At 64.8% G+C, this 113588-nt stretch carries 105 protein-coding genes (2 of these 105 cut by a window edge); 59 read left to right on the top strand and 46 right to left on the bottom strand.

The features are described 5' to 3' along the window. Positions 1-1616: the 3' portion of a S8 family serine peptidase gene (locus I6F16_RS06390; RefSeq protein ID WP_225173503.1), read on the top strand. It extends 94 nt beyond the left edge of the window; the window shows 1616 of its 1710 coding nt (coding positions 95-1710); its start codon lies beyond the left edge, outside the window; it ends in the stop codon at positions 1614-1616. Positions 1617-2161: 545 nt separating this feature from the next. Further along, positions 2162-2923 (top strand): TIGR03809 family protein, encoded by a 762-nt coding sequence (locus I6F16_RS06385; RefSeq protein WP_050995884.1) that lies wholly within the window; start codon positions 2162-2164, stop codon positions 2921-2923. On the opposite strand, the gene I6F16_RS06380 is transcribed toward I6F16_RS06385, so the two are convergent. The 6 genes from I6F16_RS06380 to I6F16_RS06355 form a co-directional block, all read right to left on the bottom strand. Beyond that, complete coding sequence (locus I6F16_RS06380) at positions 2920-4290, bottom strand: TIGR03808 family TAT-translocated repetitive protein (RefSeq protein WP_225113494.1); 1371 nt, start codon at positions 4288-4290, stop codon at positions 2920-2922. The genes I6F16_RS06385 and I6F16_RS06380 overlap by 4 nt on opposite strands. Before the next feature lie 207 nt (positions 4291-4497). Further along, the gene (locus I6F16_RS06375) at positions 4498-5145 is read right to left on the bottom strand and encodes a pyroglutamyl-peptidase I (RefSeq protein ID WP_225113493.1); all 648 of its coding nucleotides are present in this window, start codon (positions 5143-5145) and stop codon (positions 4498-4500) included. After that, positions 5142-6128, bottom strand: a complete 987-nt coding sequence (meaB, locus tag I6F16_RS06370; RefSeq protein ID WP_225113492.1) for a methylmalonyl Co-A mutase-associated GTPase MeaB — start codon at positions 6126-6128, stop codon at positions 5142-5144. The genes I6F16_RS06375 and meaB overlap by 4 nt, the downstream gene beginning before the upstream one ends. Positions 6129-6179: 51 nt before the next feature. Continuing rightward, the gene (locus tag I6F16_RS06365) at positions 6180-7691 is read right to left on the bottom strand and encodes a tripartite tricarboxylate transporter permease (RefSeq protein ID WP_225113491.1); all 1512 of its coding nucleotides are present in this window, start codon (positions 7689-7691) and stop codon (positions 6180-6182) included. Positions 7692-7694: 3 nt separating this feature from the next. Beyond that, on the bottom strand, positions 7695-8186 hold the full coding sequence (locus I6F16_RS06360; RefSeq protein ID WP_225113490.1) for a tripartite tricarboxylate transporter TctB family protein: 492 nt from the start codon (positions 8184-8186) through the stop codon (positions 7695-7697). 140 nt (positions 8187-8326) lie between these two features. Continuing rightward, complete coding sequence (locus tag I6F16_RS06355; RefSeq protein WP_225115028.1) at positions 8327-9319, bottom strand: tripartite tricarboxylate transporter substrate binding protein; 993 nt, start codon at positions 9317-9319, stop codon at positions 8327-8329. Positions 9320-9536: 217 nt separating this feature from the next. On the opposite strand from I6F16_RS06355, the gene I6F16_RS06350 reads away from it, so the two are divergent. Continuing rightward, on the top strand, positions 9537-9911 hold the full coding sequence (locus I6F16_RS06350) for an SRPBCC family protein (RefSeq protein ID WP_225115027.1): 375 nt from the start codon (positions 9537-9539) through the stop codon (positions 9909-9911). Between the two features lie 113 nt (positions 9912-10024). On the opposite strand, the gene I6F16_RS06345 is transcribed toward I6F16_RS06350, so the two are convergent. The 10 genes from I6F16_RS06345 to I6F16_RS06300 form a co-directional block, all read right to left on the bottom strand. Further along, positions 10025-10801: an RsiV family protein gene (locus tag I6F16_RS06345; RefSeq protein ID WP_225115026.1), complete on the bottom strand. Its 777-nt coding sequence runs from the start codon at positions 10799-10801 to the stop codon at positions 10025-10027. Positions 10802-10823: 22 nt separating this feature from the next. Further along, complete coding sequence (locus tag I6F16_RS06340; protein WP_109144401.1) at positions 10824-11120, bottom strand: nucleotidyltransferase domain-containing protein; 297 nt, start codon at positions 11118-11120, stop codon at positions 10824-10826. A gap of 35 nt (positions 11121-11155) precedes the next feature. Continuing rightward, the gene (gene scpA / locus I6F16_RS06335; protein ID WP_225115025.1) at positions 11156-13312 is read right to left on the bottom strand and encodes a methylmalonyl-CoA mutase; all 2157 of its coding nucleotides are present in this window, start codon (positions 13310-13312) and stop codon (positions 11156-11158) included. A gap of 23 nt (positions 13313-13335) precedes the next feature. Continuing rightward, a complete protein-coding gene (locus tag I6F16_RS06330; RefSeq protein WP_057027174.1) occupies positions 13336-13800 on the bottom strand; it encodes a GFA family protein in 465 nt (154 codons plus the stop codon). Then, positions 13797-15668, bottom strand: coding sequence for a methylmalonyl-CoA mutase family protein (locus tag I6F16_RS06325; RefSeq protein WP_057027175.1), 1872 nt, complete (start codon positions 15666-15668; stop codon positions 13797-13799). Before I6F16_RS06325 ends, I6F16_RS06330 begins: the two co-directional genes overlap by 4 nt. 82 nt (positions 15669-15750) lie before the next feature. Next, the gene (gene folK, locus I6F16_RS06320; RefSeq protein ID WP_225115024.1) at positions 15751-16242 is read right to left on the bottom strand and encodes a 2-amino-4-hydroxy-6-hydroxymethyldihydropteridine diphosphokinase; all 492 of its coding nucleotides are present in this window, start codon (positions 16240-16242) and stop codon (positions 15751-15753) included. A gap of 1 nt (position 16243) precedes the next feature. Beyond that, a complete protein-coding gene (gene folB, locus I6F16_RS06315) occupies positions 16244-16612 on the bottom strand; it encodes a dihydroneopterin aldolase (RefSeq protein WP_036005989.1) in 369 nt (122 codons plus the stop codon). Then, positions 16609-17469 carry a dihydropteroate synthase gene (gene folP, locus I6F16_RS06310; RefSeq protein WP_225173502.1) on the bottom strand — a complete coding sequence of 287 codons (861 nt, stop codon included), beginning with the start codon at positions 17467-17469 and terminating at the stop codon, positions 16609-16611. Before folP ends, folB begins: the two co-directional genes overlap by 4 nt. Positions 17470-17707: 238 nt before the next feature. Beyond that, positions 17708-18115 (bottom strand): DUF4332 domain-containing protein, encoded by a 408-nt coding sequence (locus I6F16_RS06305; protein ID WP_036005985.1) that lies wholly within the window; start codon positions 18113-18115, stop codon positions 17708-17710. Between the two features lie 24 nt (positions 18116-18139). Further along, positions 18140-18505: a DUF2267 domain-containing protein gene (locus tag I6F16_RS06300; protein ID WP_225115022.1), complete on the bottom strand. Its 366-nt coding sequence runs from the start codon at positions 18503-18505 to the stop codon at positions 18140-18142. 339 nt (positions 18506-18844) lie between these two features. Here I6F16_RS06300 and I6F16_RS06295 point away from each other — a divergent pair, with 339 nt between their 5' ends. The 3 genes from I6F16_RS06295 (at position 18845) to I6F16_RS06285 (ending at position 23390) form a co-directional block, all read left to right on the top strand. Beyond that, a complete protein-coding gene (locus I6F16_RS06295) occupies positions 18845-20473 on the top strand; it encodes a helicase HerA-like domain-containing protein (RefSeq protein WP_225115021.1) in 1629 nt (542 codons plus the stop codon). Positions 20474-20643: 170 nt separating this feature from the next. Next, positions 20644-21978, top strand: coding sequence for a glycosyltransferase family 87 protein (locus tag I6F16_RS06290; protein ID WP_036023168.1), 1335 nt, complete (start codon positions 20644-20646; stop codon positions 21976-21978). Positions 21979-21995: 17 nt separating this feature from the next. Next, entirely contained in the window at positions 21996-23390 is a 1395-nt protein-coding gene (locus tag I6F16_RS06285) for a M20/M25/M40 family metallo-hydrolase (RefSeq protein WP_225115020.1), read from the top strand. A gap of 202 nt (positions 23391-23592) precedes the next feature. Here the strand turns inward: I6F16_RS06285 and I6F16_RS06280 are convergent, their stop codons facing one another. After that, on the bottom strand, positions 23593-24372 hold the full coding sequence (locus tag I6F16_RS06280) for a class II aldolase/adducin family protein (protein WP_036005973.1): 780 nt from the start codon (positions 24370-24372) through the stop codon (positions 23593-23595). Between the two features lie 186 nt (positions 24373-24558). After that, positions 24559-26208 carry a glycosyltransferase family 39 protein gene (locus I6F16_RS06275; protein ID WP_074447486.1) on the bottom strand — a complete coding sequence of 550 codons (1650 nt, stop codon included), beginning with the start codon at positions 26206-26208 and terminating at the stop codon, positions 24559-24561. A gap of 329 nt (positions 26209-26537) precedes the next feature. Between I6F16_RS06275 and I6F16_RS06270 the strand changes: the two genes are divergently transcribed. Both I6F16_RS06270 and I6F16_RS06265 read left to right on the top strand, forming a co-directional pair. Next, positions 26538-27404, top strand: a complete 867-nt coding sequence (locus I6F16_RS06270) for a DUF308 domain-containing protein (RefSeq protein WP_225149872.1) — start codon at positions 26538-26540, stop codon at positions 27402-27404. A 147-nt stretch (positions 27405-27551) separates the two neighbouring features. Continuing rightward, on the top strand, positions 27552-27968 hold the full coding sequence (locus I6F16_RS06265) for a MucR family transcriptional regulator (RefSeq protein ID WP_036005917.1): 417 nt from the start codon (positions 27552-27554) through the stop codon (positions 27966-27968). Between the two features lie 105 nt (positions 27969-28073). Here the strand turns inward: I6F16_RS06265 and I6F16_RS06260 are convergent, their stop codons facing one another. Next, complete coding sequence (locus I6F16_RS06260) at positions 28074-28502, bottom strand: SufE family protein (RefSeq protein ID WP_057027182.1); 429 nt, start codon at positions 28500-28502, stop codon at positions 28074-28076. Between the two features lie 70 nt (positions 28503-28572). Then, positions 28573-29031 (bottom strand): DUF5330 domain-containing protein, encoded by a 459-nt coding sequence (locus tag I6F16_RS06255; protein WP_036042942.1) that lies wholly within the window; start codon positions 29029-29031, stop codon positions 28573-28575. A 412-nt stretch (positions 29032-29443) separates the two neighbouring features. Here I6F16_RS06255 and I6F16_RS06250 point away from each other — a divergent pair, with 412 nt between their 5' ends. From I6F16_RS06250 to I6F16_RS06235, 4 genes are all read left to right on the top strand, one after another. Continuing rightward, a complete protein-coding gene (locus I6F16_RS06250) occupies positions 29444-31309 on the top strand; it encodes an ATP-binding protein (protein ID WP_057027184.1) in 1866 nt (621 codons plus the stop codon). Beyond that, positions 31302-32006 (top strand): peptidoglycan-binding domain-containing protein, encoded by a 705-nt coding sequence (locus I6F16_RS06245; protein ID WP_225111715.1) that lies wholly within the window; start codon positions 31302-31304, stop codon positions 32004-32006. The genes I6F16_RS06250 and I6F16_RS06245 overlap by 8 nt, the downstream gene beginning before the upstream one ends. A 147-nt stretch (positions 32007-32153) precedes the next feature. Next, entirely contained in the window at positions 32154-32366 is a 213-nt protein-coding gene (locus tag I6F16_RS06240) for a hypothetical protein (RefSeq protein ID WP_024339804.1), read from the top strand. Positions 32367-32412: 46 nt separating this feature from the next. Continuing rightward, the gene (locus I6F16_RS06235) at positions 32413-32757 is read left to right on the top strand and encodes a DUF1491 family protein (RefSeq protein ID WP_036005907.1); all 345 of its coding nucleotides are present in this window, start codon (positions 32413-32415) and stop codon (positions 32755-32757) included. An 84-nt stretch (positions 32758-32841) separates the two neighbouring features. Here the strand turns inward: I6F16_RS06235 and I6F16_RS06230 are convergent, their stop codons facing one another. Next, complete coding sequence (locus I6F16_RS06230; RefSeq protein ID WP_036005905.1) at positions 32842-33816, bottom strand: DUF2336 domain-containing protein; 975 nt, start codon at positions 33814-33816, stop codon at positions 32842-32844. A 255-nt stretch (positions 33817-34071) separates the two neighbouring features. Here I6F16_RS06230 and I6F16_RS06225 point away from each other — a divergent pair, with 255 nt between their 5' ends. From I6F16_RS06225 to I6F16_RS06200, 6 genes are all read left to right on the top strand, one after another. Then, a complete protein-coding gene (locus I6F16_RS06225) occupies positions 34072-34260 on the top strand; it encodes a hypothetical protein (RefSeq protein WP_036005903.1) in 189 nt (62 codons plus the stop codon). Positions 34261-34276: 16 nt separating this feature from the next. Continuing rightward, positions 34277-35038, top strand: coding sequence for a hypothetical protein (locus tag I6F16_RS06220; protein WP_057027187.1), 762 nt, complete (start codon positions 34277-34279; stop codon positions 35036-35038). 273 nt (positions 35039-35311) lie between these two features. Then, positions 35312-38668, top strand: a complete 3357-nt coding sequence (locus I6F16_RS06215) for a CHAT domain-containing protein (protein WP_225111716.1) — start codon at positions 35312-35314, stop codon at positions 38666-38668. A gap of 24 nt (positions 38669-38692) precedes the next feature. Continuing rightward, positions 38693-39136, top strand: coding sequence for a hypothetical protein (locus tag I6F16_RS06210; RefSeq protein WP_225111717.1), 444 nt, complete (start codon positions 38693-38695; stop codon positions 39134-39136). 8 nt (positions 39137-39144) lie between these two features. After that, positions 39145-39354, top strand: coding sequence for a hypothetical protein (locus I6F16_RS06205; RefSeq protein WP_036005954.1), 210 nt, complete (start codon positions 39145-39147; stop codon positions 39352-39354). Positions 39355-39356: 2 nt separating this feature from the next. Next, on the top strand, positions 39357-40121 hold the full coding sequence (locus I6F16_RS06200) for a hypothetical protein (protein ID WP_036005895.1): 765 nt from the start codon (positions 39357-39359) through the stop codon (positions 40119-40121). 35 nt (positions 40122-40156) lie between these two features. On the opposite strand, the gene arsC is transcribed toward I6F16_RS06200, so the two are convergent. The 4 genes from arsC to I6F16_RS06180 are packed head-to-tail and all read right to left on the bottom strand — an operon-like array spanning position 40157 to position 42138. Further along, complete coding sequence (gene arsC / locus I6F16_RS06195; RefSeq protein WP_036005892.1) at positions 40157-40558, bottom strand: arsenate reductase (glutaredoxin); 402 nt, start codon at positions 40556-40558, stop codon at positions 40157-40159. After that, a complete protein-coding gene (locus tag I6F16_RS06190) occupies positions 40555-41256 on the bottom strand; it encodes an MIP/aquaporin family protein (RefSeq protein ID WP_225111718.1) in 702 nt (233 codons plus the stop codon). Before I6F16_RS06190 ends, arsC begins: the two co-directional genes overlap by 4 nt. Then, the gene (locus I6F16_RS06185; protein WP_225111719.1) at positions 41256-41783 is read right to left on the bottom strand and encodes an arsenate reductase ArsC; all 528 of its coding nucleotides are present in this window, start codon (positions 41781-41783) and stop codon (positions 41256-41258) included. The genes I6F16_RS06190 and I6F16_RS06185 overlap by 1 nt, the downstream gene beginning before the upstream one ends. Beyond that, a complete protein-coding gene (locus I6F16_RS06180) occupies positions 41776-42138 on the bottom strand; it encodes a metalloregulator ArsR/SmtB family transcription factor (protein ID WP_225111720.1) in 363 nt (120 codons plus the stop codon). Before I6F16_RS06180 ends, I6F16_RS06185 begins: the two co-directional genes overlap by 8 nt. Positions 42139-42269: 131 nt before the next feature. On the opposite strand from I6F16_RS06180, the gene I6F16_RS06175 reads away from it, so the two are divergent. The 9 genes from I6F16_RS06175 (at position 42270) to I6F16_RS06135 (ending at position 52638) form a co-directional block, all read left to right on the top strand. After that, entirely contained in the window at positions 42270-42587 is a 318-nt protein-coding gene (locus I6F16_RS06175; protein ID WP_225111721.1) for a metalloregulator ArsR/SmtB family transcription factor, read from the top strand. Positions 42588-42635: 48 nt separating this feature from the next. Beyond that, positions 42636-43997: an NAD(P)-binding domain-containing protein gene (locus tag I6F16_RS06170; protein WP_225111722.1), complete on the top strand. Its 1362-nt coding sequence runs from the start codon at positions 42636-42638 to the stop codon at positions 43995-43997. Then, entirely contained in the window at positions 43982-45169 is a 1188-nt protein-coding gene (locus I6F16_RS06165) for an MFS transporter (protein WP_225111723.1), read from the top strand. Before I6F16_RS06170 ends, I6F16_RS06165 begins: the two co-directional genes overlap by 16 nt. Before the next feature lie 60 nt (positions 45170-45229). Continuing rightward, on the top strand, positions 45230-46417 hold the full coding sequence (locus tag I6F16_RS06160) for an MFS transporter (protein ID WP_036023230.1): 1188 nt from the start codon (positions 45230-45232) through the stop codon (positions 46415-46417). A 141-nt stretch (positions 46418-46558) separates the two neighbouring features. Continuing rightward, positions 46559-46921 (top strand): hypothetical protein, encoded by a 363-nt coding sequence (locus I6F16_RS06155; RefSeq protein WP_036005883.1) that lies wholly within the window; start codon positions 46559-46561, stop codon positions 46919-46921. Between the two features lie 93 nt (positions 46922-47014). Continuing rightward, positions 47015-47407, top strand: a complete 393-nt coding sequence (locus I6F16_RS06150) for a FixH family protein (protein ID WP_109144389.1) — start codon at positions 47015-47017, stop codon at positions 47405-47407. 80 nt (positions 47408-47487) lie between these two features. After that, complete coding sequence (locus tag I6F16_RS06145) at positions 47488-48909, top strand: efflux RND transporter periplasmic adaptor subunit (RefSeq protein ID WP_109144388.1); 1422 nt, start codon at positions 47488-47490, stop codon at positions 48907-48909. Further along, positions 48906-52097 (top strand): efflux RND transporter permease subunit, encoded by a 3192-nt coding sequence (locus tag I6F16_RS06140; RefSeq protein ID WP_225111724.1) that lies wholly within the window; start codon positions 48906-48908, stop codon positions 52095-52097. Before I6F16_RS06145 ends, I6F16_RS06140 begins: the two co-directional genes overlap by 4 nt. A 61-nt stretch (positions 52098-52158) precedes the next feature. Then, entirely contained in the window at positions 52159-52638 is a 480-nt protein-coding gene (locus tag I6F16_RS06135) for a DUF411 domain-containing protein (RefSeq protein ID WP_036005872.1), read from the top strand. 232 nt (positions 52639-52870) lie between these two features. On the opposite strand, the gene I6F16_RS06130 is transcribed toward I6F16_RS06135, so the two are convergent. Together I6F16_RS06130 and I6F16_RS06125 are read right to left on the bottom strand one after the other, a co-directional pair. Further along, positions 52871-53278: a GFA family protein gene (locus I6F16_RS06130; protein ID WP_036005868.1), complete on the bottom strand. Its 408-nt coding sequence runs from the start codon at positions 53276-53278 to the stop codon at positions 52871-52873. Positions 53279-53411: 133 nt separating this feature from the next. Beyond that, positions 53412-54491 (bottom strand): Cj0069 family protein, encoded by a 1080-nt coding sequence (locus I6F16_RS06125; protein WP_225111725.1) that lies wholly within the window; start codon positions 54489-54491, stop codon positions 53412-53414. 447 nt (positions 54492-54938) lie between these two features. Here I6F16_RS06125 and I6F16_RS06120 point away from each other — a divergent pair, with 447 nt between their 5' ends. After that, positions 54939-55823, top strand: a complete 885-nt coding sequence (locus tag I6F16_RS06120) for a DUF1259 domain-containing protein (RefSeq protein ID WP_225111726.1) — start codon at positions 54939-54941, stop codon at positions 55821-55823. A 164-nt stretch (positions 55824-55987) separates the two neighbouring features. Continuing rightward, positions 55988-56182 carry a hypothetical protein gene (locus tag I6F16_RS06115; protein WP_225111727.1) on the top strand — a complete coding sequence of 65 codons (195 nt, stop codon included), beginning with the start codon at positions 55988-55990 and terminating at the stop codon, positions 56180-56182. Positions 56183-56248: 66 nt separating this feature from the next. Here I6F16_RS06115 and I6F16_RS06110 read toward each other — a convergent pair whose 3' ends face one another. Next, complete coding sequence (locus I6F16_RS06110) at positions 56249-57049, bottom strand: IclR family transcriptional regulator (RefSeq protein ID WP_036005860.1); 801 nt, start codon at positions 57047-57049, stop codon at positions 56249-56251. A gap of 170 nt (positions 57050-57219) precedes the next feature. Here I6F16_RS06110 and I6F16_RS06105 point away from each other — a divergent pair, with 170 nt between their 5' ends. The 5 genes from I6F16_RS06105 to I6F16_RS06085 are packed head-to-tail and all read left to right on the top strand — an operon-like array spanning position 57220 to position 61628. Then, positions 57220-58380 (top strand): aminotransferase class V-fold PLP-dependent enzyme, encoded by a 1161-nt coding sequence (locus I6F16_RS06105; RefSeq protein WP_225111728.1) that lies wholly within the window; start codon positions 57220-57222, stop codon positions 58378-58380. A 22-nt stretch (positions 58381-58402) separates the two neighbouring features. Then, complete coding sequence (locus tag I6F16_RS06100) at positions 58403-59296, top strand: amino acid ABC transporter substrate-binding protein (RefSeq protein WP_036023221.1); 894 nt, start codon at positions 58403-58405, stop codon at positions 59294-59296. 49 nt (positions 59297-59345) lie between these two features. Then, the gene (locus tag I6F16_RS06095) at positions 59346-60140 is read left to right on the top strand and encodes an amino acid ABC transporter permease (protein WP_225173501.1); all 795 of its coding nucleotides are present in this window, start codon (positions 59346-59348) and stop codon (positions 60138-60140) included. Then, on the top strand, positions 60137-60832 hold the full coding sequence (locus I6F16_RS06090; RefSeq protein WP_225111729.1) for an amino acid ABC transporter permease: 696 nt from the start codon (positions 60137-60139) through the stop codon (positions 60830-60832). The genes I6F16_RS06095 and I6F16_RS06090 overlap by 4 nt, the downstream gene beginning before the upstream one ends. Positions 60833-60869: 37 nt before the next feature. Continuing rightward, entirely contained in the window at positions 60870-61628 is a 759-nt protein-coding gene (locus tag I6F16_RS06085) for an amino acid ABC transporter ATP-binding protein (RefSeq protein WP_249785405.1), read from the top strand. Between the two features lie 168 nt (positions 61629-61796). Here I6F16_RS06085 and I6F16_RS06080 read toward each other — a convergent pair whose 3' ends face one another. The 4 genes from I6F16_RS06080 to I6F16_RS06065 all read right to left on the bottom strand — a co-directional run bounded on the left by I6F16_RS06080 (position 61797) and on the right by I6F16_RS06065 (position 66258). Beyond that, on the bottom strand, positions 61797-62579 hold the full coding sequence (locus I6F16_RS06080; protein WP_036005848.1) for a sulfite exporter TauE/SafE family protein: 783 nt from the start codon (positions 62577-62579) through the stop codon (positions 61797-61799). A 220-nt stretch (positions 62580-62799) separates the two neighbouring features. Further along, the gene (locus I6F16_RS06075; RefSeq protein ID WP_036005846.1) at positions 62800-63384 is read right to left on the bottom strand and encodes a DUF1254 domain-containing protein; all 585 of its coding nucleotides are present in this window, start codon (positions 63382-63384) and stop codon (positions 62800-62802) included. Beyond that, the gene (locus I6F16_RS06070; RefSeq protein ID WP_036005844.1) at positions 63381-63959 is read right to left on the bottom strand and encodes a DUF1214 domain-containing protein; all 579 of its coding nucleotides are present in this window, start codon (positions 63957-63959) and stop codon (positions 63381-63383) included. Before I6F16_RS06070 ends, I6F16_RS06075 begins: the two co-directional genes overlap by 4 nt. Positions 63960-63969: 10 nt before the next feature. Further along, on the bottom strand, positions 63970-66258 hold the full coding sequence (locus I6F16_RS06065) for a PBP1A family penicillin-binding protein (protein ID WP_036005842.1): 2289 nt from the start codon (positions 66256-66258) through the stop codon (positions 63970-63972). Positions 66259-66551: 293 nt separating this feature from the next. Between I6F16_RS06065 and I6F16_RS06060 the strand changes: the two genes are divergently transcribed. The 5 genes from I6F16_RS06060 to I6F16_RS06040 all read left to right on the top strand — a co-directional run bounded on the left by I6F16_RS06060 (position 66552) and on the right by I6F16_RS06040 (position 73496). Further along, a complete protein-coding gene (locus I6F16_RS06060; RefSeq protein ID WP_036042979.1) occupies positions 66552-67061 on the top strand; it encodes a YcgN family cysteine cluster protein in 510 nt (169 codons plus the stop codon). Positions 67062-67198: 137 nt separating this feature from the next. Then, complete coding sequence (locus tag I6F16_RS06055; RefSeq protein ID WP_225111731.1) at positions 67199-68332, top strand: patatin-like phospholipase family protein; 1134 nt, start codon at positions 67199-67201, stop codon at positions 68330-68332. An 11-nt stretch (positions 68333-68343) separates the two neighbouring features. Further along, on the top strand, positions 68344-70365 hold the full coding sequence (locus I6F16_RS06050) for a S8 family peptidase (RefSeq protein ID WP_225173500.1): 2022 nt from the start codon (positions 68344-68346) through the stop codon (positions 70363-70365). An 11-nt stretch (positions 70366-70376) separates the two neighbouring features. After that, positions 70377-71714, top strand: coding sequence for a hypothetical protein (locus tag I6F16_RS06045; RefSeq protein ID WP_225111733.1), 1338 nt, complete (start codon positions 70377-70379; stop codon positions 71712-71714). Between the two features lie 198 nt (positions 71715-71912). Beyond that, the gene (locus I6F16_RS06040; RefSeq protein WP_225111734.1) at positions 71913-73496 is read left to right on the top strand and encodes an MDR family MFS transporter; all 1584 of its coding nucleotides are present in this window, start codon (positions 71913-71915) and stop codon (positions 73494-73496) included. Position 73497: 1 nt separating this feature from the next. On the opposite strand, the gene I6F16_RS06035 is transcribed toward I6F16_RS06040, so the two are convergent. From I6F16_RS06035 to I6F16_RS06000, 8 genes are all read right to left on the bottom strand, one after another. Next, the gene (locus I6F16_RS06035) at positions 73498-75147 is read right to left on the bottom strand and encodes an alpha/beta-hydrolase family protein (protein ID WP_225173515.1); all 1650 of its coding nucleotides are present in this window, start codon (positions 75145-75147) and stop codon (positions 73498-73500) included. Between the two features lie 83 nt (positions 75148-75230). Next, complete coding sequence (locus I6F16_RS06030; protein WP_225111735.1) at positions 75231-77723, bottom strand: GAF domain-containing protein; 2493 nt, start codon at positions 77721-77723, stop codon at positions 75231-75233. A gap of 104 nt (positions 77724-77827) precedes the next feature. Next, positions 77828-79516: a thiamine pyrophosphate-requiring protein gene (locus I6F16_RS06025; protein ID WP_225111881.1), complete on the bottom strand. Its 1689-nt coding sequence runs from the start codon at positions 79514-79516 to the stop codon at positions 77828-77830. Between the two features lie 52 nt (positions 79517-79568). Beyond that, the gene (locus I6F16_RS06020) at positions 79569-82397 is read right to left on the bottom strand and encodes a winged helix-turn-helix domain-containing protein (protein WP_225173499.1); all 2829 of its coding nucleotides are present in this window, start codon (positions 82395-82397) and stop codon (positions 79569-79571) included. A 222-nt stretch (positions 82398-82619) separates the two neighbouring features. After that, positions 82620-83039 (bottom strand): putative quinol monooxygenase, encoded by a 420-nt coding sequence (locus I6F16_RS06015; protein ID WP_036023255.1) that lies wholly within the window; start codon positions 83037-83039, stop codon positions 82620-82622. A 74-nt stretch (positions 83040-83113) separates the two neighbouring features. Further along, the gene (locus I6F16_RS06010) at positions 83114-83947 is read right to left on the bottom strand and encodes a VOC family protein (RefSeq protein ID WP_225173498.1); all 834 of its coding nucleotides are present in this window, start codon (positions 83945-83947) and stop codon (positions 83114-83116) included. A gap of 30 nt (positions 83948-83977) precedes the next feature. Further along, entirely contained in the window at positions 83978-84991 is a 1014-nt protein-coding gene (locus I6F16_RS06005; RefSeq protein ID WP_225173497.1) for an aldo/keto reductase, read from the bottom strand. Between the two features lie 51 nt (positions 84992-85042). Then, a complete protein-coding gene (locus I6F16_RS06000) occupies positions 85043-85798 on the bottom strand; it encodes an alpha/beta hydrolase (RefSeq protein WP_225173496.1) in 756 nt (251 codons plus the stop codon). Positions 85799-86126: 328 nt separating this feature from the next. On the opposite strand from I6F16_RS06000, the gene I6F16_RS05995 reads away from it, so the two are divergent. Genes I6F16_RS05995 through I6F16_RS05975 form a run of 5 tightly spaced genes read left to right on the top strand, consistent with a single transcriptional unit; the run spans position 86127 to position 91254 of the window. Further along, on the top strand, positions 86127-87125 hold the full coding sequence (locus tag I6F16_RS05995) for an AraC family transcriptional regulator (RefSeq protein WP_225173495.1): 999 nt from the start codon (positions 86127-86129) through the stop codon (positions 87123-87125). Between the two features lie 18 nt (positions 87126-87143). Next, complete coding sequence (locus I6F16_RS05990) at positions 87144-87608, top strand: (2Fe-2S)-binding protein (protein ID WP_036023261.1); 465 nt, start codon at positions 87144-87146, stop codon at positions 87606-87608. Between the two features lies 1 nt (position 87609). Further along, positions 87610-89865 (top strand): molybdopterin cofactor-binding domain-containing protein, encoded by a 2256-nt coding sequence (locus I6F16_RS05985; RefSeq protein WP_036005819.1) that lies wholly within the window; start codon positions 87610-87612, stop codon positions 89863-89865. Positions 89866-89873: 8 nt separating this feature from the next. After that, positions 89874-90506 (top strand): hypothetical protein, encoded by a 633-nt coding sequence (locus tag I6F16_RS05980; protein WP_036005817.1) that lies wholly within the window; start codon positions 89874-89876, stop codon positions 90504-90506. A gap of 58 nt (positions 90507-90564) precedes the next feature. Continuing rightward, entirely contained in the window at positions 90565-91254 is a 690-nt protein-coding gene (locus I6F16_RS05975) for a type 1 glutamine amidotransferase domain-containing protein (RefSeq protein ID WP_036005815.1), read from the top strand. Positions 91255-91535: 281 nt separating this feature from the next. Here the strand turns inward: I6F16_RS05975 and I6F16_RS05970 are convergent, their stop codons facing one another. The 6 genes from I6F16_RS05970 to I6F16_RS05945 all read right to left on the bottom strand — a co-directional run bounded on the left by I6F16_RS05970 (position 91536) and on the right by I6F16_RS05945 (position 97056). Continuing rightward, the gene (locus I6F16_RS05970; protein ID WP_225145989.1) at positions 91536-91940 is read right to left on the bottom strand and encodes a hypothetical protein; all 405 of its coding nucleotides are present in this window, start codon (positions 91938-91940) and stop codon (positions 91536-91538) included. 147 nt (positions 91941-92087) lie between these two features. Beyond that, a complete protein-coding gene (locus I6F16_RS05965) occupies positions 92088-93683 on the bottom strand; it encodes an MBL fold metallo-hydrolase (RefSeq protein WP_036005813.1) in 1596 nt (531 codons plus the stop codon). A gap of 3 nt (positions 93684-93686) precedes the next feature. Beyond that, positions 93687-95213, bottom strand: a complete 1527-nt coding sequence (locus tag I6F16_RS05960; RefSeq protein WP_225173494.1) for a thymidine phosphorylase family protein — start codon at positions 95211-95213, stop codon at positions 93687-93689. A gap of 121 nt (positions 95214-95334) precedes the next feature. Further along, positions 95335-95499, bottom strand: a complete 165-nt coding sequence (locus I6F16_RS05955; RefSeq protein WP_036005811.1) for a Flp family type IVb pilin — start codon at positions 95497-95499, stop codon at positions 95335-95337. A 259-nt stretch (positions 95500-95758) separates the two neighbouring features. Further along, positions 95759-95995: a hypothetical protein gene (locus tag I6F16_RS05950; protein ID WP_225155609.1), complete on the bottom strand. Its 237-nt coding sequence runs from the start codon at positions 95993-95995 to the stop codon at positions 95759-95761. A 59-nt stretch (positions 95996-96054) separates the two neighbouring features. Then, entirely contained in the window at positions 96055-97056 is a 1002-nt protein-coding gene (locus I6F16_RS05945; RefSeq protein ID WP_036005804.1) for a Ku protein, read from the bottom strand. A 217-nt stretch (positions 97057-97273) separates the two neighbouring features. Between I6F16_RS05945 and I6F16_RS05940 the strand changes: the two genes are divergently transcribed. From I6F16_RS05940 to I6F16_RS05870, 15 genes are all read left to right on the top strand, one after another. Then, a complete protein-coding gene (locus I6F16_RS05940) occupies positions 97274-97429 on the top strand; it encodes a hypothetical protein (RefSeq protein WP_167361642.1) in 156 nt (51 codons plus the stop codon). Positions 97430-97670: 241 nt separating this feature from the next. Further along, on the top strand, positions 97671-98345 hold the full coding sequence (locus tag I6F16_RS05935) for a response regulator transcription factor (RefSeq protein ID WP_036005801.1): 675 nt from the start codon (positions 97671-97673) through the stop codon (positions 98343-98345). Between the two features lie 109 nt (positions 98346-98454). Then, entirely contained in the window at positions 98455-99831 is a 1377-nt protein-coding gene (locus I6F16_RS05930; RefSeq protein ID WP_225111748.1) for a sensor histidine kinase, read from the top strand. Between the two features lie 161 nt (positions 99832-99992). Then, the gene (locus I6F16_RS05925) at positions 99993-101393 is read left to right on the top strand and encodes a hypothetical protein (protein ID WP_036023270.1); all 1401 of its coding nucleotides are present in this window, start codon (positions 99993-99995) and stop codon (positions 101391-101393) included. A gap of 99 nt (positions 101394-101492) precedes the next feature. Continuing rightward, positions 101493-101762 carry a hypothetical protein gene (locus tag I6F16_RS05920; protein WP_036005792.1) on the top strand — a complete coding sequence of 90 codons (270 nt, stop codon included), beginning with the start codon at positions 101493-101495 and terminating at the stop codon, positions 101760-101762. A 132-nt stretch (positions 101763-101894) separates the two neighbouring features. After that, positions 101895-103001 carry a c-type cytochrome biogenesis protein CcmI gene (gene ccmI / locus I6F16_RS05915; protein ID WP_225111750.1) on the top strand — a complete coding sequence of 369 codons (1107 nt, stop codon included), beginning with the start codon at positions 101895-101897 and terminating at the stop codon, positions 102999-103001. A gap of 34 nt (positions 103002-103035) precedes the next feature. Beyond that, the gene (ccmE, locus tag I6F16_RS05910) at positions 103036-103560 is read left to right on the top strand and encodes a cytochrome c maturation protein CcmE (RefSeq protein ID WP_057027208.1); all 525 of its coding nucleotides are present in this window, start codon (positions 103036-103038) and stop codon (positions 103558-103560) included. After that, positions 103557-105539 (top strand): heme lyase CcmF/NrfE family subunit, encoded by a 1983-nt coding sequence (locus I6F16_RS05905; RefSeq protein ID WP_225152792.1) that lies wholly within the window; start codon positions 103557-103559, stop codon positions 105537-105539. Before ccmE ends, I6F16_RS05905 begins: the two co-directional genes overlap by 4 nt. Before the next feature lie 4 nt (positions 105540-105543). Beyond that, positions 105544-106026: a cytochrome c-type biogenesis protein gene (locus I6F16_RS05900; protein ID WP_036005780.1), complete on the top strand. Its 483-nt coding sequence runs from the start codon at positions 105544-105546 to the stop codon at positions 106024-106026. Between the two features lie 112 nt (positions 106027-106138). Further along, positions 106139-107482 (top strand): HAMP domain-containing methyl-accepting chemotaxis protein, encoded by a 1344-nt coding sequence (locus I6F16_RS05895; RefSeq protein ID WP_036005777.1) that lies wholly within the window; start codon positions 106139-106141, stop codon positions 107480-107482. Between the two features lie 220 nt (positions 107483-107702). After that, complete coding sequence (locus tag I6F16_RS05890; RefSeq protein WP_225155614.1) at positions 107703-109283, top strand: Do family serine endopeptidase; 1581 nt, start codon at positions 107703-107705, stop codon at positions 109281-109283. 276 nt (positions 109284-109559) lie between these two features. After that, positions 109560-110240 (top strand): response regulator transcription factor, encoded by a 681-nt coding sequence (locus I6F16_RS05885; RefSeq protein ID WP_036023302.1) that lies wholly within the window; start codon positions 109560-109562, stop codon positions 110238-110240. A 181-nt stretch (positions 110241-110421) separates the two neighbouring features. Then, the gene (locus tag I6F16_RS05880; RefSeq protein WP_162131158.1) at positions 110422-111648 is read left to right on the top strand and encodes a TetR family transcriptional regulator; all 1227 of its coding nucleotides are present in this window, start codon (positions 110422-110424) and stop codon (positions 111646-111648) included. A gap of 275 nt (positions 111649-111923) precedes the next feature. Further along, a complete protein-coding gene (locus tag I6F16_RS05875) occupies positions 111924-113156 on the top strand; it encodes a branched-chain amino acid ABC transporter substrate-binding protein (protein ID WP_036005770.1) in 1233 nt (410 codons plus the stop codon). Between the two features lie 114 nt (positions 113157-113270). After that, positions 113271-113588 carry the start of a branched-chain amino acid ABC transporter permease gene (locus I6F16_RS05870; protein ID WP_036005767.1) on the top strand. Its footprint extends 630 nt past the window's final position, so 318 of the gene's 948 nt are visible here — the first part of the coding sequence; the start codon lies at positions 113271-113273; its stop codon lies off the right edge, out of view.

The raw sequence follows: 113588 nt of genomic DNA, 5'->3' as shown, positions 1-113588 counted from the left end.
TTGCGCAGGCGCAGGCGATCATGCGCACGCCGACGATCAGCGTTCCATCGCGCACGCCGACCGTCTCTCCGAACATCAACCCGCGGGTCAGCCCGAACATCGCTGCGCGCGCGGTGAGCGTTGGCCGCGGCCCGCGGACGATGGCAACCATTCCCACGACGCCGCGCATCCGGCCGACGACGCCGGTGCTGCCCCATGCGCGTTACTCGCCGAACCTCTATCCGGCCTGCACCGCGGCCCATCGCGGTGCCGACGGCGAATGTCTGGCGCAGCCGAACGCGGGCGGCGAGGGCACCGGAAAATCCGGCAAGAAGAGCGCCGGCAAAGGGCGCGGCAACAACGCGCCGGTCGCTGCGACCTCGCGCAGCTTCGCAGGCGAATTCGTCGCCGAGATCGACGGCGCGCTGTCGACGGCCGAGGCCGACGAGCTGGCGCGTCGCCACGGCCTGACCCGCCTCGCTTCCGAGAATTTCCCGCTGATCGGAGCCACGTTCGGCCTGTTCCGCATCGCCGACGGCCGGCCCTATGAGACCGTGCGGCGCGAATTCGCGGCCGACGGCAGCGTGCGCTCGCTGCAGCCGAACTTCCGCTACGTGCTCCAGGACCAGAAATCGTCGGCCGCCACCGAGGGCGATCCTGCGCAATACGCGCTGGCAAAGCTGCGCCTGCCGCAGGCGCATACGTTGGCGCACGGGGCCAACGTCACGATCGCGGTAATCGATTCCGGCATCGACGCCCGGCATCCCGAGCTCGCCAATTCCGTCGCCGACAATTTCGACGCGCTCGGCAGTGCCGAAGGGCCGCACGTCCATGGCACCGGCATCGCCGGGGCGATCGCGGCCCATGCCCGTCTGATGGGAAGCGCCCCCGAGGCCCGTATCATCGCCATCCGCGCCTTCGGCGGTGCCAATGGCGGTGCGGAGAGCTCGTCCTATATCATCCTGCGTTCCCTGAATTACGCCGCCGAGCACGGCGCGCAGATCGTCAACATGAGCTTTGCCGGTCCGAAGGACGCGGTGATCGAGCGCGCGATCGCGGCGACGGCCGCGCGTGGTCTCATTCTGATCGCCGCCGCCGGCAATGCCGGGGCGAAATCGCCGCCGCTCTATCCGGCGGCCAACCCCAACGTGATTGCGGTCAGCGCGACGGATCGGCAGGACAGGCTGTTCTCCGCCTCCAACCGCGGCAACTACATCGCCGTCGCGGCCCCCGGCGTCGACATCTTCCTGCCGGCACCGGATGGCAAATACCAGGTGACGTCGGGAACCTCGTTCTCGGCCGCCTATGTCTCAGGCGTCGCTGCGCTGCTGCTCGAGCGCAACCACGCACTCAAGCCGGAAGCGCTGCGCATGACGCTGGTGAAGACCGCACGCGACCTCGGCTCTCCCGGGCGCGACGACCTCTTCGGCGACGGCCAGGCCGACGCGTTTGCCGCCGTCATGGCTGTTCCTGCCGACAGCGCGACGCCGGTCGCTGCTGCCTCCGGTACAACAAAACGTGAAGATGCTCCGAAGCGTCGCGACGAGCCGGGCATACGCGCGATCGAGCAGCCTTCGTTGTCGAGCGCGGAGGATAAATCCGCGGTTTCTCAGGCAGATAGGCCGGCGGCGCGATAGCGGTCGCGACAAATCTGCGCGACGGGACGGCGTCAAAAAAGCGAACCCCGGATTGAACGTTCAGCCCGCTGCCCCGACCAACTGATGTGGGAGCGGTCATCCCTCCCCATCAGTCATATCAGGCGCGAGCGCCCATCCACCCCAAGCGCCCATATGGCTCGACCCGTCCGGTTGTCCCCCCGGACGGGTCTCTTCTTTTCAGAGCGTTTTCGAGCGAAGCGGGTGCCGGTTCGCGTGAAGAAAACGCGTCAAGACAAGATTCTGGCGTCCGATTTTTCGAAGCTTCGCATCCGTTCAGCTTGCAGTTGAAGGTCGCCGTGGCCTCGGTCGCCGTCGCGAGCGAGTCCCGCCGCAACTCCGTCATGCTTGTGCGAAGCTTGACTCGAAAACACGGAAAATCACCGCACGACTACGGTGTTTGACGACGAATGCCGCGTCGTTGCTGGACAAGTCAAAACTTTTCCACAAAATATTCATGTCGCGTCTAAATTGATTCGTGTGCGTTGCGTCCCCCGCGTCCGTGTTTTCTCCTGACGGGCTGGTTCATGACACATCGCCAAGAATTTGCTCGCGAAGAGTTCGTTCGCGACGCGGCCGGCAGCCGCCAAATCGCGGCACGCTGGTGCGCTCTCGCCGAGCAGCGCCTGCAACATCTCTCCGAGATGTTTGAGACCGGCCGCTGGCGCCGCTATCATTCCGAGATCGCCTTCCTCGAAAACATCCAGGAAGCCAAGCGCGCCGTCCAGACTTGGCGCGCCCTTGCGACGGGGGCGGACGTCGCCGAGGCGGCTGCGAGCGTGACGCCGGCATTCGGTTGGTCGCCGGCGACGATGCCTCGCATGGCGCCGCGCGAGCAGCAGGCGCAAACGATGCAGCCCAAGGCCGTTCACATCGCTCCCGAGACCGTCATGCCGGTGAGGCTCGATCCGAAGCCCGACGTGCTCGCGGAGATCACCGAAGCCCCGATCGCGCCGCTTGCTATGCCCGTAGCTTGGCCGTCGTTCACCGCGCCTGCCGAGATGCCGCCGCTGAGGGCACCCGCTGCGAAGGCACCGTTCACTGCGCCTGCCGAGAGATCGCCGCTCGCGGAGCCGGCCGCAACACGGCCATTCGCCGCGCCGGAAGTGAGGCCGCCGGTGCCTGCCGCGAAGCCGCCGAAGACCGCGCCTGCAGCAATGGCGGCGCTCCTGCCGCAGTTCGCCCCGCCCGCCGAGGAAATCGTCGCCGCCCCCGAGCGCGTCGTCGAATTCACTTTCAGCCTCGACGGCCTGGAAGCGAAGTACCCGCTGCTGCGGAACGCCTTCTAGCGCCGCACCGCATTGCCGCCGACCACCAGCTGCGCAAAACGTTGTGCGCCGTCGGCGGATAGATCCGACGTCACCGCGCGGGCGTGATCGAGGCCGACCACGGCGCCGCGCGGCGTCTCGGAGATCATGTTGTTGTTGACGAGCGCGGTGCCGGCGCCCGGCAGCACGGAGACGCCGACGCCGGCCAGCGCCTTGCGGATCACGTTGCCCGTGATCGCGACGTCGCGCAGATATCTGCCCCAGCCGGCGACGATGCCGTAGGACGGCGCGTTCTCGATCACGTTGCCGGTCACCGAAGAATCCGCCTCGATGTAGATGCCGACGCCGGCATCATCGTCGGGCGCGGTGCCGATCGGCCGCTTCGGGATCAGGTTGCGGATGATGTTGCCCTGGACCACCGCGATGCGGCCGCCCTCGTTGAAATTGCAGACCGAGACGCCCACGGCCGCGCCGTCCACGATGTTGTTGGCGATCACCGCGGCCTCGAATGCGAACTCGGAATAGAGCGCGACCTCGCGCACGTCGCTGACGCTGTTGCCACTGATGTGGATGTTCGAAGCCGAGTTGCCGCGCACCGCCGAATAGTCGCAATTCCTGATACGGTTGCCGCGCACGATCACGTTGCTGGCGCGAAAGGCGTTGATGGCATTGCCGAACTGGCCCGAGCCGCCGGGGCCGGCCTTGATGTTCTCGATGCGGTTGTCGGCGACCAGCGTGCCGTCATCGCCGATCGCGGTGCGCAGGATCTCGATCCCGTTGTCGTTGGTGCCGAGAATCGTGTTGCGGCAGACGCTGAGGCCCCTGGCGTCGAACGACACGACCGCTGTCACCGCGATGTCGGTGAAGATATTGCCGGAGATGTCGCCCGCGACCTGCTCGAGCCAGATGCCGCTGCCGCCCGAGCTCGTGATAGCGCATTCGCTGATGCGCACGTCGCGCCCGCCGAGGGCGTGGATCAGGCCGCGCCGTGTCGGCAGCGGGATACCGCCGCCGTCGAAGGTGATGCCGGTGAGGCCGATCGCATCGGAGCCGTCGCTCTGGATCGCCGAGGCGCCGCCGGTGAAGACGAGCTTGGTCGCGCCGCGCACGCCGATCAGCTGCGCGCCGTTCGGCAGCCGCAACAGACCGGTCCGGTACACGCCGGGTGGCAAGGCGAGCGGCAATTGCGCCCGCGCGGCCTCGTCGATTGCACGCTGCAGCGCGCGGGTCTGGTCCTCGCTGCTGCCGGGCCGCACACCATATTGCGTGACATCGCGGCCGAGCAGCGACGTCAGCGGCGCGGCGCGAGCGGCATCGGCCGGCATGGCCAGCGCACCGGCAATGCCCGCGGTCGAAGCCCCGATGAGATGACGGCGATTGAGGTTCATGACGCGTCCTCCGGCGGACGCGGGAGGTGTCCGCAGCGGTTTCGTAGCGCAGCAGGGCGAGGACCGTGAGGATTGTTCGCGGTAGGGTTAAATGTTTACGCAAAAGACGGTGCGTAGAGTGGGTTAGCCGTAGGCGCAACCCACCATGTCACCGCGAGTGTGGAACCGTTGATGGAGATGAGGTGGATTACGCTTCGCTAATCCACCCTACGAAGCGCGCGCCTTGCGCGCCAACTGCACCATCTCCATCAGCATCGCTTCCCCCGCATCCACCAGCTCCTCGAGCGTGATGCGGGCTGCGCCCTTGCGGCGCACGCCGCCGCTGCGCGCGAGCAGGGGAATGTGGATGAACGCCGCAAGCCTGGGTCCGCCCGCCTTCACGCGCTCGATCGCGCGCCAGCTTAAGTAGTTGCAGAGATAGGCGCCGGCGTCGCGCGAGGGACGCGCGTCGATGCCGGTGAGTCGCGCGGCGCGCAGCAGCCTTGCGGTGTGCGGGCCGAACATCATCGCGTCGGCATGACCGGCGATGCCGCGCTTGGCCGAGCGGGTGTTGGCCGCATCGGGCCAGAGCATGGTGACGGCGTTGCGCGCCCGCGTCTCGATGCGCAGGTAAGGCGTGCGGGCGGCGAGGCCGAACATCAGCAGCGCGTCGGGCTTTTGCGCAGCGAGCACGTCGGGCAATTGCCGGTCGACCGCGGCATAGGTGACCGGGAAGATGTGGCTCGAGAGCACGACATCGTCGAGCGCGGGCCGGCGCAATTGCGCCAGCCGCGCCACCAGCGGCTGGGTCGGATTATGGGGCGCACCGGGAAACGGACCGAAGCCGGTGAGGAGAATGCGGAGCTTGTCGCTCATTGCAGCAACTCCAGCATCTGCTCGGCGGCGAGCGCCGGCGTAAGATGGCCATCGGCGACCTCGGCCTCGATCTTTCGGACCTTGCTCCGCACCGAGGCCTCGCTGCGCAGCCGTGCCAGCATGCGCTGCTCCAGCATCGACCACATCCACTTCACCTGCTGCTCGCGCCGCCGCGCGGCGAAATCGCCGGAGGCGTTCATCGCCTTGCGGTGATCCAGGATCTTCTGCCAGATCTTTGCGATGCCGTCGCCGGTCAGCGCCGAATAGGTCTCGACCGGCGGATGCCAATGCTCGGACCGCGGCGCCAGAATATGCAGCGCGCCGCGATAATCGGCCGCGGTGATCTTGGCGCGCTTTAAATTGTCGCCATCGGCCTTGTTGATCGCGATCATGTCGGCGAGCTCGACCAGGCCCTTCTTGATGCCCTGCAGCTCGTCGCCGCCGCCCGGCAGCATCAGGGCGAGGAAGAAGTCGGTCATGTCGCACACGGCGGTCTCGGACTGGCCGATGCCGACGGTTTCCACCAGCACGACGCCGAAGCCCGCGGCCTCGCACAACAGCATCGCCTCGCGCGTCTTCGCCGCGACACCGCCAAGCGTGCCCGAGGACGGCGAGGGTCGGATGAAGGCGTCGTTCGAGGCTGACAGCCGCGCCATCCGGGTCTTGTCGCCGAGGATCGAGCCGCCGCTGCGCGCCGAGGACGGATCGACCGCGAGCACTGCGACCTTGTGGCCCTGTTCGATCAGATAGGTCCCGAGCGCATCGATCGTGGTGGATTTGCCGACGCCGGGCGATCCCGTGATGCCGACGCGATATGCCTTGCCGGTCTCGGGCAGCAGCATCTGCACCAGCTCCCGCGCCAGCGCCTGATGGTCGGCGCGCCGGCTCTCCACCAGCGTGATCGCCCGGGCGAGGGCCGCACGACTGCCGGCGCGAAGCTCCTTGGCGAGGGTCTTGTCGAGCGAGGCCTTCTTCTCAGTCATGCCCTGCTTTACAACGCCCGGGCGGGTCAGGCGAGGGCCGCCCGCCCGATATCACCGGGTCGTTGCCGCGGCGGTCTGCGGCTGTTTCACCTTGCGCCCGATCCACACCATGACCGGCCAGAGCAGCGCGCCGATCGCCATCGCGGCGAGGATGGCCGCGACCGGACGCTCGAAGAACGGCAAGATGCTGCCGTCCGACTTGATCAGCGAGGTGACGAAGGCCTGCTCCACCATGGTGCCCATGACGATGCCGAGCACCATGGCGGCGACGGGATAGCCGTTCGTCTCCATGACATAGCCGATCACGCCGAAGGCGGCGACGGTGACGACGCCGAACATGTTGTTGCCGATCGCGAACGAGCCAACCGCGCAGCACAGCATGATGATCGGCATGATCGCCGAGCGCGGTGCCAGCAGGATGTAGGTGGCGACGCGGATCATCGCGATGCCGAGCGGGATCATGAGGATATTCGCGATGATGAACATCAGGTAGATCGCGTACATGCTCGACGCCTTCTCGGTGAACAGCGTCGGGCCGGGATTGAGGCCCTTCATGTAGAGCACGCCGATCGCGATCGCGGCGATGGTGTCGCCGGGGATGCCGAACAGCAGCGAAGGCACCCAGCCGGAGGCGATGCTGGCATTGTTGCTGGCGCCGGCCTCGACCAGGCCCTCGACATGGCCGGTGCCGAACTTTTCCGGCTCCTTGGAGAAGCGCTTCGACATCGCATAGGAGACCCAGGCGGCCATGTCGGCGCCGGCGCCGGGCAGCACACCGATGATGATGCCGACGATGTTCCCGCGCGTCATCTGCCAGCGATAGAGCTTGGTCAGCTTCCATTGGCCGGCCATGATGCTTCCGAATTTGCGCCGCGGCAGCGGCGGCGGCTCGGGCGTCAGCATCGCGCGCATCACCTGCGCCACCGCGAACACGCCGACGAGGGCCGGGATCGGCTCGATGCCGCCGAACAGGTCCGTAAGCCCAAAGGTGAAGCGCGGGATGCCGCCGGGATTCTCGATGCCGATGCAGGCGACGAGCAGGCCGATGAACATGCCGGCGATCGCCTTGACGGGCGAGGAACGCGCCACCAAGGTGGCGCACATCAGGCCGAGCAGCGCCAACCAGAAATATTCGAAGGTCGAGAACGACAGCGCGATCTCGGCCAGCGGCGGCGCCAGGATCATCAGCGACAGCACGCCGGCGATGCCTCCGACCGCGGAGAACCAGACGCCGGCCCCTAGCGCGAGCTCGGCCTGGCCCTTGCGCGTCATGGCGTAGGCTTCATCCGCGTAAGCCGCGGATGCGGGCGTGCCCGGGATACGCAGCAGCGCGCCGGGAATGTCGCCGGAGAAGATCGCCATCGAGGACGCCGCCACGATGGTCGCGATCGCCGCGATCGGTGACAGATAGAAGGTGACGGGGACGAGCAGGGCGGTCGCCATCGTCGCCGACAGGCCCGGCAGCGAGCCGATCACCAGCCCGTACACGGAGGCTGCGAACATGGAGATGATGACCTCCCAGGTGGAGATCAGCGCGAACGCATCAATCAGGGTCTTCAACATCGATCACCAGGGCGTCGGCAGCAGGCCAACCGGTAGCGGCACGCGGAGCAGCTTGCCGAAGATGAGATGGATGGCGAATGGCGAGAGCATCGCGAGCGGCAGCGCCAGCTTCCACTTCGCCCCGAGCGCGGTCGAGGTCACGTAGACCATGATCGCCGCGGTGATGATGAATCCGAGCCGGTCGGCGGCAAGAACGTAGAACAGCAGCAGCGCCGGCGGCAGCAGCGCGCGCAGGCCGTAGAGCTTGCCCTGCGGTGGCGGGGCCGCCGCCTGGCCGTCCTCGAACGGGACCAGCTCTTCCTCCTCCTCGAAGGAACGGCCGATGCCGAACACGATCGCGAGCCCGCACAGTGCAAGGCCGCAGCCGATCACCAGCGGAAATACATTGGGGCCGACCGGCTGCCCCGGCACCGGCGGCAGAATGTAGCCGCCATAGGCGGCAGCCGCGCCGAGCGCGACGAGAAACGATCCCGTGACGGAGTCGGGAAGACGCATAGGAGAGTCCTACAGGAGGTGCGCTCCCTCTCCCCGCTTGCGGGGAGAGGGTTGGGGTGAGGGGGAGTCTCCGCCGGGGAGGTGAGAGATGGACTCGCGGAGAGTTCCTCGCACCCCGATCAAGACGTCGCAGGTGCGGATCACGCCTTGCTCAGGCCCGCGGCCTTCATCGCCTCGCCCATCTGGGCGTCGCCCTTGTCCATGAAGCCCGCGAAATGGGCCGCATCGCCCCACACGGTGCCGAAGCCGCGATTGCTCATGAAGTCCTTGAACTCGGCGGAGTCGTAGACTTTCTTCAGCGCGGCGGTGAGCTTGGTTGCGATCTCCGGCGGCAGATTTTTCGGCCCCGCAATGCCGCGCCAGGCGCCGGTTGCGTAGTCGATGCCCATGGCCTCCTTCAGCGTCGGCACGTCCTTGAACACCGGATTGCGCGCGGGCGCCATGATGGCAAGGCTCCTGGCCTTGCCGGCCTCGATGATGGCGCGCGCTTCCGGCACCGAACAGGTGGTGAGATCGACACCGCCGGCCGCGAGATCCTGCATTGCGGGTGCCGCGCCGTTCGACGGTACCCAGGCGACCTGGTTGGCGGGCAGGCCCATCGCCTGCATCCAGCCGACGAGCGCGAGATGCCAGATGCCGCCCTGGCCGGTGCCGGAAGCCTTGAACTTCCCCGGAGGCGCCGCCTTGATCGCGTCGGCGAGCTCCTTGACCGTCTTGTAGGGCGAGGAGGCGGAGACCTGGATGCCGGGCGGATCCTCGTTCATCAGCGCCAGCGGCGTGTAGCTCTTCGGCGTCAGGTCGGTGAGGCCCTGCCAGTGCATCATCGAGATTTCGACGGTCAGCATGCCGATGGTGTAGCCGTCGGGCTGCGCGGTCGCGATCGCGCTATGGCCGACCACGCCGGAGCCGCCGGTGCGGTTGACCACGTTGAAGGGCTGGCCGAGGTCCTTCTCCAGCAGCGCTGCGACGATGCGCGCAGTGGCATCGGTGCCGCCGCCGGCGCCCCAGGGCACGATCACGGTGACGGGCCGCGCCGGATAGGCTTGTGCGAGCGCGGGCTTGAAGCCGAAAGCGGCGGAGGCCGCGAGAGCGGCGGTGGAAGCCGCAAAGCTGCGGCGCGAAATCTTGGACATTGAATGCCTCCCAGCGGCGCCCGTGATGTCAGGCGCTCTTGTCAACTCCGGCATTCTAGTCGGCTTTACGTCGCCGCCGCAAGGTAGCGCTACCAACTGGAATCGCCATGTTGTGTGAAAGCAGACGGCCCGTCGAATGGGCGGTCGGAAATCGGGTGGGTTTTGTCCGCGCGCCTAGCCAACCTCTGCGCGCAACGAAACCAAAGGCAAGCCACCGATGACCCAAGCCTATTACAGCGCCGTGCTGGACCACCCGCTCGACGACGTCTGGTCCCTGATCCGCGATTTCAACAACTACCCCGCTTATGTCGACGGCGTGAGCGAGAGCGAGATCGAAGACAACAGGCGCGGCGATGAAGTCGGCGCCGTCAGGCGCTTCTGCTATCTCGGAAACTGGATCCGCCAGCGCCTGGTCGATCACTCGGACCTGCAGCACAGCCTGACCTATGCCGGTCTCGAAGCGATACCCTATCCGCAAGACGACGACGGCCCGAGTCCGGCGCCGGCGCGATACCAAGGCACCATGCATCTGCGTCCGATCATCGAGGGCAACCGAACGCTTCATCGAATGGTCGGTTGCGCTCGAAACTGAACCTGCGGACGCCGAGCGCTGGAAAGCGCTGTTTGCCTCCTGGATTCCCGATTGGACGGATTCCCTCGCGCGGACATTGGCCCGGACCCGTTTGCGATCCCGTTAGCCTCAGCTCACTGCTCGTCCGCGTCACCCTTGGGCCGCGCGCCGCCGAAGATGCGGGCGCCCTCCGATGTGAGGTAAGGCTTCAGCGTCTCCCACGGCACGAAAGCGACATACTCGCCCTCAGCGTAGGGGCCGACGGCATAGGGCGGATAGTGGAAGTTGAGGCCGGAACTCCTGCCGGCCTCGGTGGAGGGCGCGAGCGTCATCGCGCCGATCTTGAGGAGGCGCGGCTGCACGGACTTGAACCACTCGTCGGTCGCGGTCTCTCCGGCGCCGCGCTTCTTCTCGTCCGTCAGCGAAGCGATGATGGCCTTCACCATCGCCTTCATGGTGGGGCCGCCATCGGCGGTCTCGGTGAAGAATGGACGGATCGAGATGCGCTTGTTGGCGGCCTTGTCCCACAGGATCGTGTTCACGTCCGAATTAGGATGGGCGCCGCGTGTGTTCATGTAGTCGTTGCGCAGGACGCTGACATAGCGGTCGGCAACCACGGAGCGGATTTCATATTTGCGCTCGAACTCCCAGCCGCCCTCCTTGAAGAACTGCGCGTCCGCTTTGCGCGCGGCAGCGGCTTCCGCGGCATTCTTGTCGAGCCACTTCCTGCCCTCCGCGAGGCAGTCCGCCGCCAGCGCCGCATCCGCCTTGATCCTGTCGCCGAGGAAGACGCGCGCTTCGATGCTCTTGGTCTTGACGATCGCATCGGGTTTGGGATCGGCGGCGTGGGCGGAAAACGCACATGTTGCGCTCAGCGCCAGGGCGACGCTCAAACCGGCGATGAACTTCAAGGTTAGTGCTCCTGCGTGAGCGTCAGAATATTTCGACAATATCGTCTGCGATCCGCTCCGCAAAGCGGGGAGAGATGGAGCGGCGAACAGTTGCCTGTGCTTGCAAGCCAGTCGCATCCTCGATGATGTGCTCGACATCGATCAAGTTGAGCAGCGAAAACGAGGTGTCCGGCTCGATCTCGACGAGCACGTCGATATCGCTATCAGGCCGATAATCGTTGCCGGCTCGCGAGCCGAAGATGGCAAGCTTTGCTACGCCCTTGCCTCTGATGGCATCCGCGTTCTTGCGTATCGCAGCGACGATTTCGTCACGCGTCATGGACACACCTGGCCGTCACACGGCCAGTCTATCATCTACTCCGCCGCCTCGCTATGCCCCAGCCGGGCGTTCAGCTTGCGGATCAGCTCCTCGGCGGCATCCGCGATCACCGTGCCGGGCGGGAAGATCGCCTCGGCGCCGGCGGCATAGAGCGCATCGTAATCCTGCGGCGGCACCACGCCGCCGACGATGATCATGATGTCGTCGCGGCCCTGCTTCTTCAGTGCGGCTTTCAGCTCCGGCACAGCGGTCAGATGGGCGGCGGCCAGCGAGGAGACGCCGAGAATGTGCACGTCATTCTCGACCGCCTGCCGCGCGGCTTCGTCGGCGGTGGCAAACAGCGGCCCGATGTCGACGTCGAAGCCGATATCGGCGAACGCCGAGGCGATCACCTTCTGGCCGCGGTCATGGCCGTCCTGGCCGATCTTGGCGACCAGGATGCGCGGGCGGCGGCCCTCGGCTTCCTCGAAGGCGTCGATCAGCGCTTGAACCTTTTCGACCTGGGTGCCCATGCTGGACGCCTCCCGCTTATAGACGCCGGTGATGGATTTGATCTCGGCGCGGTGCCGGCCGAACACTTTCTCCATTGCGTCAGAGATCTCGCCAACGGTCGCCTTGGCGCGTGCCGCGTCGATCGCAAGTGCCAGCAGATTGCCGTTGCCTTCGCCGGCCGAGCGCGTCAGCGCGGCGAGGGCGGCATCGACCTCCTGCTGGTTGCGCTCGGCTTTCAGCCGCTTGAGCTTGTCGATCTGAAGCCGGCGCACATTGGTGTTGTCGACCTTCAGGATCTCGATTTTGTCCTCGTCGGTCGGCTTGTACTTGTTGACTCCGATCACCGCCTGCTTGCCGGCGTCGATCCGCGCCTGCGTTTTGGCTGAGGCCTCCTCGATGCGCAGCTTTGGCACGCCGGCCTCGATCGCCTTCGCCATGCCGCCGAGTTCCTCGACCTCCTGGATGTGGCCCCAGGCCTTGGCGGCGAGGTCGCGCGTGAGCCGCTCGACATAATACGAGCCGCCCCAGGGATCGATGATGCGGGTGGTGCCGCTCTCCTGCTGCAGGAACAGCTGAGTGTTGCGGGCGATGCGGGCCGAGAAATCGGTCGGCAGCGCCAGTGCTTCGTCGAGCGCGTTGGTGTGCAGCGATTGGGTATGGCCTTGGGTGGCCGCCATCGCTTCCACCGTCGTGCGCATCACGTTGTTGAAGACGTCCTGCGCGGTCAGCGACCATCCCGAGGTCTGGCTGTGCGTGCGCAGCGACAGTGAGCGCGGGTCTTTCGGATTGAACGGCTTGAGCAGCTTCGCCCAAAGCAGGCGCGCCGCGCGCAGCTTGGCAACCTCCATGAAGAAGTTCATCCCGATCGCCCAAAAGAACGACAGCCGCGGCGCGAAGCGGTCGACGTCGAGCCCTGCGGCAAGGCCGGCGCGCAAATATTCGACGCCGTCAGCCAGCGTATAGGCGAGCTCGAGATCCTGCGTCGCGCCGGCCTCCTGCATGTGATAGCCGGAGATCGAGATCGAATTGTACTTCGGCATCTTTTGAGAGGTGTAGGCGAAGATGTCCGAGATGATCCGCATCGAGGGCGCCGGCGGATAGATGTAGGTGTTGCGCACCATGAACTCTTTCAGAATGTCGTTCTGAATGGTGCCCGACAGCTTCTCCGGCGGCACGCCCTGTTCCTCGGCGGCGGCGACATAGAGCGCGAGGATCGGCAGCACCGCGCCGTTCATGGTCATGGACACGCTCATCTGGTCGAGCGGAATCCCTGCAAACAGCGTGCGCATGTCGTAGATGGAATCGATGGCAACGCCGGCCATGCCGACATCGCCGCCGACGCGCGGATGATCCGAGTCATAGCCGCGATGGGTGGCAAGATCGAATGCGACCGAGAGGCCCTTTTGCCCCGCCGCGAGATTGCGGCGATAGAACGCGTTGGAATCCTCCGCCGTGGAGAAGCCGGCATATTGCCTGACCGTCCAGGGCTGGTTGACGTACATGGTCGGGTAGGGGCCGCGCAGGTACGGCGCGATGCCCGGATAGGTCTCGAGAAAATCGAGCCCGGCCAGATCAGCCTCGCCGTAAGCGGGCTTCACCAGGATGCCCTCCGGTGTCAGCCACGGCTCGGCGCTGCCAGTGGGCGCGGCGGTTGCGGTCCGCTCGAAGGCGACGTCGGCGAAATTCGGAATGCGGCTCATGGCTTCAACCATTTCATAAGCGCTCAATCATGATCCGGATGCTGATGGCTGACGATGGTCGCCATCTTCTCCGGTCCGTAGTTCTGTTGCGTGGTCTGGCTCGGCAGATTGGCGATGCCGACCACCCAGCCGAGGCGGGATTCGATGCCGAACTGCCGCGTCGGCACGACCCGGTCAGGGCGATCGAAGGTACCGGTCATGATCTCGATGCGATCGCCGTCGATGCGGCCGAAGCTCAGCGGCGTGCCGCAGGCGGCGCAATAGCCGCGATCGGCGATCGAGGAGGAGCGGAAGAACGACGGCTTGCCCTTGGTCCAGGCGAAATCGGTCTTGTTGATGTCGGCCAAAGAGGCGAACGGCGCGCCGCTCGCCTTCTGGCACATCCGGCAGTGGCAGATCGAAATCCTGGTCGGCGCCGTCATGACCGCAAATCGCACGGCGCCGCATTGGCAGCCGCCGGTGAGAACGGGTTTGCTGGTGTCAGTCATCGCTGTTCCATCCGTCGGTAGGCGTCCTGCAGTGCCGCAAGCGCATCGCCTCCGGCGAAGACAAAGCCCGTGACGCCGGCGGCTCGCAGCGCCGCCTCGGCCTCGGCCGGCCGGCCCGCTAGGTAGATATGTCGCCCGCCGGCCAATTGCAGGGCCTTTGCCGCGGCTTCGGCGTGTTCCGCATAGACCTTGTCGCTGGAACACAGACAGGCCAGCTCGGCGCCCGAGGCCTTGAAGGCCGCAGCCAGCTTGGCCGGATCGGCAAAGCCCTCGCTGCCTGTGGCCTCAATGCCGCCCGCCTCGAAGAAGCTCTTCGCGAACGTCGCGCGCGCGGTGAAATCGGCGGGCGTGCCGAGATTGGCCAGGAACACCTTTGGCCGTGCGCCCCGAGCCTTCAAACTCGCGTCGGATTTGTCGCGCAGAGCCTCGAACGGTTCCGCGAGACGGATCGGAGGCAGCGCCTCGAACTTGTAGGTCTCTCCGCCGTAGGGCGGAAGCGCGATCGGCGCTGCCTTCAGGACAGTGGCTTCGCTCTCGTGCAGGTTCGGAAACTCGCTGGCGCCGGTCAGTATGTCCCGGCGCTTCGCGATATTGGCCTCGCGCGCCTTGCGCGTGGCCGCGACCTTGCTTTGGAACACACCCTGCTGAAGCGCCGCGAACGCGCCACCGGCGCTCTCGCTCTCTTGGAACAGGGCCCACGCGGCATCACACAGCTGCGCCGTCAGCGTCTCGATGCCGCCAGCCCCCGCCGCGGGATCGCTGACCTTGGCGAGGTTGCATTCTTCCAGCAGCAGAAGCTGCGTGTTGCGCGCCACGCGCCGCGCGAACGGATCGGGCAGGCCGAGCGCCAGCGTATGCGGCAGCACGTTGATGGCGTTGGCACCGGCCAGTCCCGCGGCGAACGCCGCCATCGTCGCGCGCAGCATGTTCACGTAGGGATCGCGTTGCGTCAGCATGCGCCAGGCGGTATCGGCCGCGATGAACAGCGGTTTCGGCGTCAGTCCGCAAGCGGTCTCGATGCGCGCCCATAGCAGCCGCAGGGCGCGGAACTTGGCCATGGTCAGGAATTGGTCGGCATCGGCGGCGAGCCGCGCATAGACCATGTCCTGCGCGGCTTCCAGCGGAATGCCCGCGCCTTCGATCGCGCGCAGGTAAGCGACGCCGCAGGCGAGCACGAAAGCGAGCTCCTGCACCTCCGAGCCGCCGGCATCATGGACCACGCGGCCGTCGGCGGAGGCGAACGGCCCCTTGAAGCCGAGCCCGGCGAGGCCCTTGATGGCGCCCGTAATCGCGGGAGCAATTTCGTCCCAAGTATAGGGGCTGTGGCCCCACACCGCGCCCGCCGCGAGCGGATCGAGCCCGAAGCGGATGTTGCAGGCGCCGGGATCGAGGCCGTTGCTCTTCACATATTCCGCGACATGGATCGCGGCCATCCGCGATTGCGGTCCGATCTCGAGCTCGATGCCGATGCCGGCGTCGAGGTGAATGTCTTTCAGGATCTTTGCCACCGCCTCGGCCGACGGTTCCAGGCCGAAACCGCGCGCGCCATTGGCGCCGGCGAACACCAGCGCGAGCCCGGTCGCACCGTTCTCCAGATCCTGCAGTGCCTGCGCATTCGCGAGCGCCGCATCGGGATGGTCGATCCGCTGCACGACCTGCCACGGTGCGGCCGGCGGCCGGCCCATCACCGGCGCAACGCCCTTCGCGCGCGGATAGAGCGGTTCGATCTTGATGCCGTCGTAGGTCTTGCCGACCAGTTTCTCGAACGGCGCGCCCTTCAGCACGCCGTCGACCAGCTTGCGCCAGTCCTCAGGCGTGGCCTTGGGAAAATCCGCCGCCAGCGGCAGGTCGTCAGTCACGGAGGTCATGCGGCGCGGGGCTCCCGAAACGTCTTGTTATTCGCGGGCGAAATTGCCACGGCGGACCGTTCCTGCAAACGGTTGTTTTTGGTTAACCGGTATCCGGAAGCCGCTCAATGCCTTGCGCCGAGACGCTGGCGAGCCCGTCACGCACACGAATGCCCGAGATCACGCGGTCGGGTGCGATTTCGGCCAGCGGCACCAGCACGAAGGCGCGTTCGAACAGGCGCGGATGCGGCAGCGTCAGGTCGGGCTTCCGCAAGGAGACATCGTCATAGGCGATCATGTCGAGATCGAGCGTGCGTGGACCCCAGCGCCGCGCCTTGGTTCGCATGCGGCCGAACTTCTGCTCGACTTTCTGCAGCACGAACAATAGCGCATGCGGATCGAGGCTGGTCTCGATCTCGATGCAGGCATTGATGAAGGGATCCTGGTCCTCGTCGCCCCAGGGCGGGGTCGTATAGTCGGACGAGCGCGCGATCAGCGCCGCCTGTGCCATGCCGCAGATATGAGCGATCGCCTTCTTGAACGTCGCGCGGACATCGCCGACATTGCCGCCGAGTGCGATCAGCACGCTCGCCATGCTAGGGATGCCGCGAGCGCGTCAGCACGATGCCGACATCGTCGAAGATCGCGGCGATCGGCGCGTGCGGCTTGTGCACGGTGACCTTCACGGCGCGGATGCGCGGAAAGTGCGACAGGATGGCATCGGCCACCGCGCCGGCCGCGCGCTCCAGGAGTTTGTAATTGGTGTTCTTGAACGCCGCCGTCGTCGTCGCCACGACATCGGCGTAGGACACCGTGTCCGCGAGCCGGTCGCTGCGCGCAGGCTCGGACAGGTCGGTATAGAGCTCGAGATCGATGACGAAACGCTGGCCGACCTCGGTTTCGTGATCCATCACGCCGTGGCGGGCATGGATCGACAGGCCGGTGACGAAGATCGTGTCGGTCATTGCTTGCTCTCGATGGCCTGCGCCACCCGCAGGGCCTGCAGGGTTTCGGCGACGTCGTGGGTCCGGATGATCTTGGCGCCGCGCTGCGCGGCGATCAGATGCGCGGCGATCGAGCCGGCGAGCCGCTCCGATGGTTCCGACGGCGACACCGAGGCGATGAAGCGTTTTCGCGAGGCGCCGACCAGGATCGGCAAGCCGAACATGTCGAGCTCGCGCAAGCGCGCCAGCGCGGTCATGCTCTGCTCGGCGGTCTTGCCGAAGCCGATCCCGGGATCGAGCACGATTTTTTCGCGCGCGATGCCTGCCTTCGCGGCAATATCGAGCGAGCGCAGGAAGAATGTCTTGATATCAGCGACGATGTCGATGGCGGGATCGACGCTGTCGCGGTTGTGCATGACGATGACGGGCACGCCCCTCGCGGCGATCAGCGGCGCCATGGCGGTGTCGTTTTGCAGGCCCCAGACGTCGTTGGCGATCCCCGCGCCCTGGTCGAGCGCGAAGGCCACCACCTCCGCCTTCATGCTGTCGATCGAGACGGGCACACCGAGCGCCACGACGTCCGAGAGCACCGGCTTCAGCCGCGCGAGCTCTTCCGCCGCCGTGACTGGCCGGGCGCCCTTGTAGGGCCGGGTGGATTCGGCGCCGATATCGATGATGTCGACGCCGGCGGCGACCATCGCCCGCGCCCGCTCCAGCGCGCGCGCCGGCGCGATGAACTCGCCGCCGTCGGAGAAGGAATCCGGGGTGATGTTGAGCACGCCCATCACCGCAGGAAGCCGCCGGCCCACGAGCGTCCGCAGCACGTCGATCCCGGCCGAGCCGGCCGGCGGGACGGAAGGGGAGGGCGAGGCATTCATGCGCGTGGCATTGCGCTGTCGGGCAGGGGGAGTCAAGACGGGATTGGGGCCATTCGCGGCCATTCCGATGCGTGCAGACGGCCGAGAGGATGCGATGTTCTTGCCCACCCTCCGTCATTGCGAGCGCAGCGAAGCAATCCAGACTGTCACCGCGGCAAGATTCTGAATTGCTTCGCTGCGCTCGCAATGACGATCTGGGAGCAGTGGTACCCCAACCTCTCCAGCTTGGTCCGCAGCGCTAATACGTAATCTTCGGCGGCAGCTTCTTGGCCTTGGCGATGATGTCGCCGACCGACTTCTCGGAAGGCAGGACGCGGACCAGCTTCTTCTTCTCGTTGGCCTCGCGCATGCTCTGCGCCAACCTTGCCGGATTTCGATAGGCGAGCTCCCGCACCGTCGTGACGCCAGCGGCGCGGACGAGCCCGACCTTGGCCCTGCCCATGCCGGGGATGCGCATGTAGTCGGAGACGTTGGCCCATTCCAGCAATTGCTGCTCGCTGATGCCGGTCTTGGCCGAAAGCGCCTTGCGGCCCTTCACGGTGGACGCCGCCTCGAGCAGCGCGTCGGTGGTGCGGATTCCTTGCGCCTTCAACTTGTTGGCGGCAAAGGCCGGCAGGCCCTCAATCTCGGAAATCGGATATGTCATGATGCTCGATATGAAAAGCGTCGCTCAGGCGAACTGGCTGAGGCCCGGCGTCCCCGCGATGATCTTGCCCATCTTATCCGCTCCGATTTTGTCTCGCCCGTAGCGGAAAAGTTCACGGGCGACGTTTTGAATCTCGGACATGCCGAGCCCCAGGCTCATCAGGCGGGTGCCGACGGCCATCAAGCCGCCGCCCATCAGCCGCGACAGACCGCCACCGCTCTTGGAGGCTTCGATCGCAGCTTCCGCTCCGGGGATCTGGTCGATCAGGGCCTGCACACTGTCGGAAGGGCCCTCGTTGCGAAGGAAGGCCAGGATAATGCCGACGGTCTTTTCAGCGACAGCACCATCTATGCTGGCGTTTGTCGCCAGCCGTCCGATCAGCTCGTCCATAAGACCCCGCCCCTCAGCCGGTTTGCATGCCGGAATATTGCTTTCGAAAATGATCTTGAGCCGGTGTGACGTGAAATACAAGCGATGAACGCAGGCGCCGTCGCGAACGCGCGAAAAGTGTTGCCGCCGTGCAAGAGCCTAGAACGAATCGGCAAAAAATTGCCGCTATGCGAACGCCCCATTCCGACTTTCGGCCGATGTTGTCCGTCTGTTTCCGACAATGTCGCATGCGCAGGAGCCGCTGAACCGATTTAATCGGCGCACGAGATGCGTTAAACTACGGAATTGGTGCATTCGGGTTTCGCGACGCGAAACTCGGCAGAAAGATCAGAGAGAATAATGACCGCACAGGACAGCAAGCTCGGCGATACCGACGACAAGATCTTCGTCGGCAAGGGAGACGAGCAGGCTTGGCTGACGCTTGCGTTGGCCAATCGCCACGGCCTCGTCACGGGTGCAACCGGAACCGGCAAGACCGTGTCGCTGCAAGTGATGGCGGAAGGATTTGCGCGCGCCGGTGTTCCGGTCTTCGCGGCCGACATCAAGGGCGACCTCTCCGGCATCTCGGAAGTCGGCGAGGCCAAAGACTTCATCCTCAAGCGCGCCGGCGAAATGGGTCTCAAGTTTCAGCCGGACCAGTTCTCGACCGTGTTCTGGGACGTGTTCGGCGAGCAGGGACATCCGGTCCGCGCCACCGTCACCGAAATGGGGCCGCTATTGCTGGCGCGGATGCTCGACCTGAACGAGGTGCAGGAAGGGGTTCTCAACGTCGCATTCCGCGTCGCGGACGAGAACGGCCTGCCATTGTTGGACATGAAGGATCTGCGATCGCTGTTGGATGCGATCGTGCCCGCCAGCGGCAAGAAGGGACCGGATGCTGAGGAAGATACTTTAGCCGAGATCCGGAAGGCCGCGCAGAGCTTCGGCAATGTGAGCAAGGCGACGGTTGGAACCATTCAACGCCAGCTGCTGGTGCTGGAAAACCAGGGCGGAACGAAATTCTTCGGTGAGCCTGCACTGGAGCTGAAGGATTTCATGAAGACCGATAGCGACGGTCGCGGCATCGTCAACATCCTGGTTGCCGACAAGCTGATGGAGAGCCCCAGGCTCTACGCTACCTTTCTGTTGTGGTTGCTGTCGGAGTTGTTTGAGGAGTTGCCAGAAGCCGGCGACCTGCCGAAGCCAAAACTAGTGTTCTTTTTCGACGAGGCGCATCTGCTGTTCAACGATGCGCCGAAGGCGTTGATGGACAAGATCGAGCAGGTGGTTCGTCTGATCCGTTCCAAGGGCGTCGGCGTCTATTTCGTCACCCAGAATCCGATCGACGTGCCGGACAAGGTGTTGGCCCAATTGGGCGGTCGCGTGCAGCATGCGCTGCGCGCCTTCACGCCGCGCGACCAGAAGGCGGTCGCCGCTGCGGCGCAGACCTTCCGGCCCAACCCGAAACTCGACACCGCCAAGGTGATCACGGAGCTCGGCAAGGGCGAGGCGCTGGTGTCCTTCCTCGAGGGCAACGGCACGCCTTCGATGGTGGAGCGGGTGATGATCCGGCCGCCGACGGCGCGGATCGGGCCGATCACGCCCGAGGAGCGCAAGGCGATCATGAGCAGGAGTCCGGTGAAGGGCAAATACGATACCGCGGTGGATCGTGAGTCCGCCAATGAGATGCTGCAGAAGCGCGTAGCCGGCACGGCTGCGCCTGCCGACGCACAAAATGGTGGAGCCGGCGCAGGCGGCGGAATCCTTGGCCAGATCGGCTCGATCGTGGGCACCATCTTCGGCACCAACGTCAAGCGAGGTCGTCTGTCGACCGGCCAGGTCATTGCCCGCGACGTGACGCGATCGGTCACCAACCAGGTGATCGGCGGGATGGCCGCCAATATCGGCAAGTCGCTCGGCGGCCAGCTCGGCGGCTCGATCGGCCGTACGCTGGTCCGCGGCGCGCTCGGCGGATTGCTACGGCGTTAGGCAGAGCGCCCGGTTTGAGGCAGTCGTCGTATCCGGTGAAGCTCTAGAACGTTGACCGTCGCCTGATATCTGCTCGTCCGAGCTACCACGGCGCACAAATTCAGGTGAAGGGCTCTGCAAGCCTTCGCCGGTCTGCTAGGTCCTGTGTCGTCGCCGCTCAGGACTACATCGTGACCCCGCCCGCCCCGTTGGCCAAGCCTGACGCACCCAGACGCCCGTCGCTGGGTGCGCCGCTGGATCTGCTTTTTCTGCTCTGCTGCGTCCTCCTGATCGCCGACGTGCTCGTCCCCGAGATTTTCGGCCGCGGCAAGACCAAGGACTACTCGCTCTGGTACTGGGCCGGACAGCAGGTCCTGGAGGGTGGGCCGCTGTATCCTGCCACGGCCGTCGAGCATTTCGATTTCATCTATCCACCGCTGCCGGCAATCCTGCTGGCGATCCCGAGCTGGTTCGGCAAGATCCCGCTCTATGTCGTCCTGTCGATCTTGAACGCCGTGGCGTGGTGGTACACCGCGGCGTTCTCCCAGGTCATGACCGGCTCGGACCGCGCGCCGGGTCGTTGGCTCGAGGCGCTGCCGGTCGTCGCCACCGTGACCTTCGTGTTCGACATGTTCGACCTCGGCCAGCCGAACCTCCTCCTGCTGGCGATGATGCTCTACGGCTTCTGGAGCTTGCGGCATCAGCGATCGTGGCTGGCCGGCTTCATGTTCGCGCTCGCCGCCGCCATCAAGGTGTTCCCGATCGCCGTGCTGCCCTATCTGGCCTGGCGGCGCAAATGGGCGGCCCTGGTCAGCGCGATCGTCTTCACCGGCATTCTTCTCTATGTCGTGCCGGCACCGATCCGCGGCTTCGAGCGCAACGCGGCCGAGCTGGCGACCTGGTACCAGGGCATGGTCGGGACCAGCTCGGAAAAGGGCTTTGGCCAGCGTGACGAGCAGAACTGGTCGTGGGTCAACCAGTCCCTCATTGCCGTCACGCATCGGCTGGTCCGGCCGATCAACTACAATCAGGACGATCCCAGCAAGCCGCCGCGCACCATGAATCTGATCGAGGTCGACTACAGGACGGCGAACTGGATCGTGCTCGCGCTGTCGGCGCTGCTCGGGCTCGGCTTCGTTGCGGTCATGCCGCGGCAAGCGCGGCGGACGGCGCGCTCGGATGCCGAAGAGCTCGGCATCTTGTTCTGTCTCATGACGGTCGCCTCGCCTCTGGCCCGGCAATACTATTTCATGTGGCTGTACTTCCCGGTGACGGTGTTGATACATCGGGCCGCCTTCGACGAGCGAGCGCATGTGCGCCTGGGAACCTGGCTTGCCCTCAGTGTGGCCGGCATCCTCATGCTGTTGTCGCTGCCGTGGTTTCCGCTCGCCTTCCAGGCTTGGGGCAACAACCTCGCTGCGACCGCCATCCTCGCAGGGTGTCTCGCCTGGCACATCCGGCATCCGCCGCTTGCGGCTAGCCCTAAGGCTGCACCGGCGCTAAAACCCGGACCTCTTGAGACTTAACAATCAGGATAGCAATCATGGCCAACGCGCAGCTCCAATCCGTGCTCGACCACATCGACAAGGATTTCGATAACAGCCTGCAGCGCCTGTTCTCGTTGTTGCGGATCAAGTCGATCTCGGCCGATCCCGCCTTCGCCGATGATTGCAAGGCTGCCGCCGAGCATCTCGCCAAGGACATCGCCAGCCTCGGTGTTGCCACCGAGGTGAGGCCGACCGCGGGTCATCCCGCCGTCGTCGGCAAGACCGGCGCGGGCGGCCGGCCGCACGTGCTGTTCTACGGCCATTACGATGTGCAGCCGGTCGACCCGCTCGATCTCTGGCACCGTCCGCCGTTCGAGCCCGTCGTCACCGATCATGCCGACGGCCGCAAGATCATCGTCGCGCGCGGCGCCGAGGACGACAAAGGGCAGGTGATGACGTTCGTCGAGGCCTGCCGCGCCTGGAAGAAGGTGACGGGCTCGCTGCCGGTCGACGTCACCTTCCTGATCGAGGGCGAGGAGGAGGTCGGCTCGAAGAACTTCGTGCCCTTCATCGAGGCCAACAAGGACGAGTTCAAGGCCGATTACGTGCTGGTGTGCGACACCAGCATGTGGGACCGCAACACGCCGGCGATCACGACCTCGCTGCGCGGCCTGCTCTATGAAGAGCTCAAGATCACCGCCGCCAATCGCGATCTGCATTCCGGCGTGTTCGGCGGCACCGCGATGAACCCGATCCGCCTGCTCACGAAGATCCTGGGTGGCCTGTTCGACGACGACAACCGCATCACCATCCCCGGCTTCTATGACGGCGTGAAGGACTCGCCGCCCGATATCCTGGAGCAGTGGAAGAAGCTCGATTTCACGCCCGAGACCTTTCTCAAGCCGGTCGGGCTGTCGCTCCCGGCTGGCGAGAAGGGCAGGCTGCTGGTCGAGCAGGCCTCGACGCGCCCGACCTGCGACGTCAACGGCATCTGGGGCGGCTATATCGGCGAGGGCTCAAAGACCGTGATCCCCTCGCATGCCTCGGCCAAGGTCTCGTTCCGCCTGGTTCAGGGCCAGGACCCGCAAAAGATCCGCAAGGCCTTCCGTGATTACGTGACGGCGCGCATTCCCGGCGACTGCAAGGTCGAGTTCGGCGACCATTCCTCCGCGCCCGCAGTCGCGCTCGACTGGACCATGAAGCCGCTCGCCGCCGCCAGCAAGGCGCTCGCGGAGGAATGGGGCAAGGAGACCGTGCTGATGGGCTCGGGCGCCTCGATCCCGATCGTCGCCGACTTCAAGCGCACGCTCGGCCTCGACTCGCTGCTGGTGGGGTTTGGCCTCGACGACGACAACATCCACTCGCCGAACGAGAAATACGACCTGCAGAGCTTCCAGAAGGGCATCCGCTCCTGGGCAAGGATCCTCGCCGCGCTGGCGGAGGTGAAATAGGCGCGGTGCGGTAGGGTGGATTAGCCGAAGGCGTAATCCACCAACTCTTGCGGGCTGCACCAAGAGAAGAGGTGGATTACGCTTCGCTAATCCACCCTACGAAGTTCACGAAACAAAAACGCCGCCCGGAATTGGGCGGCGTTTCATTCCAATACGTGCAGAGGTAGTTCGACGGAAACACTACCTCAATTTCGTGAATATCTCAAGACCGGTAGCCGGGATTGACGCGGTCGAGCTTGCGCAGCAAGGGCGGCCACACGAGGTTGTTTGCGCGCAGCTCGGCGCGGTCGCGGTTGGCGAGCAGCTCGGTGTTCTTCTCGATCGCGATCTCCTCGACCGGATAGACCGGCGTGCCGAGCGCGCGCGTGCGCACCTGCATCGAGCAGGCGCGCTCGAGATGGTACATGCGCTCGAACGCGGAGGCGACCGAGCGGCCGACCGTCAGCGTGCCGTGATTGCGCAGGAGCATGTGGTTGTGGTCGCCGAGATCCTTCTGCAGCCGTGGCCGCTCCTCGTGGTCGAGCGCGATGCCTTCATAGTCGTGATAGGCGAGGTCGTGGGTGACGAGCTGGGCGGTCTGGTTCAGGGGCAAGAGCCCTTCCGCGCTGCTCGACACCGCGGTTCCGTCGAGGGTGTGGAGATGCAGCACGCAGATCGCGTCCTCGCGCACCTCGTGGATCGCCGAATGGATGGTGAAGCCGGCAGGATTGATGCTGTACTCGCTCTCGGAGAGCTGATTGCCGTGCAGGTCGACCTTGACGAGGCTGGAGGCCGTGATTTCCTCGAACATCAGCCCGTAGGGATTGATCAGGAAGTGATGGTCGGGACCGGGCACGCGCGCGGAGATGTGGGTGTCGACCAGATCGTCCCAGCCGTACAGCGCGACCAGGCGATAGCATGCGGCGAGATTGACCCGTTGCTGCCACTCCGCCTCCGTCATGTTGGAGGGGACTTCCCTCAGGCGGGCTTCTGCTGGCGACATGGCTGATCTCTCCGAACCTCGTTGTTGCGGAGGAGGAGCGTAGTACCGCTCGCCGCTGGCAGCAAGGCGCGTCGGGAGCGCGGCAGTTCAGCGTAGCCCGCATGGAGCGAAGCGAATGCGGGGCCGCTCGCGCGACACGGCAGGTCCCGGATTACGCTTCGCTCCATGCGGGCTACGGGGAGATGACTACGGTGCCGGGATCGACAGCAGGCTGGAAATGCCGCGCCCCCGGATGTCGTAGACGCGGGCGAACACCACGTCGTCGCGCTTGATCTCGACCATGACCGGGGCGGTGAGGCCCTTGCAGTAGAACTCGCCGAGCGTCATGGCGAAATCGGCCGCGTTGGAATCCCAGCCGATGGTGAAGTCGGGCCCGAGCGCCACCTGGGCCGGGCGCTGCGGACCGCACACCGCCACCTTCCATTTGCGGTTGCCGGGCGGCACTTCCTGGCGCTCGACGAGCTGCTCGCGCAATCCGTCGGAGGCCTGCTTCAAGGCGAGGCCCCAATAGTCCAGCATGAAGCGGTCGTCGGCGCCGCGCACGGTGCCGGCAATGTGGTTGAAGTGCGTGTATTGATAGGGGTGCAGCCGGATCATCTCGGCGAGCGACAGCGCAAGGCCGAAGCAGAAGGTGGCGAGCACGACCGGCTGCCAGGTGCGGTGATTGGCCCGCAGGCGCTCCATGGTCCAGGCGAAGGCGACGCCGCCGAGCACCGCCATCGGCGGGATCACGAAGACGAAATGGCGGATGCCGTTGTAGAGCGCCGGGCGCTTCACCATCGCGATCGCGAGCGGCAGGGTAGCAGCCAGCGTCAGCATCAGGAGGATGGTCTTGCGGCGTGCCGGAACCTCGCGCCGCGGCAGCATGGCGAAGGTGCTGACGATCGCACCGCCCATCAGAACCAGCATCACCTCGGGCAGCTGCAGGGCGAACAGCGTCGGCAGATACGACCAGGGCATGTCGGGCACCGATACGATCGCACCGTCGAACATCTCCTTCCACGGCTTCTCGAAGAAATGCGAGAAGTAGGTCAGCGCCGCCAAGGGATTGCCTGGCTCCATGATCGACCACGGCCAGATCAGGCCCATCACGAGGTAGCCGAGCACGAGGCCTGGCAGCAACACATAGACGACATGGGCGAAGCGGCGAACGGATTCGCGCGGACCTTCGGTGCGCAATTCCTCCAGGAACAGCGGCACGAAGCCGACCACGGCGTAGACCAGCGCGAGTCCGCCGAGAACACGGCAGCCGAGCGAAAGGCCGGCCCCCAAGCCGACGATCAGGATCGTGCGCGGCGATGGCTGCGGATATTCCTCGGCGAGCCGGACGAGGCCGAGCATCAGGACGACCATGGCGACCGCGAAGGGTGCATCCTTCGGGTTCATGAACATGTGGCCGTAAAAGGTCGGGCAGAGCGCAAGCAGGAGGAGGGAAGCCAGACCGGCAAGCGGTCCGCCGATGCGGCGGCCGAGCCGCCATGTCACGGCAAGCCCGATTACGCCGACGATGGCGCCGACCAGACGGCGGGTCTCGAACAGCTCGAGCGGAATGACCTTGTGCAGCAGGGCCGCGACCATGTCGAAGCCGCCGCCATACATGTAGAGATTGGCGAAGGAGAGCGCCGCGGTGTCCTTGAAGCCGGAACCGAACATGCGCAGCAGCAGGTCGGCATATTCGGCGTGGGTGTAGTCGTCCCAGCCGAGCCCGTAGTCGCGGAAGGTCAAGCCTGCAATGACGGCGACCGCGGCCAGCACCAGCATGGCGAGATCGTCGCAAGTCCGTTCGATCGAGCGCCGCTGAGGCGTGTCGATCGCCGAAGTCGTGATGGATGTCATGGCTATCGGTGCCCCGGAATCCCCTTTTGGCCCTGCTGGCGCGCGCGGGCCTCAACCCCGGACTCCCTATAGCGCAGTTCCATTACCAAGTAATTGGGCATTATGGCTAAATTCCTGATGCGACGCAGCAATTCCGGTTGGCACCCATTCAGCTGACTTTGCGAGCAGCTTTAGCAGTAGCGAGCCCCGGCTGAAGGGAATGTGAATAAGTCCCTGATTTCCTTCCCTTTAGGAACACTGCCCAGAATTGGCCGTTGGCGTGGAACAGCGTATGACGGTATCGTGGCGTAGCGGTTCTCGCGCGTGATGCGCGGCCGGGGGTGAGTTCAATGAATTTGGCATTGCTGATCGTGGGGATTTGCGCCGTGCTGGCGGGTCTCCTCGCGGTGATTTTCGGCATGACGATCAGGGAATTCAGCCTCGGTGGGACTCTCATAGTCTCCGGCACCATTGGCGTCTGCTCCGGAATGTTACTGGTCGGCCTGCATCTGGTGCTGCTCGAGCTCAGGGGCATCGCACGCCGGCTGGCCGGTGCGGTCGCGCCATCCGAGGTTCGGGTCAGGCCCGCGCTGCCGGGCCTCGCTGTGCCTGGCGTAGTCGCGCCCGAGCCGGTGCCCGCTGCGGCGGTGAGAGCCGAGCCGGCGCCGCCGCCACCGCCCGCAAGTCCGCCGCCGTGGCAGAGCGAAGCTGCAGCGCGCGAGCGGCCGCGTGCCGAGGCACCGCAGCAGGAGCCGGAAGCCCCGACACCGCCTCCCGCTCCGGAAGCGTCGCGCCGGCGCAACCTGCTGTTCGCCTCGACCTCGCGCAAGGAGCGCGAGCGCGCGGAGGCAAAATCCACTGAAACTCCCCCGCCGCCCGCGGAGCCCAGCGAGGCCCCGAACCTTTCGCCCCCTGCGAGCTTCGACGTCGCCTGGCCGAAGCCGGACCGTGCGCGCCCGCCGGAGCCGCCGGCCGCCCAACGCCGTCCGCCGCCGCCGCGCTCGCCGTCGACCTTGGCGGAGACCGCTCCTGAGCCGGCGCCCGAGCCGCCGCCGCTCGTGGAGCCCCCGCCGGTGACGGTGCTCAAGTCCGGCGTCGTCGATGGCATGGCGTATTCGCTCTATTCCGATGGCTCCATCGAGGCGCAGATGCCGGAGGGCATGATGCGCTTTGCCTCGATCGACGAGCTCCGTGCCCATCTCGACCAGCGCGGTTGAAGCGACCGCGCGCTCAAGTAGACGGGCGCTTTTCACCAGTAATCAGTGCCTCGCCGTCAGTCATCGTGTTTCAGCCGAATGTATTCTTGACAGGGAATACTTCGGTGTCGTCAATCCTGTAAGCCACAAGCGGACAAGGGAGGGCGCATGTCGGATGCGGGGGCGAAGAATTTCATCGAGCTGACCGCGAGCATCGTGTCGGCCTATCTCAGCAACAATCCGACGCCGGCGGCCGAGATTCCGAACCTGATCAGTCAGGTGCATGGCGCCTTGGTGCGGGTTTCGTCAGGCCGCACCGAGACTGCGCCGCTGGAGCCGGCCAAGCCCGCCGTCTCGCTCAAGAAGTCGATCGCGCCCGATTATCTCGTGTGCCTCGAAGACGGCAAGCGCTTCAAGTCGCTGAAGCGCCATCTGCGCACGCAGTACAACATGACGCCGGAGCAGTACCGCGAGAAGTGGGGCTTGCCGGCCGACTATCCCATGGTCGCCCCGAACTATGCGGTGGCGCGCTCGCAACTGGCCAAGCAGATGGGCCTCGGGCAGCAGCAGCGGAAGCGGAAGTAGTCGGGGTCTTGTAGGGTGGGCAAAGGCGCAAAGCGCCGTGCCCACGAGTTTTCATTATACACGGGAGGTGGGCACGCTCCGCTTTGCCCACCCTACGAGAGCATCTTACGACGCTTCCGCGAGCGCCTCTCTCGCATCGGTCTTGATGCGCTCGACCATCGAGCGCAGGCCATTGGAGCGCTGCGGCGTCAGATGATCGCGAAAGCCGAACTCGTTGAACACGGCGATCGCGTCGGTATTGAGGATCTCCCGCGGCGTGCGGCCCGAATACAGCGCGAGCACGATCGCGACCAGCCCGCGCACGATATGGGCGTCACTGTCGCCGCGATATTTCAGGACCGGCTCGCCATTGCTGCGATCGACCGTCTTCTGCAGCCAGACCTGGCTGACGCAGCCCTGCACCTTGTTCTCGGCCGAGTGTTCCGCCTCCGGCATCGGTTCCAGAGTGCGGCCGAGCTCGATGACGTACCGGTAGCGGTCGTCCCACTCGTCCAGAAGCTCGAAATTATCCCTGATGTCGTCGATCGTCGTCATATCGGCCCGCAGTTCCCGCTTACCGCCAATATAGAGACGCGAAGCCCTGAAATCGATAGGGCCTGGACGCTTAATTCGCCGGCCCCGGTCCGCGCCATTCGAGCGCAAGGTCGTCCTGGGTCAGGGTATCGCGCGGCGCCTCGCTCGCTGCAAGATCGCCTTCGCCGGCCAGCGCGATCGAGCCGGTATGGTCGGGCGCCTTCTTGCTGTCGGTCTTGCTGCCGTCGTTCCTGCCGCCGTCGTTCTTGTCGTTGGTGATCTGCTCTTTCTTGTCGTTGATGATCTGATAGAGCTTCTTCGCGCCGTCCTGGGCGCGCTGGCCGATGATGGTCGCGGCCTGGCCGCCGACCTCGCAGGCCGCCGGCTGGCGCTTGCAGAACTGGGTCACGTCGGAAACGGCCGCGGTCGCGGCCTGCACCGCATCGGCGGCGCCGATCTGCGGCAGCTTGTCCGATTCGGGCGTCTTGTCCCGCGGCAGGAGCACCAGCACCAGCCCGAGCCAGAATGTGATGCGGAGCAGAAAGCGCATCTTATCGACCTGTCCGTTAGACTCCGCCCGCGGCGATCTCCCGCGGATGTCGGACCTAGCGATCCTCGATAAATCGCAAGTGATTGCCTTGAGCTTAATTCGCGGAAAATTGACGTCAGATTCTTCGGGAGCGACGTTCCGGTAAATTTTCGATTGACGCCCGTACCCATGGTTCTGCCGGCCGCCCGCATCCACCAATTCGAAACCATGCGGAGCAGGGTGAAACCCTGCGTTCACCATTCGCAGCGAAGACGTCGCCAAATCGTCTAAAAAGCTCCGCGATAACGCGGTGTCCGGCCACACGCTGTGCCGCCTTAGCACTCGTTTAAGGTCGCTCTGACACGGTGGCTCAACGACAAGGAGGCGTTCCGGCGCGTCTTCCAAGAGACGATTGAGCCGAAGCGCGAGACCCGTGACAGTTTTGAGTATCATCCGCGATTGTCTCGATGCACTGCTGCATCCCTCCGCGCGCTACGATGCGCTGATGCGCGCGCGCCATCGCGCCTTCATGGCACCGCGGCTGCTCGGCAGCCTCGCCGCCTTCGCTGCATTTCCGGTCTATCTCGCCATGCGCGGCGCGCCGAGCGCGATCGAGGTCGCGGCCTTTGCCTGGCTGATCGCGCCGATCATGTTGTCCTGGTTCCTGTCGCGCACCGGCCGTTACGAGGGCGCGCACGTGCTGTCGTCGCTGGCGCTCGCCGGCCTGATCATGGCTGTCGCGATCACGACGGGCGGCATCGAATCCTTCGCCGCGGTCTGGCTGATCGTGGTTCCGCTCGAAGCTGCGCTGTCGGCCTCGCGCCGCGTCGCGGCGTTTGCCTCGCTGCTTGCGCTGTCCTGCGCCGGAATGCTGATTCTGGTCAGCCAGCTCGGCTGGCTGCCGGTGGTTGAGCCGAGTGCCGCCGAGCGCGGCGTGCTGATGGCTTTCGGGGTCACGTCTGCCACTCTTTATGCCGCCGGCCTCGCCTTCGGCGCGGAATCGCTCGCGCGCACCAGCGTCGCGCTGTTGTCGCGCGAGGAGGAGCGTTACCGCCTGCTGGCGCGCAACATGAGCGATGTCATCTCGCGGCATCAGCGCAACGGTGCGGTGCAATTCATCTCGCCGGCGGTGGAGGCCATGCTCGGAGCGCAGGTGGCGCAACTGCTCGGCCACGGCCTGTTCGACCGTGTCCATGTCGCCGATCGGCCGGCCTATCTCACGGCACTGTCCGACGCGGCGCGCGGCGAGGTGCGCAGCGTCGAGTTCAGGCTGCGGCGCGAGCCCGCCGCCGAGCGCGGCCAGGTCGATTTCATCTGGGTCGAGATGCGCTGCCGTCCGCTCGATCAGGACAGCGCGCGTGACGTCACGTGCGAAGCCGAAGTCGTCGCGGTGATGCGCGACGTCACCGACCGCAAGCTTTTCGAGCAGGCGCTGGACCAGGCGCGCAGCGCCGCCGAGGCGGCCGATGCCGCCAAGACGCGCTTCCTCGCCACCATGAGCCACGAGCTGCGCACGCCGCTCAACGCCATCATCGGCTTCTCCGAGATGATCGCGCAGGAGCAGGCCTTGATGCTGGGTGCTGCGCAGCGCAAGGAATACGCCCAGCTGATCAACGATTCCGGCCAGCACCTGCTGTCGGTCGTCAACGGCATCCTGGACATGTCGAAGATGGAATCGGGCAATTTCGAGATCGCGTCCGAGCCGTTCGCGCCGCGCGCTTCGCTATTGCATTGCTGCAATCTGCTGGCGCTGAAGGCGCGGGAGAACGGCATCGACCTGATCACCGACGCGCCGCAGGACCTGCCCGTCATGACCGGCGATCCCAGGGCCTTCAAGCAGATCGTGCTCAACCTCGTCGCCAACGCCATCAAGTTCACAGAGCGCGGCGGTCAGGTCTGCGTATCGGCCGCGGTGTCCGGCTCGCAGCTGACGCTGCGCATCAGCGACACCGGCGTCGGCATCGCGCCCGACGATCTCAAGCGCATCGGCGCGCCGTTCTTCCAGGCCGGCACGACCTATCAGCGCCGTCACGAGGGCACCGGCCTTGGACTTTCGATCGTGAAGAGTCTCGTGGCGTTGCATCTCGGCGAATTGACGGTACAAAGCAGGTTGGGCGAGGGCACGGCGGTCACCGTCAAGCTGCCGCTCGTCTACACGCCGCCGCAAGCCAAGCCGGCCGAGCGCAAGATTGCGACGCTGACGCCTGTGCTGCGCCAAGAACTTCAAGGTCAGGATCTTCAAGACCAAGCTCACGACCAGTCTCAGGACCAACCCGCTCTGGTGAAGAAAAGTGCCTAAGAAGTCTGCCAAGGACGAAGCCGCTCCGCGCCGCCGTGGCGCCAAAGCTGCGGTTGTCGACGTCGAGACCGAGCGCAACCTCGTGATGCGCGTGCTGCTGCACAGCCCCAAGGACACGCTGGCCGGCCTCGTCGCCGTCGCCGCGATCGCCGCGATCGTTGCCAATGCGCTGTTCCTCCAGACCGGCCGGCATCCCGCGCCGATGTTCGGCACAGTGATCAATCTTCCCGCGCCGTCGTCCGTGCCGCTGTCGAATCCCATGCCGCGTCCGCGCCCCGTCGGCGCCGATACCTCGCCGCTCGAGCCGCGCGCGACCGAGTTCCGTGTCGAGCCTAAGCCTGCCGAGCCCAAGCCCGCCGAGCGTGCTGCCGAAAAGCCGGTCGAGGCGACCGCCTCGACGCGCTCGAATGATCCGATGACCAATCTGGTCAAGGCGACCACCTCGACGCCGCCCGCGGCCCTGCGTCCGCCGGCGCCGATCCCGGCGCAAAGCCCGGCCGCACGCCGCATTGCCGGCGTGCAGCGCGCGCTGTCCGAATACGGCTACGGCAATTTGAAGATCACGGGCAGCATGAGCGCCGAGACCCAGGGCGCGATCCAGAAGTTCGAGCGCGAGCACAAGATGCAGGTCACCGGCCAGGTCTCGGACCGGCTGCTGCGCGAGCTCGCCGCTGCGATCGGCCGCCCGGTCGAATAGCCGCACGTCGAGTGTCGTTGACGCAGGTCAATTGCCGGCGCCGGCACGATGGACCGGATCCGATACGATTGCGATTTGAGTGGGATCAATGACGGCCGGCGGCCGCAGAAACAAGATGGCTCATCTCATCAAGGAAGAGAGGTCGTCATGTTCAAGGTCTCGATTCTCGTCTGGATCATGCTCGGCACGACGCTGGCGGGCATCAGCCTCATCGTGGTGCTGATGGTCCCGAGCTTCGCCGCCGACGCCATCAGGAACATTCCCTATGCCGTGGCGGTAGGATTTGCACTCGCTATGCCGCTGTCATACTTCATCGCAACGCAGATTCGCGGTGGTCAGGACGGCACGCGCAAGGCGTGAGACGTAAAGCTGGCGTGAGGCCTCGCACTGGCCTATCGTCGAATTCATGCGTTTGAAATCCAATATTTGGGTGGCGGCTTACTTGCGCCGGTGCCAGACCGAGGGCGTGTTCGGCGCCGTGCGGCGTCGCGGTGCCGAGGAGGCGGGCGCGGTGTTCGTGAAGGTGTCGCTGCTCGACGGCCATGCCATGCTGTATGCGCCGGCGCCGCAGACCGTCTATGACGACGGCCGGCCGGTCGACCGCTTTTTCGTCCCTGTCGCGCCGCAGCCTCTGCCGGATCACACGATCGAGGAGCGGCTGACCAAGGAAATCCGCTTCGATCCGGATGCCTGGATCGTCGAGACCGAGGATCGCGCGGGCCGGCATTTTCTGGAATTGGCCAAGGCGTAGCCTCAACCGGCATTGCTCGCAATGACGGGGTTGGAGTTCGTTGCGTGCCTCGCCGCTGCCGCTCGCTGAGGCGGCGTAAGCAAATCAGCGATCCGACGGATTGGTCCCCGTCCGCACCGCCGGGCTCGAGCCGGGCTGCACGCCCGGCCGCGTCTGGCTCGCGCCGGCGCGTGCGCGCTGGCGCTCCCCGTCATGCAGCGAGGACTGATACTTCGCGCGGGTGACCGCGAGCGTCGAGCCGCGCCAGGCCGCCAGCATCACCAGCGCCGATCGCTCGGCGAGACGGTCATAGAGCCGCGACAGGCGGTACACGGCGTTCACGGACGTTCCGATCTCCGGCTTGAAGAACAAGAGAATGCGCTGGAACACCGGGCTCGGCATGTCGAGCGCGCGTGCGGCAACGGCAAGCGCCTCGCCGCCGGCATCGTCGACGATCTGGGCTGCGACGCGCGAGGGCAGGATCAGGCTGTCGCCGAGCTCGAAGGTGAAGCTTTCGATATCGCCCGCGATCGCCGCCATCTCCAAGATCTGGATCGCGCGCTTGGCGCGCACGGTCGGAATACGGGGGGCGGCTTTCAGCGGGGTCTGCGCCAGATTGTGCAGGATCAGCGCGCGCTCGGAGGCGCCGGCGCGGAAGAACATGTCGTGGATCTCGGCCGCCTCTTTCGGCTGCATCGCCAAGTTGGCGGCCATGCGTTGCTCGGCCTCGGTCGGCACGCGCGCCGGAGCAGACGCGCGCGGCGGGGCGGGGATCTCCCGGGCCAGTGGAACCCTGCGGCCTTCCTGGGTGGCGACCAGGCCGAGCTTCTGCAGGATCGGGACGGGCGTCTGCGGATAGACCGCGAGGCGGGCCTTGACGGCCGCGCGCGTCGCATCGTCGACCTGGTCGATCAGCCGCGTGGCGAGCTCGACGAATTGCCGCTGCTCGTCGTCGCTGTGGGTGCTCGTCTGGACATAGAGGTCGGTCAGCACGCGCAGCAGCGTCGGACGGACATCGACACCTTCGCGACGGGACAGGGTCATCAGCCCGTCGAATCCGGGAAACAGCGACTTGGTCATGGAGGCGTACGCAACTCGGGAAAGATACTTGGGGGCGAGCCTAGCGCAGCTTCGTTTAAAGCCTCGTTAAGGAAAACGAGGCGTGAAGCCGGCCCTGCAATTTGAGGCGTTGTCGTGCCGCAACGGGACGGCGCGGCGCGGTCCGTGCGGCTACGGTTGAAGCGGCCCGTTTACACCCCGTTAACCATGAGCTGATCTTAATGAATGCATGTTGCTGGGGCGCGTTCGGTCGCGCGGCAATTGAAGAGAGCTGACATGGGGACCATCATCGAATTTCCGGCCGGTCGCCGGGTGGGCTCGTCCGGGGATGTCGCTCCGCGCGCGGACATGGGAACGGTTCTGATCCTTCCCGTGATTCGAATCGAGCGCGAGGCGGACGAAACCAGCGGCGATCGCGGACCGGAGCAGGGCACAGCGCCGGGGCGCCGTCGTCGCCGCCGCTGACATTCGGCTTCATGCAATGCCGGACGTCATCCGCCAGATCCGGCCTGTCCTATCGGCCGTCCTGCTCACGCTGCTAGGCGCGTTGCTCGCGGCGTGTAGCGGCGGCGACTTCGGCCGCACCCGCGAGAGCATGCGCAGCGACGACATGCATCGCTGGCTCGGTGCGGAGGTCACCTCCAGCGTCGGCCTGAGACCATCGCAATTCCAGCTCACCGACGAAGAGCGCCAGCTTCGCGATCTCGCCTATCCCATGATCGAGCCGCCGCTGTCGCGCCCCGCATGGAAGAGCGTGTTCGGCGACTACAAGGCGCTGCCCTCGCCGTGGCGGCAGAAGGTCGTGTTCGACCGCACCATGTACGGGCGCACCCTGATCGACGAGCCGCACCGCTCGCATTCCTCGCGCTATGCGCAGCTGATCGAGGACGTGCGCAACGACATCACCCGCTTCGAGCCGTTCTTCGCATCCGCGATCCGCGTCATCGATCTCGACAGGAAGCGCGATGCCAGCATGGCGCGTGTCTCCGCGCTGTCGCCGAGGGAGAGGGACGACGCGGTCGCGCGCATGCAGGAGAACTCGCTGATCATCCAGTGGGTGCAGCAATGCCTGGAACAGCGCATCTCGTCCTACCGCTGGGCGCTGGAGCGCCTGGTGATCCAGGCCCCCGACGGCATGGCCGCCGATGCCGACCGCCTGATCGGCGAGCTCGCCGCCCAGACCGCCAATCCGCCGGTCCAGGGGCACCCGCCCTATGGTCGCGCGGTGGTCTCGAAGGGCTAAGCACGAGTCGTCAACCCTTTGAGCGCGGCCGCCCCGCGGCCGATCGGCCCGATTCCCCGGGCCGCCTGACCGGTTCCACGGGAGTGCGCCGCCTGTCGCCGCCCACCAGTTGAGGTCCTCCGGGAACCGCATTGATTGCCCTTGTCCTTCCGCGCAGGCCGGATAGGATCACCACGTTTCTTTCGAATTCATTTTGTCCAAAGGTCCTTCGAGATGAGCTTAGACGCCGCGCGTCTGCGCAAGTGCCGTCGGGACATTTCCTCGCGCCGCCTGTTGGCAGTTGCCATTCTGCTCGGATCGACCGGCTCCGCAGTCGCGCTGACCAAGGATGCGGCGCTCGATAATTGCCGGATGAGGGTCGGCAAGCCGATCGTGCAGGCCTGCATGCGCGCCGGCGGCGGACCTGCCGGAGGCGCAAATCTCGAAGCCTGCCGGGCAAAAGCAACGCCGCAGGTCAGGGCCTGTGTCATGGCGGCGCTCAAAGCCGCCAATGGCCGCGCCAATGTCGCCGTCGAGCTTCCCAAGGAAACGGCGCCCAAGCTCGATGCAGGCACGGCACTGCCCAAGGATTTCGTCGCCCCGCCGCGCAGCATCTCCGACATCACGGCGATCCTCGACGGCGACAAGCCCAACGAGAAGATGATCGCGGAATTGAAGTCGGAGGCCGACGCCGTGCCCACGGGCAAGGAGTCCCGCCAGGACCTCGCGCAGCTCTATTTCGATCGCGCCAATGCCCGCGCGCAGCTCGGCCGGCTCGCCGAAGCGATGGCTGACGCCGACAAGGCCGTGGAGGTCGGGCGCGGCGCCGTCGGCCCGAATTTGCTGGGGCGCATGTTGCAGCTCCAGTCCCTGCAACACTCGCTCGCGGGCGATCCGAAGCGCGCGCTCGAGATCATGCAAAGACTTTTGCGCGAATCGGCCAGCATGCCCGGCGCCAAGGGATTTCAGTTCGTGACGAACCGTGGGATCGCGGTCGTTCTCATCCAGATGGGCGACCTCGCACAGGCCGAAGCCTATCTCCGCCGCACCCAGACCGCGATCCAGGAGGCCCGCACCAGCGGCCATCCCAATTGGCGTGCGGCCTATGCGAAGTTCGGCCAGAGCTGGGAAGGCGAGCTGGAGCTCACTCGCGCCGCGATCTTCGAGGCACGCGGACAGTTCGCCGATGCCGAGGCCGCCTATCGCACCGCCGAGCTGCGCAAGCGCGCAAGCACGAAGGCCATTATGGCGTCGGACAGTGCGCCGGCCGAGACCCTTCTGCTGCAGGCGATCGATGGCACCGTGTTGAGCCAGGCGCGCATGAAGGCGAAGCAGGGCAAGCTGGCCGAGGCCGAGGTGGATGCGCGCCGCGCGCTGCTGTCGCGCCTGAAGGATACCGGCAAGTACAATCCGGTCACGCCGCGCTTCGTCATGGGGCTGGCGGGCATTTTGGTCGACCAGGGCCGCTACGAAGAGGCCGAGAAGCTCGGCCGTGTCGCCCTCGACATCAACAAGACGGTGGGTGTGCCCGAGGATTCGCAGGCGACGGTGCAGTTGCTGTCGCAGCTTGCGGGCATCCTGACGCTTCGCCGCCAGAACGCCGAAGCGGGCGAAATGTTTGCGAGGATAGAAAAGGCCGTCGCCGGCTGGGACCCGCAGCGCCGCCAGGTGTTCGAGCTCAATCCCTCTCGCATCCTGTCCCTCTATGATTCCGGACAGCTGGACGCCGGCATTGCCGCCGCGGAGCAGCTCGTGAAGAGGCAGATCGCACGGGTGGGGGAGAATCATTTCGACGCCGCCTCGGCACGCGGCACGCTGGCGGTCGGATTGATGCGCGCCCGCCGCGATGCCGATGCAATCCGCGAGTTTAGGGCCGCCATTCCGGTGATGATGGCGAGCGCCAACGATAACGCCGACGACGAGAACACGACGGTGGTGGCCGCGCGCAGCCAACGGCTGCAGACCATCGTCGAGAGCTATCTGCTGCTGCTCGGCAGGGTGGAAGGAGGCGGCACCAATGTCGGCGAAGAGACGTTCAGCCTGGCCGATGCCGTCCGCGGCCGCTCGGTGCAGCAGGCGCTGGCTGCCTCGAGTGCGCGTGCGGCGGCAAAGGATCCCGCGCTCGCCGAGCTCGTGCGGAAAGAGCAGGATCTGAGCAAGCGGGTCAACGCCCAGCTCGGTACGCTTAACAACGTGCTCGCGCTTCCCGCAGCGGAACGTGACGAGAAAGGCGTGCAGCAGATACAGGCCTCGATCGCAGCGTTGCGCGGCCAGCGCGACAAGGCGCGCCAGGAGATCAAGCAGAAATTCCCGATCTATGCCGATCTCGTCTCGCCCAGGCCGCCGAGCGTCGCCGAGATCCGCGCGACGCTGACCGACGGCGAGGCCATGCTGTCGTTCTATTTCGGCCAGAACGGCAGCTTCGTCTGGGCCGTGCCGAAGTCGGGGCCGGTGGCATTCGCCGCCGTCCAGGCCAGGATCGGCGACATCGAGAGCAAGATCCGCAAGCTGCGCGAGGCGCTCGAGCCGCAGGCGGCGATGATCTCGGACATTCCGCCCTTCGATCTCAAGCTCGGCCATGAGTTGTACGAGCTGCTGCTCAAGCCGGTCGAGAGCGGCTGGAAGCCGGCCAAGAACCTGATCGTTGTCACCAACGGTGCGCTGGGCCTGCTGCCGCTCGCCTTGTTGCCGACGGCACCGGCGGAGGTGGCCGCCGACGAAGACCCGCTCTTCGTCGGTTATCGCAACGTGCCGTGGCTGGCGCGAACCCATGCCGTGTCGACGGTGCCGTCGGCGGCGGCTCTGCGCACGCTGCGGCAGTTGCCGCCCGGCAAGCCCGGCCGCGGCGACCTCGTCGCGTTCGGCGATCCCTATTTCAACAGCGATCAGCACGCCGAGGCGGAAGGCACGGGTGAGAAGATTCAGCTGGCCGATGCCGGCGGCAACATCACGCGCGGCGGGCCGCTGAAGCGGCGCAACAGTCCCAAGCTCGACGGCGTCGATAGCGCCGAACTCGGTCTGTTGCCCCGTTTGCCCGACACCGCGGACGAGTTGAAGTCGATCGCGCTGGCCTTGCAGGCGGATCCCTCGAAGGTGCTGTTCCTCGGCAAGAGCGCGACCGAGAGCGCGGTGAAGACGATGAATCTCTCCGGCTTCAGGATCCTGGCCTTTGCGACCCACGGTCTAGTCCCGGGCGAACTCAACGGGCTGACGCAGCCGGCGCTCGCTCTGTCGTCGCCGGTGGTGACGGGCGAGGGCGGCGACGGACTGCTGACGATGGAAGAGATTCTCGGTCTCAAGCTCGATGCGGACTGGGTCGTCCTGTCGGCCTGCAATACCGGCGCCGGCGCAGGCGCAGGGGCCGAGGCGGCCTCCGGGCTGGGCCGCGCGTTCTTCTACGCCGGCACGCGCGCCCTGCTGGTGACGAACTGGTCGGTGCACTCCCAGTCGGCGCGGCAATTGGTGACGGACCTGTTCAAGCGACAGGCCGACGATCCCAAGCTGTCGCGCAGCGAAGCGCTGCGCCAGGCGACGATGGCTCTTGTCGATGGTCCCGGCTATCTCAACAGCGAGGGCAAGACCGAGTTTGCCTATGCGCATCCGCTGTTCTGGGCGCCTTACACGATCATCGGCGATGGCGGCTTGCGTTGACGAATGGGAAAGGGGGCAAGGAAAATGAAGCGGAATGCTCTACTGGCTCTGGTGGTTGCAGGTCTGTTGGCCGCGGGATCCTCGCTCGCCGCGCCATTGATCACGGAAGAGGAGGCCAAGCTGCCGCCTCCCAAAGGCGCGGTCGCCGTCGATCAGCGCGGCATCATGCGCGGCCCGAAAATCGAGTTCGTCTCGCCGGGCGCTCCCGCGAATTCTCCTCTGCGGCTGGTGTTGAAATTCCAGTCCTATGGCGGGGCCAAGATCGATCCGGAATCGGTCAAGGTGATCTTCCTCCGAACGCCGAACGTCGACCTGACGCCTCGGGTCAAGCCCTTCGTGCAGCCAGATGGCATCAACATGCAAGATGCGGAGTTGCCGCCGGGCGAGTACACGATGCGTGTCGACATCAAGGACAGCGATGGCCGGCCGGGCACGACCGTCTTCACCCTGAAGGTTGCGCCCAAGTGAGCTCGCAGGTGAACTCGCAAGTGGCGTGCCTCTACTGCCGGTCGGAAAATGCCGAGGGTGCGCTGGTCTGCGCCTCGTGCGGGCGCGACATCGCCGTTCCCGCCACGTTGCTTGCCGAGCGCGACGATCTCTTGCGCAAGCGCGAGGATCTGCGCGATGAACTGAAGCGGGCCAGAGGCGAGATCGAAGCCATTATGAGGCGAGGGAAGTCGCGCTAGCGATGGAATGTCCGTTCTGCGCCGAGACGATCAAGGACGAAGCCATCGCGTGCAAGCATTGTTCGCGCGACTTGCGCGTCGTGCGACCGACGCTCCTCGAGATCGACGAGATCGTTGCCGAGCTGGACAAGCTCAGGCGGGATCTCGATCGCGTCAACGTCCGTCTGGAGCGCTACAACAATCCGTTGCGCTATTACGGAACGCATGCGGTGCTTTATGTGGTCATTCCAGCCCTGCTGCTGGTGATCGCGCATGTGCTCGTGACCATCACCTTCAACGTGTCCCCGATCCCGCTCCGGATTGCATCGATCGCCATACCGCTGCTGTTCGGCTTCGTGGCTTATCCGTTGCACCGGGTATCCGCCCTGACGGCGTTCGTGCTGGCGTTCCTGGCAGCGGCCGTCAGCGTCCTGTCAATGCTGACGGTTACGGGGATCCATGACCATGTTCCGATCCTTCCGACGATCTGGATCGAATGGCGTGAAGTGTTCGAATATGGCGCGAGCATCCTGCTCGCCTTCGTCTCCGGCAACATTCTCAGCGTCGTGATCTTCCAGATCCTGCCGCGTGTGCTGACGCAGGGAGGCAAGCCGAACGCTTTCGCATTCAGGGTGGCGCGGCTGCTCGGGCAGCATGTCGGCGAGGAACAGCTGCGCCGTCGTGCCCGCTTGATTCAGGATCTCATGCAGACCGTCGGGCCGCTCGCGGGCGTTGCTGCCACCGGTATCGGCTCGATCTATGCGGGGTTGAAGGGCTTGCTGGGCTAGCTCGACTGCATCTGTCTCACGGCGCGCCTTCAGGCCTAGCGCGCTTCCACCACCTCGCCGTCCTCTTTCACGAACCGGCCAACCGGATTGTCCAGGAGATCGACCACGGCTTCCGACGGCCGGCACAAGCGCGTGCCCTTTGGCGTCACCACGATCGGCCGGTTGATGAGGATAGGGTGGGCGATCATGACATCGAGGAGCTGCTCATCGCTCCATTTGGGGTCGTCCAGGCCGAGCTCCTTGTAAGGCGTTCCCTTCTCGCGCAGCAGCGCGCGGACCGGAATGCCCATGCTCGCGATCAGTTCCTTGAGCTTGTCCCGCGAGGGTGGAGTCTTCAGATATTCGATGACATCAGGCTCGACGCCGCTCTGCCGGATCATCGCCAGCGTGTTGCGCGAGGTGCCACAGGCGGGATTGTGATAGATCGTGACGGTCATCGAACTGTCTCCGTGATTGCGACCGAGGCGGACGCGCGTGAGCGGCCGAGCAACCAGGTCATCAGCAGCATGCCCGCGAAGGCGCCGCAGAGTTCCGCGAGGATGAATCCGGGCAGGTCAGCGGGGCGAATGCCGGCGAACGTGTTCGTCAGCGACCTTGCGATGGCCACCGCAGGGTTGGCAAACGACGTGGAAGCCGTGAACCAATAGGCGGCCGTGATGTAAAGGCCGACCAGCCAGGGGATGGCCGTCCGCTGAAACCGGATGCCGGCCAGGATCGTCGCGACCAGCCCGAACGCAGCGACCGCTTCGGCGAACCATTGCGGCCCTCCGGTTCGGACCTTGGTCGAGAGGTCGAGCAGCGGCAGGCCGAACATTAGATGCGCCGCCAGCGTTCCCGCGATGCCGCCAGCGATCTGCGCGATCACGTAAAGCGCGGCCTCGTTGACCGGCAGCTCGCGCTTGCCGGTGAAGACGAGCGTCACTGCGGGATTGAAGTGGGCGCCGGAGATCGGACCGAGCACCGTGATCAGGACAACCAGGATGGCCCCGGTCGGCAAGGTGTTGCAGAGCAGCGCAAGGGCGACGTCCTTGGTCAGCGTTTCCGCCATGATGCCGGAGCCGACCACGGTGGCGACGAGAATACCCGTGCCGAGCGCTTCGGCCGCGAGGCGCCGCGGGAGATCGAAACTGTCCATCAGCCGGCCTTCGGCGCCAAATCGGTTGCACCTTCGGAGCGGCCGATCTCGCGCAGCTTGGTGCCGAGCGAAAGCTTGTCGATGCTCCTCAGCGGGAGGTTCACGAATGTAGCGATGCGGTTTCTGAGGTAGCGAAACGCGGTGACGAAGGCCGCCTGTTTCTCCAGTTCTGAACCCTCTGCCGCGGCAGGATCCTCGATGCCCCAATGTGCCGTCATCGGCTGGCCCGGCCAGATCGGACAGGACTCGCCCGCTGCGTTGTCGCAGACGGTGAAGACGAAATCCATCACCGGTGCATCCGGAGCGGCAAACTCCAGCCAGCTTTTCGAGCGCATTCCGTCGGCGGGATAGCCCATCTGTTCCAGCGTGCGCAACGCCAGCGGATGGACTGCGCCTTTCGGGGCGCTGCCGGCGGAGAAGGACTGAAAGCGGCCGCCGCCGTCCTTGCGCAGGATCGATTCAGCCAGGATCGATCGCGCCGAGTTGCCGGTGCATAGGAACAAGACGTTAAACCTGTGATCAGACACGGCTTCGCTCCTTTCGTTTTGGCGAGCAGCACGATTGCAAGGTCTCGACGACGGGGTCGCAAACTTCCGGCCGTCCGTCGCAGCAATCGCGCAGCAGGAAGAGTGCGACGTCGCGAAATTCGCCGAGATTGGCTCGGTAGACGATCGAGCGGCTGTGCCGCTCGGAAGACACGAGGCGGGCGCGGCTCAGAATCGACAGATGCGCCGACAGCGTGTTTTGCGGGACCTCCAAGAGGCGCGCGAGATCGCCGGCCGCAAGACCTTCAGGCTCGTGCCTGACCAGCGTCCGGAACGCCTCCAGACGGGTCGGTTGGGACAGCGCGGCGAGCGCCAGGACGGCTTGTTCAGTTTCCATATATCCAGATTTATGGAATTAAAGGGACCGAGTCAATCTCTGCCAACCTCCGGCGATGGCGCGAGCTCAAATTTCGAATATTCTAGAAATATCGTTTGACAATCGATGTGCACCGGCGCACCGTGTCGCTCATGAAGATCGACGACGCAGCAGCACGCCTGGAAGCCCTCGGAAATCGGACCCGCCTGCAGATTTACCGGGCGCTGGTCCGGGCCGGACATGCGGGCATGCCGGTCGGCCGCTTGCAGGACAAGCTGAAGATCCCGGCCTCGACGCTGTCGCACCACATCAAGACCCTGGTCTCGGTCGGACTGGTCGGTCAGAGCAGGGAATCGACCACCCTGATCTGCCGCGCCAATTTCGACGCCATGCGCGGCCTGGTCGACTTCCTGGCCGCGGAATGCTGTGCGGAAGAAACGGGATGCAAGGATGCGCAGACCGCAGCCTGATTGATTTCGACAATTATTCCATAATTCTAGAAGGATGGAGGCTTCGAAATGGACAAGACGGTAGCGATCATCGGGGCGGGGCCGGTCGGCCTTGCAGCCGCCGCTCATGTGCGCGAACGCGGCATGTCCCCTGTCGTGCTCGAAGCCGGATCCGAGGCGGGACATGCGGTGCGGCAATGGCAGCACGTCCAGCTCTTCTCGCCGTGGGAATACAATGTCGACAAGGCGGCCGCGCGCCTGCTTGCGCCGACGGGCTGGAATTCGCCGGACCCGAGCTCCTATCCGACCGGCGGCGAACTGATCGAGCGCTATCTCGCACCGCTGGCAGCGCGAACGCCGCTGCGCGAGACGATCCGGACCTCGAGCCGCGTCACGGCGATCAGCCGCGCCGGCTTCGACAAGGCGAAGACCAAGGGGCGGGACCAGGCGCCGTTCGAGATCCGCTACCGGAACGGCAAAGGCGACGAAGTGCTGCGCGCCGATGCCGTCATCGACGTCTCCGGCACGTGGTTCTCGCCCAATCCCGCCGGCAGCAACGGTCTGCCGGCGTTCGGCGAACGCGAATGCGCCGGCCGCATCGCCTATGGCATGCCGGCTGTGCGCGGCTCCGCCCGCAGCAGATACGCCGGCAAGACCGTCGCCGTGCTCGGTGCCGGCCATTCCGCGCTGGGCACGCTGATCGATCTCGCGCAACTCGCCGAGGAGGCGCCCGGCACCAGGCCCGTTTGGCTGCTGCGCGGCGACGATCCGGCAAAGGCCTTTGGCGGCGGCCGCAACGACAAGCTTGCCGCGCGCGGTGAGCTGGGCTCAGCCTTCGCCGCGCTCGTGACTGCCGGAAAGATCGCGGTCGAGACCGGCTTCGCTGTCACTCACATTTCGGAGATCGAAGGCCGCCTCAGAGTTTCGACAGGCGCCGGCGTGGCTGCGCGGAGTGTGGTTGCCGATGAGCTGGTGGTGTCGACCGGCTTCCGGCCCGATCTCTCGCTTCTGTCCGAGCTGCGGCTGCGGCTCGATCCGGCGATCGAGGCGCCCCTCGCGCTCGCGCCGCTCATCGACCCCAACGAGCATAGCTGCGGAACGGTGCGGCCTCACGGCGCGCGCGAGCTGGCGCATGATGAGCCGGGCTTTTATCTCGCCGGCATGAAATCCTACGGACGTGCGCCGACCTTCCTGATGATGACCGGATACGAGCAGGTCCGATCGATCGTCGCCGACATCGCCGGCGACAAGAAGGCCGCGGCACGGGTCGAGCTCGTGCTCCCGGAGACCGGCGTCTGCACACGCGGCAGCGTGGCGTCCGCCAGCGCGGCGGGATGCTGCGGCGGCCCGGCCAAGGCCGAACCTTCGGCCTGCTGTGCCGCCGATGAATCCGCCAGGAAGGCGGGCGGTGCGGGGTGCGGCTGCTCATGAGCCGAGGCACTGCAGGCCCGCTCACCGTCGTCATCGCCCTCGGCACCGCGCAGACCATCGCGTGGGCGTCGAGCTACTATCTTCCTGCCATCCTGGCAGCGCCGATCGCGGGCGATCTCGGTCTTGCGCCGACTTACGTGTTCGGCGCGCTATCGGGAGCGCTCGTCATCTCCGGCCTGCTTGGTCCGCGCGTTGGGCACGCCATCGATACGTTCGGTGGGCGCGGCCTGCTTGCCGTCTCGAACCTCGTTTTCGCGGCGGGCTTGCTGCTGCTGTCCGTGGCCTATGGCGTAGCGGTGCTGATCGCAGCCTGGATCCTGCTCGGCATCGGCATGGGCATGGGCCTCTATGAGGCCGCGTTCGCGACGCTTGCGCGCATTTACGGCGCCAATGCGCGACGAACGATCACCGGCATCACCCTGATCGCCGGTTTCGCCAGCACACTCGGCTGGCCTCTCACGACATGGCTCGCCACGGAGTACGGCTGGCGCGCGGCCTGCCAGCTTTGGGCGGTGATCCACATCGGCCTTGCCTTGCCGCTCAACCTTGCGCTGCCCCGTGCCGCTCCGTTGCATCAGGAGGCTGGACCGAGCACGGGCGCAAGCCAGCAATCCGGCGGACAGAGCGAAACCTTCGCAATGATATTGCTGGCGTACATGTTTGCGGCCGCAAGTTTTGTCAGCTCCGGAGTCTCGGCCATCCTGCCAACCATGCTGGTTGCGTTCGGCGCCACGCCGGCACAGGCGTTGCTGGCGGGAGCACTGGTCGGACCGGCACAGGTCGGCGCCCGCCTTCTGGAAGCAGGATGGCTTGGCCGGTTTCATCCGCTGCTGTCGGCGCGGCTCGCCATGCTCATGAATCCGATCGGGGTGCTTGCGCTGGTCGCGGGCGGCCCTTTGCTCGCACCGCTCTTCACGGTGCTGTATGGCGCGGGCAACGGCATCATCACCATTGCCCGTGGTACGCTGCCGTTGGCGCTGTTTGGGCCGGTCGGGTTCGGCAGACGGGTCGGGATGATTTCGCTGCCTTCCAGGGCAACGGGCGCCTTCGCGCCGCTTGCGCTGGGACTGATGGTGGAGCATCTCGGCAGCAGCGCGCTCTGGATCGGCGCGCTGGCCTCGGTCTCTGCATTCTTCGCGCTTCTGCTGCTCCGTGGGGATCACACGACATGAGTCGCTGTCCGATGGGAGGGGAACATTCGTAGCTTGCGCGGCTGGCCGCTGATTGCGGTGATGTGTATCGGCCAGCTCGGCAATCTGCTGCCGCACGTGACGTTGTCCGCGAATTTGGCCCAGCATCTGATGCCGGTGTGGGGATTGTCCGCCGCCGAAGGCGGGATGATGGCGAGCGGCTACGCGTTTGGCTACATGCTGGCGGTGCCCGTGCTGACGACACTGACCGATCGCATCGACGCACGGCTCGTGCTCCTCGGCGGCTCTGTCGTCAGCGGACTTGCGACCGTCGCGTTTGGCATCTTCGCGCAAGGCTTCTGGTCGGGGACCATCATCTGGTCGCTCGCCGGCCTTGGTTTTGCCGGTGCCTACATGCCGGGGCTCAAGGCACTGACGGACCGGCTGCCCGCCGGCGACACCTCGCGGGCGGTCACGCTCTACACGTCGAGCTTCTCGGTGGGCGTCGGCCTGTCGTTCCTGATCGCCCAAGTCCTCGCCGACGGCTGGGGATGGCGGACCGCGTTCTACGTGACCGGCATCGGTCCCATCGCGATGGTGGTCGCGTGTCTCTTGATCGAGAGCCGCAGTCCCGCTCCAAGATCAGGACGCCTTTTGAACTTTGCGCCCGTCTTGGCCAACCGCAAGGCGCTCGGTTACATCTTCGGCTACGGCGCGCACTGCTTCGAGCTCTACGGCATTCGCACCTGGCTGGTCGGGTTCTGGACCTACGTCGTCGCGCATCAGGGTGCGCCCTCATGGCTGAGCCCGGTCCTGATGAGCTTCTGCTTTGCAGTGATCTCCATGCCGGCCAGCATCCTCGGCAACGAGGCCGCACTGAAATTCGGGCGACATCGGGCGATCACGGTGGTGATGATCGCCTCGGCTTGCGTTGCCCTCGTCATCGGCTTGAATGCGACGGCTCCAGCATGGGTGCTGGCGCTGCTGCTGATGATCTATGGCCTGACAGTGCCAGCGGATTCCGGTGCATTGACAGCCGGGATGTCGGCCGCGGCTGTCTCGGAGCATCGCGGGGCGACTCTCGCCCTGCATTCGACCGTCGGGTTCGGCCTATCGGCGATCGGAGCCTGGGGAACCGGGGTTGCCCTCGATGCCGCTGGCGGCCCCCAGAGTGCAGAGGGCTGGTTGCTGGCCTTCATCGTGCTCGCGGCCGGGATCGCGCTCGGCCCGCTCGCCTTGCTATGGTCGCGGACGGCGCGGTCCGACGAGCTGGTATCGAAGTCGCAATAGGCGAGGCAGGATGCGGGCGATCGGCCTAACAGGCCTCGGAGCCTTGGTCACGAATGCTTGACTTTGATCAAAGAATGCTTTCGGCCGCAGACTATGCTACTGAGGCTGCGTTGCGGTTCCAAAAGGTTAAAAGCACGTTTCATGCGGATCGTTCGGACCATCCTGGCATTCGCCATCGCCATCTCCCTGGCGATGCTGCCGGCTGGCGCGTCCGCTTCCGGCGTCGCGATGTCGTCGGGTGACATGAAGGCGGCCATGCAGGTCGGCGGCGACGACGATATGTCGGTGCACGATTGTTGTCCCGACATGAAGGGAACGGGCTCCGACACCGGCTACCAATGCGGGATGGGCTTCTGCTGTGTCGGCGGCACCGTCGCACTGGCGGACATTCGTCCCCTGGCGTTCGAATTCCTTGCCGTCGCGGCAGCGGAAACCGCTATTCCTGCCGATCAGGTCGTCGACTCGCGCGGCGGCAGTCCTCCCTTCCGGCCTCCTCGAATCTGATCTCTCAAGACGCGCGCGGGCACGCCCCGCGCGGCGATGACTGATGTGCGCATTCAAGCGTCGCGGTCGAGATCAATTCATGAGGACAGGACAATGCTTTCCAAGTTCAGCACCGCGGCTGTTGCCGCCACCCTTTCGCTCGCCGCTTCAGTCGCCTTGGCGGGTGCCGGCGATTACGCTTTCGAGCCGGTCAATCCCGAGATGAAGAAGGGCGACGACGTCACGCTCGCCGTTCGCCTGACCAACAAGCAGACCGGCAAGCCGGTGCTTGATGCCGTCATCTTCAAGACGCGCGTCGACATGGCTCCGGACGGCATGGCCGAGATGGAATCGGCGGTCGCGCCACTGCCCTCCAAAGAGCCGGGCGTCTACGCCTTCAGGACGGACCTGCCGATGGCCGGCCGCTATCAGGTCACGCTCTCGGCGAAGGTGCAGGGCGAGCCTGAGACGGTCACCGGCAAGGTCATCGTCAAGGCGATCAAGTGAGCTTTCGGGCGCCGTCGGACGGTGCCCGAACTTCTCTTTCCCATTCACATGGACGCGCGCTCCGAGCGCGCGAAACAACCATGAAGACGTTGCGTCTCTTGACGACTCTCGCTCTCGGCAGTGGCCTCGCCTTTGGCGCGTACTGGTTCTCGAACGAGGGGCGCTGGTCGGTCCATGCCGAGGTGACCCCGGCTGCGGCGCCAGCGGACCGGACTCCGCTCTACTATCGCGATCCGAGCGGCGCGCCGCTTTGGTCCGCCGGGCCAAAGAAGGACGACCGCGGGCGGGACTATCTGCCGGTCTACGATGACGACAAGGCCGCCCAGGCAGAGCCGAAGCCACCGCAGGCGGCTTCATCGCGAAAAATCCTCTACTACCGCAATCCGATGGGGTTGCCCGACACCTCGCCGGTGCCGAAGAAGGACCCGATGGGGATGAACTATATCCCCGTCTACGAAGGCGACGACGCCGATGACGGCACGGTGAAACTGTCGCCCGGCAAGATCCAGCGCAGCGGCGTGAAGTCCGAGCCGGTGGCGCGGCGATCGGTCCAGGTCCTGGTCAAGGCGCCCGGTACGATCCAACTGGACGAGCGCCGCGTCTCGGTGATCGCGATGCGGGCCGAGAGCTTCGTGCAGAAGATCGCGGACGTCACCACCGGCTCCCGCGTCAAGGCGGGCCAGCCGCTGATGGAGATCTACAGCTCGGCGGTCGCCTCCGCGGCGGCCGACTATCTTGCGACCATCACCTCCAAGACCGTCGGCGGGGTCGAGATCTACGGCCGCGGCTCGCGGCAACGGCTGATCAATCTCGATGTCCCCGAGCGGGTGATCGCCGAGATGGAGAGAACGCGTGTCGCGCCCGTCACCATCCACTGGTCGGCGCCGCGCGACGGGATCGTGCTCGAGCGCAACGCGATCGAAGGCATGCGCGCCAATCCCGGCGACGTGCTGTTCCGCATCGCCGACACCTCGCTGGTCTGGGCGCTGGTCGACGTCGCCGAGCGCGATCTCGGCAACATCGCGGTCGGGCAGTCTGTCGCGGTGCGCGCGCGCAGCTTCCCCGGCCGAAGCTTCACCGGCAAGATCGCGGTGATCTATCCACAGGTGAACCGCGAAACCCGGACGGTTCGCGTCCGCATCGAGCTCGCCAATCCCGAAGCGTTGCTGCTGCCGGACATGTATGTCGATGCCGACGTCGACACGGCCGATAGCGCGCTTGTCCTGGCGATCCAGGACAGCGCGGTGCTCGACACCGGCACGCGGCAGGCCGTCCTCGTCGACAAGGGGGACGGGCGCTTCGAGCCGCGGGAGGTGAAGCTCGGCCGCCGCGGCGGCGGCTTTATCGAAGTGCGCGACGGCCTTGCCGAAGGCGAAGCGGTGGTCACATCCGCCAACTTCCTGATCGATGCGGAAAGCAATTTGAAGGCCGCGCTGAAAGGCTTTGCCGAGGCTGCGCCTCAAGCCTCCGACGCCGGCCATGCGACGGGAGAGCACAAATGATCGCCCGCATCATCGCCTGGTCGGCGCGCAACCTGCTGCTGGTGCTGTTCGGCACCGGCTTTGCGGCGGCCGCCGGCTTCTACGCGCTGCTTCATCTGCCGCTGGATGCGATCCCCGACCTCTCGGACACCCAGGTCATCGTCTACACCGAATATCCCGGCCAGGCGCCGCAGGTGATCGAGGACCAGGTCACCTATCCCTTGACGACGGCGATGCTGACCGTGCCGAAATCGAAGGTGGTGCGCGGCTTCTCCTTCTTCGGCGTGTCGTTCGTCTACGTGATCTTCGAGGACGGCACCGACATCTATTGGGCGCGCTCGCGCGTGATGGAGTTCCTGAACGGCGCCACGTCTCGGCTTCCCGTCGGCGTCACCCCGACCATCGGGCCCGATGCGACCGGCGTCGGCTGGGTCTATCAATACGCCGTGATGTCGAAAGAATTGAACCTCGCCGACACGCGCACGATCCAGGACTGGAATCTGAAATTCGCGCTCGCCAAGGCCGAAGGCGTGGCCGAGGTCGCCAGCATCGGCGGCTTCGTCAAGCAGTACAACGTGGTGCTCGACCCGCAGCGCATGCGCGACCGCGGCATCAGCATGCAGAAGATCCGGGAGGCGATCCGTGCCAGCAATGCCGACGTCGGCGGCCGCACGGTCGAGCTGTCGGAGTTCGAATACGTCATTCGCGGCAAGGGCTACATCAAGAGCATCAACGATCTCGGCAACATCGTCCTGAAGACCAGCAACGGCACGCCGGTGCTGCTGCGGGACGTCGCCAATGTCGAGCTCGGACCCGACGAGCGGCGCGGCATTGCGGAGCTGAACGGCGAGGGCGAGGTCGCAAGCGGCATCGTGCTGCAGCGCTTCGGCGTCAACGCGCTCGACGTCATCGAAAACGTCAGGAAGCGTTTCAAGGAGATTGCGAGCAGCCTGCCGAAATCGGTCGAGATCGTCCCGGTCTACGACCGCTCGGGCCTGATCTATTCGGCGATCGACACGCTCAAGCACACGCTGTTCGAGGAGAGTATCGTCGTCGCGCTCGTCTGCATCGTGTTCCTGCTCCATGTCCGCAGCGCGCTGGTCGCGATCTTGATGCTGCCGGTCGGCGTGCTGATGGCGTTCGGCGCCATGAAGCTGCTGGGCCTGGGATCCAACATCATGAGCCTCGGCGGCATCGCGATCGCGATCGGCGCCATGGTGGATGCCGCGATCGTCATGATCGAGAACGCGCACAAGCACCTCGAGCGCGCCGAGCCCGGTCAGTCGCGCGTCCAGATCCTGATCGACGCGGCATCCGAGGTCGGGCCGGCACTGTTCTTCAGCCTACTCATCATCACGGTCTCGTTCATGCCGATCTTCACGCTGGAATCGCAGGAGGGGCGGCTGTTTAGCCCGCTGGCGTTCACGAAGACCTTCGCGATGGCGGCCGCGGCCCTGTTGTCCGTCACGCTGGTGCCGGCGCTGATGGTGATCTTCGTCCGCGGCAGGATCGTGCCGGAGAGGAAAAACGTCATCAACCGCTTCCTGATCTTTATCTACCGCCCGGTCATCAAGGGCGTACTGCGCGCCAAGACGCCGGTGATCCTGGCCTCGCTGGTCGTGCTCGCCGTCACGATCTGGCCGGCGCGGCAGCTCGGCACCGAGTTCATGCCGACGCTGAACGAGGGCACGCTGCTCTACATGCCGACGACGCTGCCCGGCATCTCCGTCACCAAGGCGGCCGAGCTGATGCAGACGCAGGACCGCATCATCAAGTCTTTTCCGGAGGTCGAATCGGTCTACGGCAAGGCGGGACGGGCGGCGACCGCGACCGATCCGGCCCCGACCGAGATGTTCGAGACGGTGGTCAGCCTGAAGCCGAAGGAGCTTTGGCGGGAAGGCGTCACCATCGACGGCCTGATCGCGGAAATGGACAAGGCGCTGCAGTTTCCGGGCGTCTCCAACGCCTGGACTATGCCGATCAAGGCGCGCATCGACATGCTGTCCACCGGCATCCGCACCCCCGTTGGCGTCAAGGTGATGGGCACCGACCTCGTCGAGATCGACCGGCTGGCGAAGCAGGTCGAACGGGTGATCAAGACGGTGCCGGGCACCTCATCGGCCTATGCCGAGCGCGGCATCGGCGGCTACTATCTCGAGATCGTCCCGGATCGCGAGGCGCTCGCCCGCTATGGCATCCTGATCCAGGATGTTCAGGACACCATCGCGGCGGCGCTCGGCGGCCAGACCGTCACGACGACGGTGGAGGGGCGGCAGCGGTTCACGGTGAACATGCGCTATCCGCGCGACCTGCGCGACAATCCCAAAGCGATCGCCAGTGATATCCTGGTGCCGATGCCCGCAGGCGGCGCGGTGCCGCTCGGCGAGGTCGCGAAGGTCGAGCCGGCGCGGGGGCCGACCTCGATCCGGACCGAGAACGGCCAACTCGCGACCTACGTCTACGTCGACATCCGCGATCGCGACATCGGCAGCTACGTCGCCGATGCGCAACGCGCCGTGACTGACAGCATCCAGTTCCCATCAGGATATTACGTGGTCTGGAGCGGTCAGTACGAATATCTCCAGCGCGCCGCGGCGCGCCTGAAGATCGTGGTGCCGGTGACGCTGACGATCATTTTCCTGCTGCTGTACCTGAATTTCAGGGCCATGACCGAAACCTTGATCGTGATGCTGTCGCTGCCCTTCGCGCTGGTCGGCGGCATCTGGATGATGTGGTGGCTCGGCTTCAACATGTCGGTCGCCGTCGCCGTCGGCTTCATCGCGCTTGCCGGCGTCGCCGCCGAGACCGGCGTCGTGATGCTGATCTATCTCGAGCATGCCCTGGCCGAGATCAAGGCGACGTGCAGCGCCGAGGGCAGGGGCCTCACCCGGCAGGATCTCCACGAGGCGATCATGGTGGGCGCGGTCGAGCGCGTCCGTCCCAAGATGATGACGGTCGTCGCCATCATGGCGGGCCTGCTGCCGATCATGTGGAGCACCGGAACCGGGTCGGAGATCATGCAACGAATCGCGGTGCCGATGATTGGCGGCATGATATCGTCGACGCTGCTGACGCTGATCGTGATCCCGGCGATCTTCGGGTTGGTGAAGGGTGTCCGCCTGCCGCCCACGCGCGAGGACAGAGGACAACCGGCTGAGATGCACAAGCCGATCGGCGCCAGATTGCGCGTCGTGGAGCCGGCCGGATGAGGCGAGCCGTGACGCACGATCATATGTCAGGGCGACGGAGTGACAGAAGAGGAAGCCGAAGATGAAGCAACGCGCATACCTGATGACCCGCCGGTCCCTTGTCGGGCTGATGGCCGCGGCAGCTTTTGCAAGGCCCGCCGCGGCAGCATCCGACGCAGCCGCGCTCACGGTGCACCGGGATCCGAGCTGCGGCTGCTGCGCCGGCTGGGTGCAGCATCTGCGGGACGCAGGATTTACCGCCCAGGTGGAGGAGACTCCCGACCTCGAGCCGATCCGGGCGCGTCTCGGCGTCCCCTCGAACCTGGTCGCGTGTCACACGGCAGAGGTCGCCGGTTATGTCGTCGAGGGGCACGTGCCGGCCGCGGCCGTGCGACGCCTCCTCGCGGAGCGTCCAAACGCGAAGGGAATAGCCGTGCCGGGCATGCCGGTCGGATCGCCGGGCATGGAAGGCGGCAAGCCGCAGCGTTACGAGGTCGTGCTGTTCGGTGCCGACGGTCAGAAGCCGTTCATGCGCTTCATCGGCGCGCAGGAAATTGATTGATAAAGGAGCGGACGGTGCTGCGCGATGCCTAAAGCGGAATGGCTTTAGCTGCGGGCTCGGTGCAACCTCTCCCGCTTGCGGGAGAGGTCGCGCCGAAGGCGCGGGTGAGGGCTTTCTCCTCTTGGGGACTATCCCATTGCGGAAGCACCCTCTCCCCAGCCCTCTCCCGCAAGCGGGAGAGGGGGCGCACTTACGTTGTAGCAATCAAACTACTCATTCCGCCTAGCCACCACTACGGCTGCGGCGGATAGCGCTCGAATGCCGGCAGTTCGTGCGCATGCTCCATCCAGCGCAGGCGCTCGGCGACCTGGATCTGTATCGTGGCAGGCACGGCCTCGGGATCGTCGTAGGTCGCGCTCTGGATGTCGATGATCCCCGGCAGGATGCTGGCATTGACGTAGAACAGTCCGGTTCCGCACGCGCTGCAAAAGTGCCGCCGCCCGTGTTCCGAGGAGCGGTAAACCTTCGGCTCGCCCTTCGTCACCTTAACCGCGCCCTCCGGGTACATCGTCCAGCCGACGACAGGAGCGCCGGCGTGTAGCCGGCAATCGCGGCAGTGGCAAAGCGCGTGTACGATCGGCTCGCCTTCGACCTCGTAACGGATTGCGCCACAATGACAGCCGCCGGTGATGGTGCTCATGCGTTCCTCCGATCGAAGATGACGTTTCAGATCGATAGCCCTCGCGCCTTTTGGCTTCAACAACGCAACCAAATCGGGATTGCGTCGTACTGTCGCCTGACAGCTGCTGCCATTTCCGACGAGCGCGACCAGGCTATGTTCGGGCCTCTGTACGTTCGGTCCGCATCAGCCGTTGCTTCACCGTCCGGGCGATCGCAGCCGGCGCCTCCTCGGGGATCGCAAAGCACGAGCTCGCGTTGATCTCGCAGAGCACGTAGGTGTCTGCGCCGGCCGCATCTTTCGGCCCGTACAGGAAGTCCGCATCCCAGATCACCGGCAATGACGACTCATCGATGCCGAGCGTTGCCATCATCTGCGGCGTCCATTCGTCCTCCATCGCTCCTCGCAGCGCCTGGAATGGCGGAGCATCAGGCCCGTGCATGATCCGCGGCCCGGGCTGCGCCTCAGGCGCCTCCGGTCCCTCCGGCGGCGGCGGGATCAGCGCCTTGATCTTCTGGTGTCCGAAGCCTGCGACTTTGGCGCCGCTCATGTAGCAGCGGATCATGCCGTCGGGCAGGCGCGGTTGAAACGCCTGGTCGATGATGCAGCCGCCCCAACCGAAATAGGGCTCGCACCGTGCGAGCAGCGCATCGATCGGCATGTCCTCAGGCATGCTGCCGCGCTGCGCATGCAGCACGCGGACCATGTCTTGGCTGTCGGGCAGGGCCTCCACCTTCCAGACGCCCTGGCCGCCATTGCCGCGGTTCTGCTTCAGCACGCGCGGGCCGCCGGCACGAAGGCGCGCCGGAAACTGGCTGCGGAAGCTTGCGGCGGTGTCATAGCGGTGCGTGTCGGCGCCCCAGCCCAGATGCCGTGTCCGGTAGAGCACCTCCTTGACGCCCATCTTCAGGATGATGTCCGGATGCGCGCTCACCCATGGCCCTTGCGCCGCGACGTCACGCAGCAGGCCGTCGAGCTCGGCGCGGGTCTTGCCCTGGTGGATCGGATCGACCCAGACCAGCACGCCGTCGGCTGCAAGCAATTGGTCGCGGACCGCGCCCGCAAAGCTCTCGTCATAGATCACTGGGAAGGCGTCAATGCCCGCGGCGGCGAGCGCCTCGAAGACGCGGACGAAGCGGCTGTTCTGCGCCGTCGCCTCGCGCCGCGCGGCCGCGTCGCCGCGCGAGAGGATGGCGATGGTTCGGAGGGGAGAGGAGTGACGTTCGGTGTCCATGCGCAAGCTCCACGGAATTGCGTGCTGCGCAGAGCTTGGACCTGGGTCTCACGGGGAGTCTGCATCGTCCCCACGCGGACAATTTATGTGAAACCGCCTCGTCGTTTCAAGATGGCGGCTGGCGGGTTCCTTCAAAGGGTGAACTCTTCGTGACGTGGAGCGGCCGTGCGCCGGTTGACAGTTCTGTCCTGCGGGTTTTTAGTCAGCGCGACGGGGATGTGCGATCTCCCCGTGAGGCGACATGCCCAAGCATCGCGTCCTGATCACCAAGGGCGCAGCATGTCATCACACATCGCAACTCCATTCCACGACCCTCCCGGCATCCGAACCACCATGGCATGCGCCTCCGCGGCGAGTCCGCTGTGTGTGGCGGAACAGCCAGAGCGGCCTCACATATCCGACGTCACCTGGGGCAGGGACTCACCCAGAGCTCAAGGGAGCTGATCCATGCATAGGACTGTTTCGGCACTGATCGGCGTCGCTGCCTGCTTCATCACGAACGCTCACGCGCAGAGCATCGACTGGCAAAAGGTCGATGAGACGCTGGGCCGCAAGCCCACCGTTGCGGACGATGTCCATCGCTACGGCTTCCCGCGCACCGATCTCACCGTGACGTTGGATGGCGTCACGATCAAACCGGCGCTGGCGCTTGGCGGCTGGCTGGCGTTCAAGCCTGCGCATGGCGGAACGATGGTCATGGGTGACCTCGTGCTGCTTGAGACCGAGATCAATCCAGTGATGGCGAAGATGATTACGAGCGGTCTCGAGATTACTGCCGTGCACAACCATCTGCTGCGCGCAAGCCCGGCGACATTCTACATGCACGTCGCCGGACACGGCGACCCTATCAAGCTGGCGTCGGCAATCCGTGATGCGCTCGCCGAAAGCAAGACGCCCCTGACGGTCGCCGCAGCCGGGAATCCGCCCTCTATCGATCTCGACACCGCAAAGCTCGATCAAATCATCGGCGTCAAGGGGCAGGGCAATGGCGGCGTCTACCAGTTCAATGTGAAACGGCGCGACCCGATCACGGAGAACGGCATGCTGCTAACCCCCGTCGGTCCAATGGGCGTCGCGACCGCCATCAATTTCCAGCCGACCGGCGGCGGCAAGGCCGCCATCACCGGCGATTTCGTGCTGACCAGCCACGAGGTGAATCCAGTCATCGCGGCGCTGCGGACGCATGGCATCGAGGTGACGGCGCTGCACAGCCATATGCTGAACGAACAGCCGCGACTCTTCTTCATGCACTTCTGGGCCAATGACGACGCGATCAAGCTTGCTGAAGGCTTGCGCGCAGCGATCGACAAGACCGCCAGCACCAAGAGCTGATCCAAGGCACAGAAAATGCACCGTGAGGCGTTTCAATGATTGAATGTCTGACGTGTTGGGGCAGCCGACGATGCGCGCCGCTTTGGCCTTTGCGTCGCGGGCGTCGGCACGGGCCGGTCTCGTCCTGGCCGCCTATGCTGGCTGTGCTGATGGGAGGAAACGCCATGGCCGAGAGCCTGAATTTTGACGACGCTCCTGCAGGAACAGCGCCGGCAGGGTCCGAAATTTCCGGCCTTCTGTCGATGGCGGGACCCATGGAGAGCCAGCCGGCGATACAGAAGCTGCGCGCCATCCTGCCGCCGCAAGAGCCCATCGCACATGCCCGCGAGTGGGCGAAGTCGCACCGCCCGAGATATTGACCAAGGCCTGATCCGGCTTGCAGGGCGAGGACAATCTCGGTGACTGTGGACGACGTTCGAGCAGCATCAGCTTGCCGACACGGCTTCGCTTACGCCGTCCTCATTGTCCGCGAGGATCGTCTCCGATAGCAGCGCAGCGGCCTTCTGCAGGGGAGCTATGAACCGATCCAGCTCGGTGAAGCTCACCCGTGCCACGGGAACAGACACACCCAGGCACGCGATCAGCTCGCGATCCGGTGAGAGGATGGGAACGGCACAGCCGACCACGCCTCGCACATATTCTTCATTGGTCTTGGCCCAGCCGCGCTTGCGGGTCTCATCGAGCACCTTCATCAGGTGCTCGACGTCCACGATCGTGGTTTCGGTGTATCGCGTCAGCGTGAGCGCGTGGCACAGCTTCTCGCGCGCGCGTTCCGGCAGCCGGCTCATGTAGATCTTGCCGGTCGACGTGCAGTGGAGCGGGGCCGCTTCGCCGGGATTGAATTGCAGGCCTTGAGGTTGCGATACGCGGACGCTGTCGACGTAAGCAACGACGTTGTCCCGCACGACGCCGATCTCGCATTGCTCGCCGATTTCGGCGGCGACGGCGCGGAGCACCGCGTGCCGGCGGGCGGTACGGAAAGCTGCGCCGATGACGCGGGCCGACAGCGTGACCATTTGATTGCCGACCACGTACCGCTTCGTTCCCACGGCTTTCTGAAGCAGCCCGCGCTGTTCCAGATTTCCGATGAGCCGATGCGCAGTCGGCAGCGGCAGGGACAGCGCAGCGGCGATGTCCGCGACCGAGGCTGCTCTGGTCTGGCTGGCGACATAGCCAATGATCGCGAAGGCGCGGTCCAATGGCCCGTCGGTACTCGGCTGCTGCATTTCGCCAGTCTCCACCCGAAGTACAAATTATCATTTTTCGGAACGAAATATACTGGAATATGAAAATTTGTATAGCCACTTTTGTGTCGTGCCCATATCGTTGGCGCTGCTCGGTGGTGAACAGGATTTGTGCAGTGCGAGCCACCGGGGAAGTGCTTCAGGAGATCGGGATGTCAGGCCATTATGACGTCGATGCCGTGCGGAGGGAGTTTCCGGCTGCCGAGCGGATCACCTATCTCGATTCCGGCTTCCAGACGCCGCTTGCGCGCCCCGTCAAAGCGGCGATCGATCGTTTTCTGAGCGAAGGTCTCGAGACCGCCGGCCCGAAGAGCGTCTGGCTCGATCGCGTCGAGCAGACGCGCGAAAAGCTGGCGCGGTTTCTCGGCGTATCGGGCGACGGGATCGCCTTCACCAAGAACACCTCGGAAAGCATGAACATCGCCGCGAATGCGCTGCCGCTGCGCGCCGGTGACAAGGTCCTGATGATCCACGGCGATCATCCGAACAACGCCTACGCGTTCCTCAATCTGCGGCGCAAGGGTGTGACCGTCGCATTCGTGCCGATGACGGAGATCGTGAACGCCGACAGTCTTCGTCCCTACATCGATGCGAGCACGAGGGCGATCTCGATCTCGCAGGTGACATTCCATGCCGGCCATCGTTTCGACATCGAAAGCATCGGCGCCCTCTGCGCGGAGAAGGGGCTCCATTTCGTCGTCGACGTGATGCAGGCGATCGGTGTCGTGCCAATCGATGCGAAAGCCATACGCGCGACCTTCATCGGTTCGGGCAGCCATAAGGGGCTGCTCGTGCCGCAAGGGCTGGGCCTGCTCTATTGGGACAAGTCGAGGGCTGAGCTCGAGCCGACCTATCTTGCGGCTGCGAGCCTCGCTGAAGTCCCGGCCGATCTGATCGCCCGGCCTGACAGGCTCGATCCGGCCCCGAGCGCGCGCCGCTTCGAGCTCGGCAATTTCAATCTTCCGGCGATCCATGCCCTCGATGCCTCGCTCGACATGATCGAAGCGCTGGGCGTCGAGAACATCCAGAACCATTGTTTCGATCTCGGCGATCATCTCATCGCCCGGCTCGATGTGCTGGGCGTTCGCCTGGTCGGCCCTCGCGCGCGGCAGCATCGCGCGCCGCACATCTACGTCATTGCGCTGCCCGCGGCCGAATGGCTCGGCCATTTCGAGGAGAATAACGTCCGCGTGTCGCCGGAGCGGGACGGCATTCGCGTGTCGTTCGGGATGTTCAACACGATTGCCGACGTAGACCGCCTGATCGAGGTCATCCAGCGGCGCGGCGTGAAGCCATCATCGAGAGCCGCATAGGCTGTCCAGCAAGGAGACGTACATGACGAAGTTTGCATGTGTCTTGAGCATTCTGTCGGTCATTGGCGGCCTCGGCAGCGCCGCTTCTGCCGCCGACAGCCCCACGCTGGCCAGGATCAAGTCGAACGGCGCCATCACCATCGGTCATCGCGAGGCCTCGATCCCGTTCTCCTATCTCGGTCCCGACCAGAAGCCGATCGGGTTCTCGCTCGACCTCTGCGCGGCCATCGTCGAGCGCATCAAGGCGGAGACCGCCTTACCCAATCTCAAAGTCAATTACGTTCCGGTGAACTCGTCCAATCGCATCCCGCTGATCCAGAGCGGCACCGTCGACATCGAGTGCGGCGGCACGGCCAACGACAGGAAGCGGCAGGAGCAGGTCTCGTTTTCCGTCGCCACCTTCGTCAGTCAGCCGCGCTGGCTGGTCAAAGCGGACAGCGGCCTGAAGACGGCCGGCGATCTCAAGGGCAAAACCATCGTCGTCACCCAGGGCTCGAATGCCGTCGGCTTCGCGCAAGGCGTGAATGCGAAGGAGCAGCTCGGCTTCAACATCGTCCAGGCAAAGGACCATGCCGAATCCTTCCTGATGCTGAACACCGGCCGCGCGGCCGCGTTCATGGAGGACGACATTCTGCTCGCCGGCCTCAAGGCCGCAGCTCCGAAGCCGGATGCGCTGATATTTCTCCCCGAGGGTTACGCCAAGATCTATTATGGCCTGATGTTCACGAAGGGCGATACCGGCTTCAAGGCGCTGGTCGACGACGTTCTGTCGAAGCAGATGGCATCGGGCCAGTTCGAAAAGACCTACGCCAAATGGTTCACCAGGCCAATTCCGCCCAAGAACGAGAACCTGGCGTTTCCGCTGACGGTCGAGCTCACGGAACGGATCGCGCGTCCCAGCGACGCGGTGGACTAATTGCGACGTCGGCGGAGAGTGTCCCGCAAACCGAGCCCTGAGGTTCGCCATGTTTGCAGTGCTTCTTGAACAGACCGCAGACGGCCAGCGCTATATCGACTGGATCGTGTCGGGCCTCGGCTGGACCCTCGCGCTGGCGTTCTTCGGCTGGTGGATTGCCTTCGCGGTCGGGATCGTCGTCGGCATCGGCCGCACTGTGCAGAACCGAGCCGTCGCGGCACTTGCCCGCCTCTATGTGGAGATCTTCCGCAACATCCCCGTGCTGGTGCAGATGTTTCTCTGGTACTTCGTCCTGCCGGAGATTCTTCCCGCCTCGCTCGGGAACGCCATCAAGCAGATTCCGCCGCCCTGGGGATCGTTCTTTCCGGCACTGGTGTGCCTCGGTCTCTACACCGCCGCCCGGATCGCCGAACAGGTGCGTGCCGGGATCGAGGCCCTGCCGAAAGGTCAGGTCGAAGCGGCAAGCGCGCTCGGGCTCAGCGGGTATCCGACCTATCGCTACGTCATCGTGCCGCAGGCGCTGCGCCTGATCATTCCGAGCCTGACCAGCGAGGTGATGGGCATCTACAAGAACACCTCGGTCGCGCTCACGATCGGGCTGATGGAGCTGACGGCGCAGGCCCGCCAGATCAGCGAAGCGACATTCCAGACCTTCACCGCTTTCGGCGCCGCGACGCTTGTCTACCTCGCGCTGGCGCTCATCGCCTATCAGGGGATGGCGTTGATCGACAGGGCCGTGCGCATTCCGGGGACGAGCCCTGCGGACGATGCAGTCAAGCCGGGCGCGACGCACGCCATCCAACCGCTTGATTCCCTGCCTGACGCGATGGAGGTCGTGAAGTGACCAGCCTCGATTTCTCCGTTGTGCTTCAGGCGTGGCCTTACCTCTGGTCGGGCCTGCTGTTTTCCCTGGCGCTGACCGCCGTTGCTTTCGTGGTCGGCCTGGTCCTCGGCACCTGCCTGGCCCTCGTGCAGCACTTCGAAGTGCCCGTGCTCGGCAAGCTCGTGCGCGGCTATGTCGCCCTGATGCGCTCGATCCCGCTGATCCTGGTCCTGTTCTGGTTCTTCTTCCTGGTGCCGATCGTGCTCGGTCATCTCGGCGGAAGCGGGCGACCGGTCCCGATCGGCGCCACCTGGACCGCCTTCATCACCTTCGGCCTGTTCGAGGCCGCCTATTATTCGGAGATCATCCGCGTCGGATTGCGCGCCGTGAACCGGGGACAGTTCGAGGCCTGTCAGGCGCTCGCACTCTCCACCTTCGACACCTATCGCTCCGTGATCCTGCCGCAGGTGCTCCGCGTCGCCAGCCCGATCATCCTGAGCCAGACCATCATCCTGTTCCAGGATACCTCGCTGGTCTACGTGCTCTCGCTCACCGATCTGCTTGGCGCAGCCTCGAAGCTGGCGCAGCTCAATGGCCGTCTGGTCGAGATGTATCTGGTCATTGCGGTGGTCTACCTCGCGATCAGTTCGGCGGCATCGCAATGCGTGGCGTCCTTGCGCAAGCGATATGCGATCGCGGGACTACGCCGCTAGCGCTGCGCACGGTCATCCCAGTCTTTGGAGAGGAAAAATGCTTGAGTTCGCTGAGGGGAATCGGGCGTCCATCGTCACCGTTGAAAATTTGGTGAAGCGGTTCGGCCATTTCACGGCCCTGAACGACGTCAATCTCACGGTCGCGGTCGGCGAGAAGATCGTGCTGTGCGGCCCCTCCGGCTCGGGCAAGTCGACCTTGATCCGCTGCATCAACCACATCGAAAAGCACGATGCGGGGCGCATCGTCGTCGACGGCATCGAGCTGTCGGACCGGATGACCGACGTCAACGGCATACGTCGCGAGGTCGGCATGGTGTTCCAAAGCTTCAACCTGTTTCCGCACCTCTCCGTCGTCGAGAACTGCATGCTGGCGCCGATGAAGGTGCGGGGCCTGTCCCGCACTGATGCGCATGAGCGCGCGATCGGTCTGCTCCGCAAGGTGCGCATCCACGACCAGGCGAACAAATATCCGGGGCAGCTCTCCGGCGGCCAGCAGCAGCGCGTCGCCATCGCGCGGGCGCTGTGCATGCAGCCGAAGATCATGCTGTTCGACGAGCCGACCTCGGCGCTCGACCCGGAGATGGTCAAGGAGGTGCTCGACACCATTGTGGAGCTCGCGAAAGACGGCATGACCATGGTCTGCGTCACGCACGAGATGGGCTTTGCCCGCGAGATCGCGGACCGGGTGGTGTTCATGGATCGCGGCTCGATCGTCGAGGAAGCCGATCCCGAAACCTTCTTCCGCGCGCCGAGGACGGAGCGGGCGAGGGATTTCCTCGGCCAGATCATCCATTAAAGCGCGATGCGATTAGGATGAATCGTCATCGCGCTTTAGGTTATTGTTTGAAGCATGATCTTTTCGGAAAACCGCTTCACACTTTTCCGGATCATGCTCTAGCGATCCGTCTCGATCTGCGAACCGATCGAGGGCGCATCGCCGGTTGCGGCATTGTTTCGAACCAGCCTACTCATGCCGCCAGATTCTCACCGCCGAAATGACCAGGATCACGGCCAATCCCGGCAGAAGAATCGAATTCGGGACGACGCCGAGAAGCAGGCCGCCTATGAATGTCCCGACGACCGACCCGATGGCCATTGCAAGCATGAACTGCCAATTCGCGCGGAGCACCGAAAAGCTCTGGTCGCGACTATAGCGCGCAAATCCCACCAGCATGGTCGGCAGGCTCACCGCGAGCGAGAGGCTGCCCGCGAGCTTCACGTCCGCGCCGAACAACAAGATCAGGGTGGGGATCAGGAATTCCCCTCCGGCGACGCCGAGCAACGATGCCACGATCCCGATCGCAAAGCCCGCTGCTATGCCCGCGACGATCAGGCTCACGCCTGTCAGCGCCGGTGGGGTTGCCGCCTCGTTGCCATGTGCGAACAGAAGCATGCCGGCGATCAGGAGCAGCAGGACGGCAATGATCCTGTAGAGCGTCCCGGACTCCAGACGCGTCGCCCAGGATGCCCCCGCATAGGCGCCGACGAGGCTGCCCGCCAGCAGGTTCAGGATGATCGGCCAATGGGCATGTATCTCCGCGAACGGAACGGCGCGTGCGCGAAACGGCAGTGCGCTCGCCACCACGATCAGGCTCGTCGCCTTGTTCAGAATCACGGCCTCGAGGCCGCGAAATCCGAACAGGCTGATGAGCAGGGGCAGCCGAAATTCTGCACCGCCGAGACCGATCAAGCCGCCCAGAGTGCCGATGATTGTGCCCGAGCCGAACGCGGCAGGATTGTTTCGCATGGACACGGAAAGATGCGCCAAAGACAACACCCGCGACGGACGGCTCCGTGCGGGTGTGATCAACTCTCGATGATGCCAGTATGCCCCTGTTTTGCCCGACGAGTCAAAGGTACGCACGCGTCCCCGGCGGTATCGTTGCGGTCGGCGGAAGAGCGTAATGATTTCAACGCCCCGCTACTGTGCATGGGGTTGTTTTCGCACTTTTTGTTGGCGGCCGCGCTCACCGCCGGCTGCGCGGTGCCTCGGCCTTGGCCGGTGGCTCGGTCTGCGGGGCGCAGGTCGCAGCCTGGAGCGAGCCTTGCGCCTGCTGCATCAAGCCGGGCTCGGGCGCGAGCGCCTTCATCAGGATCAGGCCGGTCGTGGTCGGGGAATCGATGATCAGTCGGTCGGCCGCGGTGACCTCTTCGTCCTCCGGCAACTCGCTATGCTGCGCTTCCGTCATCAGATCGAGCTCGATCACCTTGCGGCCCGCGGAGCGGTCGTTGATGGCGTAATAGGCGATCTCGTTGCGGGTGTAGAACGACACCGAGGTGTAGGCCTGGCTCACCGGCACGGTGAGCTTGATCGGCCCGCCAGACAGATCATAACGACAGATCGCCAGCGCGAAGGCCGGATCCATGAACGGCATCGGCGAATTGTTGGGATCGGCGAGGGGAAGCTGGGTGACGGCGTTCACCCTGGTCATCGGCGTCAGCCGCGAATAGGCATCCTGTGTGGCAATCCGCGGCAGCGCCAGCACGCTGACGAGATGGACCACGAGGCCCAGCACCACGCCGGCGACGACGGTGAAGACGAGCCGGATCATGAGCAGCCCACCGTGGTGATGCTCGGCATCGGCGCATCGCGCTGGGTGCGCGTTCCAACGCCGACCGGCGTGTCGTAGAGACGCAGCATCAAGGCGTAGCGCTCGATGCCGCCGGTCGGCAGCCAATTGCCGGCGCGCGAGCGCGAGGCGATCCGGATCTCGAACGAGCCGTCGGAGGAGCGCACGATCTCCTGGCTGGTGAAGCCGTAGCGCTGCAGCGAATTGGCGACGAGATGGCCCTTGCGGTCGTAGAGCGTCAGCGTCCAGAACCGCGCCGGCGGCGTCACGCCGGAGACGACCACGTCGCAGCGGCCGTCGAGCGCCTTCTTCCTGTCGTCGGTGGTGGCGGTGAAGGCGACACCGTCGCCGGTGCCGATCGGCAGCTCACCGTTGCGGACGATGGTGGCGCGCGAATAGGGATCGACGTCGGCGGTGCCGGTGCGCGGCCGTGCGGTCCAGGGGCCGATGGTCAGCGCGCCGATCTCGGTGCCGCGCGTCGTGGTCATCCACGTCGCGCCGACGCCGACGACCGTCGCGAGAAGAAGCGCCGTCAATGTGGTCAGGATCAGCCGCACTTGCTTTCGATCAGTTCTTGCGCGGGGCAGAGGTGTTGGCGTTGTCTTCCGCATAGTTCTGCGGGAAGGCGAGCGCGCTCGTCGACGAGGACGGCCTGGCCGGCTTGCTGTCATTCGCCGTCGATTTGTTCGCGGCCTTTGCCGCATCATCCAGCAGCTTCTCGACCCGCACCAGGATGTCCGCGCCGCGCTTGGTCAGCACCGGCGGCGGACCGGGCTTGGTCTCCAGCACCTTCGGCGCTGCGTTGGCCTGCGCGTTGCTCACATGCTGCGGCGGCAGCTTCTGGCCCATGCCGATGCCGGGAATCTCCCGGACCTCCACGCCCTGATGCGCCACGAGCATGATGTCGTGCCAGGTCTGCGCCGGCAGCGAGCCGCCGGTCATGCGGTTGGTCGGCGAGTAATCGTCGTTGCCGTACCACACCGCGCAGGTGAAATTGCCGGTGAAGCCGACGAACCAGGCGTCGCGATAGGCATTGGTCGTGCCGGTCTTGCCCGCGGTCGGAATGCCGTCCAGCGCGGCGCGCCGTGCGGTGCCTTCGCTGACGACGTGGCTCATCATGCCGGACATGTCGGCGGCGACGGAAGCCGGGATCGCCTGCCGCGGCTTCGGGCCGTCGCGGTCCCAGCGCCAGACCAGGTCGCCCGCGCCGGTGCGCACTTCCAGCACCGCATGCGGCGTCACCGCCTTGCCGCGATTGGGGAAGGTCGCGTATGCGACCGCGTGCTCGAGCACGTTGACCTCGTCCGAGCCGATCGGCAGCGACGGCGTGTCGGGCAGCGGCGCCTTGATGCCGAAGCGGCGCGCGACCTCGACGATCTTGGCGCGGCCGACCTTGGCGGGGTTCTGCGTCTTGGGCTCGTTCTTCCGGCCGATCTCGATCGACAGCTTCACCGGCACGACGTTGATCGAACGCGTGATCGCCTGCGTCAGCGTCACCGAGCCGGAATAGGAATGGCCATAATTCTGCGGGCACCAATTGCCGATGCAGACCGGACCGTCGACCACGATCGAGTTGGGCGTGTAGCCGTTCAGCAGCGCGGTGGTGTAGACGTAGGGCTTGAACGAGGAGCCGGGCTGGCGATAGGCGTCGGTGGCGCGGTTGAACTGGCTGGCGCCGTAGTCGCGGCCGCCGACCATGGCGCGGATGCCGCCGTCGAGATCGGCGACGACGGTCGCAGCCTGCGTCGCGTGATAGTCGCGGCCGAACTGGCGCAGCTGGTTCTCGACAGCGTCTTCGGCCGCCTTCTGCACGTTGGCATCGATCGCGGTGCGCACCACGAAGACGCGCTCGGTGTAGGACTTCGGGAAGGTATCGACCAGCTTGCGCATCTCGTCGAAGGCGTAGTCGAGATAATAGTTCGGCGAGGCCTCGTCGCGGCGGTCGACCGCGAAGGCGGGGTTGCGGCGGGCGCCGAACACCTGGCCCTCGGTCATGAAGCCGGCATCGACGAGGTTGTCCAGCACGACGTTGGCGCGTGCGCGGGCGGCGGGTAGGTTGATGTGCGGGGCGTACTTGGTCGGCGCCTTGAACAGGCCGGCGAGCATCGCCGCTTCCGCCAGCGTCACGTCGCGCGCGGACTTGTTGAAGTAGAAATGCGCCGCGCCGTCGACGCCGAAGGTGCCGCCGCCCATATAGGCGCGGTCGAGATAGAGCTTGAGGATCTCGTTCTTGGTCAGGCGCCATTCCAGCCAGATCGCGAGGAAGGCCTCGTTGACCTTGCGCTCGATGGTGCGCTCGTTGCTCAGGAACAGGTTCTTGGCGAGCTGCTGGGTGATCGAGGAGCCGCCCTGGCGCACGCCGCCCGCTTGCGCGTTGGTGACGAGCGCGCGCGCAGTGCCGGCGATGTCGATGCCGAAATGCTCGTAGAAGCGGCGGTCCTCGGTCGCCAGCGTCGCCTTGATCAGCACGTCCGGAAAGTCTTCCAGCGGAATGGAGTCGTTGTGCTTGATGCCGCGGCTGCCGATCGGGTTGCCGTAGCGGTCGAGGAAGCTCACCGCGAGATCGGACTTCTTCAGCCAGTCCTCGTCCGCGGTCTCGCGGAAGGCCGGAATGGCGAGGGCGAGCATCACGACGAGGCCGCCAAGCCCGAGGGTTGCGGCCTCCGAGAATGGCTCGATGAACACCCAGCGCTTCCACCGCCCGACATAGAAGCGGTCCATGAAGGTCGAGTAGCGCTCGTAGAGCTCGCGGATGCCCTTGGCCGAGGAGAACAGCGAGGAGTCGATGCGCGCATCGAGATCCAGGAAGAAATTCCGGATCCTCTGCTTCCAATGCGGTGGTATGATCTGGCGCACCTAGAACCCTTGCGGCTTGCTTCGAAAGCGTTCAAGCACCCGGCCGGGGCGGCATCGAGACGTCTTGCGGGTATGTTGCGGCAAACCCAAGGCGCCCGGCCAGCATCCGAGGGACTTGCTGTTCCTTCTAGCCGAGCGGGGCTCATAAACCAATGGCCACGCTCGCTATTTTGAACAACAGGCCTAATTGACCCCCGGTTCATTACGGGCCTCAAAGGGGCCTCGCTTGCACCATTGCCGCCGCGCGCCCTAGATGGCGTTGCCGTAGCTCTTTCGAACTGTTGTTGAGGCGCATGACCGCAGCTCCCAAACGATCTCAAGGCCAGGAAGGATTCTTCTGGAAAACCAAGACGTTGGAACAGATGTCGGAGCGCGAGTGGGAAAGCCTGTGCGACGGCTGCGGCCGCTGCTGCCTGAACAAGCTCGAAGACGAGGATACCGGGCAGATCTACTTCACCCATATCGGCTGCAAGCTGCTCGACGGGACGAGCTGCGCCTGCAAGGACTATCCGAATCGTTCCGACAAGGTTCCGGACTGCGTCCGCCTGACCCCGGCCAATGTCCGCACCCTGAACTGGCTGCCGCCGAGCTGCGGCTACAAGCTCGTCGCCGAAGGGCGCGACCTCTATTGGTGGCATCCGCTGGTTTCGGGTGACCCCAACACCGTGCACGAAGCCGGCGTCTCCGTGCGCGGCCGCGTGGAGGGCAGCGAGGAGGAGGTCCCGGACGAGGAGCTCGAGGACCACATCGTGCAATGGCCGGCGACCTTGCCGAAGCGGGCGCGTCTGAAGAAGCGACCTTGAACAGCTGTGCGCAGCGGTCGCATGCAGATGCGCTTCACATTCAGGGGTTGAGGTGCTAAGCTGGTTGTAGATTCTGCTATGGCTATATTCAGGTTGTTTTGAATTGCTGAAGGTACCCTAGGATTTTTGGGGGCCCCATGATTTCCGATCCGGTTCACCTGATACCGACCGACGACGAGAACAAGCCGCTGGAACCAACCACTGCGCTCTGCCTTTCCGGCGGAGGATATCGCGCGATGGTGTTTCATGTCGGCGTCCTGTGGCGCCTATATGAAACAGGACTGCTGAAGAACGTCAGGCGCATATCGAGCGTTTCCGGCGGGTCGATCACTGCCGGCATGTTGGCGCTGGCGTGGCCGGGCCTCAGCTTCACACCCGACAGCGTCGACAGCGATTTCATTCCGAAATTCGTCGCGCCGTTGCGCGCCTTCGCCGGCATCACAATCGATGCCGAGTCGGTCATCCTGGGCGCGCTGTTACCAGGCAGCATCGGCGACCGGATTGCCGAGGCGTATGACGATCACCTGTTTCGCGGCAAGACTCTGCAGGATATGCCTGACGAGCCGCGCTTCGTGATCAATGCGACGAACGTGCAGTCAGGCGCGCTCTGGCGCTTCATGAAGCCCTATATGCGCGACTACCGCGTCGGCGAGGTGAAGAATCCAGAAATTCTGCTGGCGCAAGCCGTGGCGGCGTCCTCAGCTTTTCCTCCGGTCCTCTCTCCCTTCGAATTGCGCCTCAAGGACAGCGATTTCGCGCCCGGTACCGGGCTCGACCTGCAGCGGCCTCCTTTTACGACGCGCGTCGTTCTCAGCGATGGCGGCGTCTACGACAATCTCGGCCTCGAGACCGCATGGAAGCGCCACCAGACCGTTCTGGTCAGCGACGCCGGCGGCAAGATCGAGGCTGAGGAGGAGCCGGAGACGGATTGGCCGCGGCATTCCTACCGGATCCTCAATCTGATCGACAATCAGGTGCGTTCGCTGCGCAAGCGCCAGGTCATCGACTCCTTCAAATCGGGAACGCGCAAGGGCGCCTATTGGGGCATCCGCACCGACATCGCGAATTACGGGCTGGCCGATGCTCTGCCGTGTCCTTTCGAGCGTACATTGCAACTTGCGGAAGTGCCGACACGTCTGAAACGGTTGGACGCGACGACGCAGGAAAGACTAATCAACTGGGGCTACGCCGTGTGTGATGCAGCCCTGCGCAAGCATCTCGCGGCGGTCGGGCCGCCGCCCGCCTTTCCCTATCCGCAGTCTGGTGTCTGAGGAAGACGACAATGGCGGACGACAAGGGGCGTAAGCGGCGTGCAAAACCGCAAAGCGGCACACCCAAGAGCCGCGGGCCGACTTGGCCGGTCTCGGCCGACGGAAGACCCAAGCAGTTCTCCGTTCCGCCCGAAGTGGTCGAACATATCCTCCTGGGTCCCCGCGACGACAGGCGCGTGCTGCAGGACTCGCCGCTGCTCGGCGATGTCTGGGCGGCTTACGCTCTCGATCCGGGCATCGCCCAGGACGTTCTGATTACGCCGCACAAGAATGCGACCGCGGTGAGCGTGGCCCGTACCATCGCAGGCGCGCTGAAAGTGCCGGTCGAATCTGCGCCGCCTGGCCGGCCTCCAACAAAGGCCAAGGTCGCCTATTTGCAGGGGCTCGTCGGTGCGCGGCTCTATTTCGACCAAGTGCTGCGCATCCTGGTGCCGCGGACACAATGGTGGCGCGAGCCGAAGGTGGCCGAAAGGATCGAAGGCGTGGATGCCGGCGATAATCAGGGGACGATCAAAAAGTTGCTCCAGCAAGGGCCGAAGAGATCCAACGCGCTGCGCGAACGCACATTGGACAATGCCACGTCGCTCCAAAGGTATATCGCGCTCGCCGGATTGATCTACTGGATTTGCAAGCTGGAACGTCCCGTCGGTTGGGACGAACCACTGGAGCCACTGACCTTTGAGCAGGCATTGGAACGATACCGGGACTATGCTGACGAGATTCTCTCCGGCATGTTCGCACTTTATGAAGTAGTCAAAGCGGACGAGAATGCTCGGCAGCAGAACGACGGCGTCGATACCAGGAGCGAGCCGGCGGAAGAGAGACCAACTTGTATTTTCCAGGTATCGCTCAACCGATCGGCCGTTCCCGCGCTCGATCGGTCGGTGCCAGCGGTCAAGGCCGACGCTGCGAGGTCGCTGTTCAACGTCCAGTGCAAGAACATCGTTTGGGCAGTTCTTGATTCCGGTATTCAAAACAATCACGACGCGTTCATGACGTCCGGCGAGAAGCCGACGTCGCGTGTCAGGAAAATCTTCGACTTCACGAATATTCGCGAGATCGTTAGCAGTGAGACGGGTGACGTCGATGCTCAAACCCGCGAAAAGCTGATCCGAACGTCCGGGCTCGCTGGAGCCGAGGTGGACGTCAATCTAGAGAAGATTGCCGAAGACTTCGAGAAGGAGCGCCCCATCAACTGGGCGACCGTCGAAAGGCTAATCACGGTCAAGAGGCCGGATCCAAACGACAAGTCTGAAAAGCTGCCCAGTTCGCACGGGACCCACGTTGCCGGAATCATCGGAGCGGACCAGAAGGACGGCAAATACGCTGGCGGCATGTGCCCGGACATCGGACTGTACGATTTCCGCGTGCTGGGTGCGAGCCTGGAGGAGACCGAGTTCGCCGTTATCGCTGCCATGCAGTACATCCGTTACGTCAACGAGCGGCACAACTACATCATGATTCACGGCGCGAATCTCAGCCTCTCAATTCCCCATAACGTGCGCAATTTTGCATGTGGGCGGACGCCGATTTGCAACGAATGCGAGCGTTTGGTCGAAAGCGGAGTGGTGGTCGTGGCCGCAGCGGGCAATCGCGGCTTTCAGAAATTCGAAACGAAGGACGGTCCGTTCGAAAATTACGCCGCCTTCAGTATCACCGATCCAGGAAACGCCGAGGGCGTCATCACGGTTGGATCGACCCACGGGAATTGGCCGCATACATACGGAATCAGCTTCTTCTCGAGCCGCGGTCCAACCGGCGACGGCCGCGCGAAGCCGGATCTCGTCGCGCCCGGTGAGCGAATTCTATCGACCGTTCCGAATGATGATTGGGCTCCGGAATCGGGCACCAGCATGGCGGCTCCCATGGTCAGTGGAGCCGCGGCGATGCTGCTCGCCCGATACGAAGAGCTGATCGGGCAGCCGCGTCGGGTCAAACGCATCCTGTGCGAGAGCGCGACGGATCTTGGCCGCGAGCGCAGCTTTCAGGGGCACGGCATGCTCGACGTGTTGCGGGCTCTTCAATCGATCTGAGGAGGAATGCGATGCATTTAAGCCTTGACGTCTTGCGTGCGCGCAAGGGCGATTGCCTGATCCTTCATTTCGGAACAGCTGACGATCCGCATCTGATGCTGATCGATGGAGGACCTGCCAAGGTCTATAAGCCACATCTGGCGCCGAGAATCGCGCAGATTCACCGTTCGCGCGAATTGGAGCCGAATGATCCCTTGCCGATAGACGTTGTGATGATCAGTCATATCGACGACGATCACATCAGGGGCATTCTCGAACTAACGGCGGATCAGCTGGGCAACAGTCCCGATCTCCGTCTCAAGGTCGCCAGCCTGTGGCACAACAGCTTTGACGATCTGCTTACGACTGCGCCTGAAGAACTGTTGTCCGGATTTGGGCCGGCGTCATTCGAGGCAGGCACTGCGCGCAGGCCGGATTTTGACGCAATCGAGCCCGACGAAGAATCTGACGAGGAAGAGGTGCATCAGACGGTGGAAGTTCTCGCAGGCATTTCGCAAGGCCGTCAATTGCGTGATGATCGCGAAGTGTTGCAACGGCGCTCGCCAGCGCGTCGGCAATGGAAACTGAACCACAAATTCGACGGCGAGCTGATCGTCGCAACCGAGGATACGGAAGCGGTGACGTTGGATGGCGGTCTCAAGATGACCGTGGCAGGACCGATGCAGCCGGAATTGCTGGCCCTTCAGGAGGCCCATGACAAATGGCTGAGGGAGCAAAAGCAGGGGAAGAAAAACCCGGAAGCAATGCTGGCGGCATTCGTCGACAAGTCGGTGCCCAATCTCTCCAGCATCGTCGTTCTGGCTGAAATGGGCGGCAAGAGCATGCTGCTGACCGGCGACGCGCGCGGGGACAAGATTTTGGAAGGAATGGAGCTGGCGGGGCTCTTGGACGCGGACAAGAAGAAGGAGAACTGGAAACGGCATGTCCACGTCCTGAAAGTTCCGCACCACGGCAGCGACAACAATATGGAGACGATCTTCTTCGAACGTCTGCCTGCCGATCACTACGTCTTCTCAGGCGATGGCGAGCACGGTAACCCCGAACGAGCGACCCTGGAAATGCTGCTGAAAGCACGGGGCGTCGACGCCGAATACACGATCCACCTGACCTACCCGATTGACGAGATCGATATCGAGCGCCAAGCCGACTGGGAAAAGGAGCAGGCGAAGGAGAAGGCGCGCAAGAAGAAGAATCCGGCAACCAAGAAGCCGGTTCGAGAAAATTGGTCGCCGGAAAAGCACAGCCTCGGCGCTCTGTTCCGGAGCAATCCCAAGTTCGGCAAGAAAGTGGTCATCGTCGATCCCGACCAGCCGCATCTGATCAACTTGCTGGACCCGATCGAGCTTTAGTGGGCTGGGGGCGCTCAGGCTCCAAGTAGTACCTCAATACGGCGCCGCTCCGCCTGTCGATCACGGAGCCGCGAGGATGCGTCGGCGGGATGCACCCATGCGCCGCGGTGCCTGCCCGGGAAGAAATTTCCCCTCTATGTTGGGCTGCATAGAACGAATCCTTGGCGGTGTTGCACCGCGTCACGACGTCCGATCGAGATGAACAAGTTCGACCGGCAGAGCAATTCTGCCGATACCCAGACATTGCCTGACGATATTGCCGAAGAGCTGTCCCGCCTGCCGAGCGAGGTCATCAGCGTCGACGATGCGCCCTCGATCGCCCCGCCGGTGCCGCTGAGCTCCGACGAGGTCCGCACCATCGTCATCAGCCTGATGCTGACGATGTTCCTGGCCGCGCTCGACCAGACCATCGTGGCGACGGCGCTGCCGACCATCGGACGCCAGTTCCAGGACGTCTCCAATCTGTCCTGGGTGATCACCGCCTATCTGCTCGCCTCGACTGCGGTTGCGCCGGTGTTCGGCACGCTCAGCGACATCTACGGCCGCCGCGTCATGATCATCATCTCGCTCAGCCTGTTCGTCGCGGGCTCGGTGCTGTGCGCGATCGCGCCGAACATGCCGATGCTGATCCTGGCACGCGGGCTTCAGGGCCTCGGCGGCGGCGGCATCATGCCGGTGGTGCAGACCGTGATCTCCGACGTGGTGAGCCCGCGCGAGCGCGGGCAGTACCAGGCCTATTTCTCGAGCGTCTGGATGGTCGGCGGCATCCTCGGCCCGGTCATCGGCGGCGTGTTCGCGGAGCATCTGCACTGGTCGATGATCTTCTGGATCAACCTGCCGCTTGCGGCCGCAGCACTCGCATTGCTGCTGCCGAAGATGAAGAAGATTCCGGTGTTCCACCGCAAGCGCAAGGTCGACTGGCTCGGCGGCCTCTTGCTGATGGCGTCCGCCGTGGTCTTCATGCTGGTGCTGACCTGGGGCGGGACGCGCTATGCTTGGCTTTCGCCGACGGTGCTGGCGATGGTGGGCGGTGCCGTCGCGCTCGCGGTGACCTTCGTGTGGCACGCCCGGCGGGCCGACGAGCCGTTCTTGCCGCTGCCCTTGTTGACGGGATCGGTGGCGCCGTTCGCGCTGACCGCGGGCGGCTGCGGCCTCGGGGCGATCACCGGCCTGACCGTGCAGCTGCCGCTCTATTACGAGCAGGTCTATCATCTCACCGCCAGCGAGGCGGGGCTTGCGCTGATCCCGCTCGCGGCGGTCTCGACCGTCGGCGCGGCCGTCGCCGGCCGCACCATGGCTCGGGCCAAGCACTACAAGCGCGTCGCCATCGTCGGCACGTCATGGGCCGCGCTGTGCGGTCTCGTTCTCACGGTCACCACCTTGCCGCTCTGGGGCCTGCTGCTGCTGATGGCCGCATTCGCGCTGGGACTCGGCACGACTTTTCCGGTGTGCGTGGTCTCGCTGCAGAATTCGGTGGCGCGTCCGCAAGTCGGCACCATCACCGGCGCGATGAACTTCTTCCGCTCGCTGATGTCCTCGTTCACGGTGGCGGCCTTCGCCGCGATCCTGCTCATCGCGCTCGGCACCGACGTCCCGCTCGCCGGCGAGCATCACGCCGCGGGCGCCGTCGCGATACCCGCCGACGACATGCGGCACGCCTTCCGCTACGTGTTCGGCGCCGCCACCGCGCTGATGACGATCGCTGCGCTGTGCCTGATCGCGATGGAGGAGCGGCCGCTGGCTGGACCGTCGGCCAAGCAGCCCGTGGAGATGGCCGAGTAGGCTAGCCGCCTCGATCGGCGTAAGGCTCGTTTGCGACATTGCCCTCGGCGGCCTTTCGCGCCGCCGCTGCAAGATGGGTCTTGAGCTGCGCCAGCGCGTCGGGGGACCAATCATGGACATCGGTGACGGCGACCCAGGCATCGACGTAATGTTCGGGCGCATAGACATGGCCAAAGCCCATCGGCGTATTGGTCGCGACCGCCATGTCGAGGGCGAGCTGCAGCATCGTCACGACTGGATACCATCGCAGCTCCGGTGACACATCCGGCCCGCGCGGCGCCGTCATCCAGTCAGGGGCCCGATAGGCGTCGTGATAGGCGAAGAAGGTGATCGCGTCGCTCGCATATTGCAGATAGACGACGCGCATCGGACCCCAGGGCGCATCTGCCGGCACCGTCGGTCCATTCTGGTTCATGAAGCGCACGAAGCGGCCGTCGCGGAATTCCGGCAGCCAGGCCGGCGTGCCCGGATTGCGGTTTGCCGTGATCGAGCGCCAGATGCGACTTTCGAACGGCGCGCCGCTCAAAAGTGCGCCCGCAATCGGATCGCCGATCATCTCAAACAGCTCTGCGGATTTTTCCGAGTTCATCGCGCCGAGGCTCAGTCCGTGCAGGTACAGCTTCGGCCGCCGGTTCTTCGGCAGCGTCGCCCAGTAGCCGTAGATTTCCGAAAACAGGGCGCGCGCCGCCTCTGCACCGGATTCGGGCTGAAACAGCAGCGTCAGCGGACTGTTGAGATAGGAATACTGCATCGCGACACTGGCGACGTCGCCATGGTGGAGATATTCGACGGTGTCCATCGCGGCAGGGTCGATCCAGCCGGTTCCGGTCGGCGTAACGACGATGAGTGTGTCGCGTTCAAACCCGTGCTGCCGCTTGAGCTCGTCGAGCGCAAGCCGGGCGCGCGCTTGCGCCGTCTCGGCGCCGCCAAGGCCGACATAGACCCGCACGGGCTCCAGCGCGGGCCTTCCTGTAATGGCACTGATCTCCGTTGCGGTCGGCCCCGAGGCAATAAATCTCCGCCCCATGCGTCCAAGCTGCGTCCACTTCACCAGCGAGGCGGCACTTCCCGTTCGTTCGGGCGCGGTCGGCTGCGGCCGCTCGGGCTCGAGCAAGGCGTCGACTTCGCGAAAGGACACATCGAGCGCGTTGAACGCCGTGCGGATCAGGACATTGCTGGCGATTGACCAAAACAACAGGCCCGCGGCGAGCACGCCGATGACGTTCGCGATCCTCCGCGGAATGACGCGCCTCGCACGCGCGGCGATGAGGCGCACGGCAAGCGCGAACAGCCGCGCCAGCACCAGCAGCACGACGAACGTCATCACGGCGATGGCGCAGACCTTGAGCTGATGGGCGGTCTCGACTGGCGCCATCTTCATCATGGTGCGGATCGAGTTCTGCCATCCGGCCGCCCGCCACAGAAAAACAACGACGACGAGCAGGCAGGCGGCCGCCACCAGCGCGTTTGCGGTCGATCTCAGGCGCGCCGGCGGCTCGGGCAATTCCAGATAGTGCCACAGCCAGCGCCAGACGTTGCCGGCGAGATAGCCGATCCCGAAGCAGGCGCCGGCGATGGCGCCCTGCGTGAGATAGCTCCGCGGGATCAGCGTCGGCGTCAGCGCGGCTGCGAAGAACAGGGCACCGAGCATGAGGCCGACGCCGGAGAACGACAGCAATTGCCGCCGAATGAGCCACGCCAGTTTGCCGAAAGCACCCACCGCGCGATTCAACCTCAGCTATTGCCTGACAGACCACTCTTGCGCGGCAGCACGATCGTGAATTCAGTAAACTTGCCCGGCTCGGTCGCGACGTCGATCGTGCCGCCGTGCTGCTTCACGACGATGTCGTGGGTCATCGACAGCCCGAGGCCGGTGCCTTCGCCGGCTGGCTTGGTGGTGAAGAACGGATTGAACATTTTCTCCTTCACATCGTCGGCAATGCCGGTGCCGTTGTCGCGGATCGTGATCTCGACGTCATCGCCGCGATCGCGCGTCGCGGCGGTCACAATCGGCTCGTAACCGGCGGCACCGTCGGCCTTGCGCCTGATGACCGCGTGGAAGCCGTTCGAGATCAGGTTCAGGAGCACGCGGGTGATTTCCTGCGGAAACACTTCGGCCTGTCCGGCCGCTGGATCGAGCGCGCGCTTCAGCGTCACGTGGAATCCGGGCTTCTCGGCGCGTGCGCCGTGATAGGCGAGATTCAGGCTCTCCTCGACCAATGCATTGATGTCGCTCAGCCCATGCTCGCCGCCGCCTTCGCGCGAATGCAGCAGCATGTTCTTGACGATGGAATCGGCGCGGCGGCCGTGCTGCACGATCTTGCCGAGGTTGTCCTGCAGAAGCCCCGTCAGCTCGTCGACCTCGCTGCGGACATTCTCGGGGAGCGGGACCGGCGCGAGCACCTCGTTCAGCTCCTCGGTCAGCTCGGCAGACAGCGAGGCGAAGTTGTTGACGAAGTTGAGCGGGTTCTTGATCTCGTGCGCGATGCCGGCCGTGAGCTGGCCCAGTGACGCCAGCTTCTCGGTCTGGATCAGGCGGTCCTGCGCGGCGCGGAGATCATCGAGCGATTTGGCGAGCTCGCTGGTGCGGTCCTGAACCTCGTTGAACAGGCGCGTGTTCTCGACCGCGATCACGGCCTGGTCGGCAAAGGTCTTGAGCAGGTTGATGGCTTTGTCCGGAAAATAACCGGGCTCCCGCCGCGTGACGGCGATGGTGCCGATCGCAAGGCCATCGCGCAGCATCGGCACCACGAGGATGCTGCGATAACCGCGTGTTCGCGCCAGCTCCTTCATGGCCTCGGTAAGATCAGGCTCGTTCTGCATGTCGCTGCGGAAGGCATACTCGCCGCTGCTCGCCACCCGACTGTGAATGCCCGATGAGGACAGCGGCGTCGGAAATGAGTTCAGCAGATCCGCATTGCCGGCCTCATTGTCGGTCGTGAAGGCGGCCAGATGCAGCATGCCGTCGACGACGCGGGTGACAGTGGAGGAGTGCGCTCCGATCAGCGCCTTGGCGCTGTCGGAAATGGCCTGGAACACCGGCGTGACATCGGACGGTGAAGCCGCGATCACCTTGAGAATGTCGGCAGTCGCAGTCTGACGTTCCAGTGCTTCCTTGGTCGCGTTGAACAGGCTGACATTCTTGATCGCGATCACGGCCTGGTCGGCGAAGGTCTGCAGCAGGCGCACGTGATGCTCGGCGAAGTTGCCAGTCGCGCGTCGCGTCGCGATGATGATGCCGATGGCTTCGCCTTCGCTCATCAGAGGCGCGAACAGCATGCTGCGATAGCCGCGGGCCCGCGCGATGTCGCGCGCGGCCGGCTCGACCTCGGTGTCGGGCAATTGCGCCGCGGTACCATTGGCCACGAGCTGATAGGGCGGGAATTGTGCGAACGGCACCGGGAACGAGGCCTGGAGCACGCGGTCGCCCGCGGGATCCGTCGGGGTGAATGCCGCAAGGTGCACGGCGCCGTCGACATAACGCAGCACCGCGGTGGAGAAGCCGCCGATCAGCCGGTTGGCGTTGGTGGCGATGGCCTCGAATACCGGCTGCACGTCGGACGGGGAGGCCGCCATCACCTTCAGGATATCGGCCGTCGCGGTCTGGCGTTCCAGCGCCTCCTTCGTCTCGTTGAACAGGCGCGCGTTCTCAATCGCGATCACGGCCTGGTCGGCGAAGGTCTGCAGCAGCTGGACGAGGTCGGGCGCGAATGATCCTGGCTCGGCGCGGGTGACGCTGATCATGCCGACCGGCGCGCCCCGGTTCATCAGCGGCATGAATAGCACACTGCGGAAGCCGCGCAGCCGCGCCAGCTCCCGGTTCAGTTCAGGGACGTCGGCCGCCTCGCTGTCGGGAAACTGGATCGTCTGGCCCTCCCGCACGAGGCCAAAAGTCGGGAAGTCCGCGATCTTGCGCGGGAACGACGCCTTGAGCCCCGCGTCCGCCTCCGGATTGGTCGGCGTGAACGCCACGAGGTGAAGCTCGTCGCCGATGAACTGAAGCACGGTGGCGGAGAAGCCGCCAAGCAGGCGCTTTGCGCTGGCAGCGACCGCCGTAAAGACCGGCCGCGCATCGGACGGCGAGGCCGCGATGGTACGCAGGATCTCGGCGCTGGCGCTCTGGCGATCCCGAGCCGTCGCAAGCTCGGCCCGCAGCTGCGCAATTTCGGCGGTGGCCGACCGCAATCGGCGCTCGAGTTCCTCGATTTCCTGCAAAACGGTCGTCATTCCCGGTCCAGCTTGATGCCGCGGCGTGCGTGGCACCGGGCCGGATTATCACAACTTCTGCGGCCGGAGCCAGCGGCTCGCAGCCGTGCCCGCACCGGCTCCGCTCACGTGCCGGGCCGCGACACCTCGGTCTCCTTGGCTGTGATGAACTCCAGCAGTACCGGCACGCCTTCCCTCGTCTTCGCGATGCCGCGCTTGATCGCGGGCACGATGTCCTCCGGCCGCGTCACCCGCTCTCCGTAGCCGCCGAAGGCGCGGGCCATCGCAGCGTAGTCGCCGGAAATGTCGGTCGAGCGATATTTTTCGGTCGAGATCGGCATCACCTTCAGCTCGATCGCCATCGAGAAATTGTTGAGCAGGATCGACATGATCGGGATGCGCTCGCGCACCGCGGTCTCGAAATCCATGCCGGTGAAGCCGATCGCAGCATCGCCCCAGACGTTGATGCAGAGCTTGTCGGGCTTTGCCAGCTTGGCGCCCATCGCAAGACCGAGGCCGTAACCAAGCTGCGTGGTTTTGCCCCAGCCGAGATAGGTGAGGGGCTCGACCGATCGCCAGAACGGCGAGAGCTGGTCGCGCGGGCTGCCGGCATCGTGGGTGATGATCGTATTCTCGATGTCCACGGTGTGCTGGAGATCCCACAGCACGCGGTAGGGGCTGAGCGGCGCGTCATTGCTGGTCAGCTTCGGCATCCATTTCGCCAGCCATTCCTTGTGCGAGGCTGCGATCTCGGCCGCGACGGCGGATGCATCGCGATCCGCGGTGACGGTCTTGCTGATCTCCTCCAGCAGCGCGTCGAGCACGAGGCCGGCATCCCCGACCAGGCCGATCTTCGCTTCGACGTCCTTGTTGAGATGATTGGGATCGAGCGTCGAATGAATGATGGTCTTCCCTTTCGGCATCGCGATGCCGAAATTGGTCTCGGTGAAGGAGCAGCCGATGCCGAAAATGACGTCGGCCTCGGCCAGAAACTTCGGCACCGCGCGCGGCACTGCAAGGCCGCCGGAGCCGAGCGACAGCGGATGCGTCTCCGGAAACGATGATTTGCCGCCCAAGCTGGTGGTGACGGGGATCGCCAATCGCTCGGCGAGCCGTTTCAGCTGCGGCCAGGCCTGCGCGTAATGCACGCCCTGGCCGGCATAGATCACCGGCCGTTTTGCGTTCACCAGCAGACTGGCGGCTTCCGTGACGTGAACGGGGTCGGCGCCGTAGCGGGTGCGCAACACCGGCGTGTAGTTCAGCGGCTCCGCCACTTCCTCGTTCCACATGTCCGAGGGGATCTCGACGATGACGGGCCCGCCGCGGCCGTTCTTCAGCTTGGTGAAGGCGCGGCGGAAGATGTTGACGACTTCGCTCGCGAGGATGATCGGCTCGGACGATTTCGCGAACGGCTTCATCGCCTCGCTGGAATTGAAGTTCGGCTCGATATGCGCCAGCCGGCGCTGATAGCCCATCGGCAGCACCAGCACGGGAACGGATTCGCCGAAGCACTGCGCCACGCCGCCCATCGCATTCTCCGCGCCCGGCCCGTGCTGCATGCAGAAGGCACCGATGTGGTGTCCCGACGTCACCCGCGAGATCGCATCCGCCATGTGGATGCCGACGCGCTCCTGCCGCACCATCACCGGGCGGATCTCGGCCTTGGCCGCGTGTTCGATGAGATGGTTGACCGGATAGCCGCAGAGGATCTCGATCCCCTCGCGCCTCATGATTTCCGCAATGGCGGTGCCGAGCTTCATGGCGTCTCTCTCCCTGGCAAGGCCGGTTGATCCGGCTTGTTGGCAAGAGAGGATCAGGAATTTCCGGAAGCGTAAAGCGCGTGCGGCAGGCGCGGCGGTAGGCCAGCTATGCGTCGCGAGCGTGCACCGGCTCCATCCCGTGATGGTCGCTGCAGCCGCTCGCGGTCGGCTGCAGCAGGCGCTGGGCCGCAAGCAGATCCGGTGTCCCGAACCCCTCGGTGAACTCGTGATAGATCGGCGAGAGCAGCCGGACAGCCTTGGATCTGCGGTCGGTGGCGATCCAATGTGCCGCGAGATCGGTCGCGATCCGCAATTGGAACGTCAGCGCGCCTATCCTGCGCGCTTCCGCGAGCGCTTGCTGAAACCGCTTTTCCGCGCGCAGCGGCTCGCCGGTGTGGAGAAGGATCGCGGCGTCAACTCTCTGGAGCTCCGGACGGCACCAGCGCTCGCCGTGGCGTTCCTGATGCTCGATCGCCCGCGTGATGGCTTCTTGCGCCTCCGCGATCCGCCCTTGCCTCAGATAGGCGCGGGCGAGGACCGCGAGATAGCTGCCGATCCGCATCAAGAACCGGCATTCTGTCAGTTCGTCGATCGCGGCTCGAATATCCTCCACCGCGCGTGGATCGCCCCGCAGGTCGCGAAGGCATGCGGAGAAATAGCGCTCGACCGGAACCCAGCGTGAGATGCGCTCGCGTTCAAGGTTGCGACGCAATCGCTCAGTGTAGCTCGCGAGCGCGTCAAGATTGCCGGTTTCGAGCGCAACGGGAAGGGCGGCGAGCCCAAATGCGTTCGACTGTGACACCCAATGGCCGCTGCGGTCCGCGGCATCGATGGCGTCCTTGGCGAGCCTCGCCGCATAGTCCGCTTGCCCTTGCATCCACGCGACGAAGGGCAGATTGAAGCGGACGGTGATGAACCGATAGACTTCGTTCGCATCCTTGCGCGAACGCCCTTCGGCCAGCGAGTAGGTCGCTGCAAGACGGTCGAGAACAGGGCGGCTCCTGCTCAATTCGCCGGCAAAAGCGCGAGCCCAGGCCAGCGCGCGATCGGCTTCGGACGTCGCCGTCAGATCGCGATCGCGGTCGGCGAGCTCAGTGGCCTCTTCAAGATAAGATATGGCGCGCTGGACCTGGCCGATCTGCAGCAGGTAGAAGCCGAACCCGACCAGCGCCCGCTGCTGATATTCGATGTTGCCGGCCCGCTTTGCAAAGAGGATGGCATCGAGCCAGGCAATCTCGTTCTCATTCGACATCTTGCGGGCGTAGAAGAGGCTCCACCCAAGGGCGCAGGCGAGTTTTGTCTTCGACAGATCGTCGCACGGGACGGTCTTGGCCAATGCGAGCGCGTCCGCATACCGCGCCTGCGCTTCCGACAGGATCGACGTCTCCGACCACAAGGTGATCGCCGCAACCGTGAGCCTGATCCCGAGTACGGCATCGCCGTGCTCGCCGAACGCCCATGAAAGAGCGGCGCGCAAGTCGGCGATGCGGCCAAGGTAACGCTGGGTCCAATCGGCCGGCTCGCGCCAGTTCCACTCCTCCTCGGACTGCTCGAACAGCGTGAGGACACGTTGCGCATGACGGCGCAGCGCCTGGTCGCAGGCAGGATCGGCCCGGCGCCGCTCGCTCGCATAGCGGCGTGTGCTGTCGAGCAGGCGATAGCGCAGGCTCGCGCCATGTGCCTGCGCGCTCAGGAGCGATTTGGCAACGAGACTGCCGAGGCCGGTGACGACGTCGACCGGCGTGAGCCCTGCCGCTTCGGCGACGAAGACCGCGTCCTCGACCTCGAATGCGTCGCTGAACACCGAGAGCAGGCCGAACAGTCTGGCTTCCCGCTGCGACAGCAGTCTGAAGCTCCAGTCGATCGTCGCCATCAGCGTTTCATGACGCGGCGGCGCGCCATCGGCGGCGGGGGCACGAAAACCCAAATTCTGGTCGAGCAACTCCACCAATTGGTGAGGATTGAACCTGCCGATCTGGGCTGCCGCCAATTCGATGGCCAGCGGGAGGCCGTCGAGCGAGTGGCAGATTGCGGCAACGGCCTCGCAATCATCATCGACGAATTGGTAGTCCGCCCATTCGGCGGCGCGGCTGACGAACAATTGCACTGCCGGAAACCTGACGGCTTGATCTGGGGTCAGGGCGTGGCCGGGTTTGGGTGAGACCAGGGAGCCGAGCCGGACGACGTGCTCGGTGGCGGTGCCGAGCGGTTCGCGGCTCGTCGCAAGCAGCTTGGACGGCGATGCCTCCGCCATGAACCTGCCGGCGAAGATCGTTGCGGCTGGCAGGACGTGCTCGCAATTGTCCAGAATGACCAGCATCTGCCGCGGTTTCAGATAGTCGATGGCCGCAGCCAGGCTGTTGTCCGGATTGCCCCTGATGCCCAATGCCGTCACCAGTGCGGCGCCGAACAGCGTCGGGTCGGAGATCGTTGCGAGATCGACGAAGCACACGCCGTCGCGGCACTGTGGCGCAAACGCCTGGGCTACAGCCAAGGCAACCGTCGTCTTGCCGATTCCTCCGGCGCCCGCCAGGGTCACGTGCCTGTTGCCGGTCAACAGACCGGTAATTTCGTCGATTTCCGCTTCACGACCAACGATGCCGCGCAGCAATGGCGGACTAGACGAGGGAAGCGGTTCGGCGAGCGCAAGATCGTCCTCGACCTCGCCGATGCTGATCTGCACCTCGGCGATGAACTTGTATCCGCGTCGCGCCACGGTCGCGATGTAGACGGGCTCGATCTGGGTATCTCCCAGCGAACGCCGCAAGCTCCACATGTTGACCTTGAGATTGCTGTCGTGGAGGAAGGTGCCGGGCCAGGCGGCCGCCATCAGGTCGTTCTTGCTGACCAGCTCGCCGCAGCGCTGCACCAGCAGCTGCAAAAGCTCGAATGCGCGTCCGCCCAGCTTGACGGGGCGCCCTTTGAGAAGGAGCAACTGGCGGCTGGGTATCAGTCGAAAGGAGCCGAAGCTGTAGGTTAGCTCCCGGCGGCCTGTGCCCCGTTGTCGTGTCTCCGTGGCAGCCCGCATTGATCATTGCCAATCGATCGAATAGATCGACTGGTATTATCATGCACTGCAATATTTTTGAAGGGAACCCTTCCGGGTCGTACGATTTGCCGCAGGACAATTGACACACGCGCGCGCCGGACGGCTCGGCTATTTTTTGGGCTTGCCAAGAACGGCCATGCGCATGACTTCGACGCCGCCGTCGGCAAGTTCCGGAAGCTTGGCGAACCAATCCTTCACATAAGGCATCGCGTTGTGTGCGTCGAAATCGGCCTGGCTGGCGAACACTTCGTAGAAGATGAAGTGGCCCGGCTTGGCGCGGTCTTCCTGAAGGAAATAGATCAGGTTCTTGGGATCGCCGCGGACCAAGTCGATCAGCGGCAAGGTGGCGGCACGCAGCATGTCTTCCTTTCCAGGCTTGGCGCGCACCTGGGCCACCACGGAATATGCCCCCTCCGGGATCTCCCCATAGTGCATGCGCGGCGCCTCCTGAGCCATGGCCGGAAGCGTCGCCGGCGCCACGGAGGCGATCAGCAGGGCGGCAAGCGAGTTGCGGACGAGAGTTTGCATGGTGAAGTCCTCGACATGTGATTGGATCGCAGAGTGACCAGCCAGGACACCTGACAGCCGCCCCGCACGAGAATCTAGCGCAGGATCTTCTGTTGCCGTTTTGCCAAGGCCTCGCTGAAGCGCTTCTTGACCGGACCGAGCGCCTTGACGAATTCGAGCTGCTCGCCTTCGGGTCCTTTGCAATAGATCAACTCCCAGCCGTTCGAGGGTTCGGCGGTCACCCGGTTCGTGTTGGTGCTGCGGGGCGCGGCCTTGCGATCCGCTTCCGTCATGACGCGGATGGTGCGGTTCGCCCTCACCTGCGTCATGCCGCGGCGCGTCGATTCCGCTTCGAGATCCGCAATGAACTTGTTGAAGTCGACATCGTCGCGAACATAGAAACAGATGTGCATCATGCGCGGAAAGGCCGGGCTCATGTGCTCCAGCGGTTCGGCGAAACTCTTGGCGCTGCCCATGGGCTGATCAGCCTCGCGATATTGCAGCAGCTCCAGCACCATGTTGTCGAACTGGATGAACCGGACATCGAGCCGCTGTGCCCCGCTTCGCAAGTCGGGCACGCCAATTGTTCGCGGATTGATCCCGCGTGCGTTCGCCTCGATCTCCTGGTCGGCCAGCAGCGTATTCTGCACCCCGTCCCCCTGGAAGTCGCCGTGCCGGAACACCTCGGTGCCGCCAAGCACCTCCGTGTAGAACTGGTACGCCCGCTCCATGTTCTGGACCGTCAGCCCGAAATGCTGGACGCCCTGGAGCCGCGCCCCGAGCGGCGCCTCGTCGCGCTCGCCATCCTGTGTCGCGGCCCGCGCGTCGATGGCCGTGCCGGCGACGAGGCCCGTGACGACGGCGGCGCCGGCGGTCTGAAGCAGGGCGCGGCGGTCCATGCCGGTGGGGTTGTTGGTTTCATCTGTCATGTTGCTCTCCTTGGTCATTGGGTGGATTGGTCAATCGGCGGCGGGAAGCGGAGCTGCGGGGCTGACCAGCCCATCGGAGCGGAGCTCGCGCCAGAAGTCCGCCGGGATGCCCTGATCGAGCGCAGCGCGATCCTCGGCGATGCGCCCCGGGCGGCTCGCACCGGGAATGACGGCGGCAACCACGGGATTGGCAAGCGCGAACTGCAGGCCGGCCGCTTTCATGCTGATCCGATAGCGGTCGGCGATCGCCTTGATCCGCGCCACCTTCTTGAGGATTTCGAGCGGCGCCGGCGCATATTCGAAGTTCGGGCCGCCGACGAGCGCGCCGGAACTGTAGGGGCCGCCGACGACAATCGCGAGCTCGTGCTCGGCGACCACCGGCATCACCCGCTGCAGCGCCCTTGCGTGGTCGAGCAGCGTGTATCGGCCCGCGAGCAGGAAGCCGTCGGGGCGCGGCTCTTCGAGCGCGAGCAGCAGCTCGATCGGCTCGACCCGGTTGACACCGAGTCCCCACCCCTTAATCACGCCCTCGTCCCGCAGCTGGTCGAGGGCCTTGAACGCGCCCTTGCGGGCGCTTTCGAACACCGAGAGCCACTCGTCGCCGTAGAAGTCCTGCGCTACGTCGTGCACGAAGACGACGTCGATGTGGGAGGTGGCGAGCCGCTTCAGGCTGTCCTCGGTCGAGCGCAACGTTCCGTCCCGGGAATAGTCGTTCACGATCCGATTCGGGCGTCCGTGTCTGAAGACGCCGCCCTTCTCGCCGAGGTCGCGGGCACCAACATCCTCGATCTCGTCCAGGATCAAGCGGCCGACCTTGGTGCTGAGCACGTAGTCGCTCCGCTTGCGGCCGGCGAGCGCGGCGCCGATGCGGATCTCGGCAAGCCCTGCGCCGTAGAACGGCGCGGTGTCGAAATAGCGGATGCCGTCCTCCCAGGCTGCGTTCACTGTCGCGAGCGCTTCCTGCTCCGGGATGTCGCGGAACATGTTTCCGAGCGGCGCTGCGCCGAACCCCAGTTTTCCCGGCAGAATATCCTTGAGCGCCATGGTGCGAATCCTTGTCTGCGACGGGCAAGTCCGTGGGGGGCGCGGCCGATCTCACTGCGTCGCTGACGTGTCTGCGCTTCTGATGAACTCCGCGACCTCGCGCGGATGCGACAGCATGACCGCGTGGCTGCTCTTCATCTCCGTCACCTTCGCGCCCGAACGCTTGGCCATGGTGCGCTGTGCGGTCGGCGGGATCATGTGATCCTCGCTCGTCACCATGTAATAGGTCGGCTTGGTCTTCCAGGCCACGCGATCGACCTTGGTCTGCACCGCCTGCAATCCCCAGGGCAGCTGCGCGGCGCCCATGAAGCGGGTCGTGGCCGGGTCGACATCGGCCGCGAAAGAGGTGGGGAATTTTGCGCGGTCGACGAGCAGATAATTGCCCTCGGTGACCAGCGGAGCTTTGTGCTCGCCGGCGGGCACCGGGGCTTCCGCCAGCGTGCTGACGGACTCTCCGGCGTCAGGAGCAAAGGCAGCGAGATAGACCAGGCTGCGAACCTTGGGATTGTCGCCGGCTTCCGTGATGACCATCCCACCATAGGAATGCCCGACCAGAATGACGGGATGCCGCGCCTTGGCGATCACGCGCTCGGTCTCGGCGACATCGTCGCGAAGCGTGATCGTCGGCTGCTGAACGACGAGCACCTCATAGCCCGCCTCCGAGAGGATGCCGTAGGTGTCCTTCCAGCCCGAGCCATCGACGAAGGCGCCGTGCACGAGAACAATCGAAACATTTTGGTCGGCGGCGGCCGCGGGGACGGCGGTTGCGATCGACAATGCGGCAAGCGCGGAGGTAAGCGGCTTCATAGCAGGCTCCTATCCTCGATACGGCGACATTGCCGTTGATGCGCCTTTCACTAGCGCAGGCCCGCATTGCGATATTTCCGATTCCTGCGCGATGACGCACGCATCTTGCTGAGGTGCGGCGAGATCGGTTTTCGAAGTCGAACGCGCCTGGCTCCAAGCCGTTGCGTTGCTTGGCTTTTACCTCTTTTAACCGCGCCGCCACTGGACTCCGCTGACGCAGCTTGTGAGTAATGCGCTACCGGCGTGGCAGTGACCGGGGCTGCAACTCTCCACTGGATGGAATGCTCGATACGGGGCCGGGAATCGCCGCAACAAAGCGGAGGTCGGGATGGCGCTCGTGACGCATGGTGATGAGAAATACAAGAACAGCGAGAAGCTCGCGGAGGTCAATGATTGGCCGGGGCTTAGCATCGAGCATCGCAAGTTCGAGGCGGGCCGTCAGGCAACGCCCGTTCCCATCTGCACCGAGATCGTCATGCTGTTGTCGGGCGGAGGGATGGTGTCCCGCGCCGGCAACGGCGAAATCCAGAAAAGCCTCGCGCGTCCGGGCATGAGTTATCTCGTGCCTGTGGGCACGCAGGAGAGCCACCTCGAGCTTTCCGACCGGATGGAATGTCTTCATCTCTATCTGCCGCCCGCGCTGCTCGACCACAGTGCACTTGCGGATTTCGACATCGATCCGGCCAAAATCGAGATCGCCTATGCGCACGGTCTGGCGGACCAGGTGCTCTTCCACATCTGTTCGCCGCTTCGCGATCTGCTCCATCGCCCGCGCCAGCCGACCGACGCGCTGTTCGTGGAGGGGATCCAGGTCGCGCTTGCTGCGCATCTTTTGGGCAATTACACGATCGACCGCTGGCGCGCGCCCGACAAGTCGCCGGCGCTCGACGCGCGACGCCTGCAGCGCGTGCTGGACTATATCGAGGCGTCTCTCGGCAGCGATATCAGGTTGGAGGATCTGGCGACCCAGGCCTGCCTCAGCCCCTATCATTTTTCCCGGCTGTTTCGCGAGGCGACCGGACTTTCACCGCACCGTTATGTCACCGATCGCCGCGTCCACGCCGCGCGAGAGGAGCTCGCGCGCGACCACCTGTCGCTGGTCGAGATTGCCCTGGAGTTCGGTTTCGGCTCGCAGGCCAATTTCACGCGCGTATTCCGCAAGGCCGCAAATCTCACCCCGGGGCAGTATCGCGAATTGTGCTGTGGCCAGGCCGAGGTGAAAGCCGATTGGCTCGAAAGCCATTCCGCAGGGATTGCGCATGATCCAGCAGGATTCGGAAATACGGCGCAATGGGCGTCGAGCATTGCTGTTGCAGCGACCAGGTAGGCGAGAGGACATATCGGCATGATCGAGCTCAAGGTGAACGGGATCAAGCGCCAGGTCGACGTCGTGCCCGAGATGCCCCTGTTGTGGGTGCTGCGTGACGAACTGGGCATCACCAGCGCCAAATACGGCTGCGGGGTCGCGCAATGCGGGGCCTGCACCGTTCACATCGACGGCAAGGCGGTGCGGTCCTGCCAGGCCCATATCGGCGAGGTCGCGGGCAAATCGGTCGTCACGCTCGAAGGCCTGCACAACAAGGACCAAAATCCGGTCTTGCAGGCCTGGATCGCGCATCAGGTGCCGCAATGCGGCTACTGCCAGACCGGTCAGATCATGCAGGCCATCTCGCTTCTTGCATCGATCCCAAAACCGACTGACGAGCAGATCAACCAGGTGATGTCCGGCAATCTCTGCCGCTGCGGCACCTATCCGCGCATTCGTGCGGCGATCCATGCGGCCGCCGCAAACAAGATGGCGGAGAAGTGAGATGGGCGACATGCAAACCCTTTCGCGTCGGGCTTTCGTGTTCGGCTCTGCCGCGGTCGCCGGTGGCATCGTTTTCGGTGCCTATGGTCCGGCCGAAGCGGCCGCGCCGAGTGCCGATGGCAATCCGCTGGCCGCCGGCCTCGGCCCGAATTCCGTCACCTTCAATCCATGGGTCGAGATCAGCCCCGACAAGATCACGCTGATCGCGCAACACGCCGACATCGGTCAGGGTGTCGGCTCGGTGCAGCCGATCATGATCGCCGAAGAGATGGACCTCGACCCCGGCCAGTTCGAAGTCCGCTTCGCCGGCCCGAGTCCCGCTTACTTCAACACCGGATTCAAGGAGGAACTGGCGCCGTTCCTGGCCGCGGACCAGAGCCCTGCGGCCGAAGCAGCACGTGCTGCGGCGCTGGAAAGTCTTCGCAAATCCGGCCTGCAGATGACGGGCGGCTCGAGCACGATCCCGGACACCTATGAGAAGCTGCGCGTGGCAGGGGCAGTTGCGCGCGAGACGTTGAAGGCAGCTGCGGCCAAACGTTCGGGCGTCGCAATCGCCGACATCCGCACGCAATCCGGCCACGTGATCCTGCCCGACGGAAGCAAAATTCCGTACGTCTCACTGGCGGCCGAGGCCGCAAGAATTCCGCCGGTGCTCGATGCGCAGCCGCGCGATCCCTCGACCTGGCGCATGCTGGGCAAGCCGATGACGCGCCTCGACGTGCGCGCCAAAGTTATGGGCGAATTGCAATTCGGCATCGATCAGAAGATGGAGGGCATGCTCTACGCCTCAGTCAAGCTGAACCCCGGCAAGGGCCAGCCGCTGAAATCCTACGACGCCAGCAAGGCGCGCGCGATGCCGGGCGTGAAGAAGATCCTCGAGATCAAGAACGGCGTTGCGGTGATCGCCACCAACAGCTGGTACGCCATGAAGGCGGTCGACGCGATCGCTTGCGAGTGGGCGCCGTCGGCCTATCCCGCCGAGCAGGCCGATCACTGGAAGGTGCTGGAATCCTCGTTCAAGCCCGAATTCCTCGGCAAGGAGTGGCGGACGATCGGCGACGTCGAAGCGGGCCTGAAGAGGGGCAAGCTCGTCGAAGCCGAATATCGCGCTCCTTACGTGGCACATCAGCCGCTCGAGCCCTTGAACGGGGTCGGTCTCGTCACCGACAAGGGCCTGGAAATCTGGGTTGGTCATCAGAGCCCGCAGGCGGTGCAAGCGATTGCGGCGAACGCTATCGGCCTCAAGCCGGAGCAGGTCATCTTCCACAATCAATGGACCGGCGGAAGCTTCGGCCATCGTCTCGAGTTCGAGAACGTCCGCGTGCTCGCGGAGATCGCCGACCAGATGCGCGGGACGCCGATCAAGCTCGTCTTCTCGCGCGAGGAGGATTTCCTTCAGGATATTCCGCGGCAGATTGCGATCGCGCGTCACAGGGGAAGCGTCGCCAACGGCAAGATCGTTGCGACCGACCTGCAATTGGCATCGACGGCGCCGTTCAAGGGACTGCTCGAGCGCATGGGTGCACCCTCGAAGGATCCCGATCCTCAATTGGCCGCCGGCACGTGGAACGTCTATTACGACATCCCCAACTTCCGCGCCATCAGCTACGAGGCGCAAGGGCTGTCGCCGTGCACCACGTGGCGCTCCGTGGGAGCGTCCACAGCCGGCTTCTTCACCGAAAGCTTCATTGACGAATTGATCCACGCAGCCGGCCTCGATCCCATGAAGGCGCGCATCGCGATGTGCAATGTGCCGCATTATCGCAAGCTGCTGGAGACGGTCGCGGAGATGTCGACCTGGAAGGGGCCGCTCGGCAACGGCAGGGGCCGCGGCGTCGCCTTCGTCGAGTCGTTCGGGACACCGGTTGCCGAGGTCGTCGAGGTGACGGCGACGGACCGTGGCATCCGGATCGACAAGGTCTGGGTCGCGGTCGACGTCGGCAAGGTGATCGATCCCGTCAATTTCGAGAACCAGGTCCAGGGCGGCGTCGTCTGGGGCCTAGGCCACGCGATCAATTGCGAAATCACCTACTCAAAAGGCGCGGCGCAGCAGACGAATTACAATCACCATGAGGCGATGCGGATCCACCAATGCCCGGTCATCGAAGTTCGCGGGCTCGAGAACGATCCGAAGGTGAGGGGCCTCGGAGAGCCGCCGGTGCCACCCGCCGCGCCTGCGCTTGCCAATGCGATCTTCGCGGCGACCGGAAAGCGCATCCGCGAAATGCCCTTCAACAAGTTCATCGATTTCGTGTGAGACACGCCATGCAGAGATCTCTGATCGCGTTGGTCTTGGCAGCGTCGGCCGTCGCCGCCCTGACCGGGATCGTCGCCGCGAAGGACGAGGCCGCCAAGGACCTGCTGCCGCCCGGTAGCGTCAGCCGCGCCGAGGGGCTGGAGGCGTGGAAGCGGATCGAAGCCGTCGTGACCCATCCACGGTGTGCCAACTGCCATGTCGATGCCAAGGCGATACCGATCTGGACGCCGGCCGGCGAAACCAAGCCTCGCCCGCATGGCATGAACATCCATGGCGGCGAGAGCCGCATCGGAGCGGAAGCGATCCCGTGCTCGACCTGCCACATGACCTCGACCCAGGCGAACGAGCCGGCGCCCTCGCCGCCGCGCGCCGGCATCGATTGGCAGCTCGCCCCGGTGGCTTTCATCTGGTTCGGCAAGAGCGGCGCCGAGATCTGTGCCCAGATGAAAGATCCCAAGCGCAACGGCGGTCGCGACGCCGCTGGTCTCGTCGGGCATTTGCGGCACGATGCCTCGCTGAGCGGCTTCATCCCGCGCGGCTGGGCGCCCGGAGCCGGCCGCTCAACGCCGCCCGGCACCTTCGAGGATCACGTCAAGGACATGGCGAAGTGGGGCGCGGCCGGACAGCCCTGTCCGAATTGAGGCGGTCTCCGCACCGCGGCAAGGCGATCCCAGATAGCATTATCGAAAGGAGAAAACCATGACCCAACACGTCCTCTTCATTGTCACCAACGCAGCCGTGATCGGACCGCATAGTCGCAAGACCGGCTTCTTTTTCGCCGAGGTTGCCCATCCTTTCGAGGTGCTCGACAAGGCTGGGATCGCGGTGGAGTTCGCGTCGCCGGCCGGGGGGTGGACGCCTTACGATGCATATGACGAGAAAGATCCTGCTCAGAAGGATTTCCTCGCCAGCAAAGCCTTTCGCCGCCTGAATCACAGCCGTAAATTATCCGAGGTGGATGCCGCCGACTACGACGCCATCCTGATACCCGGCGGTCTTGGTCCCATGGTGGACATCCAGCGCAATGCGGCGGTCCAAAGTGCCGTTGTGCGAGCCTGGAGCACCGGCAAGCTCGTCGCCGCTGTCTGTCACGGGCCGTGCGCGCTGCTTGGCGTCGACCTCGGCGATGGCGTCCCGTTCGTGCGCGGCAAGAAGCTGACATCCTTTTCGAAGAAGGAAGAGTACGACTATGCGCGCGATGACGTACCTTACGAGCTCGAGGATGCGTTGAGGGCAGAGGGTGCCGAGTACTCGTCCGCGGCCAATTGGCAACCTCACGTCGTCGTCGATGGCCGGCTCATCACGGGCCAGAACCCCGCCTCTGCCGGAGCGCTCGGAAAAGAGTTGCTGGCCGCCCTCAAGGATAGGAGCAGCGGCGCGAAAACCTGAAGATTCGCAAGGACGAATTCGAGCGGGATGGGCGCGGCATCTGAAGCTGTGCTTACATCCCTCTTTGCAGCAGGGCTATCGCATTTGGGAGTTTCCCCGGCGGCCATCCTTCGAGACGCCCGCTATGGGCGGGCTCCTCAGGATGAGGGCGGAGTGCGCGGCAGCCATTTCAACGAGCACTGAGTGCTGACTAGCCTCATCCTGAGGAGGCGCGTCAGCGCCGTCTCGAAGGACGAGGCGTGCGCGCAGGCCGCCGCCACAAGTCATATCCGATTGCTCTGCTATTTGCAGCTCTGGCAGATCATCAGCTTTCGCTTCAACGCCTCATCTTCTTGATCGAGACCATCCGGATTGGACCTGGCGTCCCTTGCTGCGCGTGAACGCACGGCCGGCGTCACGCGGCTCGGCGTGTCGACGTCATCGACGGTGCCGACGCTGAAGCCATCGTAGTCGGCGGCCGGATTCGGTTGAGGCCGGCCAATCACGGAAGGCTCCCTGCTGGACGTCGCTGCTGGAGTTCCGTTCGTCGTTACCCGGGCGGGCTTGGTGGCACCCGGGCGTGGCGGCGCTGCATCGGGCCGAGCAAGCGAAACCGGCGGCGCGGCCGAAGTTTGGCCTCTGGCGCTGTCGTGCGGCCAGGCGACGACAGACATGAGGCCGATCGTCAGGAGCATCACGCGTCTCATCCGCATTCTCTCGGCAGCGCTGGTTGATCGATTGACGGCATGGCTCGTCGAGCCCGTTCCGCCGGAGAATATCAGCACCCAGAGGCCGTCAAAGCGCCGTAACCTGGATGAAGCGAGGCGCAATCCGGATTATTGTTTCCGCCAGCGCTATGCCGTTTCCTGCAGCGCCCGCCGCAGCCTTCGGATGATGACGCCGCGGGCGCGGTCGTCGGCGGCGGCTGCGACGCGATCGTTGATGTCGAGCATCAGCTCGGACATCTCGTTGTGCCAGTCGAGACGCGTCACGGCCTCCGGCGACAGTCGCCGGCGATGATCGGCGTCGAGCACGCGCGGTTCGGGTGCCGCGAGCTCGAAAGTGTCGTCCAGCATCGGCTGGTAGATCCTGGCCGCGGGAATGATGCGCTCGGCGACGCGCTCGGCCAGGCCCGCAACCGCCGCTTCCTCGCCGTGGACCAGGAACAGCCCGCGCGCGATGGGACGACGCGCCGCGATCCAGCTGGCCATGCCGGCTCCGTCGGCATGGCCCGAATATTCGTCGATCATGCGGATGCGGGCAGCGACCTTGATCTCGTCGCCCTGGATGCGGACGGCCTTGGCCCCGTTCTGAAGGAAGCGGCCGAGCGTGCCGTTGGCCTGGAAGCCGGCCAGAAGCACGGTCGCGCGCTCGTTCCACAGCCAGCGCTTCAGATGATGGCGGATCCGGCCCGCATCGCACATGCCGCTCGCGGCGATGATGATGTGAAATCCGGACAGACGCATGATCGCCTTGCTCTCGTCCGCGGTCTCGGTGAATTTCAGATGCGGCGAGTTGAGCAGGCGCGTGGCGTCAACCGACGGATCGAGGCTCTCGGAATGGCGGCGGAACACTTCGGTCGCGCGGATCGCGAGCGGTGAATCAAGGAAAATCGGCGCCGTCGGAATCTCGCGGTGCTCCATCAGGTCGACGAGATCGACGATCAGCTCCTGGGTGCGCTCGACCGCGAAGGCGGGCAGCAGCAGCGCGCCGCCGGCCGCCGCGGCATCGCGCACCTCGGCCGCGAGGTGCTTGCGGCGAAGCGCAGGTGTCGTGGCCTCGCGCACGCGGTCGCCATAGGTCGATTCCGAGATGACGTAGTCGAAATCGCTCGGCGCTTCGGGATCGGGCTGGAGCAGCTTGGCCTCCGGCCCGACGTCGCCGGAGACGAGCACGCGCAGCGGCCGCGCCGCGCCTTGCTCGGCGATTTCCAGCTCGATCGAGGCGGAGCCGAGCAAATGGCCGGCGTTCCAGTAGCGTGCGCGGACGCCGGGGATCACGTCGGTCCAGCGTTCGTAGTCGACGGCGCGGAACGATCGCAGCGATGCGATCGCATCGGCCTGCGTGTAGATCGGCTCGACCTCCTTGCGCCCGCGCGAGGCGTTGCGCCGGTTGAGCTGCTTGACCTCCGATTCCTGGATGTTGCCGGCATCGGGCAGCATGTAGGAGCAGAGGTCGATCGTGCCGCGCGTCGCCAGGATCGGCCCCTCGAAGCCCGCGCGCACGAGCTTCGGCAAGAGACCGCTATGGTCGATGTGAGCGTGCGTGAGCAGCACCGCATCGATGTCGGCGGGGCGAAACGGAAAGGCGCGATAATTGAGCTCCTTCAGCGTCTTCTGGCCCTGGAACAATCCACAATCGACCAGGAAACAGCCGCTTGCGGTCTGGAACAGATAGCTCGAGCCGGTCACGGTGCGGGTGGCACCGCAAAATCGAACGGTGATGCTCATCTGTCATTCTCCGAGAGACTTGCCGTTGATCGCATAGCCGTTGTCGGCCGCAGTCGCGCTGGCCGCCAAATCGTGCTCCGACCGGCCGAACGTGTAGACGCGATAGAGTGGCTCGCCCTGCTCGACGCGGTCGCCGATCTTCTTGAACAGGCGGATGCCTGCGCCCTTGTCGAGCGGCGCGCCGGCGGTGCGGGCGAGGCGGTTCAGACGCAGGCAGTCGATCGCGGACACGATGCCATCATGCCTCGCCTCGACGTCGAAGCTGAGCGGTCCGAGCTCGTTGCTGCATGTCGAGGGGCCCTGTGCGTCGATGATCTTCTGCATCTGCTGCAGTGCCGCGCCGCTATCCAGCAGTTCGCGCGCCCGGGCATAGCCGGCCCCGCCGCGCAGCTTGGGATCGTATTCCAAGAGATGGGCGGCGAGCCGGAGCGACTTCTCGCGCAGATCGCGCGGCGCATCCTTGTCATTGCCGAGCACCGCCATGACGTCGTTGGCCTCCAGCACCGGCCCGATGCCGTTGCCGATCGGCTGGCTGCCGTCGGTCGTGATCACCTCGACCGTCCGGCCGAAGCGGTCGCCGACGAATTCGAACAGCTTTCGCAGCCGCATGGCCTCGACGCCGCCGGTGACCTTCGCGGTCGGCCCGACCGGAATGTCGATCAGCAGATGGGTCGAGCCTGCCGCGATCTTCTTGGACATGATGGACGCGACCATCTGCTCGCGAGTATCCAGGCTCAGCGGGCGCTCGACCGAGATCAGGACGTCGTCGGCCGGCGACAGGTTCACGTGCCCGCCCCAGATCAGGCAGCCGTTGCAGGAGGAGACGATCGCCTTCATCTCCTCGACGGAGATATTCACCCGCGCCAGCACCTCCATCGTGTCGGCGGTGCCGGCCGGCGAGGTGATCGCGCGCGAGGAGGTCTTCGGGATCGGCAGGCCATGCGCGGCGACGATCGGCACCACCACCATCGAGGTGCGGTTGCCGGGGATGCCGCCGATGCAATGCTTGTCGACGACGACAGGGGTCGGCCAGACCAATTGCGTGCCGGCCTGCGCCATGGCCCCCGTGAGGGCGAGCAGCTCGTCGCTGGTGATGAAGCTCGCCGACCCGATCAGGAAGGCGGCGATCTCCATGTCGGAGTAACGATAATGGGCAAGGTCGCTGATGATCGCGCCGATCTCGGCCTGGCTCAGAGTTCGTCCGCGGATCTTCGCACGCACCGCTTCCAGGCTCTCCGGAGGCGAGGCGGGCCTGACCGTGACCTCCGTTCCGACCGCTTCGGCGAAGCGCCGGAACGCAGGCTCGGAGAGGCCGATCTCGTCGGGAGCCGCGAGCGTATCGTCGTCCGTGATCAGCAGGGTCGCCAGCAGAACCTTGCCGCCCTGACGAAGCTCGACGCGGCTGAAACCGCGGAAGATCTCCGCGCGCAGCGCCTTGGAGCGCCTCGAGACGACGACGACGTTCTCACGGCCGGTGTCGAGGCTGACGCGGCGGATCTTCAGTTGGGAATGCGGAAGGTCTGGACGCATGGACGGGCCGGCAGCAGGGAGTCGGACCTCCATGCTTAGACGTCGCCGTCCCGATGCTGTTGACCCAGATCATGGCCCGCCGCTCCGGCGGGCAGCCGCTGCGCAGGCCGTTGGCCGGCGGTTACTTCATCGCCGTGCTGACCGAGTTGAACTTGTTGTTGAGCAGCGCAGCGCCCGTGCTGTTGACGATGGTCACGATTGCCAGAGCGATCCCTGCGGCGATCAGGCCGTACTCGATTGCGGTTGCGCCATTCTCATCGGCAAGGAAGGACCTAAGCAGACGCATTGCCAACTCCTGTTCATCCGATCCGATGGATGGTCGCGTCGTTATCGGACTTGCAAATCGATCGAATAAATCTCCGAGCGCGCCAAAACACGGCGATCGCACCTTACCTCGTACGACGGCATTCATTAAATTAGGGTTCCGTCGATCCGTTCAAATGAAGTCAAACCGACAGCCCGGTGCATTGCCTCCATTGGCTTGACCGCTTAACCGATTGTTGAGCCTGTTCGTCAACGAATAGGCAAGGATGTCTCGATCGCGCTCATCCGCGCCGGCCGTCCGTATTCAGCGCCCGCAACATCGCGATGCGGGCGAACATCACCCAGCCGCCGCCGGTCTCGGCCGCATTGATCAAGGTCTCGATCGCCGTCTGCCAATGCGCCTCGTGCTGGGCGTCCTCGGGCAGCTCCATGATGTAGTCGGCGGCTTCTTGAAGCGTGAGCAGCTTGCGCTTGTTGCTCACGCGGACGGGATCGTCGAACGTCGTCGACCAGGGCATGTCAGGCCGGCCGATCGGCGAGGAGAGACATCACGGCGTGATCGCGGGGCGTGGTGCTGTCAGCCGGCCTTCTTTGCCCGCGCCGGCGCGCGCACCGGCTTGTCGGCGGCCTTCTTCGGCGTGGTCGCAGCCTTCGCCGCAGCGTCCTTGCCGCCCTTGCCTGATATCGGCAGCAGCATCTCGCGCTGGCCCTCGACGCGCTTCTTCGGCTTCTTGGCCTTGGTGTCCTTGGCGGTCTCCTTGTCCGTGTCCCTGGCGACCTTCGCCGCGGGGGCCGCGTCCTTCTCGTTCGCGATGCTCTTCTTCAGCGCGTCCATCAAGCTGATGACGTTGCCGCCGGTCTTCGGTGCGGCCTTGGCGGTGATCGGCATGCCGCTGCGCTTCTTGTTGATGAGATCGATCAGAGCGGTCTCGTAATGATCCTCGAACAGCTCGGGCTCGAACGCGCCGGACTTCTTCTCGACGATGTGCTTGGCGAGGTCGAGCATGTCCCTCGTCAGCTTCACGTCCTGGATGTCGTCGAAATATTCCTTCTCGCTGCGGACCTCGTAGGGGTAGCGCAGCAGCGTGCCCATCAGCCCGTTCTCGAGCGGCTCCAGCGCGATGATGTGCTCGCGGTTGGTCAGCACCACGCGGCCGATCGCGACCTTGTCCATGCTGCGGATGGTCTCGCGGATCACCGCATAGGCGTCGTGGCCGACCTTGCCGTCCGGCACGAGGTAGTAGGGGCGGATCAGATAGCGGTTGTCGATGTCGGCCTTGGGCACGAACTCGTCGATCTCGATCGTGTGGGTGGAATCGAGCGCGATGTCGTCCAGCTCGTCCTTGGTGACCTCGATATAAGTGTCGGTGTCGACCTTGTAGCCCTTGACGATGTCCTCGGAGGTCACCTCGTCGCCGGTCTCGGCATCGACCTTGAGATACTTGATGCGGTGGCCCGTCTTGCGGTTGATCTGGTTGAACGAAACCTTCTCCGTATCCGAAGTGGCCGGATAGAGCGCGACCGGGCAGGTCACGAGCGACAGACGCAGAAAACCCTTCCAATTGGCGCGGGGGGCCATGGGCTACTCCAGACGCAACAGCGGACAAGCTTTGAGGATACCATCGCCCAGTTGCGAATCATAGCAACCGCCGGCGCGGAATCTTGCAACGGCGTTAATCGCCGCCTGCGCCGTGTTTGCTGGACCGGAACATCGCCCGAGATGACGCGTTGCCCCGGCAATTCATCGCCGAGGAGGTCGCGGCCATCCGACGCGACAGCCACAGATCGAGGTCACCATGGCAACCAGGCGAGAGCAGAACCGGATCGTCGAAACTCCGACCGAGGCACGCCAGGGCGAGCCCGGACCATCGGTGGCGGCGCTGCTCGCCATCTCGACCGGGCTTGCGATCCTGATCCTCGCCGTCGTCTGGTTCGTGTTCTTCCGGACCTGACGGCCGGATCAGCACGCCGGCACCTTCCGGCTCGCCGCGCGATGCGGCACGTTGCGCCCACCATGCCACCGGCTCCTCCGGCGGCATGGTGGGCGCAGTCGCATTTGCGCGCGCCGGGTCGTATATGACCAAAAAGTAACGTAGCCCGGTTCCCTGCGTTCATATTCAGTTCACGCCGGAATTGCTCATCTGTGGCGGTGTTTATGTCGCCTGTTCTTGCAGCCTATCCTTGGAGAGAAGCGTGCGCCTGCTCGTTGTTGAGGACGACCCCGATCTCAATCGCCAGCTCACCAAGGCGCTGACCGACGCCGGCTATGTCGTCGATCGGGCTTTCGACGGGGAGGAGGGGCACTATCTCGGCGACAACGAGCCGTATGACGCCGTGGTGCTCGATATCGGCCTGCCGAAGAAGGACGGCATCTCGGTGCTGGAAGCCTGGCGCCGCAACGGCCGCACCATGCCGGTCCTGATCCTCACTGCACGCGACCGCTGGAGCGACAAGGTGCAGGGCTTCGATGCCGGCGCCGACGACTACGTCGCAAAGCCGTTCCACCTCGAGGAGGTGCTGGCGCGCATCCGCGCCCTGCTGCGCCGCTCCACCGGCCATGCCCAGAGCGAATTGACCTGCGGCCCGGTTACGCTCGACACCCGAACCGGCCGGGTCAGCGTGTCGGGCAATCCCATCAAGATGACCTCGCACGAATATCGGCTTCTGGCCTACTTGATGCACCATTCCGGGCGGGTGGTCTCGCGCACCGAGCTGGTCGAGCATCTCTACGACCAGGATTTCGACCGCGACTCCAACACCATCGAGGTCTTCGTCGGCCGCATCCGCAAGAAGCTCGACGTCGACATCATCCAGACCGTCCGCGGCCTGGGCTATCTCCTGACCCCGCCGCCGGCCCCGGGCGCCTGAGGCGTTCCGGCCTTTGAAGTATCTTGGCTTGACGGGAGGCCGAACAGGGCCCTTGGTCCGGTCATGACGTCCGACCACCTGCCATCCTGCGCCGCCCGGGATCATTCCGATGGCCGCTAGCTCGCTTGCGAACCGACTGTTCCTGTCGGCGACCGCCTGGCTCGTGGTGATCCTGGCCATCACAGGCGTGGTGCTGTCGTCGGTCTACAAGAACGCCACCGAGCGCGCCTTCGACCGCCGGCTCAATCTCTATCTGCGCACCCTCATCGCCGAGGTCGCAACGCCCGACGAGCCGCCGGACCGCCAGTTCCAGTCGCTTGGCGAGCCCCTGTTCGACCTGCCGCTGTCCGGCTGGTACTGGCAGATCACGCGGACCGACACCGAAAAGCCGGAAGTGCGCTCCTCGCGCTCGCTTTGGGACAAGAAGCTACCGAAGCTCGAAGAGCAGGGTGCCGAGCTCACCGCCGCCGGCATCCGCCTCGCCTATGTCGACGGGCCGGAAGGGCAGAATCTGCGCATGGTGGAACGGCCGGTCGATCTCGGTGCCGACGGCAAATTTCTGGTCAGCGTCGCCGGGGACGATACCGAGATTTTCGACGAGACACGCAGCTTCGACTACTATCTCGGCGGCACCTTCACGGCGCTCGGCATCGTGCTGCTGCTGACGACCGTGTTCCAGGTCCGTTTCGGCCTTGCACCGCTCAAGCGCATCTCGGACGCGATCGCCGACATCCGCTCCGGGCGGGCCGAACGGCTCGAGGGCGAATTCCCGGTCGAGATCGCGCCGCTGGCGCGCGAGACCAACGCGCTGATCGATGCCAATCGCGAGATCGTCGAGCGGGCGCGCACCCATGTCGGCAATCTCGCTCATGCGATCAAGACGCCGCTTTCGGTCATCGTCAACGAAGCCAGCGCGCATGCCGCCGATCCGTTCGCGGAGAAGGTGATGGAGCAGGCGGATGTGATGCGCGATCAGGTCGCCCATCATCTGGAGCGCGCCCGCATCGCGGCACGGGTCTCAGTGGTCGCGACCGTGACGGAGGTGGCGCCTGCCATCGAGGGACTGCGGCGGACCATGGAGAAGATCCATCGCGACCGCGGCATCGTGGTCGAGGCCAAGGCCGATCCATCCGCCAAGTTCCGGGGCGAGCGGCAGGATCTTGAGGAGATGGTCGGCAATCTCGTCGACAATGCCTGCAAATGGGCGGCCTCGCGCGTCCTCATTGAGGTCCTCGTCGAGCCGCCACAGCGGGCCGGCGCCGGCCCGCGTTTGCGGGTCATCGTCGACGACGACGGCCGTGGCCTGTCGGAAGCCGAGCGCGCCCAGGTCGCCCGGCGCGGCAAGCGCCTCGACGAGTCCAAGCCCGGGTCGGGACTGGGGCTGTCGATCGTGACCGACCTCGCGGCCCTCTATGGCGGCAGCCTTTCGCTCGGCAGCGCTCCGACTGGGGGTCTGCGCGCCGAGCTGGTTCTTCCCGGACTATAATCCCTTGTTTCGACGACAATTTCCGGCGCAGCCGAGGCTCCTCCAGCGAAGCATGGGAGGCATTCGAGGCAGCTTCCTAAACGGCTTCTTAAGTGGGGACCCCCTATGATCGCGCCGGACCCATCCCATGTCCGCCATTTTACCGTGCATTACCCGGGCGCATGAGCCAGACATCGATCGAGCGGCTGAGGGAATATCTCGCGCAGCTCCCGCCGCAGTCGCAGGCACTGCTGATGCGGGAGTTCGAGCGTGCGCTGGAGCGCGGCCAGGACACGGCGGTGGCCACCCTCGTGCTCGAGCAGCTGCGCAAGATCGTCCGCAAGAGCGAGGCCGACGAGGCTTTGCCGCCGCGCACGGACGATCTGTCGCGGCTCCTATTCCAGGTGTTGGAACCGTTCCTCGTCGAAGCGGGCACTCCTGTCAGGGCCGGCCAGATTCGCCGCTCCTCGCTGCAGCCGATCTGGCAGTGGCTTGGCCGTGACGGCGCACCGGACAAGGTGAACGAATTCGAGGCGGCGCTGGCGCGCATGCCGGCGGACAGTGCTGGGCAGGTCGAAGCCCTGGCGCAGAAGCTTCAGGCGGTGGCCGCGGACGCCATCTTCGAGCTGACGGGGCCGGGCGGCGGCGACAAGTCGCGGGCGCTGGCCCGGGTCGGACCGCCCAACGTGATCGAGGATCTCTATTCGATCGGTGCGGTGCTCCAGGTCCGGGACGCCATTGCGACATTGAACGAGAAATTACCGCGCACCTTGCGGGCCTTCGGGGATTCCCAGATCGCCTCGGTGACGTCGGCGCTCAACATTCCGGCGCTTCAGACGCCGCAGATGCTGCCTTTCGCCTTGTCGATCGTCGTGCAGCGGATGACCGCGCCCTGGCAGATCATCCGCCTTGCGGTCAAGATAGCGGCGTCCGATGACGAGATCCGCGTCGCGGCGACGCCCTACGGTATGGCCGTCACGATGGCCCTGCACGATTTGTCCTGCGTCGCCGCGGTCCTGCGCATGGACATCAAGCGCGGCCATTTCGACAATGTCGCCGGCAACCTCAAGACGCTGCACGACGGCGTGCGCGGACTGCGCACCGAGCTCGACCTGCGCAACGATTCGACCTGGGGCAAGCAACTGACGTCGATCCGGGCCGACATCTCCAATGCGCTGCAGTCCGAGATCGACAGCGTTCCCGGCCGCGTCCGCCGCATCCTGCGCCAGCGCCCCGAAAAGGACATTCCGCCGGGCGCGCGGATCGACAGCACCGAAGTCGAGGAAACGGTGGCACTGATCGACTTCGTCGCGACGTGCCGCAACTATGCGAGCGAGCTTGCGATCAACGAGGTGACGCTGCGTACCTTCTCCGATCTCCAGCAATATGTGGAACGGTCGACCGAGCAGCTGGTGCAGTCGCTGCGTGCCGCCGATCACAAGGTCCGCACCTATCGGCAGCAGCAGGTGCAGGCCGCGATCCGCTTCTGCCAAGTGCTGTTCGGCGACGATTACGCCTCATTGATGAGCCGGGCCGCCGAAAATGCACTCACGGGCGAGCGCAAATCGTCGCGCGCAGGCTGATCGGCGCGCATTTTTCCTGATCACAATTTGAAGTTGACGACACTGATGGCGCACCGTACTTTCGCGGGTGCAAGTCTGGAAATTTCCATCTGTAGGCGCATGAAACCGGTCATCAGCTCGATTGAAATTGAGAACCGCGTCATCGTTGCCAAGTATCAACGGCTGATGGTTGGAGCCAAGGTGGTGCTGGTCGAGAAGGCCAGCGATCGGCAGCTGCCTGAGACCGCCACCAGGGTTGCATCTCGGGTTCCGGTCGGAGCGCTGCGCATCAGATTGCCGGATGCAATCAAGCCCGGAACATACTTCCTGAAGGCCTTCGACGGGCACGGCGAGCAGGCCGCGCAAAGTATCGACTTCGAGATCGGCTAAGCCGTTGGATTTTCACCTTTTCGGGACGACCTGTGGGTTGCGCCGCCTTGACAATTGTCAATTGCCGCATCGTCCGGCCGTGGTGTAAAGGCACCTACAGGCGCGGTTCGGGCGCCGCCGGAAGCTTGCCAGATGACGCTATGGTTCGTGTTCGCGCTGATGACGGTCGCGGCGATTTTCGCCGTGCTCTTGCCGCTTGGCCGCACCAGCCGCGCGCAGGATCAGGGCAGCGAGGTCGCGGTCTACAAGGACCAGCTGGCCGAAATTGAGCGTGATCTCGCCGCAGGGTTGATCTTGGCGCCGGAGGCGGAGGCTGCGCGCGTCGAGGTCAGCCGCAGGCTGCTCGCGGCGGCGGCCAGCGAGCCGGCAACGGCGCCGAAGTCGAACCTCAAATGGCGCCGTGCGGCGGCCGTGCTGGCGCTTGCCGGACTGCCGCTCATCGCGGCCGGCGTCTACATGCCACTCGGCTCGCCCCGGCTGCAGGACTTTCCCCTTGCGCAGCGGGAGCGCGGGGGTGGCATGGCGCAGTCGCTCGAGAACCTCGTCGTGCAGGTCGAGCAGCATCTTGAGAAGAATCCGACGGACGGGCGCGGCTGGAACGTGCTCGCGCCGGTTCTGGAGCGGCTCGGCCGCTTCGACGACGCGGTGCGCGCCTATCGCAACTCGCTCACCTACAATGGCGAAAGCGCGGAGCGCAGGTCCGATCTCGGCGAAGCGATCTCGGCTGCCGCCGGCGGCGTGGTGACCGCCGAGGCCAAGGCCGAATTCGAGCGCGCACACGCCTTGAACGCCGACGATCCCAAGGCGAATTACTTTCTGGGCCTTGCCGCCGAGCAGGACGGCCGCAAGGACGACGCGGCCAATATCTGGCGCGCGCTGCTTGCGAAAGCGCCTGCGGATGCGCCGTGGCGTGCCCTGGTGCAGTCCTCGCTGGCGCGGGTCGGTGGCGGCGGCACGCTGCCGGCGCTGTCCGATGAGACGATTGCTGCCTCCAAGGACATGGCCGAAATCGATCGCAACGCCATGGTGCGCGGCATGGTCGATCGTCTCGCGACGCGGCTGAAACAGAACGGCGACGATGTCGAGGGCTGGCTGCGTCTGGTGCGCGCCTATCTGGTGATGGGCGAGCGGGACAAGGCAATGGGCGCTTCGGCCGATGCCCGGCAGGCGGTTGCCAGCAACGCCGAGCGGCTGCGCCAGCTCAACGAAGGCCTGAAGACTCTCGGGATCGGCGGATGATTTCGGGACGACAGATGCGGAGAACGGATACGCCATGACGCGCAAGCAGCGACGTATGACCATCATCGGCGGATCGCTCGCCGTGCTCGCGCTCGCGGCCGCGCTGGTGCTCAACGCGCTGCGCGACTCCATCGTGTTCTTCTCGACCCCGACCATGGTCGCCGAGAAGCATGTCGAGCCCGGCAAGCGGTTTCGCCTCGGCGGCCTGGTGCAGCCCGGCTCGCTCCAGCGCGGCGACAATCTTGCGGTGACGTTCGAGGTCGCCGACGGCAACGCCAAGCTGCCGGTCGCCTTCAAAGGCATTCTGCCCGATCTGTTCCGCGAAGGGCAGGGCGTCGTCGCGGAAGGCGCACTCGATGCCAACGGCGTGTTCAAGGCCGATACCGTCCTTGCCAAGCACGACGAGACCTACATGCCCAAGGACGTCGCCGATGCCCTGAAGAAGCAGGGGCACTGGAAGGACGATTACGGTACCCAAGGTTCCGGCACCCAAGCTTCTGGCGCTGCCACCCCCGCGGCGACGACCGCGCAGGGCAATCCGCAGGGAGCGGTGCGGTGATCGCGGAATCAGGACATTACGCGCTGGTGCTGGCGCTCGCCCTCGCACTGATCCAGTCCGTCGTGCCGCTGATCGGCGCGCGCCTTGGCGACGCCGCCCTGATGAACGTGGCGCGCTCGACCGCACTGGCTCAGCTGCTGTTCGTCGGCGCCTCGTTCACGGCGCTGGTGATGCTGCACGTGAACTCGGATTTCTCCGTCGCCAACGTCTACGAGAATTCCCACTCGATGAAGCCGCTGCTCTACAAGATTACCGGCGTGTGGGGAAACCATGAAGGCTCGATGCTGCTGTGGGTGTTGATCCTCGCGCTGTTCGGCGGCTTGGTCGCCAGCTTCGGAAATAATCTGCCGCTCTCGCTGCGCGCGCATGTGCTGGCTGTGCAGGCCTGGGTCGCCAGCGCGTTCTACCTCTTCATCCTGATGACATCGAACCCTTTCCTGCGCATCGCCAGCCCGCCGATCGAAGGACGCGATCTCAATCCCGTGCTTCAGGACATCGGTCTCGCCGTGCATCCCCCGATGCTCTATCTCGGCTATGTCGGCTTCTCGATCTCGTTCTCCTTCGCGATCGCGGCGCTGATGGAGGGACGGATCGATGCGGCCTGGGCGCGCTGGGTGCGGCCCTGGACGCTGGTCGCCTGGATCTTCCTGACCCTCGGCATCGCCATGGGCTCGTACTGGGCCTATTACGAGCTCGGCTGGGGCGGCTGGTGGTTCTGGGATCCGGTGGAGAACGCTTCGCTGATGCCCTGGCTCGCCGGCACCGCGCTATTGCATTCGGCGCTGGTGATGGAGAAGCGCAACGCGCTGAAGGTCTGGACCATCCTGCTCTCGATCCTGACCTTCTCGCTGTCGCTGCTCGGCACCTTTCTGGTGCGCTCGGGCGTCATCACCTCGGTGCACGCCTTCGCCACCGATCCGACCCGCGGCGTGTTCATCCTCTTGATCCTGTGCCTGTTCATCGGCGGCAGCCTGTCGCTGTTCGCGGGCCGCGCCACCTCGCTGAAGCAGGGCGGCCTGTTCGCGCCGATCTCGCGCGAGGGCGCGCTAGTGCTGAACAATCTGCTGCTCACGGTGGCCTGCGCGGTGGTGCTGTTCGGCACGCTCTATCCGCTCGCGATGGAGATGCTCGCCGATTTCAAGATGTCGGTCGGCGCACCCTTCTACAATCTGAGCTTCGCGCCGCTGTTCGCGCTGCTGCTGCTCGCGGTGCCGTTCGGGCCGATGCTGGCGTGGAAGCGCGGCGACCTGCTCGGCGTGATGCAACGTCTGCTCGCGGCCGGCGTTGCCGGACTGGTCGTGGTCGCCATCGTCTGGGCCTGGGTGCGGGGCGGCAGCGCGCTGGCGCCGCTCGCGATCGGCCTCGGCGTCTTCGTCATCGCCGGCGCGGTCACCGATCTGGTCGAGCGGACGGGCCTGGTGCGCCTGCCGTTCGCAACGGTGCTGCACCGGGCGCGCGGCCTGCCGCGCTCGGCCTGGGGCACCGCGTTCGCGCATGCCGGCCTCGGCGTTGCGCTGATCGGGATCGTCTGCGAGACCACCTGGAACAGCGAATACATCGCGACCATGAAGCCGAACGAGACTGCCCATGTCGCCGGCTACGATCTGAAGCTCGACGGGCTGTTTCAACGCCAGGGCCCGAACTACCGCGAGATGATCGCAGAGTTCAAGATCAGCCGCGATGGCGAGGCGGTCACGGTGATGACGCCGTCCAAGCGCAGCTTCACCACCCGCGGCTCCTCGACGACGGAGGCCGCGCTGTTGACCAGCGGCGCGAGCCAGCTCTACGTCTCGCTCGGCGACGCCACCGCCGAAGGCGCCATCGCCGTGCGCATCTATCACAAGCCGCTGGTTCTCCTGATCTGGTGGGGACCGGTGCTGATGGCGTTCGGCGGCGTGCTCTCACTCTCCGACCGCCGTCTGCGGGTCGGCGCGCCGAAGCCGGCGCGGGCCAAGCAGCGCCTCCAGCCCGCGGAATGACCCGATGCGCCGGATGATGGCCGCGTTCATCGCGTTGGTGTTGCTGGCTTTGCCGGCGGCCCACGCCGTGCAGCCCGACGAGATCATGCCGGATCCGGTGAAGGAATCGCGCGCGCGCGAATTGTCGCGCGAGCTTCGCTGCATGGTTTGCCAGAATCAGTCGATCGACGATTCCGATGCGCCGCTGGCACGCGATCTCAGACTGCTGGTGCGCGAGCGCATCGCGGCCGGCGACAGCAATTCGCAGGTGCTCGATTTCCTGGTGGCGCGGTACGGCGAGTTCGTGCTGCTCAAGCCGCGCTTCGAGCTGCAGACCCTGCTGCTGTGGCTGCTCGGGCCGGTGCTGCTGATCGGCGGCGGCCTGGCGCTGTGGCTGCAAATCCGCCGCCGCTCGCGAACTGGTGTGGACGTACCGGCACCGCCGCTCACGCCCGACGAGAAGGCACGGCTCGCGGCCTTGATGTCGGACGAACCCAAATCGCCCTGAAGCCGTCTACGTCGTGCCACGCAGTGCGCGGCAACGGCTGCGTGGTTCATGCTAAATTGACCTTTGTCTGGAAGCTTGTCGCGAGATTTGATTCCAGCTCCTGAGTCCCCCGATGTTCGCGAACAGCAATCTGACGATCCGCTTCCTGGTCGGCGCCGTCGTCGCTGCGTTATTGTTCCTGCTTGGCATCGGCGGCGGCACCGGCTTCATCGCGGTCCTCTATCTCAACAACGAGATCACCAGCCTGTCCTCGAACTTCGCCGCGCTGAGCGGCCCGGCGCGCGACCATGCCATGCAGATCTACCAGCAGGCGCAGACCGCGTTTTCTTATTTCCTGGTCGCCTGCGGCGTGATCGCCGTCGTCGCTTTCGCGATCTGCTTCACCACCTGGTTCGCCGTGCGCAACGGCATCCTCAATCCCCTCGCGGCCATCGTGCATGCCATGCGCGAGGTTGCCGACCAGAAGTTCGAGACATCAGTCCCGGGGCTCGGCCGCACCAACGAGATCGGCCTGCTCGCCGGTGCGCTGGAGGTGTTCAAGACCAACGGCATCGAGCGGCGCCGCCTCTCCGAGCAGCAGCTGCATGAAGCGCAGCATCAGGCCGAGCGGTCGAAATTCCTCGATAACAGGATCAAGCGCTTCAACGATCTCGTCGCCAGTGTCGTCGCCAGCGTGGCGTCATCGGCCGTGCATCTGAAGACCAACGCGGAGACGCTGTCGCGGACCGCCAACGACACCAGCACCAAGGCCAATGCGGTCGCGAGCGCGGCGAGCCAGGCCAGCGCCAGCGTGCAGACGGTTGCAGGGTCCGCCGAGGCGATGACGAACTCGATCGGCACGATCAGCCGCCGCGTCACGGACGCGACCCAGCGCGCCGAAGGCGCTGCAAGCCAGGCGGAGAAGAGCCGCGATACCATTCACACGCTGTCGGATGCCGCCGAAAAGATCGGTGAGGTCGTCCAGCTCGTCCAGGCGATCGCATCGCAGACCAATCTCCTGGCGCTCAACGCCACCATCGAGGCGGCACGGGCCGGCGAAGCGGGCAAGGGGTTTGCGGTGGTCGCCTCGGAAGTGAAGAACCTGGCGCATCAGACCAGCAAGGCGACGGAGGAGATCACCTCGCAGGTCGCCAGCATTCAGGGCATCACCGCGGAGACCCGCGGCGCGATCGACGGCATTTCCAGGACGCTGTCGGAGATCTCGTCGATCATGTCGGGCATTGAGGTCGACACCGCCCAGCAGCGCAACGCCACACAGGAGATCACGCGCAGCGCCCAGGACGCCGCGCGCGGAACCCTCGACGTCTCCAACCATATCGTCCAGATCACCTCCACCTCGGCCGAGACCGGCCGCATGGCGGCCGAAGCCAGGGATTCGGCCGTCGATCTGTCGCGGCAGGCCGAGACCTTGAAGCGCGAAGTCGACGAGTTCATCGTCAGTGTCAGGGCGAGCTGAGGGGCCAGAATTCGCGCCTGCCGCCTTGTCGGGGAACTCGATTAAGTTCCTGTAAGACCACGATTTTTGGCCTGTGCTAAACTGCCGCATCGGCCTCGACCATCATTACGAAAGTTTAACCCCGCCGCCAGCGCGCGGTAAGGCGGGAGTCCCCATCTTCAGGTCCGCAAGGTGCCGGCATCCGGCACCAACAGGAATTCAGGGCTCTGGAGATTTCCGCATGAACGATCGTATCGACCTTTCGAACCTCCCGTCCTACCGGCAGCCGCGCCGGTCGGTGTTTTCCGCGCGCAAGCTCGCGTTGATGGCTTCCGTCGTCGCCGGTCTCGGCGCGGCCGTCTATGGCTTCAGCCCGTCGTCCTCGCCGGCCGACCTGTTCTCCAGCCCGGCGCATGCGCAGGTCAACAACGAGGTCCGCAAGGTCGAGCGTCCGGTCGGATTCGCCGACGTCGTCGAGCGCGTGAAGCCTTCGGTGATCTCGGTCAAGGTCAACATGAAGGAGAAGACCGCGAGCAATGACGACGGCGACGATTCCTCCTCGCCGTTCCAGCCGGGCTCGCCGATGGAGCGCTTCTTCCGCCGCTTCGGTGGTCCGGATGGTTTGCCCCCCGGCCTGAAGGGCGGCCGTGGCCGCGTCGTGCAGGGGCAGGGCTCCGGCTTCTTCATCTCGGCTGACGGCTATGCCGTGACCAACAACCACGTGGTCGATGGCGCCGACAAGGTCGAGGTTACCACCGACGACGGCAAGACCTACACCGCCAAGGTGATCGGCACCGACCAGCGCACCGACCTCGCGCTGATCAAGGTCGAAGGCAGCACGAACTTCCCCTTCGCCAAGCTCGCCGACAGCAAACCGCGGATCGGCGACTGGGTGCTCGCGGTCGGCAATCCCTTCGGTCTCGGCGGCACCGTGACCGCGGGCATCGTCTCGGCGAGCGGCCGCGACATCGGCAACGGCCCGTATGACGATTTCATCCAGATCGACGCGCCCGTGAACAAGGGTAATTCCGGCGGTCCGGCCTTCGACACCAACGGCGAGGTGATGGGCGTCAACACCGCGATCTACTCGCCCTCCGGCGGCAGCGTCGGCATCGCGTTCTCGATCCCGGCCAACACCGTCAAGAGCGTGGTTGCGCAGCTCAAGGACAAGGGCTCGGTCAGCCGCGGCTGGATCGGCGTCCAGATCCAGCCCGTCACCTCCGACATCGCCGACAGCCTCGGCATGAAGAAGGCCGAAGGCGCGCTGGTGGCGGAGCCGCAGGCCAACGGTCCGGCCGCGAAGGCCGGCATCGAGTCCGGCGACGTGATCACCGCGGTCAACGGCGACCCCGTCAAGGATGCCCGCGAGCTCGCCCGCACGATCGGCGGCATGGCGCCCGGCGCGTCCGTGAAGCTCAATGTGCTGCACAAGGGCCAGGACAAGGTCGTCAACCTCACCCTCGGCCAGTTGCCGAATACGGTCGAAGCCAAGGCCGATACCGACAAGGACAGCGGCAAGGGCGCCAGCAAGGGCACCGACGTGCCGAAGCTCGGCATGACCGTTGCGCCGGCCAATTCCGTGGCCGGTGCCGGCAAGGAAGGCGTCGTGGTCACCGAGGTCGATCCGAAGAGCGCGGCGGCCGAACGCGGCTTCAAGGAAGGCGACGTGATCCTCGAGGTCGGCGGCAAGAGCGTGGCAACCGCCGGCGAAGTCCGCGACGCGATCAACGCGGCGCGGACCGACAACAAGAACAGCGTCCTGATGCGCGTGAAGAGCGGCGGCCAGTCGCGCTTCGTCGCGGTGCCCATCGCCAAGGGCTGAGGCCTTCAGGAGGCCTACGAGATGAAGGGTACCGCCGGCATCAGTCGCCCCCGCCGCCGGTGCCCTTCGGGGAAGCAGCGCAACGCTGGCTTCCCTCATCTACCTTCCGGTGGAATTACGCCCCCCTCCGTCGGAAGGCCTAGGGCGGTGAGGTCCCCCCAGCTTCACCGCCCGCCTTTTTCCCCGCTTCGAGCCTCTCCTGCTCGGCTTGCATGCGGTCGCCGCTCGCGCCATGTTTAGAGAAGGTTGACCTCCTTGACCGCCGCCGAACGCACGATGCGCCTCCTCATCATCGAAGACGACCGCGAATCCGCCGACTACCTCGCCAAGGCGTTTCGCGAAGTCGGACACATCGCCGACCACGCCGCCGACGGCGAGGAAGGCCTCGCCATGGCCGAGAACGGCGAATACGACGTGCTGGTGGTCGACCGCATGCTGCCCAAGCGCGACGGCCTGTCGCTGATCGGCGCATTGCGCGACAAGGGCAATACGACGCCGGTGCTGATTCTCTCCGCGCTCGGGCAGGTCGATGACCGCATCAAGGGTCTGCGCGCCGGCGGCGACGATTATCTGCCGAAACCCTATTCCTTCGCCGAGCTGCTGGCCCGCGTCGAAGTGCTGTCTCGCCGCCGCGGCGGTCCCGCCGAGGAGACGCTTTATCGCGTCGGCGATCTCGAGCTCGACCGGCTCTCGCATCGCGTCGCCCGCGGCAAGGACGAGCTGACGCTGCAGCCGCGCGAATTTCGCTTGCTCGAATACCTCATGAAGCACGCCGGCCAGGTGGTGACGCGGACCATGCTGCTGGAGAATGTCTGGGACTATCATTTCGATCCGCAAACCAACGTCATCGACGTGCACATCTCGCGGCTGCGCTCCAAGATCGACAAGGGCTTCGAGCGCCCGCTGCTGCACACGATCCGCGGCGCCGGATACATGATCCGTGACGGCATGAGATAGGGCGTTCGGCGTCGATCTACGGCGCGCCTGCAATCATCGGCTGCGTCTTCATTTGCACCGCCGTCCGAGGGTTGCGGGCGATACTGGCCTAACGCCTCGTCCGATGGCAAGAATATCCGACGTGTGGTAGTGGACGTTTCACCGGGGTGAATCCGTCCACGATCAGGAAGGATATTCAAGCTTGCAAGTCGCCGCCTTCCCGTCCGACCGAGCTGAAGAGATCCTCGTGTCGGCTTCCAAGCTGTTTGCCCGCCATAGCTATGCGAATGTGACGATGGAGCAGGTCGCAGCATCGGTTCGATCGGTGCCGGGAGCGCTGTACCACTACTTCCGCGACAAGGAAGACCTGATCTTTCACTGCTACCTGCGCGGTCTTGCGATCTACAGGCACGAAATCGAGACGGCGGCCGAACCCGGGATAGACGGGCTCGAAATCGTCAGGCGCTTCATAAGAGCCCGGCTGCGGCCTGAAGGCCAGCGCATGATCCTGTTCTCCGACATCGATGCACTGGCTGCGTCTTACAGCAAAGACGTGCATGCCAGGCGCTGGCAGAATGCCGCGCTGCTCGCCGACTTTCTGAAGCGTGGCATTGCCGACGGCTCGATTGCCTGCGAGGAGCCGCTCCTTACGGCCGTCGCCCTCATCTCCATCCTGGATTGGGTTCCGTTCTGGTTCTCCGAGCGCGACTATTATTCGCGCCAGCAGGCGATTGATGCCATTGACGACATCATCACGCATGGGGTGTATCGGCGTGAGATTGCCTTACCGGACATGCCTGAAGCGCCGAGCCTGGCACCATTTCTCCAGTCCCGCTCGAAATTGAACAAGCGCGCCGCGAAGCTGGACAGGATGCTCTCGATTGCTTCGGACAGTTTCAATCGAAGGGGCGCGTCCGGTACGTCGCTCGAGAGCATCGCGGCGGAGGCAGGCATGACCCGCGCCGGCATCTATTATCATTTCAGCGAGAAGGAGCGCCTCTTGCTGGCTTGCCTGCGAAGAGGTCTGGGCGGTGAGATCGGGATTCGAGAATATTTGCAGGACCTGAGGCTCGGGGCGTTCGATTACGTCGTCCAGAGAGTCCGCCTGTTGTTGATGCTGCACGATACCCCTTGCGGCCCGAAGGCGACCTACCACAACATCAACTATCTCAACGACGTTGACCGCAAGCACTATGTCAGGCAGGTGCTCGCAACGATCCAGCAGGACCAGAGAAACCACCAGTGTTGGATCGACGAGGGATACTTCCGCAGCGTCGACACTTACTTCGCCGAACGCGTTCTGACTGGAATGGGCCACTGGTACCCGATCTGGTTCAGGGACGAGCGGAGCTGGTCTCCGATGCAGATTGCCGATTATTTTTCGCGGCTGTTCCTTTTGGGGCTCAAGCCCCGTCGGGGAGTGGTATAAAGCAACCAATCTGAGACCCTGATCGCGCTCTTCATCCTTTCCCGTTCGGACTTGATGTCAGCCGCAGATTGAGCGCGGCTTTGATCCCAAAAGTTGCCTGTGAATTCAATATTCCGGACGGCGCGCGGCAATCTTCACGTTGAGGCCGCAATTACTTCTTGCACCAAAACTTTACACAGTATTCAATATTGGAGTAGCGAAGAGTGGGCGCGACCGACGTTGTGAGTCAGCTTCGATCGCCAAGGACAAGAACATACAAAAGGGAGAAGGCCAGGATGCACAAGCTCGCAATTGCTGCGGCGGCAGCGCTGACGATGCTCGGAGGAGCGGCATTCGCGCAGGAAACAATCAAGTTCGGCTACATCGATCCGCTGTCCGGCGGTGGCGCCAGCATCGGTGAAGGCGGCTTGAAGACGTTCCAGTATCTGGCTGACGAGATCAACGCCAAGGGCGGCATATTGGGCCGCAAGATCGAGATTCTGCCTCTCGACAACAAGACCAACCCGCAGGAAAGCCTGGTGCAGGCGCAGAAGGCCATCGATGCCGGCGCCCGCTTCATCACGCAAGGCAACGGCTCGTCGGTCGCCGCAGCGCTGTCCGACTTCGTTACCAAGAACAACACGCGCAATCCCGGCAAGGAAGTGCTCTACTTCAACTATGCCGCCGTAGATCCGAGCCTGACCAACGAAAAGTGCAGCTACTGGCATTTTCGCTGGGATGCGAGCTCCGACATCAAGATGGAAGCGCTCACCAGCTACATGAAGGATGTCCCCGCGATCAAGAAGGTGTACCTGATCAACCAGGACTACTCCTTCGGCCAGTCGGTGCGTGCGGATGCGCGCAAGATGCTGGGCGCCAAGCGGCCCGACATCCAAATCGTCGGTGACGAACTGCATCCGCTGTTGAAGATCACCGACTTCTCGCCTTATATCGCCAAGATCAAGGCTTCGGGCGCCGATAGCGTCGTGACCGGCAACTGGGGCCAGGACATCGCACTGCTGCTCAAAGCCGCGGCGGACGCCGGCCTGAAGGTCAATTGGTACACCTACTATGCCGGCGGCGCTGGTGGTCCGACCGCAATCAAGCAGACCGGTCTCGACCATCAGGTCTTCCAGATCACCGAGGGCTTTGCCAATTCCGGCCACCAGCCGGCGATGGACTTCGAAAAGACCTTCCGTGCCAAGGTCAACATGTCGCTTTGGTATCCGCGCGCCGTCAACGAGATGCGCATGTTCAAGGCCGCGGCCGAGAAGGCCAACTCGCTCGACCCGGTGAAGGTCGCGGCTGCCCTCGAGGATCTCAAGTTCGAGGTGCTGGATGGCGGTGAGGGCGTCATGCGCAAGGACGATCACCAGTTCTTCCAGCCGATCTACATCTCCTCCTTCGGCAAGCTCGCTGCAGACGAGCCGTTCGACGAGGAAGGCACCGGCTGGGGATGGCATCTGGTTTCCAAGATCGACACATCCAAGACGATGGTTCCCACAACCTGCAAGATGACCCGGCCGTAAGCCTGGAATAGCTTTGCCTTCCCGCAGCCGACAGCGGCTCGCGGGAAGGTTGCTGCTCGCATCCGGACCGACTTCGCCGGGGCCGTTTCTGTCCCGGCCAGAGGTGTGATTACTGTGCTTGAACTGATCGTTATATCGACGCTGAACGGTCTGCTGTTCGGCATGCTGCTGTTCCTGCTGTCGAGCGGCCTGACCGTCATCTTCAGCATGATGGGCGTGCTCAACTTCGCCCATGCCAGCTTTTACATGCTCGGCGCCTTCTTCGGTTTCCAGCTCACCAAATGGATTGGCTTCTGGCCGGCCCTGCTGCTGGCTCCGCTGCTGGTCGGCGCGATCGGCATGGCGGTCGAGCGCTACGGCCTGCGCAATACGCACAAGCACGGCCATGTGGCGGAGTTGCTCCTGACCTTCGGTCTTGCGTTCGCGATCGAA

It is taken from the genome of Bradyrhizobium sp. IC4060 (assembly GCF_020193715.1).
Lineage (GTDB): Bacteria > Pseudomonadota > Alphaproteobacteria > Rhizobiales > Xanthobacteraceae > Bradyrhizobium > Bradyrhizobium yuanmingense.
This window is presented reverse-complemented; position numbering and strand designations above follow the sequence as displayed.

Excerpts from the sequence above, each read along its gene's own strand:
- I6F16_RS05885 (WP_036023302.1), top strand. The coding sequence starts at position 109,560 with ATGCGCCTCCTCATCATCGAAGACGACCGCGAATCCGCCGACTACCTC.
- I6F16_RS06060 (WP_036042979.1), top strand. The coding sequence starts at position 66,552 with ATGACCGCAGCTCCCAAACGATCTCAAGGCCAGGAAGGATTCTTCTGG.
- I6F16_RS06135 (WP_036005872.1), top strand. The coding sequence starts at position 52,159 with ATGAAGCAACGCGCATACCTGATGACCCGCCGGTCCCTTGTCGGGCTG.
- I6F16_RS06130 (WP_036005868.1), bottom strand. The coding sequence starts at position 53,278 with ATGAGCACCATCACCGGCGGCTGTCATTGTGGCGCAATCCGTTACGAG.
- I6F16_RS06110 (WP_036005860.1), bottom strand. The coding sequence starts at position 57,049 with ATGCAGCAGCCGAGTACCGACGGGCCATTGGACCGCGCCTTCGCGATC.
- I6F16_RS06295 (WP_225115021.1), top strand. The coding sequence starts at position 18,845 with ATGACCGCACAGGACAGCAAGCTCGGCGATACCGACGACAAGATCTTC.
- scpA (WP_225115025.1), bottom strand. The coding sequence starts at position 13,312 with ATGAGCCGCATTCCGAATTTCGCCGACGTCGCCTTCGAGCGGACCGCA.
- I6F16_RS06120 (WP_225111726.1), top strand. The coding sequence starts at position 54,939 with ATGCATAGGACTGTTTCGGCACTGATCGGCGTCGCTGCCTGCTTCATC.
- I6F16_RS05980 (WP_036005817.1), top strand. The coding sequence starts at position 89,874 with ATGCAGAGATCTCTGATCGCGTTGGTCTTGGCAGCGTCGGCCGTCGCC.
- I6F16_RS06350 (WP_225115027.1), top strand. The coding sequence starts at position 9,537 with ATGACCCAAGCCTATTACAGCGCCGTGCTGGACCACCCGCTCGACGAC.
- I6F16_RS06285 (WP_225115020.1), top strand. The coding sequence starts at position 21,996 with ATGGCCAACGCGCAGCTCCAATCCGTGCTCGACCACATCGACAAGGAT.
- I6F16_RS06270 (WP_225149872.1), top strand. The coding sequence starts at position 26,538 with ATGAATTTGGCATTGCTGATCGTGGGGATTTGCGCCGTGCTGGCGGGT.
- I6F16_RS06365 (WP_225113491.1), bottom strand. The coding sequence starts at position 7,691 with ATGTTGAAGACCCTGATTGATGCGTTCGCGCTGATCTCCACCTGGGAG.
- I6F16_RS05950 (WP_225155609.1), bottom strand. The coding sequence starts at position 95,995 with ATGCCCTGGTCGACGACGTTCGACGATCCCGTCCGCGTGAGCAACAAG.
- I6F16_RS05920 (WP_036005792.1), top strand. The coding sequence starts at position 101,493 with ATGAAACCGGTCATCAGCTCGATTGAAATTGAGAACCGCGTCATCGTT.
- I6F16_RS06100 (WP_036023221.1), top strand. The coding sequence starts at position 58,403 with ATGACGAAGTTTGCATGTGTCTTGAGCATTCTGTCGGTCATTGGCGGC.
- I6F16_RS06010 (WP_225173498.1), bottom strand. The coding sequence starts at position 83,947 with ATGACAGATGAAACCAACAACCCCACCGGCATGGACCGCCGCGCCCTG.
- I6F16_RS05900 (WP_036005780.1), top strand. The coding sequence starts at position 105,544 with ATGCGCCGGATGATGGCCGCGTTCATCGCGTTGGTGTTGCTGGCTTTG.
- folK (WP_225115024.1), bottom strand. The coding sequence starts at position 16,242 with ATGGCGAGCGTGCTGATCGCACTCGGCGGCAATGTCGGCGATGTCCGC.
- I6F16_RS06305 (WP_036005985.1), bottom strand. The coding sequence starts at position 18,115 with ATGACATATCCGATTTCCGAGATTGAGGGCCTGCCGGCCTTTGCCGCC.
- I6F16_RS06015 (WP_036023255.1), bottom strand. The coding sequence starts at position 83,039 with ATGCAAACTCTCGTCCGCAACTCGCTTGCCGCCCTGCTGATCGCCTCC.
- ccmE (WP_057027208.1), top strand. The coding sequence starts at position 103,036 with ATGACGCGCAAGCAGCGACGTATGACCATCATCGGCGGATCGCTCGCC.
- I6F16_RS05895 (WP_036005777.1), top strand. The coding sequence starts at position 106,139 with ATGTTCGCGAACAGCAATCTGACGATCCGCTTCCTGGTCGGCGCCGTC.
- I6F16_RS05990 (WP_036023261.1), top strand. The coding sequence starts at position 87,144 with ATGATCGAGCTCAAGGTGAACGGGATCAAGCGCCAGGTCGACGTCGTG.
- I6F16_RS06080 (WP_036005848.1), bottom strand. The coding sequence starts at position 62,579 with ATGCGAAACAATCCTGCCGCGTTCGGCTCGGGCACAATCATCGGCACT.
- I6F16_RS06230 (WP_036005905.1), bottom strand. The coding sequence starts at position 33,816 with ATGACCAAGTCGCTGTTTCCCGGATTCGACGGGCTGATGACCCTGTCC.
- I6F16_RS06240 (WP_024339804.1), top strand. The coding sequence starts at position 32,154 with ATGTTCAAGGTCTCGATTCTCGTCTGGATCATGCTCGGCACGACGCTG.
- I6F16_RS06170 (WP_225111722.1), top strand. The coding sequence starts at position 42,636 with ATGGACAAGACGGTAGCGATCATCGGGGCGGGGCCGGTCGGCCTTGCA.
- I6F16_RS05875 (WP_036005770.1), top strand. The coding sequence starts at position 111,924 with ATGCACAAGCTCGCAATTGCTGCGGCGGCAGCGCTGACGATGCTCGGA.
- I6F16_RS06275 (WP_074447486.1), bottom strand. The coding sequence starts at position 26,208 with ATGACATCCATCACGACTTCGGCGATCGACACGCCTCAGCGGCGCTCG.
- I6F16_RS06145 (WP_109144388.1), top strand. The coding sequence starts at position 47,488 with ATGAAGACGTTGCGTCTCTTGACGACTCTCGCTCTCGGCAGTGGCCTC.
- I6F16_RS05960 (WP_225173494.1), bottom strand. The coding sequence starts at position 95,213 with ATGCGTCCAGACCTTCCGCATTCCCAACTGAAGATCCGCCGCGTCAGC.
- I6F16_RS06115 (WP_225111727.1), top strand. The coding sequence starts at position 55,988 with ATGGCCGAGAGCCTGAATTTTGACGACGCTCCTGCAGGAACAGCGCCG.
- I6F16_RS06330 (WP_057027174.1), bottom strand. The coding sequence starts at position 13,800 with ATGACTGACACCAGCAAACCCGTTCTCACCGGCGGCTGCCAATGCGGC.
- I6F16_RS06355 (WP_225115028.1), bottom strand. The coding sequence starts at position 9,319 with ATGTCCAAGATTTCGCGCCGCAGCTTTGCGGCTTCCACCGCCGCTCTC.
- I6F16_RS05985 (WP_036005819.1), top strand. The coding sequence starts at position 87,610 with ATGGGCGACATGCAAACCCTTTCGCGTCGGGCTTTCGTGTTCGGCTCT.
- folP (WP_225173502.1), bottom strand. The coding sequence starts at position 17,469 with ATGAATGCCTCGCCCTCCCCTTCCGTCCCGCCGGCCGGCTCGGCCGGG.
- I6F16_RS05945 (WP_036005804.1), bottom strand. The coding sequence starts at position 97,056 with ATGGCCCCCCGCGCCAATTGGAAGGGTTTTCTGCGTCTGTCGCTCGTG.
- I6F16_RS05975 (WP_036005815.1), top strand. The coding sequence starts at position 90,565 with ATGACCCAACACGTCCTCTTCATTGTCACCAACGCAGCCGTGATCGGA.
- I6F16_RS06140 (WP_225111724.1), top strand. The coding sequence starts at position 48,906 with ATGATCGCCCGCATCATCGCCTGGTCGGCGCGCAACCTGCTGCTGGTG.
- I6F16_RS05965 (WP_036005813.1), bottom strand. The coding sequence starts at position 93,683 with ATGAGCATCACCGTTCGATTTTGCGGTGCCACCCGCACCGTGACCGGC.
- I6F16_RS06005 (WP_225173497.1), bottom strand. The coding sequence starts at position 84,991 with ATGGCGCTCAAGGATATTCTGCCGGGAAAACTGGGGTTCGGCGCAGCG.
- I6F16_RS06190 (WP_225111718.1), bottom strand. The coding sequence starts at position 41,256 with ATGGACAGTTTCGATCTCCCGCGGCGCCTCGCGGCCGAAGCGCTCGGC.
- I6F16_RS06360 (WP_225113490.1), bottom strand. The coding sequence starts at position 8,186 with ATGCGTCTTCCCGACTCCGTCACGGGATCGTTTCTCGTCGCGCTCGGC.
- I6F16_RS05955 (WP_036005811.1), bottom strand. The coding sequence starts at position 95,499 with ATGCGTCTGCTTAGGTCCTTCCTTGCCGATGAGAATGGCGCAACCGCA.
- I6F16_RS06280 (WP_036005973.1), bottom strand. The coding sequence starts at position 24,372 with ATGTCGCCAGCAGAAGCCCGCCTGAGGGAAGTCCCCTCCAACATGACG.
- I6F16_RS05925 (WP_036023270.1), top strand. The coding sequence starts at position 99,993 with ATGAGCCAGACATCGATCGAGCGGCTGAGGGAATATCTCGCGCAGCTC.
- I6F16_RS05940 (WP_167361642.1), top strand. The coding sequence starts at position 97,274 with ATGGCAACCAGGCGAGAGCAGAACCGGATCGTCGAAACTCCGACCGAG.
- I6F16_RS06055 (WP_225111731.1), top strand. The coding sequence starts at position 67,199 with ATGATTTCCGATCCGGTTCACCTGATACCGACCGACGACGAGAACAAG.
- I6F16_RS05995 (WP_225173495.1), top strand. The coding sequence starts at position 86,127 with ATGGCGCTCGTGACGCATGGTGATGAGAAATACAAGAACAGCGAGAAG.
- I6F16_RS06050 (WP_225173500.1), top strand. The coding sequence starts at position 68,344 with ATGGCGGACGACAAGGGGCGTAAGCGGCGTGCAAAACCGCAAAGCGGC.
- I6F16_RS06300 (WP_225115022.1), bottom strand. The coding sequence starts at position 18,505 with ATGGACGAGCTGATCGGACGGCTGGCGACAAACGCCAGCATAGATGGT.
- I6F16_RS06030 (WP_225111735.1), bottom strand. The coding sequence starts at position 77,723 with ATGACGACCGTTTTGCAGGAAATCGAGGAACTCGAGCGCCGATTGCGG.
- I6F16_RS06325 (WP_057027175.1), bottom strand. The coding sequence starts at position 15,668 with ATGACCTCCGTGACTGACGACCTGCCGCTGGCGGCGGATTTTCCCAAG.
- I6F16_RS06380 (WP_225113494.1), bottom strand. The coding sequence starts at position 4,290 with ATGAACCTCAATCGCCGTCATCTCATCGGGGCTTCGACCGCGGGCATT.
- folB (WP_036005989.1), bottom strand. The coding sequence starts at position 16,612 with ATGACCGACACGATCTTCGTCACCGGCCTGTCGATCCATGCCCGCCAC.
- I6F16_RS06040 (WP_225111734.1), top strand. The coding sequence starts at position 71,913 with ATGAACAAGTTCGACCGGCAGAGCAATTCTGCCGATACCCAGACATTG.
- meaB (WP_225113492.1), bottom strand. The coding sequence starts at position 6,128 with ATGACTGAGAAGAAGGCCTCGCTCGACAAGACCCTCGCCAAGGAGCTT.
- I6F16_RS06075 (WP_036005846.1), bottom strand. The coding sequence starts at position 63,384 with ATGATCCGGCTCGTCTTCACCGTCGTCGCCGGCGTGGTGCTGGGCCTC.
- I6F16_RS06210 (WP_225111717.1), top strand. The coding sequence starts at position 38,693 with ATGAAGCGGAATGCTCTACTGGCTCTGGTGGTTGCAGGTCTGTTGGCC.
- I6F16_RS06175 (WP_225111721.1), top strand. The coding sequence starts at position 42,270 with ATGAAGATCGACGACGCAGCAGCACGCCTGGAAGCCCTCGGAAATCGG.
- I6F16_RS06225 (WP_036005903.1), top strand. The coding sequence starts at position 34,072 with ATGGGGACCATCATCGAATTTCCGGCCGGTCGCCGGGTGGGCTCGTCC.
- I6F16_RS06000 (WP_225173496.1), bottom strand. The coding sequence starts at position 85,798 with ATGAAGCCGCTTACCTCCGCGCTTGCCGCATTGTCGATCGCAACCGCC.
- I6F16_RS06220 (WP_057027187.1), top strand. The coding sequence starts at position 34,277 with ATGCCGGACGTCATCCGCCAGATCCGGCCTGTCCTATCGGCCGTCCTG.
- I6F16_RS06045 (WP_225111733.1), top strand. The coding sequence starts at position 70,377 with ATGCATTTAAGCCTTGACGTCTTGCGTGCGCGCAAGGGCGATTGCCTG.
- I6F16_RS05930 (WP_225111748.1), top strand. The coding sequence starts at position 98,455 with ATGGCCGCTAGCTCGCTTGCGAACCGACTGTTCCTGTCGGCGACCGCC.
- I6F16_RS06150 (WP_109144389.1), top strand. The coding sequence starts at position 47,015 with ATGCTTTCCAAGTTCAGCACCGCGGCTGTTGCCGCCACCCTTTCGCTC.
- I6F16_RS06085 (WP_249785405.1), top strand. The coding sequence starts at position 60,870 with ATGCTTGAGTTCGCTGAGGGGAATCGGGCGTCCATCGTCACCGTTGAA.
- I6F16_RS06255 (WP_036042942.1), bottom strand. The coding sequence starts at position 29,031 with ATGCGCTTTCTGCTCCGCATCACATTCTGGCTCGGGCTGGTGCTGGTG.
- I6F16_RS06105 (WP_225111728.1), top strand. The coding sequence starts at position 57,220 with ATGTCAGGCCATTATGACGTCGATGCCGTGCGGAGGGAGTTTCCGGCT.
- I6F16_RS06035 (WP_225173515.1), bottom strand. The coding sequence starts at position 75,147 with ATGCTCGGTGCCCTGTTCTTCGCAGCCGCGCTGACGCCGACGCTGATC.
- I6F16_RS06155 (WP_036005883.1), top strand. The coding sequence starts at position 46,559 with ATGCGGATCGTTCGGACCATCCTGGCATTCGCCATCGCCATCTCCCTG.
- I6F16_RS06385 (WP_050995884.1), top strand. The coding sequence starts at position 2,162 with ATGACACATCGCCAAGAATTTGCTCGCGAAGAGTTCGTTCGCGACGCG.
- I6F16_RS05970 (WP_225145989.1), bottom strand. The coding sequence starts at position 91,940 with ATGAGACGCGTGATGCTCCTGACGATCGGCCTCATGTCTGTCGTCGCC.
- I6F16_RS05890 (WP_225155614.1), top strand. The coding sequence starts at position 107,703 with ATGAACGATCGTATCGACCTTTCGAACCTCCCGTCCTACCGGCAGCCG.
- I6F16_RS06180 (WP_225111720.1), bottom strand. The coding sequence starts at position 42,138 with ATGGAAACTGAACAAGCCGTCCTGGCGCTCGCCGCGCTGTCCCAACCG.
- I6F16_RS06095 (WP_225173501.1), top strand. The coding sequence starts at position 59,346 with ATGTTTGCAGTGCTTCTTGAACAGACCGCAGACGGCCAGCGCTATATC.
- I6F16_RS06340 (WP_109144401.1), bottom strand. The coding sequence starts at position 11,120 with ATGACGCGTGACGAAATCGTCGCTGCGATACGCAAGAACGCGGATGCC.
- I6F16_RS06375 (WP_225113493.1), bottom strand. The coding sequence starts at position 5,145 with ATGAGCGACAAGCTCCGCATTCTCCTCACCGGCTTCGGTCCGTTTCCC.
- ccmI (WP_225111750.1), top strand. The coding sequence starts at position 101,895 with ATGACGCTATGGTTCGTGTTCGCGCTGATGACGGTCGCGGCGATTTTC.
- I6F16_RS06200 (WP_036005895.1), top strand. The coding sequence starts at position 39,357 with ATGGAATGTCCGTTCTGCGCCGAGACGATCAAGGACGAAGCCATCGCG.
- arsC (WP_036005892.1), bottom strand. The coding sequence starts at position 40,558 with ATGACCGTCACGATCTATCACAATCCCGCCTGTGGCACCTCGCGCAAC.
- I6F16_RS06160 (WP_036023230.1), top strand. The coding sequence starts at position 45,230 with ATGTGTATCGGCCAGCTCGGCAATCTGCTGCCGCACGTGACGTTGTCC.
- I6F16_RS06235 (WP_036005907.1), top strand. The coding sequence starts at position 32,413 with ATGCGTTTGAAATCCAATATTTGGGTGGCGGCTTACTTGCGCCGGTGC.
- I6F16_RS06125 (WP_225111725.1), bottom strand. The coding sequence starts at position 54,491 with ATGGACACCGAACGTCACTCCTCTCCCCTCCGAACCATCGCCATCCTC.
- I6F16_RS06265 (WP_036005917.1), top strand. The coding sequence starts at position 27,552 with ATGTCGGATGCGGGGGCGAAGAATTTCATCGAGCTGACCGCGAGCATC.
- I6F16_RS06260 (WP_057027182.1), bottom strand. The coding sequence starts at position 28,502 with ATGACGACGATCGACGACATCAGGGATAATTTCGAGCTTCTGGACGAG.